A 115,343-nucleotide genomic window follows, 5' to 3' on the forward strand; every position below is an offset into this window, starting at 1 on the left:
CCGCTTGAGCAATTTCAATTCGGGATAAGGCTTTCTCGCGGTTTTTCATAAAAAATATCAAAAGCTTTAATTCCCTCGAAGATAGATTTAGTTCTTTCCCGTCTCTGGCAGCACTTTGTTCTTTCATATTTATTTCGACTCCGGCGTACGACTGAAAATCCAGAATTCCGGTACTGAATTCGGCACGACGAAGCTGCGCGTTTATTCGGGCTAATAATTCTTCAAATAAAAATGGTTTGGCAAGATAATCATCGGCTCCGGCCTGCAGGCCTTTTACTTTTTCGTGTGGTGTATCGAGTGCGCTCAAAATAAGGATCGGAACAATTATTTTTCGGCTCCTTAAAACTTCACAAACTTCAAATCCGGTAATATCAGGAAGCATGATGTCGAGAATAATAATGTTATATTCGTTTTCCATCACTTCTTTTATAGCATCAAAACCTTTGGTAATGGTTTTAACTTCATAAAGATGTTCCTCAAGTCCTCGCGTAATAAACGAAGCCACTCTTGGATCATCTTCAACTAATAATACTTTATTCATAACCGGATAAGAATCAAATTTGTTGTGATAAAAGTAACTAAAAGTATCACCGTGAGCAAAGAATCGTAAAAGAATATAGTAGCCTATAAATTGAATTTTTGTAATGTAGAAATTGGTATCTTTAAAATTCCGTAAAGGTTATCGGGAACCTAAATTTTTTTAAATAAAAAAGTAATATATGAAGCTATTCTACACTAAAATAATACTGTTTTTAATGTTCTTAACTTTTTTTTCCTGCGAAACCAAAAAACAAAAACCAGAATCGAAACCGTACAAAGCAGGTGTAATTTTATCTTTTGATGATGCGTATGTTGATGAATGGTACGAGGCCGATCAGGCTTTGAAAAAATACGGATGGAAAGCTACTTTTAATGTTTGCAGAATAGACTCGATTGGAAAACCTCAGATTAAAAAACTTCTTCAATTGCAAAAGGAAGGTCACGAAATTGCCGGTCATGGCTACCATCATTACAATGCCGTAAAATTTGTTAACCAACACGGAATCGATGCTTATATGCAACAGGAAATAGATCCTATGATTATCTCTATGAAACGATTAGGTTTTAATGTTACGACATTTGCCTATCCGTACGGAGAAAGATCTGACGCACTTGATAAAGCTTTATCCAATGATTATAAAATTATTAGAGGAAGAGCTTTTGGAGGCGAAGCTCCGGAGAAACAAGACAGTTTTTTTAGCAACTCAAAAATAGTATTTGCTTTTGATATCGATAATAGCCATATACATTTTAGTATTCCGTATGTTTTAGAATTGCTGGATTATGCCAAAAAACACAACAAAATTTTACTTTTATGCGGTCATAAACCCGTTAAAAATGTAACCGAAAATTATCAGACAAAAATAGAAACCTTAGAATTCATTTGTAAATACATGAAGCTAAACGATCTTAAGTTTTATAAAACATCTGATTTAGATGATCTGCTGCCTGAAGAATAATTATATAGCAATCGTACTAACACGTTTTTATAGCTCCGTAGAAGCGATATATTTATAGCCAATAATTAAACAATTTTTAAATTCGTGAATTCGTGGCTTTTTTTGCGACGAAATAGCTATGATTTTCAAAGATTTTCAAATCATTTTAATCCTATAATCTGTGGCTAAACTTTTGTTTTTGTAAATCTTCAATTCCACATTTTTGATTTTTTTTCGTGTTTTTCGAAAATCATAAAATTTACTTTGCAACCACCATCATTCTTACATTTTTGTTTGTAAATGTTAATAATCCTGTTATTTTTTTTATGATTTTGGGCAAAACTGCTCGATTTTTCGTACCTTAAAAATTCTAACAAATAAAAGACAATGATGACAAAATTACGAATTTCATTAATCAACATTCACGGACTCTTAAAAGGTTCTGGTTTGGAGATTGGTAGAGATGCTGATAATGGCGGACAAACAAAATACGTATACGAACTTGCTGAGTTTTTATCACAACACGAAGATGTAGAACATGTTCACCTTTTTACAAGATTAATTGACGATCCAAATCTTTCTCCTGAATATGCAGTGCCTATCGAAATCATTAATGATAAATTAGACATAAGACGTATTCCTTTTCTGGGAAAAAAGTACAAAGCAAAAGAACAATTATGGGAAGGCTTAGACACTTTTGTAAACGGAATTGTTCAGCATATCAAACTTCACGATATATTCCCAAACTGGATTCATTCGCATTATGGCGACGCAGGATATGTAGCCAGCGAATTATCTACTATTTTAAATATTCCTTTCGCACATACCGGGCACTCTTTAGGTTTTCATAAAAAAAGTAAATTGCTCGAAAGTGGTTTGAGCGAAGAAGAAATCGAAAAGAAATTCAAATTCACGCAAAGAATCGCTGCCGAAGAAAAAACATTAGAATTATCTGAATTTATTGTTAGCTCGACAGAACAGGAAATTGAAACCTATAAACCTTATAAAAATTTTGAATTAGCAAAATACCACGCTATTTCGCCGGGAATCGATACCAGAAAATTTGTTCCTTATTACCAAAAGGAGCAGGACTCTGAAAAACAAATGGAGGAGGAGCAAAGAAAATATTGGGTAGCAGAGACTATTTCGAAATTTTTAATAAATCCGCACAAGCCTTTTATTCTGGCGCTTTCACGACCTGATCGCCATAAAAATCTTCATACCTTAATTGAAGTTTATGGTAAAGACAAAGAACTGCAAAGCATTGCCAATCTGGTCATTTTTGCCGGAATCAGAAAAGATATTTCAAAAATGCCGGAATCTGAAAAAGATGTTTTGACAGATTTATTGCTGTTGATGGATAAGTATGATTTGTACGGAAAAATGGCCATTCCGAAAAAACATGATGTAGAAAATGAGGTTTCGATTATTTACCGTTATGCAGCCGAAAAAAGAGGTGTTTTTGTGAATTTGGCCTTGCATGAAAACTTCGGTTTAACCGTAATTGAATCGGCAAGTTCCGGATTACCGGTTGTGGTAACCAAGAACGGCGGCCCATCAGAAATTATTCCGACTTGCCAGAACGGAGAATTAGTAGATCCACTGGATGAAAACGAAATCAAAAAAGCATTACGAAATATTTTAACCAATGAAAATCAATGGAAATATTATTCGAACAATGGCGCCATTAATATTCAGAAACATTATAGCTGGTTAAGCCATGTCAATCAATATGTTGATTTGGTCAATGAAAATTTATCCTTATCATCAGGTTCAGGAATCAAAAAACAGCATTATCCTAATATTAATATCGAAAGATTAAAACGTAAGGTGGAACATTTATTTGTTTCGGATATCGACGGTACATTGATAGAACCAAAATTAAACAACCCCGGACTAAGAGAACTCAAAGAACATTTGATCAATCGTACCGATAAAATGGCATTCGCACTGGCATCCGGACGAAATTTAGCATTGGTAAAACAAGTGATCGACGAAGAACAATTTCCATTGCCGGATTTTATTATTTGCTCTGTAGGGACTGAGATTTATTATACAAATGGTAAAGATTATATTTTAGATAAAGGCTGGGCTAAATTTTTGGCCGGTCGATGGAAAAGAGAAGATATTGTCAACCGTCTAAAAGAAGTTCCGTGGTTGCGATTGCAGGAAGAAGAAGCGCAAAACCCCTATAAAATATCGTATTATTATGATAAAGAAAAATACGATCACGAGCAGTTAATTGCAGTTTTAGGTACAGGTTGGTACAAAGTAAATATTATTCCGAGTCACGGCGAGTTTCTTGACTTTATCCCTAAAAGAGCCTCAAAAGGAAATGCTATCAAATTTTTATGCCGTAAATGGTCTATTCCTTTATCGAATGTTATTGCTGCTGGAGATTCCGGAAATGATATCGATATGTTCAGAGGTGCTGTAAAAGGAATCATCGTAGGAAATCGTAGTGTTGAATTGGCTGATTATGAAACTACAAAAAGTATTTATGTGGCCAAAGATTCAGCTTCTTCCGGTATTTTAGAAGGGTTAAAACATTATAAAATAATTAAATAAATAACAGATGTTGGTTATTCTTTGAGATGTCCGGATTATCGTTGTCTTTAGAAAGTTCCGAAGGAACGATTCATATTGTAGCAAGGGATTTTAATCCCTTGAAATGTGGAATTTCGACAAAGATTGGTGATTTTGTTTGCGGTCCTTCGACTTCGCTCAGGATGACAAAAAATGACACAATATGTTAAATAATAAAATAGGTTAAATATGTATTCAGGTTCAGGATTTAGTAATTGGGAAATAGGAGACGTTGATGTGTTTATAGATGAGAGCGGAGTGCATCATTTATTTCATCTTATTATTCCCAATCACGATTATATTGCGCATGCAGTATCAAAAGATGGTCTTTCTTGGAAAAGAGTAAAGAATGCTTTGTTTGTAGGCGATCCGGGTGAGTGGGATGATGATATGTTATGGACAATGCATGTTAGTAAAAACTCTGCCGGAGAAGGTTACGAAATGTATTACACAGGTTTAAAACGTCAGGACAAAGGAATAACCCAAAAAGTAGGGCGCGCAGTTTCGCCTGATTTAATTCACTGGACAAAAGACAATCAATATGGATTACCATTGCGAAGTAATGCTCCGTATTATGAAAGCAGAGAGAATAATCCGCGTGAATGGCTTAGTTTCAGAGATCCTTATAAATATGAATTTGAAGGAGAAGATTATCTGCTTATTTGTGCCCGTAGCGCTGTAGGACCTACATACAGAAGAGGTTGTATAGGAGTTGCAAAAAGAGAAGAAAAAGGTTTTGTGCTGCAAAAACCGCTGCACGTAGCGTATGTATATGATGATATCGAATGTCCCTGCGTGGTAGAAATAAAAGGAATGCATTATTTGCTGGGTTCAATTCGCGAAGATATCAAAGTGCGTTACTGGTTTTCTCCTGATTTTAAAGGAGAATACCACGCCTTTCATAATAATGTATTAATGCCGCAAGGTAATTACGCCGCAAGAATTGTAAAAGAAGGCGAGTATTATCTCATTTATAATTTTTACTTCGTGGGAGGAAATGTGAATACACTTCGCGTGATTCCGCCACCAAAACAGCTGGATGTTGATAGTAATGGAAGATTGTTATTAAAGACCTATCATCACTGGAGAACGCTGTACCAAAGAACCATTCAACAAAAAAACTTGCCTATTCCGGTACCTATTTTAGGAAATCCGTCGGCAAATTTTGAGGTTGAAAATGAAAATAAATGGCGAATGGGCTGCCGAAGCGGTTATGAAGTTTTTTGTTTTGATAAACCATCGGAAAATTTTGTCTGGGAAGGAACATTGGCTGTCGAAGGAATGGGAAAAACCGGTTTTGTCATCGAATGTGATGAACAAGGAACGGCTTATTACATCTCAATTGATTTTGTAAATGGGTTTGTGCAATTTAGAGCCTGGGGATTTAATGAAAAGGATGTGAAAAATAATTTTGTTTTCGAAAATATTCAAACCAACCAATTTGAAATCGTAGATACTAAAGAAATTTATTTTAAGATCATTCGTTACGGAAATTATTATGAACTTTCGATCAATGAAATCGTGAAGCTAACGTTATTGGACTATAAATACAGCGAAGGTAAAATTGGCGTTTACGTTTGTTCTGCTATAGTTGCTTTAAGTGATTCAAAAATTCATGTAATTCCAGAACCCGAGAACGAATATGCAACCGCAGATCCTAATAAAGCAATGGATGAATACAATAAAATAGCACAGTAGTTAAGTTATAATAATGATGGTTGAACTAATGTGAATTACTTTCTATAATGCTTTTAACGCTTTGAATAAAAGTTTCGGTATTGTTGATTTCGCCTTTTATATAAACATCATATTCGGTTAATTTAAACTGTTCCAGCATATCTTTTTTTAGATATTTTATCATAGACTCAAGACTTCGGGTATCGGTTTCTGTTTGTCTTTTTAATTCACGTTGTTTGCTTTCCAGGTAAGCTAAAGTTCTTTTTAATCTTAGTACATTACTATTGTCCACACTTAATATTCTTAAATTTAATAAAAATAACGATAATCAGGAATAAGATAAAATTCAATATTTTTCCAAAAACGTACCAGTGAATTGAATTTATCTTATTACAAGACTATCGTTTCAGGTAATTACGTAAGAATTGGATTTTTAGTTTTGAAATATAAGGCAAAAAATTAAAAAGAATAATAAGAATTAGATGTTTTTGGGTATAACAGTTTGATATGTTATTGTTTAGGTCGAAATGTAAGAAGATTTTTATTTGATTTTTTGTTTAAAAATCTTTGCAAGAGGAAATGTAGATGAAGGTTTTTTTTAATTTGAAATAAAAAATGATAGCAGCTAAAACAGAATAATAAAAAAGCGGTGTTTTTCTTACTCAGGAAAACACCGCTTCTTTTTTATTATAGCGTGACAGATTATTTTACAACAGTCGCTTCCAGTTCAACTTTTAAGGTTTCAAAAAGACTTTTTACTTCGAGTAAAGTTGTAGCTTGTTTGATGTTGTGCTTCGCCACCCAATCCTGAATAAGATTAAAATGCGGCCAAAGCTCATCAGTCGCGGTAGTATAGATATTCAACCGAACAATTCCTTTGCATTCATATCCGGCTTCTGTAATAACCTGTTCCAGATTTTTTAAAGCCAGTTTTATTTGCGATTCCATGTTTTCGTTACTCGAGATTCCTTCAGCATTGATAGCCGTTTGTCCCGAAACGTACAGGGTTCCTTCCGGATTTTTTACTTCAACAGCCTGTACGTAACTGCGCTGGTTCTGCCATTCCCAAGGATTGATTGCTCTTTTTTCCATTTGTTTTCCTTTTTTCGTTTGTGCCAATACAGGCATCGTAGTTAATAATAGTAATACTAAAAGGTTTGCTGTTTTTTTCACGATTACATTTTAAAATTGTAATACAAAATTGAGCATAACGGCTGGAAAGTACTCGTGACATTTTTCACGATTTTGATGTGAGAATTGTCACATCAGGAAGATAATCTGCTTAAAGTTTCGCGGGACACGCCTAAATACGAAGCGATTAAACTTTTAGGAACACGCTGCATTAGCGAAGGATATTGTTTTAATAATTGGTCGTAACGCTCTTTAGAGTTAGAAGTCTGCCAGGAAATAATGCGGCGTTGTGATCCCAGAAAACCAAAAGTGGCTTTCTCCAGAAAAAAGCGCTCCATTTTTTGCAGGCCGTTGCATAGTTTTTTATAATCTTCCAACGAGCAGCAAAGCACTTCAGTATCTTCAAGGCATTCTAATGTCATTGTAGCTTCAGTTTGGGTAAAAAAGGCGTAGTAATCACTTTCCCACCAATCTTCCATCGCAAAAGAAACAACATGCTGCTTTGCTTTTTCATCAGTATAAACCAATTTCAAAAGTCCGGAAAGTACAAAATAAGAATACTTTACAGCATCACCTTCCTGAATAAGAAACTGATGCTTTTTAAATTTTTTGGCAGTAAAATGAGCAGCCACAAAAGCAAACTCCTCGTCTGTAAGAGGAATTATTTTCTCGATATGTTCTCTAAGTTGATTGTGCATAGTAGCATCCAAAGTTATTGAAATTTTAATAATAGGGAAGCTTTTATTAGCGATATCAATTTTGCGATTAGTGTAAAATATAAGAAAATTAAATTTAGAAAGTAGTTAACGATTTAATAAAATTAATAACAATTTCTTAAACTTTTGTTTATTAGTGTGTTGATAAATAATGTTTTATAAAGCAATTTTAGGAACATTAGTAACGAATTAATATTTATATTTGAGAATGAATCAGAGTCAAATAATTTAAAATATTTACAAATGGATAAAGCTATAAAACTAAAAGTTCGTAAGGAGTTGGATAGTCAACAACAGTTGAATATTATTAAATTAAAGGGTAGTTTAATCTCTAAAGGTTATACCGAAATTATTCACATCCTGGATCAGGATGATGAATTTCATATCAATTCTTTCGCAACTCCTTCTGAAACTACAAATGAAGTCCAGGAATTTATTAAAGCATTTATCTACAAAGAAAATTTGGCAGATACGATAACAATTTTCAGATAATTATAAAATTATTGCTTATAAATAAAAATCTACATTTTATTAGATCATTAATTTCTAATCCTATTTCAACCATAGCCCAAGGTTTCAACCTTGGGTTAGGTGTTTTTAGAACCAAATTCTCCAAGTCCAAACGGTCGAAATCGTTGCCAATCTTAGATCTGTATTTTAACTCAAATTAATTTGGCAAAAACCTGTTTTTAAGACACTTGTGTTATTAATAGCATTTGTGTTAATTCATTGTTAAAAATGTAATTTTGTTGCATTATACTTCTTTTTATAAAGATAATCATATCTTTACGTCAGATTTTGGTCTGTTTTCTTTAGAAAAATAAAAGAAAATAGTTAAAAGGGAATCAGGTGTAAATCCTGAGCAGACCCGCTACTGTAAGTTCTATACAAGTCTTTAAACGTTACTAATGCCATTGTTCGCTGCTGCGGATGAGAAGGTTGTTTAAAGATGGAACAAGTCAGGAGACCTGCCATAATCACATAGTTTAAGACTTTCGTGGAATAAAGTCGAACAACAAGAATTGACCTGCTATTGCATAGCGGGATTCTCTCTTTTTGCTTTTTGATTACTACATCCGCGAAATTTATTTTAATTAAATCAAGTGATGTATAATACAAAAAAAATACTCTTATTCTTTTTCTTATTTCTTGCTCCTTATTTGCTTCATTCGCAAGTATCTAATGACAGTTTGCGCGTTTTAAAAGAAGTTATTTTGAAAGGTAAACCCTATCAGGAAGTAATTCCCGTACAAAGCCTTTCCGGAAAATTACTCGAGAATTTAGCAAGCCATAATGTTGCCGATGCATTGAGATATTTTGCCGGAATTCAAATTAAGGATTATGGCGGTCTCGGCGGACTTAAAACGGTCGATGTACGTAATATGGGTACGCATCATGTAGGTGTTTTTTACGATGGTATTCAGTTAGGTAACGCGCAAAACGGAGTCACGGATCTGGGCAAATATTCCTTAGATGACATGGAATCCCTAACATTATACAACGGCCAGAAAAGTGAAATTTTTCAATCAGCAAAAGATTTTTCAGCCGCTTCGACTATTTATTTAAGAACAAAACGTCCTGTTTTTGTTGGCGATAAAAAAACAAATTTACTGGTAAGGTTTAAAACTATGTCTATCAATTATTTCGATCCTTCTTTTAGATGGGAACAAAAACTGAGCGATAAAGTCAGTATGAACGTCAGTTCTGAATACATCAAATCAAACGGACAATATAAATTTAGATACAAAAGAAATAATCTCGACGGATCTGTAGCCTACGATACTACTGCCACGAGACATAATAGCGATATAGAAGCCTTGCGATTTGAATCCGGACTTTACGGAAAAATCAATAATGGTTCCTGGGATGCCAAAGTGTATTATTATGATTCAGACAGAGGAGCTCCGGGAGCGATTGTCGAGAATAAATTTTCTGATGGTTTCAGGCAATATGATAAGAATTTTTTCGCACAAGGAACTTTCATTAAAGATTTTACCAAAAGATATAAGTTTCAGGCCAAAGGAAAATACGCATACGATTACACGCATTATGTGGCAAGAGATACAACCAATATATTAGGTGAAACCGTAACCGAAGGCGCACAATCTGATGATAGTTATTACCAGCAGGAATATTATGTGTCAGCAGTCAACATGTACAGTATAGTATCGAACTGGGATGTTTCGCTATCTACAGATTTTCAATACAATAGACTAAATGCAACACGAAAAGGAATAAATACTCAATTTTCTTTTCCGCAACGTTATACAGCATTGTTTTCTTTGGCAAGTTCTTATAGACTTGGTGGTTTTAAAGCATTAGGAAGTGTTGTAGGTACTTATGTTCAGGAAGAAGTGCGTTACAATGCAAAAGCTCCCGATAAAAAAGAATTTACACCGGCCTTATTTTTAGGTTACACACCTTTTAAGGACTATGATTTTAATATAAGAGCATTTGCAAAACGTATTTTCAGAATGCCCACTTTTAATGATTTGTATTATACAATGGTTGGTTCAAGTACTTTAAGACCTGAATACATGAATCAGTACGATATTGGTTTTACTTATAATGTACTTGTAAATAAAGGATTTTTCGATAAAATATCTTTTCAGGTTGATGGATATTATACCAATACCAAAGACAAAATAGTAGCAGCGCCAACAGGAAATTTATTTCGCTGGATGATGACCAATATGGGACAGGTAAAAGGACACGGAATAGAATCTGTCGTGAATATGGGCATGCACATTGGCAAAGTAAACTTAACCACAAATCTTACTTATACCTATTCTGAAAACAGGGATTATACCAAATTTGGCGGTCTGGAATTGTCTTCTTATGGAGATCAAATCCCTTATACGCCATGGCATAGCGGATCCGGAATATTAAATGCTGAGTATGAAACCTGGAACTTCAATTACAGCTTTGTATACGTAGGAAAACGATACAATGGCAATGTTAATAATATAAAAGTGAATGAAGTCCAGCCCTGGTATACACACGATTTGGCAGTACAGAAATCTTTTGCATTTCAGCATTATAAAATGAAAGGCGCAATAGAACTTAACAATGTTTTCGATCAGCAATACGAGGTAATTTACAATTATCCTATGCCGGGTCGTACAATGAAATTTATAATAAGTATCGAGCTATGAAAAAAATCACCACAAAATTAGTCCTCGGTTTATTGATAACCCTTGCTTTTGTTTCCTGTAGGGAAGAGGAAACGATTTTTCCATCTTCGGATAAAAGTGTAGCCGCGCCAAGAAGCGACGGAAAAATAGAGGGATTTTATCTTCTTAATGAAGGTAATATGGGAATGAACAGAGCCAGTATTGATGTATTCAATTACAGGACAGGAAATTATACCACCGATATTTATTCAGAAAGAAACCCAACAGTTGTAAAAGAACTGGGTGATGTTGGAAACGATATTCAAATCTACGGCAACAAGGTTTACGCGGTAATTAATGTTTCGAACAAAGTAGAAGTTATTGATAAATGGACGGCAAAACGCATCAAAAAAATAGACATTCCTAATTGTAGATATGTCGCTTTTTATAAAGACAAAGCTTATGTAAGTTCTTATGCAGGTCCGGTCGCTATTGATCCCAATGCCGAAATAGGTTTTGTAGCAGAAATCGATACGACATCATTAGAAATAAAAAGAAAAGTAAATGTAGGTTATCAGCCCGAACAAATGGTAGTGCACAACGGGAAACTCTACGTTGCCAATTCCGGAGGTTACAGAGTTCCCAACTACGACAGAACCGTATCTGTAATCGATCTTGAAACTTTTACCGAAATAAAAAAGATCGATGTAGGCATCAACCTTTACAGTATGGAAATCGACAGCAGGGGAGATATTTATGTGAGTTCCAGAGGAGATTATTACAACACGCCTTCGAATCTTTTTGTGATTGATACTAAAACAGATGAGAAAAAAATGCAGCTCGATATGCCGGTTTTAGGAATGTGTCTCGTTGACGATTTACTCTATTATTACAGTGTATCATGGAGTTACCTCACCAATAGCAATAAAGTGACCTACGGAATATTAGATACAAAAACAAAAAAAGTAATAAGCGATAAGATTATTACAGACGGTACCGAGAAACAAATCATGATTCCGTACGGACTTCAGGTAAATCCCGAAACCAAGGAAATTTATATTACCGATGCACAAAATTACGTGGTAACAGGTTACATCTACTGCTTTACGCCCGAAGGTAAATTAAAATGGAAAACTACAGCAGGGAATATTCCTGCACATATTGCTTTTATAACTAAAAATTAAAATGAAAAAAATGTATCACAACTTTTTAAAACATTTTCGATTCGCAGTGCTTGTATTCATAGCACTAACACTTACCAATTGTTCTGATAATGGATCGAATGACGAGGATAATGGAGGAGAAACTATTATTGAAAATGAATATAGTGTACAACGCTCTAAAATAGTAGCAGTTACAGCACAAAACGGACTAAGTACAGAGGCTAAATTTACATGGAGCGTGACAAAAGGACCATCTGATAATTATGCATTTTCTGATGTTACAGCCAAAGAAACCTTATTTGCAGCGACAGACGTTGGCGTTTATGAAGTTACATTACTAATCAACGATCAGGGAATGATGCAAACGCAAAAAGTAAAAGTAAATGTAACCAAAGAAACAAAGGAATATAAAACTTTTATCGACAAAGTATTTGAGTTTAAACCGGCACCGGGACAGTTTATAAATGATTTACCGGCAGCCAATGACGGAGAAACGGCCGAAAGAATTTTGGCCAGAGCCAATACATATCTTGCCAAGAAAAACGGAGATCTTATTTCGCTTGGAGCCTTTGGCGGTTACGTCGTTTTTGGATTTGATCATACCGTTGTAAACATAAAAGGGAAACGCGATTTTAGGGTTTTAGGCAATGCGTTTTGGGCAGATGCCAATCCTAATCCTGATACTTCTATGCGAGGCGGGAGCAGTGAAGCGGGAGTGATAATGGTTTCATACGATAAAAATAAAAACGGACTTCCGGATGACGAATGGTACGAAATAGAAGGGGCAGGTCATAAAATGGAAAAAACAATCCATAATTATGAAATTACTTATTACAGACCAGATCCTAATAAAGTTCCTGTGCCGGGAGGTGGAACCGGAACCGTACTTTTTACGGATATGGAATACATCTACTGGAAAGACAATCAGGGTAACGATGGTTATCTGGCACAAAACAATGCCTACAATCACTCATTAGATTACTGGCCAAAATGGCTCAAAGATCAGCCAAGCCTCACTTTTAAAGGAACCAGATTACCGGACAATGCAGTTGATGAAAGCGGAACCGGAAGCTATTTTGTTCAGTATGCATTTCTTTACGGATATGCAGATAACGCACCCAATAACGACGATGATTCGGCTATAGATATTGATTGGGCAATTGATAAAAACGGAAACAAAATTCGCCTTCCGGGAGTAGATTTTGTAAAAGTGTACAATGGTCTTAGTCAACAGGCGGGATGGTTAGGCGAAACTTCTACCGAAATAATGGGAGCAACAGATTTACACCTTTTAGGAGAAAATATTCCTACCCGAAAATAGATCAATCAGAATGTTAAATTAAAATTATAATACCAAAAACCATGAAAAAAAACCTTACCCATTTATTATTAATTGCCTTTGCAGCCGTTTTCACAAGCTGTAGCAGCAACAATGATGATGATAAAGCTGAAGAAAAGATCGCAGTTACACTTCAGGAAAAATACGAAACATCGACATTTAGCGTCCTGAATATTCCGGCTTCTGCCGAAGTTGCAAGCCCTGTTTACGAATGGATTTTGACTAAAAATCCGGTGAACCAAACTACTGATTCTATTGTTGGAAACACAAAAGACTTACGTTTTGTACCCATTTATGCAGGAGCTTATGAACTTACATTGAATGTTACTTCGGGAGATAAAAAAGGGAGTAAAAAAACAATAGTAAATGTAACGAACGAAACCAAAAATTATAACCCATACATCACCAGCATTTTTGATTTTGATCCGGCACCGGGAATGTTTGCCAATGATGTATACAAGGACGGCTTTAAGAAAGAAGATGTAGTGCGAACGGCTTTGGGAAGAATTAATGAAACCAATGTAGGCTACCAACTGGATTTGGGAGGTTTTGGAGGTTCTATTATTGTAGGTTTCGATCATACTGTGGTGAATGTTTCGGGACAAAACGATTTTAAAATTTATGGAGGAGATTTAACAGATAAAGCCAATCCGCCGGCACCGGGAATAATATATGTTGCATATGATAAAAACGGCAACGGAAAACCAGACGAAGACGAATGGTACGAAATTATAGGAAGCCAGCATACAAAAGCAAACACCATAAAGAATTTTAAAATCACCTACCATAAAAAAGCAGTGGGAGTACCAGTTGTAGTAAGCGGACCAAAAGATATGTTTTCGGATCGTGAACATATCTTTTGCGAAAATAATTCACCTGAGACCTATTACATGCCAAAATCGAAAAGCAAAAAGGAATATTATCCTTTATGGGCTACCCAAACTTCTGTTACCTATGAAGGAACAAAACTAAATGTAGATTTTGTTACGGCACGTCCTGGACAGACTACGTTATGGAATTTTACACCTCCGGAATGGGGATATGCAAATGCAGTAAACCCTGATATCGATATCGACTGGGCAGTAGATAAAAACGGTAATAAAGCCAATCTTCCGGGAATTAATTTTATAAAAGTTGTCAACTGTGTTAGCGAACCTATGGGACTTTGCCATCAGCAATCTTCAATGGCGACCAAGTTTGCAGGCGCAGGAGATCTTCATTTATTAAAAAAATACAACTTAAAAAAAGTAAAATAATAAGGATATGAAAAAGTATTTAAAATATAGTTTGTTTCTATTGGCTATTGGCGCTTTTTATTGCTGCAGCAATGACGATTCAAAACAAGAAGGTACTGAAACGCAACCCGTTAAAGTAGCTTCAATTTCAGTAAAACTAGCGTCAGATTTTACAGTTAGCAGATACAATGCAGTAACCGTAGATCCTGAAGTAGTGATCGAAAATGCTGAGGCTGCACTTGCAAAATACAAATGGACAACAAAAGTAAGCGGAGCTGACGGAGTTGTAAAAGATTCTGTTATTGGAGACACTAAAACTTTACAGTTTATAGTGCCAAAAGCAGCTACGTATGCTGTAGATCTTACAGTAACATTGGGTAAAGTTGTCAAACAAGCGGCTACAAAAATTACAGTTTCAGAAACAGGTAAAACGTACACTTCAAAAGCATTAACGCTTATCGATTACATACCTGCCCCGGCCTATAATTTTGACAGTTTTGCCTTTGCAACCAAAACAGAAGCTCTTGAAAGAGTTCAGTCAGACCTTATCGAAGGAAATGCTGTGCCGCTGGGAACTTTTGGAGGATCTATCGTTACAGCATTTGATCATACCGTAATAAACGCCTATGGTAAACGCGATTTTACAATTCTGATGAATGAGACAAGTAATAGCGTCAAATTTTCTCCTGTAAGTGTATATGTTGCTTATGATGCCAATAAAAATGGTATTGCAGACGAAAACGAATGGTACGAAATCGCCGGTAGTGAATACAATAAATCGACTACTGTTAAAAATTATGAAATTACATACACTAAGCCAGATGCGGCTAAAGCAGCTGTAACAGGCACAAAAGACTGGCAGTTTGATAAAGAGTATATCAAATGGAAAGACAATAAAAATGCTTCCGGTTTTATTACAAGAACAAAAAAATGGAGACGCTATAATTATTATCCACAATGGATGGGAGAATCCTACACATTAAAAGGAACAAAAATATATCTGCCGGTAAAAGATGTAAGCGATGGAGAAGGTACAAATTTTAATATAGGAACTTTTGAGTGGGGTTACGCAGGTATTAAAGATCCGTCGATAGATATTAGCTGGGCTGTAGATAATAACGGAAAGAAAGTTCATTTACCGGGAATCGATTTTGTTAAGGTATACGTTTCGTCATTTGCAGAAGCAGGTGCTTCAGATTTGGTAACCAACTTTTTTACACAAGCCGAAGATTTGAACTTTCCAAAAGCAACTAAATAAGCATCCTTTTTAAGAGTAATTAAAAATGAATATTAACCCTAAATTTTATAAATTATGAAAAAAGTACTTTATTTTTTATCAGTTGGTCTTTTGTTAGGACTTTCATCCTGTAACAATGATGATGCTCCTTTAACCAATGAAAACGCCAGTGCAGTTGCAAAAAGCCAGAGTGGTATAACAAAAAGAACAGTAGCAGACCCTGCAATTGGAACTACATCGACACTTAATTTAACCAGCGCATTATTAACCAGCGGTATTACAACAACCGGTGGTAAATACTGGGAAAACACGTATGTTCCGAACACGAATTTAAATGTTGACATTTTTACATTTTCGCATACTGCAACATCTTCAGGTTATAATTATTGGGATGGTTTTATCGTTTCAAATGTAAATGATATCACAGATTACGGTTCTGGTTCAGGTCCTGGCGGATCTGATGGATGGGTGCCTCATCAATGGGGAACTATGGCAGGAAGCGGTTTCGGTACTTCTTCTACAATTGCAGCCGGAACTCCCGGAACAACTGGCGATCCGTACATTGTTGCGTACTGGTCGAGTTATTTAGATCCTAAAAATCCACAAGGAACTACTTTTAGCGAAAGCGGTTTTTCAAACTGGGTTAAAATTGGAAACACAGGATTGTATAAAGTCGAAGGATTAAAAATAAACATGCACCCATGGCCGTATTACGGTTGTTTGTATGGAGACGGATTTGCAAGAGCATTTACCTCCGGTGATTCTTTCAAATTATTAATTTATGGAGTAAACGAAGACGGAACAATTACAAATCCTATTGTTCATACATTAGCAAATCATACAGGATCTTCATTAGTAATGCCTACTGGATGGATAAACGTAAATGCAAGTAATCTTCAGAGTTTAGGAGAAGTAAAATATCTTGTTTTCCAGATGACATCAACAGATTCGGATTTAGTGTACGGAATGAATACTGCAGCTTATTTTTGTTTAGACAAACTTTCTGTAAAAAGGATAGAGTAATGTTCTAATTTTAGAAAAAATAAGAAGTAAAAGCTGCAGGAAATCCCTGCAGCTTTTTTTTAGAGGCCAAATAAAAAGCATGATCCAAACAAGTTTCTAAATCCTGTTAGCTATTTATATTAATCTGTAGAATTTAATAATCTTGAAAATTGTTATATTTAATGTTTAAAATTAAGATAAAGAAACAGAGCAGATTTTCTAAACCCATAAAAGAATAATTTTGAGCACAACAGAATTTTTTACCCGACTTGTCATTGCTTTATTCGCAGGATTAATTATAGGTTTCGAGAGACAATGGCATCATAAAGAAACAGGTTTAAAAACCAATATGCTTGTGGCAACAGGAGCTGCTGCTTTTGTATTATTGTCTATAAAAGTCGCTGCAAGCCAACCCAATATCGATGTTACCCGTATTACCGCTCAGGTAGTTATGGGAGTTGGTTTTCTGGGAGCGGGCGTTATTTTCAGAGAAGGTCCTAATGTACACGGATTAAACTCAGCTGCCACAATATGGTGTAGTGCCGCTATAGGCTGTATCGCAGCTTCGGGATATTTTGCCGAAACCTTAATTTGTACCTTTTTGGTAACCATCGTTAATACTGTTCTCGAACCTATAGAAAACTGGATGAGGAATAGGAAGTAGAGAGGAAGAGAAAGAGTAAAGAGTAAAGAGTAAAGAGAATAGAATAAAGAATAAAGAATAAAGAGTCAAGAACAAAGACGGCGATTTTAAAAAAAAAAATCTGCAAAATCTGCGTGAAAAAAATATTTTAAATCAAAGCAAAATCGATAAAACCCTCTAAAAAGCTTCTCCAATTCTAAAATAAAGTCCCCAGTCGTCTTTACCAACAGCGGCATCCAATCCTATGTTGAATTTTTCGGTTTTAAAAGCCCTGTAACGATAACCTACGCCGGCTCCGGGATATAATTTCCAGTTGAAACTTTCTGTATCTGAGCCATAAATAGTGGCAATCCCGGCAAATCCCACAAGCCCCATTCTTTTATTAAAATTATAGCGATACTCAGCCTGTACATCCATTAGTCCATCGCCGCGATATTTCCCTTCAGAATATCCTCTTATGTCTTCACTGCCAATAGTTTGCTGTTGTTCGAAGGCAATATTTCCTAATCCAAACTTACCGGCAAACCTTGCTGCCAGAACATCGGTTCCGTCCCGCATAGGAAAATATTGATTGTACTCCGAAAGAATTTTATTAGCACCAACATCGTTCCCAAACCATTCTGGATAATCAAGCCATCGTATTTTTATTTTTTTACCCTTGGTAGGATAATAAATTGCATCTCTTGTATCGTATAACATAATAAGCTGTAAACCATTAGTATGTGTTACAGACGAAGGCTCAACATCATCTTCATATTTCGTGTCATAATGTGCATAAGCGTATCCAACACCGGCATAAAAAGATTTGAATAATTTACGCTGAATCGTAAAACTTGCCATTGTTGTCTTAGTCCCGTAATTGTAAAAATCAGGCACATCGATATCATCAACATAAAACTGTGCATTTTGATTGCCCGTTGCAGCGAAAAATTGCAAACGCCAGGAATCTTCTTTAAAAAAGAATTTGTTAAACGTGGCTATAAAATAGGATTTGTTGGTCGTGTAAACCGCAGATATACCTGATAAAGATTTAGGCGAAATAGTATCGGTTTTATTTAATTTGTACATCATCATCGGGATAGCGCCAAACATAAAATCCATCGTCCTGTTGTAATTAAGATACGGCATTACATTAAAATTAATATTTTTTTCTGGTTTCTTAGAGGCTGTACTATCAGTAGATTTTGTCTGACTCCAAATACCAGAAGACCATAAGAAGATGATTAGGAAAGGTAAGATTTTCTGCATTTTAAATTTACTTTTAAGTTAGTCTTATAAAAAGTGTTTGTATTCTAAAGCGCATGAAGTGAAGTGATTATAAAAAACAGAACAACCATTTTTTACCCTTCATAAAAACTTAAAGATAAATATTTTTTTTTAAAGTTGTAAGAAAAGGTGCGGTCTATGTTCTAAAAAAAGGCCGTATTTTTAATTTTACTATTTTTCGAAAGAATCAATTTTTGTACTTTATTTTTTGTTTTGAAAAGCATTTCTTAATAATGTATGATGAAAATTTCATCCCAAAATGCTGGATATTTCAAATAAAATCAAAGTATTTTTAAACGCATAACAAATTGATAATTTTATTGTTATGCCTTATTTTACTGAGTTTTTTTGTCTTTTAAAATTGCTTTCATTGTGTATTAATTTAAAATATTTAAAAAAAATAAATTTAAACTCTACTAATTACATAGAATTTATATTATATTTGTGGAGTAGAAAAAATCTACATGAACTTATCCAGAAAGACTGAGGGAGTAGGCCCAATGATGTCTTAGCAACCTGTTGCCCAATAAGGTGCTAAATCCTTCCGCCAACGCGGACAGATAAGATAGATTTCATTAGTAAATCTGCATAAGATCATTAATATTAAAATCATTTATTTTTTAGAATGAAAACTGAACAAATATTACCTGCCTGTCCGGAACAATTTACTTTATTTTCAAAAATAGAAAACCATTTTCAGGTTTTCCGAATGCACTACACGTAACTTTTTTATCCCCTTTTTCTTTTTTATCCAATGCAATAGCAAACCATTTTAATTCTGGTCCGGGAATTTCTATGTCCAATTTTTAAAAAACAAACCCAATGAAAAAAATAGTAGCATTTTTGGCTTTATGCCTTTGCGCAACAACGACTCAGGCACAAGAAGCAAACGTGCAGTTAAAAGGTACAGTAGCAGATACTGTGGCTCAATATGTTTACCTGCAAAAGTTTCACAACAAGATGTTTACCACCATAGATTCGGTAAAAGTTACAGACGGAAAATTCAGTTTTAAAACGAAAGTAAAACTTCCTGAATTGTACGGATTAAGCGTAAATACAGCCGATAGTCCATTGTATATATTCCTTGAAAAATCTCCCATTACGGTAAAATTAAGTCCGGTTAAATATTACAGCACATCGGTTGTAGAAGGTTCTGCGTCTCAGGATTTATTTAATAATTACAGAAAAACGGAGAATGTTGATATAAGTAAATTTATCACAAAACATCCTGGTTCTCTGGTTTCTGCATATGTGTTGTACCGAAATTGGTCTTATAGACTGAGTCCGGAAGAAATCACAAAAAACATTTCGCTTCTGGATAAAAGTCAGCAAAATTCCACTTACGTGAAAGAGCTTCAGGAACTTGTAAAAGTGCTTAACGGATTACAGGTCGGAAAAAAAGCACCCGATTTTGTGTCTCAGGATCCCGATGGAAAGTCCATTCGTTTTTCAGAAAACCTTAAAGGATATACATTGGTAGATTTCTGGGCTTCATGGTGCGGACCTTGCCGAAGAGAAAATCCAAATATTGTAGCAGCTTACAAAGAATATCACGATAAAGGTTTTAATATCATCGGGATTTCATTAGACAAAAAGAAAGAAAACTGGGTAAAAGGAATTCAGGATGATCACCTTGACTGGCTGCATTTATCTGATTTATTATTCTGGAATAGTGCTATCGCTAAATTGTACGGCGTAAGAGCCATTCCTGCCAATTATTTAGTCGATTCAAAAGGGATTATTGTCGCCAGAAACCTTCACGGAGACGAACTGCAAACTACGCTTAAATCGCTTTTGAATAAATAGTTAGGAATGCAATAAGCAGTAAAGAAGTTAATTTAAAAATGAAATGGAAATGAATGTTATTGAGAAAACGAAACCAAGTCAGTTAGAACGCTATTTTTCTAAGTTTAGAGCAAACACAATAGGAGTAAACCACACTTTCGATTCGGCCTACGGTACACAAGAATTACTGTACGCAGATTGGGTCGCGAGCGGAAGATTATACCTGCCCATCGAAGATATTATAGTGAACAAAATAGGTCCTATGATTGCCAATACACACTCTTTTTCGAGTGAAACAGGTAAAACATCGACTTATGCTTATAATCATGCCAGAGAATTGATCAAAAAACATGTTAATGCCGGCGCATCTGATATATTGGTTACAACCGGAACCGGAATGACAGCCGCGTTATCAAAATTACAGCGTTTTATAGGATTGCGTAATGCTCATAACAGAGTAAATACTGAATTGGATCAAGCTGATAAACCTGTCGTTTTTATTACCCATATGGAGCATCATTCTAATCAGGTTTCGTGGTATGAAACAAATGCCGATGTTGTGGTTGTACCTCCAGACGAGAATAACTTGACCGATCCTAAAATACTGGCTGAACTACTTAAAAAATATACCGACAGAACACTGAAAATTGGTTCGTTTACAGCTGCCTCAAATGTTACAGGAATCATTACACCTTATCATGAACTGGCCAAAGTGATGCATGAGAACAACGGATTCTGCTTTGTCGATTTTGCCGCTGCGGCACCTTATGTACAAATCGATATGCATCCAAAAGATCCTCTGGAACAATTGGATGCCGTCTTCTTTTCACCTCATAAATTTTTAGGCGGACCCGGAACCTGCGGTGTCTTGGTTTTTAATGAACAACTGTATAAAAGCGATGTTCCTGATAATCCCGGAGGAGGAAATGTAAAAATCACCAACCCTTGGGGAATTTATCATTACAGCGATTCGATAGAAGTAAAAGAAGATGGAGGAACCCCAGGATTTCTGCAGGTGATGAGGGCGGCTTTGGCATTGAAACTGAAAGATCAAATGGCGGTTGAAAACATTAAAAACAGAGAAAAAGAATTGCTTAACTTGTGTTATACCGAGTTTCAAAAGATTCCCGGTTTGTCTATTCTGGGAGATCTAAAAACAGAAAGAATAGGCTGTGTATCCTTTTTAATAGAAGACATTCACTATAATTTAATCGTACGACTTTTAAATGATCGTTTTGGTGTTCAGGTTCGTGGTGGCTGGTCCTGCGCCAGTACATATGCCCATTATTTATTCAATATCAATGAGGCACAATCCAACAAGATAACTGAAGATCTTCTTCAGAAAAACCAAACCAATAAACCGGGATGGGTACGTTTGTCTTTGCATCCCATCATGACCAATGAGGAAGTTCTATTTATTTGTGATGCCATACAGCAAGTAGTTTTACACCATAAAGATTGGCAAAAAGACTATCAGTACAATACGGCGACTAATGAATATGAAAGTATTATAAAAGAAGAAACGATAGAAAACGAGGTAAAAGAATGGTTTTGGCTGGAGTAAATTTTCTTAATAAAAGTAAAACTTTTTTTTAGGAGCTAATCCCGCTCCCGACGCCTAAAAGTGCGAACTGGCGAAGCAATTCGTTAAAATGAAGTTCAATGAGATCCAAAATAAAATAAAAATGAAGTGAAGTAATCGTTTGGGGCTCCCGATAGCTATCGGGCAATTTCATTAAGTTAGTTAAGGAAAATTCAATGGAACAATTTTGTTAAGGATAATATCTTATCGATTTGTTTTTGTTCCATCGGAACATTTCGTAGGTAGCCCAATAAATACGGCATTTTTTCACGTTCCGTAGGAACGTTTGATTCTATAAATAATAATTGGTAAAAACATATACAAATTACAGATACAATTTCTCAAACGTCCCAATGGGACGATGTTTCTCACGATGTGTTTTTTTTCTACCGATGAGGTGTTCCGATGGAACACAATTGATAATCTTTGTCGATCTGCTGATGTGATATACTTCGTATGTTAGCTATCGCTCGGATCTCCCTTCGTTCGAGATGACAAACGTTGCGATAGCTCCAGCGGAGCGTAATATTTATAGCCAATCAGAATGTAGTTTTCAATAGCTCCAGCGGAGCGACATATTATCGAATATATCTTAAATATGTTGGGATAAAATTTCTAAGTAAATAACAAACAATTTTTAAAAAACATATTTACATCAAAAAAAATAACAATGAATAATATAATAGGATTTCATCATTTTGCGATCAAGGCACAGGATTTTGAAAGAACCGTACAATTTTACCAAACACTCAATTTTGAAGTGGTACACGATTGGAGTTTGCCGGAATTTAATTTAGAAAAGTGTGTAATGCTAAAGAACAAAACATTTGATTCTTATATAGAAATATGCGACTATAATGCCAGTTTTCCTACGCAGGGCCGTAAAAGAAAACAAGGAGATCCGTATGTCGAAAATTCGCTACTGCACATTTGTTTTACAGTTTTAGATGCCAAAAAAGCATATGATGAAGCAATCAAAAATGGCGCAAAACCATTATCAGCAAAAGAAACTCTGGACCTAAAAAATCGCAGAAAAACGGTAACTGTTAGCAATAGTCTGGTTTATAGCCCAAATGGAGAGGTAATTGAATTTCTGGAATCTGTGGTATTTTAAAACACGAATTGCACGAACTAAGCTTAGGCATAATTATAAAAAGTAAACACGAATTGCACGAATTGACACTAATTTTAAATGTTTAAACTTAGTTTTGAAATTATTCCACAAACAATTAGTGCTAATTCGTGCAATTCGTGTTTAAATTAAATAAAACTTATTTTTTGATAAATTTAAAGTTTTGAACTTTGTTTCCCGCGGTTGAAACTTTTATCATATAAATACCTCTGGCAAGATGATGTACTGGTATTTCAGAACTGATCATATCTTCAGCTACGGTAGTAGTTTCCCAAATTTCTTTGCCCACTAAGTCGTACATAGAAATGGCAACGGGTCCATTAATCGCATGATCAAATTTTATCTGGAATGTATTCGTTGCCGGATTAGGAAAAACATAGTTCGTCGCAGCATTTCCCCAGTTGTAATTAGGCGTACTTAAAACTGGTCCCTGATAGATTGCATACAATGCAGCATCGGCCTGCGGAAGCTGAACGCTCAGTGTGCCTTGCGTTGAACTTATCGTACCGGAGTACAATTCTTTTACAGTATAATTTCCTGAACCTAAACCTAAACGACTTAAACTAACATTGTTGGTAGTAGGAGTATTACTGTAGTTAAAAACAGCTACATAAGTTACATCATTATGATTAGCAGAGAAAATATTGGTAGCATTGTAACCTGTATTGCCATCGGCAGGAATAAAGTGCATATCAGCACGGGCAACATTCATGACATCATTATTTTGTAAAAGCAGCTGCGATCTCGCTTTCCACGGACCAGTAGCAGAAAAATCATCACCGCTTGTAATAGTGCCTGTTACCACACTGCTTAATAGTCGGGCACGATTCTCTCCAATAGTTGCATTTCCAAATACCACATGATCAGCATCTAAATAATCGTAGATTTTGTTTTGCCACCAGCCATAAGTAGTACTGTTAAGCGTATAATCAGTATCGCTTATACTAGTGTAAGCATCGCAGGCAATACGGCGAACATGCACAAACGGACCCGTTGCCAAATTTGGCGATATGGCAGCCTGAACAAGCATTTTTCCGTCAATTTCATCGACCAAAAATTTCATTCCTTCCTGATACGCTTCCATACCGGTATGAAGCTGATTATTGGCGAAACCATCTGCTTCGATGCTGGCATGAGTCAAAAAGTCGATTTTTATCATTTCAAATCCGGCTGCTTTAAAGCGGTTCATAAAATAATGTATTCTCGCTTTGGTTCCCGGACTTGTAGGATCCATGGCATAAGCGCCGTCTAATTCCAGAGGACTCCCGTTGACCATTGTCCAACACTGATTATAAGTGTATGAACTTCCCTCAACAGGACGATTGTACTTGCCCCAGTCTACAAACGGTGCCCAATAAATGCCCGCTTTATAACCTTTGCTTTTTGCATAAGTAACAAACTGTGCCAATTCAGCATCCGACATGTTATCCCAATACGAATCAAGATCAATAAATAATGTATTGTCTTCGGTTTTGAAAGCCGGGCAATCATCGTGAAAAAAGTCTACAACAGCTTTTGCTTTAGTGAGATTAATATTCGACTGTATAGCGCCCCAACTGTTCCATCCAATAGGTTTTGGTGCTGTCCAGTCAAAAATATATTTAGGTTGCAGGGCAGCATTCGCTTGTGCAAATTCCTCAAGACCGGTGCGCCAGTCATCAGTAGCATTTAACAATACTTTTGGCGAAGCACAACTTGTTTGTCCCACATTTACCCAGCCATGGCCCCGTTTGTCTCTTGTGATGTCATCTTTTGTCCATCCTGCAATAACTGAAACATAGGCCGATGATGCCCCGCCACCGCTTACGGCAATACCCGTTTTCCATTTAGTATGTTCAAGAGAGCCAATAACCAAACCTTTACGATTCGTATTATTATAAATATTGGTCACCTCCGAAGCAGTAAAATCGGCTGAATTAAGCGGATAGGCATTGTAACGAATCCACGCATCATTGTCGTAAGGAACAAATAAAGCTCGGGTATCGCCGCTGCCAAAATTTGGTGTAACCTGATAACTGGTTAATGGTGACATTTTATAAGAGTTAGAACCGTTTCCGGTCAGTACGACTTGTACGGCAACATAATTTTTATTGTTGTAAGCATAAAAAACCTGCTGCATTCCCAAAGTATAATTACCGCTTAAAGTAAAAATATGCTTGGTTCCACTGCCAATATTATCCGTAAATGCTTCTGAGGTATACGTTGCTGTAGCATAGTTGCCACTTAAATACTGCTGATCGCTAAAAGCATAAGCGGATGCGTTGGTAATTACTGTAGCCCCATTAAATTTCACATTGTAGGTTTTGGTGCCTAGGTTATAAACGATAGTATTGTTTGTTCCAAAGGAAATTGTTTGTGTGGAAGAAGAACCAATTGGAGTTAAAACAAACTTGTCTAAATTAGGGGCCCATGAACTGGTGTTGTCCCAAAGAAGTGAAGTGCTACCGCTATTGAGGTATACACTTAGGTTTTTTGAAGCTGCTGTACTCCATCCGCCACTTGGTTCGCACGGAATCGAAATAGTGGTGGCAGAACCCGCAGTCAGCCTAATCGTGCGCGGATCGCCTGTGCAGTAAAACAATTGCAGATTGTACCAGCCTGCTGTAGCAACGGTAACATTGACAGATACGCTGCTATTCCCACCTAAATTACCGACTATTTTTCCTGAGCAGGAATCACAATTTTGTATGTCGGCACTATTAGTGCGTATACCATTTTCGAATTCATACGTTTGAGCTGAGCTTGCAATTGTGGTAAAAAAAAGCAGCATTGTCATCAGCTTTCTGAATGATAATTTTGGTTTTGTAATTTTTTCTTGCATAATAATATATTAAAATTAGTTAAAATGCAGTACTATACTATACTGTGCTACAATGATAAGAAAAATATTAATATAATGTTAAATAATAACTGATTTAATTGTTTTAGACGGTCATAGTTGTGGTTTTAGTAGTCTGGATGTTCTTATTTTCGTAAAAAAAGAATTGTGATTTTCGAATTCGACAATAATTTTTGGGAAAAACAAAACAGCATTTAAGTAATAAAATAATAATTAAGGTTTAAATTTCGGAAGCCAAAAAATACGTTTGGGAAGTGGATAATGACGCTACAGTATTATTTATTAAATCCCCAAAAGTTTATTTGAGCACTTTTACCAGATTAATTGCTTAATTGATATTTTATGAATTTACATCCCACTATTATAGCAGCAACAAATTTTTCGGCTATAGCCAATAATGCTGTTACATACGCTGCCGGACTAGCAAAAAGTGCCAATGCCAGTCTTATTCTTTTTAACTCTTTCCAGTTAGACATTCATAGTGCCAATTCTCATATTAGCGCAGAAGCGATGCAGAAACAACTAGACAAGGCATCCGAAAGACTAAAAACTTTAGGTAAAGACATTGCCGGTGCTTTTAATATTGAAGTGAGTTGCTTTTGCAGTTATTCATTTTTAGAAGATGAACTTTCGTCGTTAATAGAGCTTCATAATGCCGAACTGGTTGTTATGGGCATGGCTGAACGTTCTTTCGAACAGGAACTTATGGGTAATTCGACAACATCAGTAATTAAGAATTTAAATACGCCTGTATTGGCTGTTCCTCTAAATGCACGCTTTCAAAACATAAAAAAAATACTCTATGCCTGCGACACTTTAAGTTTTTCGTCTATCAAAAGATTCAGTTGGTTAAGAAGCATTGTGGGGAATCTGGGAGCAGAAGTAGAATTTTTTAGTGTAGATGCAAAATTAGATGATCTTAAGCAGGAACAAGACCGATTATTATTGAGTTCTACTCTCGAAGAAGAGTTTCAACAGGTCAAATACCTCTATAAAACTGTTAAATCGAATGCGGTAATAAATGAGATTAAGAAAGAAATTAACATTTATAATGCCGATATACTAGTAATGGTGCCACAAAAGTATGGTTTTTGGGATTCTTTAGTACATAAAAGCAAAACTAGAATTATGGCAGCAGGTTTAGACATACCGCTCTTGTCTTTTCCAAATTTCTGACGTTATTTTGCAGTCTGCTTTTTCTCCCAAAAAAAAACAGCAAAAGAAAAGATTCAAAATAACAAAAACAAATAAAAATGAAGGCAACAATTACAGCTATAGGAGGTTTTGTACCCAACTCTATATTAAGTAATGAGATGATTTCAAGAATGGTTGACACAACTGAAGACTGGATAATAAAAAGAACTGGAATAAAAGAGCGAAGATTGGCTACAGATGAAAATCTGGCAACATCAGATCTTGCTAGTGCAGCAATCGAGAATTTATTAGATACTTATGAAATAGATCGTCTGGAAATTGATGGTTTAGTATTGGCAACTGCAACGCCGGATCATCTTTTAACTCCTACAGCGAGTAAAGTATGCGAATTAAGCGGATTTACAAATGCATTTGGATTTGATTTAAACGGTGCCTGCAGCGGTTTCCTATACGCATTAGAAATGGCGACTACCATGATCGAAAGCGGACGCTACAAAAAAGTGGTTGTAGTAGGAGCGGATACCATGAGTTCTATTGTAGATTATGAAGACCGTAATACTTGTATTCTTTTTGGAGACGGAGCAGGAGCCGTTCTCTTAGAAAAAACAGATTTAGAGTACGGAATGATGAAAAGCATCCTGCGTACAGACGGAAGCGGTACATCTGCACTTTTAGTACCAGCAGGAGGCTCAAAAGTGCCTGCAACGATGCAAAGTATCATTCACAGAGAACATTTTATTAAACAGGAAGGTTCTTTTGTATTCAAAAAAGCAGTTGAGTCCATGTCAAACGTTTCTAAGGAGACTCTTGCCAGTAATGACTTAACAGTAGAAGATATTGACTGGGTGGTGCCGCATCAGGCTAATCTGAGAATTATAAAATCAGTAAGCGAACATTTGAATATTGGTATCGAGAAAGTAAAAGTAAATATTGATAAATACGGGAATACCACTTCAGCCACTATTCCGCTATGCCTTTGGGATTTTAAAGACGATTTTAAAGAAGGTCAGAACATACTGATTACTACTTTTGGAGCCGGATTTTCATGGGGAGCAACCTGTATAAAATGGGGAGTGATGAGAGCGCTAAAGGCGGTAGAATCATCAACAGTTGGAAAAATATTAAAACAAGATTTGATGTATCAATAGAAAAACGGTTCAAGTTTTTATTTATTATAATGCATCTATTATCAGTATATTAGCCTATGGATGCAAACGTGCAAAATAAAACAGGAGGGAAGAACTTTTTCTATAAATATTACAGGATTATTGTAATACCCGTTGTTTTTTTTCTCTATTTATCATCATATTATTTTTTGAATCCCTATCAGGATTTTGAACAAAATACTTTACTGGTTTTAGACTGGACAGTTGATATCTTTATCATTCTGGTGTATTGCGCCGTCCTGACAGAATTAAGTCTTTTTGTAGGCCGAAGTCTTAATTATTGGATCAGCTGGGAGCAAAAGCCTATTTTCAGGGCCTTTGCGCAATTTATATGTCTTATTGCAGGGAATATTCTTTTAAATTATTCCTTTTCGTATTTATGGCAGTTTTTTTATTCCTGGACCCCCTTAAAAGAAAGTGAATTGGTACAAATATGGCAGTCAAATTTAATGGCTGCTATATTGTCTCTCTTTATCAGTTTCATTCATACCAGTATCTTTTTGCTGAACCGCTGGCGTGTGACTTCTGAAGAAGCAGCCGAGCTAAAAATTAAAGCTTCTGAATTGCAGGAAGCTGTTACCAGATCTGAGTTAGAATCGTTAAAACTACAGCTCGATCCTCATTTTATCTTTAATAATTTCAGTACACTTACAGAGCTAATTCACGAAGACCAGCAATCTGCAGCGTCTTTTCTGGAAAATATTACGCGCGTGTATCGCTATATGATTTCGAATCTCGATAAAGATACTATTACGGTAAGAGAGGAAATAGAATTTTTAAATGCTTATTTTTATTTGTTAAAAAAACGTTTGGGCGAAAAAGTAGAGTTAAAACTGCAAATAGATATGTCGTGTTTAGATCTTCATTTGCCGCCCTTAACGCTGCAATTATTGGTCGAAAATGCTGTAAAACATAATAGTGCAACAATAGCAAATCCGCTTATTATTGCTATTTATTCTGATGTTGGAGATCTTGTGGTGCGCAATAATTTGCAGGCAACATCAGGCAAAAACTTTATTTCGACCGGAGTAGGAAATAAAAACATCGAGTTTAGATATAAAATTTTGTTTGACAGAATGCCTGTTTTTTCAGAATCTAATGGGTTTTATTGTGTGCGTCTGCCCTTAATTTAATACTATGAAAATTTTAATTATAGAAGATGAAAGTATCAATGCCAATCGTCTTAAAAGATTGTTGGAAGAATTAGAGCCGGATTGCGAAATCCTGGAAATAATAGATACAGTTCAGGGTGCCATAACATGGCTGAACACGAATGAGATGCCTGATTTAATCACCATGGATATTCGTCTGGCAGATGGTATTAGTTTTTCGATTTTCGAAGAAGTAAAAATTACTTGTCCCATCATATTTACAACCGCTTATGATGAATATGCTGTACGCGCATTTAAGGTAAACAGTATCGATTATTTGATGAAACCTATCGAAAAAACCGAACTCGAACAGGCATTGAAAAAATTTAAATCGGTATCAAAAGTTAAAAATAATACCGAGGATATTGGTGCAATTTTGAAAGGATTCCTTAACAAACCTTCTTTTAGATTACGTTTTTTGGTTACCTATCGTGATGGTTACAAAAGCATTGATGTAGCCGATATTGATTTTGTGTATTCAGAGTTTAAAACCTCGCATCTTTTCCTTAAAAACGGCACGATAATACCCATTCCGCAAACCATGGAAGAATTAGAGGAAGAACTTGATCCCGATGTTTTTTTTCGGGCCAACAGACAATTCTTTATTCGTGCCGAAAGCATCAAATCGATCGCCAATTATTTTAATGCCAAGCTCAAAATTCAGCTTAAAGCAGATCCTGAGCGTGAAGTAATCATCAGCAGGGAAAAAGCACCTTTTTTCAAGCAATGGATGGATCGCTAATATAATTTTCAAAACTTCATTTTAGGCGGTATAACTTACTATTCGGTTCGTTTAATCACCGTTTGGGTAATACTTTCCTGTATTTACGTTTACTCTCGTTTTAATTTTGCTGCATATTATTTCGAACCAAAATTATCTTTTTTGGTTTGAGTTGCATCAAAATTATCTTTAATGAAATACTCCCTAAAAACATTTTTAAAATTTAAAGAATACCTGCAGATTATAGCACTTTGGATAGCTGCTTTCTTGTTTTATGTCTTTATGACGTACAGCATGATCGATGACACTTTTTTTATTACCAATAAAATTGGTGTAATAGATTTTTTACTGTCAGAAATAACGGGAGCTTTAACAGTAGGGATTTTTATGGGAACCATTCTTTTTCTTTTGCAGGAATTGGTTTATCCCAGGTTTTTTCATAATTACGGGATATTGCTCACTACATTACTTCGAAGTCTTTTATTTCTGGTAGTTTGTTTTCTTGGCCTTTTGATCGTGCTCGAACTCAACAAAGTGCATTACATCAGGATTAATAATTGGTTTGCACTTCAGGTTAATACAAAGTGGATGGTTTGCTTTACAGCCTACTGTTTAATTGTTCATATTTTTATTACCCTTTTACAAGCCTTTAGCCGCAGATTAGGGAGTCATTATTTTAAGAATCTTTTACGAGGTAATTATATGATTCCTGTTGTAGAATACCGGGTTTTTATGTTTTTGGATATGTGTTCTTCAGCCACAGTTGCAGAAGAAGTGGGCCATTACAATTACAGTCTTTTATTGCAGGAATGCTTTACAGATTTATCAGAAATATTAGTAGAGTATAATGCCGAAGTTTACCAGTATGTAGGCGACGAAGCCGTGCTTACCTGGAAGGTAAAAGAAGGTTTTAAAAGACAGCAATGTATAGAATTATATGAGGCCTTTGTAGTGAGATTACTGGAAAAAAAAGAGTTGTATCAGCGTAAATTTGGTTTACTTCCAAGGTTCAAAGCTTCTATTAATGAAGGTCTTGTAACCGTTGCCGAAATTGGACAAATCAAAACCGAAATTGCCTATCACGGAGATGTTCTCAGCACTGCAGCCCGTGTTCGTGATTTATGCAACGATTATAAAACCAATCTTCTGATCACGCAGTCCTTTTTCGAACAATTAACTTCTTTTGAACAGGATAATTTTATAGCTATCGAAACCACCATTTTGCGCGGAAAAAAAAGACCTGTTACGATCTACAAATCTTTCGATTAAAACTCGCTCCCTGCGCTCTCAGCATGCCATTTTTCTCGGTTGTATTATTGTTCGTTTCAGTGTCAAATAAATACGGTTGGGTAAAGTTACACTCATTCAAGAGGCTTTTGGGTTGTTATTTTGTCATCAAATCCTATGTATTCATTAAAAGTGAAATAAAATGACAAAACAATTTTTTCAAAATAATAAAACACTCAGCAAAATGGTCGTTTTATTGATTATCATTAGCTTTTCTTCATGTGGTAAAAGCGGACAGGAAGGTGTAGCGCCTCCAAAGCCTGAAGTAGATTTTTTTCAGGCTAAATCGATCACAGGCGAAATAGAAAAAAAATATCCGGGTATTATCGAAGGTACCGTAAATGTTGACATAAAAGCGCAGGTTTCAGGTTATCTGGAAGCTATTTATGTCAAAGAAGGAGATTATGTTACCAAAGGACAATCGCTGTTTAAAATCAAAGCAGATGTGTATGCAGAGCAGGTAAATAACAGCCGTGCAGCTTACAAAAGTGCCTTGGCCAACCTTGCCAATGCCAAGCTGGAAATCGAAAAAATCAAACCGCTTGTGGATGCAAAAGTATATTCGGATATGCAGCTCAAAACTGCACAGGCCAATTATGATGCAGCATCAGCTCAGGCAGCACAGGCAAAAGCAGCATTGGGATCTTCACAGCTTAACGCTGATTTTTCTTTGATAAAAGCACCGGTAAGCGGCTACATCAGCAGGATTCCAAATCGTGTTGGTAATCTTGTTACGCCAACGGATACCGTTCCTCTTACCATTCTTTCAGAAATCAATACAGTTTTTGTTTATTTCTCCTTAAGTGAAGCAGATTATCTGGAATTTTCTAAAGATGCAAAATCCAATCAAACCGTAAGTTTAATTCTGGCTGATGGCAGTGTATACGAGCATCAGGGAAAACTGGAAGTAGCCAGTGGTAATGTCGACCGTACAACAGGAAGTATTGCTTTAAAAGCTGTTTTTTCAAATCCTAAAAAGCAATTGCGTTCAGGAGGTTCTGCCAGAGTAGTGCTTAATAGCAGTCTGACTTCTGTCATTACGGTTCCAATGGCGAGTGTAAAGGATATTCAGGATAAATTCTTTGTTTATGTTCTAAAAGAAGGTAACAAAGTAGCCATGGTTCCCGTAGAAATTGGCGGTAGTGCCGGTACGGATTATTTTGTAAAAAGCGGAGTAAAATCGGGTGATAAGATTGCATTAAACGGTATAGATCTGCTTTATGATGGTGTCGAAGTAGTGCCAAAAACAGCAGCGAAAGCGGTTAGCAACAAGTAATTTTTTGGTTTTAATATAAATAACATTTTCCATGTTAAAAAAAATAATAGACAGGCCTGTATTGGCTACAGTTATCTCCATTGTATTGGTGATATTAGGTATCATAGGTCTTACAAGATTATCGGTAACCAGATTTCCTGATATTTCGCCACCAACCGTAATGGTAAGCGGTTCGTATCCTGGAGGAAATAGTGAAACCGTTATACGTTCTGTGGTAACGCCGCTTGAAGAACAAATTAATGGAGTAGAGAACATGCAGTACATCAAATCTACTGCCAGTAACGACGGATCTTTTTCGATCAGCGTGATTTTTAAACAAGGTGTCGATCCGGATCAGGCTGCTGTAAACGTACAAAACAGAGTGCAGCAGGCAACGCCAAAACTGCCTCAGGAAGTAATCAGAATGGGACTTACAACCTCGAAGCAGCAAAATAGTATGATTGTTATTTTCAACCTTTATACAGACGATAACAAAAAATACGACGAATTGTTCCTGCAGAATTATGCCAACATCAATCTGGTACCACAAATAAAGCGTGTTCCGGGAGTAGGGCAAGTGCAAATTTTTGGACAAAAAGATTATTCGATGCGTGTTTGGCTTGATCCGCGTAAAATGGCCAATGCAGGTTTAGTACCTTCAGATGTTACCAGAGCCATTGCAGATCAAAGTTTAGAATCGGCTCCGGGAAAATTGGGAGAAGAATCAAAAGCAGCATTAGAATACGTTATTCGATATAAAGGAAAGAAAAACAAACCCGAGCAATATGAAAATATCGTCGTTAAAACTGATGGAAATAATATCCTAAGACTGAAAGATGTAGCGCGCGTAGAGTTTGGTTCCATCTCCTATAGTGGTGACAACAAATCGAATTCTAAGAATGCCGTTACTATGGCGATCTTACAAACATCAGGTTCAAATGCCAATGATATCGAAATTGGGATCAATAAGGAAGTAGAAAGATTATCAAAATCTTTTCCTCCGGGGATTAAGTATGTCAATGTAATGAGTACCAAGGAAAGACTGGATGAAGCTACCGGACAGGTAAAATCTACTTTATTAGAAGCTTTTATTTTGGTTTTTATAGTCGTTTTTATCTTCCTTCAGGACATTCGATCTACAATTATTCCGGCTATTGCGGTTCCGGTTGCGATTGTAGGAACCTTTTTCTTCCTGTTGGTATTTGGATTTACGATCAACATCCTGACGCTTTTTGCATTGGTTCTGGCCATTGGTATTGTCGTCGATGATGCGATTGTCGTGGTCGAAGCCGTTCACAGTAAAATGGAAGAAGATTCAAGCCTTTCGGCCAAAGAAGCGACGCATAGCGCAATGGCAGAGATTACAGGAGCCGTTGTTTCAATCACACTGGTGATGTCGGCAGTATTTATCCCGATTGGTTTTATGACAGGATCCTCAGGGATTTTCTACAAGCAGTTTGCTTATACACTGGCGATTGCTATTATTATTTCGGCAGTAAATGCATTGACACTTACTCCGGCATTGTGCGCCCTTTTATTAAAAAACAGCCATAGCGGTAAACATGAAGGAGAAGGACATAAAAATGGATTTAAAGAACGTTTTTTTGTCGGATTCAATTCAGGTTTCAACAACCTAACGGGTAAATATATCAAAGGAGTTCGTTTTCTTATTGGTAGAAAATGGCTTGCGGGAGGATTAGTTTTAGGAATAAGCGCCATCGCTATTGTGATGATGATGAGTACTCCAAAAAGTTTTGTTCCAATGGAAGATGACGGTTTTATGCTTTACAGTTTATCCATGCCGCCGGGCACAGCTTTAGATCGTACGACAGAAGTGGTAGAGAAAATGGAAAAAGAACTAGAAACTATTGAAGCGATTGATGTTAATACCAGTATTACAGGTTTTAATATTTTGAGCAACAGTGCCAGTACCGCTTACGGATTGGGATTTATAAAATTAAAACCTAAAAAAGAAAGAGGATCGGTTAAAGACATCGATGAAATTTTGAATATGGTCAACAGCAAATTGTCTGTCATCAAAGAAGGTCAGATCATGGTATTAAGAATGCCGCCTGTAGAAGGATTTGGTGTAACCAGTGGTGCCGAAATAGTGCTTCAGGACAGGACAGCGCGTGATCCGGCGACACTAAAAGCCATGGCAGATAAAGTAATTGGGCAAATCATGCAGCAGCCCGGAGTACAATATGCCTACACAACTTTTAGAGCAGATTACCCGCAGCTTGAATTGGAAGTGGATGAAGAAAAAGCAAGTCAAATGGGCGTGAATATTCGTGAAATGTTAGGCAATATCCAGACTTATTTTGCTGGAGATCAATCGGCAGATTTTTCAAGATTTGGAAAATTTTACAGAGTGAATGTCAAAGCAGATGGAATTTTCAGAACAGATCAGGATGCATTCAACGAAATATTTGTTCGAAATGCCAAAATGGAAATGGTGCCTGTAAAATCTCTTGTAAAACTGCGCAAGGTTTACGGACCTGAATCGGTAAACCGTTACAATTTGTATAATTCGGTAAATATTACAGCTGTAGCGTTGCCTGGTTTTAGTAACGGACAAATTATGGGGAATCTTGAAACAGTTCTGGACAAACTTCCGTCTGATTACAGTTACGAATGGACAGGATTAAGTCTTGAAGAAAAAGCCGGAGGAAACCAAACGATTGCCATTTTTGGATTGTGTCTATTGTTTGTTTTCTTTTTACTGGCAGCACAATACGAAAGTTATTTATTGCCGCTTGCTGTTTTGCTGTCTATTCCAACCGGAATTCTGGGTGCTTTTGCAGGAGTAAAAGCAGTAGGACTGGACAATAATATTTATGTTCAGGTCGGGTTAATCATGCTGGTCGGGCTTTTGGCCAAAAATGCCATTCTTATTGTAGAGTTTGCCCTTCAGAGACGTTACGCAGGCTTGTCTATAGCCGAAGCAGCGATAGAAGGAGCAAGGTCAAGATTACGACCTATTATCATGACATCCCTTGCCTTTATTGTAGGTATGATTCCGCTAATGTTTGCTTCCGGAGGAACAGCAGTAGGAAACAGGTCTATTAGTGTAAGTGCTGCTATCGGGATGTTTAGCGGAGTGGTTTTGGGAGTTTTTGTAATTCCGTTACTTTTCATCCTCTTTCAGTATTTACAGGAAAAAGTATCCGGTAAAAAGATTGTAATTCAAACTATAAAAGAAGAATAATGAGCGTACTATATAAAATTGGAGTTTCTTTATTTGCAGGCGTTTTATTGACATCCTGCGTAGTAGGGAAAAAATATTCCCGAACAGATTTAAATGCGCCTGAAAAATATCGTGAAGCTATAACAGTAACCGGAGATACTATTTTGCATCCCTGGAAAAGTTACTATAAAGATCCTATGCTAGTTGGTTTAATCGAAAAAGCCCTTGTTAAAAACAACGAGGTGCTGATCGCCATGAAAAGTATGGAACAGCTTGATCTTACTTACAAACAGGCGAAATTATCCTTATTGCCTACACTTGATTTTGACGCAGGAGCAAGCAGAAGTTATCAGTCTAAAAATTCGCTTAACGGTTCTTTGAGCGCACAATTTACCAGTAAAGATTATCTGGACGATTACAGCGCCAATCTTAGATTATCATGGGAAGCCGATATTTGGGGAAAAGCCGCCATGCAAAAGCGAGATGCCAAAGCGGGTTATTTTGCCCAAAAAGAAAATCTTTCGGCGTTGAAAACGAGGATTATTGTTCAGGTAGCGCAGTCCTATTATAATCTTTTAGGACTGGATGAGCAGCTTAAAATTGCGCAGAAAAACATTGATTTGAGTAATAGTACTTTGAGCATGATGCAGATGCAGTACAATTCAGGATTGATTAGTTCTTTGGCACTTTATCAAACTGAAGCTCAGAAAAAAACAGCAGAATTGTTGGTTCCTTTAGCAGAGGCAAATATAGCGGTTCAGGAAAATGCATTGCAAATTTTGTGTGGTGAATATCCTGACAGCATTACACGTTCAGGAAATCTGGATGTTGCAGAACTTAATGTCGTTTTACCTTCTGGGGTTCCGGCATCACTTTTAAGCCGAAGACCGGATGTTAAAGCGGCTGAGTACGCCGTTATGTCTGCCAATGCTAAAACGGGACTTGCAAAAGCCACGATGTATCCAACATTGAGTTTGAGCCCTTCAATTGGGATTAATTCTTTTGAATTTGATACCTGGTTTAATTTTCCGGGATCGGTAACCAAAACCATAGCGGCCAATTTGGTACAGCCCATTTTCAAAAAACGTCAATTAAGAACAGCGTACGAAATTGCAGTTCTGGAACAGGAAAAAGCAGTCGTTCAGTTCAAACAATCGTTTATTACAGCGGTAGGAGAAGTTTCTAATGCCATGTCTCAACTAAAAAATGCTGATAAACGAATGGAATTGGCTACCGAAAAGTCGGTTTCGTTAGACAAAGCAACAACTGATGCTAATTTATTGTACAAAAGCGGAATGGCGACTTATCTTGAGGTTATTGTAGCGCAAAATAGTGCCTTGCAAAATGATCTTGATGTTGTGGCAATAAAACTGGAAAAACTAAATGCAGCTATAAATTTATACCGTGCTCTTGGAGGCGGTGTAGAATAAGCCGGAATGTAAATAATTCATCATCTGTACAAATTATTGTATGGGTGGTGAATTTTTCGGTTTTAGAGTTTTTAGAAAAAGTAAAGCTCTTTTTTTGAATTTTAATTTAAATAGCACAAATAATCAGATAGTACAAAACCATTCCTTCAAAGAATTCGTAGATGTAGTTATAAATGGTTAATATTTAATGCAATAATGGAAGAAAAATACCAAAAGATGATGGATGAGGAAAACGAAAGGTTAAATGAAAGAATAGCAATAATCGAGCGTCATCACAAGAGAGTAAAACTCCATTTACTTAGCGCAGCAGTGATTATTATAGGAGTTACCATTTATTTTTGCTTTATCTTAGAATAGTTATTTTAATTTCCAACGCCGTGATGACATTGGAAATTAATACAACAGCATATTTTTAGGTATTCTTCGTTTTTATTCTTTATATAAAATAATAGTAGCTTTATAGCCGGTTCCCACATTCCATTGGCTTGCCTGAATCACAGCACCTTTATCATCATAAACCTGAAATTCAGCTGTATTGGGAGAGGCTGAACCTTCGTTTAACGCTTCAAAATCAATTTTGTTGATTCCTTTTACCAAATTTATTTTAAAACCCTGAAAATCGCCATTTAAGCTTACCTCGGTTTCAATAACTTTATCGTTAAGATATACCCTGATTTTATCGCCATCTACAAATGCAGCATCGCGATAACGAATGGTCGAAGTCGATGTATTGGTTACAAAACCTCCTAAATATTCATTTCTTCTGTAAAAAATACCTTCTACATTGGCTTCAGGTTTGTACAGCGTATTATTTTTATAAAGATCCTCCGGATTAATTTTTAAAACGGTTGATTCTTTTAAGGGCGGCGGATCGTTTGGCGGAGTCTCCGTTGGCGGCAAAGGTTCTTTTATATCAGAATTTTTAGCCGGAATTGGTTTGTATTTATCTTTCACTTCCTTTTGCGAATAACCTTGGAAAGAAATGCCTAATATAGCGACCAAAAACAATATTTTTTTCATAAATCTTAATATATTAATAAGTATATACAAGTTAATCATTAAAATTAAATCGATCAACTCTTTTTATTAAAACATTCAATTAACACATTTATTGCCTTTGGAATGTATTATTTATGAGGCGGAATCTTTATTTTTTTAACAGATAAATTATTTTTAGATATCGAATAGTTTTGGTGGCGGCACATTCATTTTTAGTTTTTAGTAAAAAAAGAATTGTATTTTTGCGCCCCTGTATTTTTACACAAAACCAAATAAATCAAGCCAATATCATGTCTAAACGTATTAATGAACTCTCGAAAGAAGAGATCGCAAAGTTATTTCCTGTTGAATTATCTGGTTACGATTCAAACTGGATTGAAATTTATAAAGAAGAAGAAAAACAGATTAAGAATGCCTTGCATGAGATTTTAATTAGAATTGAGCATTTTGGAAGTACCTCTATCCCAAACTTAACGGCTAAGGATACAATTGATATTTTAGTAGAAATCCCAGAGGACCAAAGTTTAAACGATTCGATCATTGAACGCATGAAGACTATTTCGTACGATTTTATGTGGCAAACAGATGGTGAACCTCCTTATATGGTCTTCGTAAAAGGATATAATACTACAGGAATAAAAGAACAGACGTTTCATATTCATATGGGACCTGGCCATCACAAATTATGGGACAGGATTTTCTTTAGGGATTATCTTATTGAATATCCTGAAATTGCAAAACAATATGAAACATTAAAACTGGCTTTGGCACAAGAATTTAAATACGATCGCGTAGGATACAGGATTGCCAAAACAGATTTTGTGATCAAAATTACTGAAGAAGCCAAAAAGTATTATCTCGCTAAATAAGCTGTTGTTTCCTGTTGAAAAAGTGTGCTTTTATTTTTCCAAAAGAAAAACTTTCTCCAGTGCTTTATCTGTAAAATTATTGCTGCTGTAAAAAGTGTCATAAAAAGAAACAGGGTCTTTGGGATAATGCATATCATGCTTTACAGGAATACCAAGACCTTCATAAGTTATATTCTTATTGTCAGAATAGATTTCATTAGATAAACTGAATTCCCAGCTATTAGGAAGTTCTTTCCATAATAATTCTGAAAAGATTCCTGCTGTCGAAGATCCAATACGGATAATCTCAGGATAGCTTAAAGTTCCCAATGCAAATATTTCTGCTGCGCTGGCGGTTTTATGGCTTGTTAAAACGTATACTTTTTTGAGATAGTTATCTTGTGCCGGAACTAAACTGTACGTTTGACTAGGTGAAAAACCATCGTGTGTTTTTGCCTTGACAGAAAGGATATCTTTTTTTTGAGTAACAAAATGACGAAGCAATTGTAGTGCAACGGTTTCATAACCACCACCATTAAAACGAAGGTCAATGACAACAGATTGTGTGTTTTTAAAATCGTCAAGAATGATTTTTATTATTTTTTCTACACCTTTGAGTTCATCATCAAATAGTTCCAATGGTACTTTTGTATCACGTATTGCATTGTATTTTGGGCTAAAATCTTTTGAATCCGTTTCAGGATTAGGAACATAATCAGCAAAGTTATTCATATCTGTAATAACAATATAACCGGTTTTGCTTTGTTTTAAAATGCCCCACTGTACAACACCATTATTATAGGATTTTGTTGTTTCAATATATTTTTGCTGTATATCTTTGATGACTTCAGCCTTTGATTTTAAAGACCGAACAGGCTTTTGAACCGACTGATTTATTTTTGAATTTAAGGCTTTTGGGATTTCAAGCCTTATATGTCCATCATTAATTTTCTGAATGATCTCTTTAAGAACAAAGGCGAATTCCTGTTCTGTTTTAAGCTTTCTGATTTTGGGTATATAATCGTTATAAATTTGCTGCCAGCTGATATTTCGTTCCTTAAAAAAGGCGTAATTATCCTTAAAAGTGAGCCAGAAAATCTTAAAGTTTTTTTCGAAAGAAGTATCTTTAACTTGTTGGATAGTACAAATTTCAGGAAGGGAATTGATTCTTTTAAAGGAATAATTTACGATACCACCGGGATTTAAAACCAATAGACTGTCTGATGCGGAAACAACCGAAAATCTTCCGGCGAAGTTACCTTCTGCAAGTACTTTGCAATTGATGTCGTTGATATTATAATAGTGAAAAACACTGTCTTTTAGCGCTAAAATACGATCGTAACCCTGCTGTTGCCAAAAACTATTTTTACTGATCTGTATTGGTTGTGAGAATGAAGAAACAGTGCAAAACAGCGTACATAATAGTAATTTTTTTTTGAAACAGATCATAGCTTTTTTAATTTGTATTGAGTATTCATACAATTGTTTTTTTTTTTTTTTGAAAATTCAACATTCCAGTAAGATGTCGTTAAAACTGTTGCTGGAATCAGTGTTTTTTGAGTTTATCCAGAATATAATTCCAATGCGGATTTTGAGGATCCAGTTCGCGGGCTTTTTCAAAATAAATAATCGCCATTTTCTTTTTTTTGGTTCGTTTGTAAATTTCTCCCAAACTTTCATTAGCAAGAACAGCATTAGGATATTCCTTTACGTTGAGTTCATACAATTTGACAGCCTGTTTTGTTTTGCCGGATTTTCGTAATTCACCTGCTAAATAATTCAGTTGATTTTCATTAAAAAACAATTCGGGATTTTTGGCTGTTTTTAGTTGATGGTATAATGCAATTGCAGCATCAATTCCTTTGGATTGAACCGTTTGTCGAAGCGTGTCTAATAATTGCCAGGGATATTGATACGGCTCTATTTTATATCTCGAATCCAGAATGTACCTGCCAATATCTGATACTGAATTATTGGAGTTGGATAAAACTACTACGCCAATTTTATTTTTATTATCGATGCCTAAAAATGTGCAGTATCCCGGCATTCCGCCATCTTTAAAAAGTATATTTTGTCCGTTGTTATTGTCAAGAGTCCAGCCCATTGTGGTGTAAGTATCGTTTCCGTCTTTTTTTGCCTGCAGGACATGAGTGAGTTCCATTGCAGGAAACAATTCCGTTTTAATTAAGCCCATATTTTCCTGTGCAAAGGTGAGAAGATCATTTACGTTAGATCGCAATGCTCCGCCGGCTTCTATGGCGCCTAATTCTGTAAGTCCAACATTTGTACCGGTTTCTGCATGCCCTATGGCTAAATTTTCTTTTTGCTTAGCTGTTAATGAGATAACGGTGTTATTAAGATGCAAAGGCTTGCAAATTTCGTCTGTCATAAGGGTCTCAAAATTTTTTTGCGCAACCAAAGTCAGTACAGTGCCCAATACTCCATAACCCACATTCGAATATTGCCATTTTGAATCAATATCAAAAGAAGGTTCAAAATGCGCTACATTTTCGTATAATTGATTTACACCATAGTCAATATAAGGTTCGTCCAGATTTTTTGGATCTGTATTGTATGGAAAACGCGGCATTCCGGATCGATGCGTTGATAAGCTGAGCAGCGAAATTTCTTTTCCTTTCCGTAGAGGAGTTTTTACAGTTACAGGCAGAAATTTTGATATAGGATCATGAACATTAAGCTGCTGTTTTAAACTCATATCTGCCAATAGCAACGAAGTGAATACTTTTGTAATGGAACCTATTTCATAGAGGGTATTACCATCAGGCAATCTGGAATCGTGATCACTTAATTGGCCTTCTGCAATTATTTGCCTGCCGTTAGCATCAACAATCCCTACAATAATACTTTTGCTTCTTTTATTGGTAACTTCTTGTTTTATAATTGCTTTGATACTATCTACTGGTATTTGACCAAAGGTGAAAGGAGCGAAGGTTAAGAAGATTATTAGGGTATATTTTTTCATTGTAATCTGAGTCAGTTAAGACAGCTGTTATCGCGCTGCCGTGGGAAGCTACAGAGAAATAGTAATGACCGACAGATTTTCGATCAGTATTAAATTCAATTGTTTTAGAAAGACTCAAAATTAATGTGAAATGTTACACTAAAATTGTACAAATGCGAAAAAAAAATTGCTTCCTTAAAAAAGAAAGCAATTAATATTATGGCGTGTGACTTATTTACTTTTTTTAAGCGCATCTATTAATTCGCCCATATCGACTACAGCATAAGTAGAGGAATAATCAGATACGGCGTAAGGTAATATCAGGCTATTGTTGTGTATGATAGCTCCGCAGGAGTAAACAACATTAGGTACATAACCTTCCCGCTCGTCTTCAAGAGGTGAAAGCAGAGGTTCAGAAAGTCTTCCTATTTCTATAGACGGATCCTCAAGATCTAATAATGAGGCACCAATACAATAACGTCGCATTGTACCTACACCATGCGTGATAACAAGCCATCCATCCGGAGTCCAAAGTGGTGAACCGCAATTTCCTATTTGTGTAAACTCCCAGGTATAACGTGGTTCCTGAAGAAGAATGGGATCATTCCATTGTGTAACGCGGTCAGAATACATGATATAATTATTTACACCATCTATTCTTGAAAGCATGGCATATTTGCCTTTTATTTTTCTTGGAAACAAAGCCAGGTTTTTATTCTGAGCTCCCGCACCATGCAAAGGCATAACCCTGAAGGTGTAAAAATCCTCGGTAGAAATAAGCTTAGGCAATATGGCGTGACCATTATATGCCGTATAAGTAGCCATAACACGACTGGATCCATCCTCATCTTCAAATCGTACAAAACGGGCATCTTCGATACCGCGGCTTTCAGACTCTGAGATAGGAAATATAACACGCTCTGTAAGATCAGAATCGTGTTTGAACTGCAAATCATAAAATGAATCAGCGAGCCAGAGTATTTCTTCAAGCGCTATTCTTCTTTCCTGACGAATTGATGGGTCTGCTAAGGCCGTATTGACCATACTTTTTAATATCGCAAACTCAAATTCCTCGGGTAAGTCCTGCATGATCTGCGCTATGTATTTGTCCTGCGTATGCATTTCGGACAATTTTAATAAAAAACGCTCTTTATTGAATAAAGATTTATGCTCAATCTCGGCCTTATCGATGTTATGACCAATCTTCATAACCAGAAGATTATTATCCTTATCAAGAATTCCTCTTCTAAAAACTATGGATGAAATATGACCTTCACCTGTTGCGCGAAAAGAAATGATGACACGTTTTTCGCCGGCTTCAAGACCTGACTGATCAAAATCTTCTATAATCGAAGGATTAAAAATGGCTGCAGATTCTATCGCGTATTCCATAGTACAATAGGAACCTATGAGCATTTTTCGATCCAGAGATATTGCCTCATAATCTATTTGCATGGCTTCGATAATAGGTTTTATTTTTTCGCAATGCCTAAAAAAAATGGCCGAAATATTTCGGTGACGTCTTGCAAATTCACGAAGCGTTTGTTCTAAGGTTTCCAGTACCTGCTTTTCGTTCAGCATCATGATACGCGCAACCATTTGTTTGGTCCGCTCTTCGCCATTCATAAAATATCTTGCAACAACTCTTTTAGAATCCGGGGTGAATTTTATGTTTTTACGGATGACTGATACTCGCATATAAATCTGTTTTTTTTGATGTTAGAAAAATTAATTCAGTTCTTCTATATTGATAATTTGTTATAAAAAATAAAGAATTTAACCTGTTAGAAACAATATTAATACCTAAAAGTATTCTCTATTTCTAAACAAGTTAGTGATTTTGTTAAGGAAAAAAAACTTTTTTTTTAAACTTTTATTGTGGCTTTGTAAATTAATGATTGTATTTTATTAAAAAGATAAAATAAAAATAGCCTTGATTGTTAAATAGATACGATCTTTATAAAGTTTCGGTGCTTAATAAAAGTGAGAAAGTATTTTCAGAATTAAGATTAAATTTTGTTGGGTTTACTTACATATTTATTGTCTTTAACAAAAAAACGCCAGGGCAGGAGCGCATCTTCCTGCGCATACGCCACACCAACACGGGGTACTGCTGCAATTTGATCAGGAGTGTATCGAATAGCATGATCTTCTATCCAGATTTCTTCTCCCGATAATTCTTTTTCGTTAAATGTGCGATCAATGCCTAAAGCTTTGGCTGCAGATCCGGGGCCTGAAGATATAGCTGCTTTTGTGGCGGCTATTTTACGTCTGGTTTCCATTATGTCCAGTCCTATAAGAGGTTCTATGGCACGTATTAATACGGCATGCGGTTCGCCTTCGACGGAGCTTACTACATTAAAGAGATTGTGAATTCCGTAACACAAATAAACGTACGAAACACCTCCTTGCTGATACAATGTTTCTGTTCTGTTCGTACGACGTCCGCCGTAAGCATGCGATGCTTTATCCTGAATACCAAAATAAGCTTCGGTTTCTACGATAACGCCTGCAGTTATTTCGCCATTAATTTGGGTAAAAAGAACTTTGCCCAATAAATCTTTGGCCAGAAAAAGAACATCGGGATTGAGGTAATAAGAAAAGGGTAATTTCAATTTTTTATAATTGTATTAATAATTATTGTTTGTTATGACTGATCTTTTTAATTTCGATAGTGGTCTTTTCGTTGTTTCTGGAAGACGTGGACTTGACTTCAGATTTTTTTTCCGAAGTTCTGGCACTCGAAATATTATTTTTGTGATTTGAAGTTGTCATACTACATTGTTTAAATCATTAATACACACAAATGTAGAAAGTTAATAAACAAGTAGGATTATAAAATTCACAGCGTACAATTGTATTATTATCAGGTAATTGATGCAGTTAAGATGTTATTTTTAAATCGTTTAATTTACTGTTTCACTTTTATAACCATTCTCCCGAATCATTATAATCATTAGGCAAATAAGTAAGATACTGAACCATTCTGGGACTTTTGCCTTTGTTTGGCGTTGCGCAATGCGGCAATCTGTTATCCCAGATAATAAAATCGCCGGCATTACCTAAAATAGGCTTTGGGTTTAATGTTTTCACCGCTTTGTCTCTTGGGTTTTCATGAGGTTCCAGATTGTCCAGCCAATGATTTATTTTGTTGTGAAATCCCGCCACACAATGAAAAGCACCGTCGTTAGCACCACAATCTGTAAGATAGAGCAGCCCCTGAAGTCCAAATTTTATAGGTTGTTTTAAGCTGGTGTCCCAATGAAGCGGACTTCCTAAAAAAGTAAACTCACTAGTTTCAGGCGGATTAAAACTTACTTTGTCAATCGTTTTGTAAATATTCGCGCTATTGTAAAGCTGTTCGTATGCTTTTTTTATTTTGGGCGAAAATCTGTTTTTATTTAAAGTTTCATGATCCGAAAAATTAAGCATCAATCCTTTTTGATCCGGATGTCTTTGATACCAGCTTTCCTTTTGATCCGGATGCATTTCTAAAAAATCCCAAATAGCTTGTTGGGTAGCTTCGCAATCTTTTTTTGAAACAGCATCTTTTATAACAATATAGCCGTTTTCGCTCCAAAATTCCAGATCTTCTTCTGATAGAACCGTATCTGTAAGCTCTTCTGCTGTATTTGAGATTTGCGTTCGATTATTGATCCAATTTTTAAAAGTTTCTAAATCAGGTTTTTCAAAGTATAAAAACTGTAATGCATCTTCCATACCAATACCTAATTCGTACAAGGCTTTAATTTCTTCATTCCAATTTTGTACTCCATCTGCAGCAGAAACTCCGGAAGGATCTACAATACGTTTCCAAAGTTTTTCAAGAATAGTCCGGGACATAACTTTTGCGGTTTTATAATTTTTAATAAGGCCAAATAACATGCAAAGGTTTATGCATCCACGGATATTTTATAATCGAAAAAGCAAATGGAGATTTGTTTATTAATACATCATAAGCTCTTTTGTCAACGGTAAGTTCCCATCTGTCTTCTAATTCAATAAGGATTCCGTCCCGAATGAGCCAATTGTCTCTAAAACCCTCTACAGAAGAGTGACCAATTGCAGACCAATAAGAAACAGCAGCATTTATTAAACCTACTATAAGAATTTCATTTTCTTGTGAAATTTCAATTTTAGCGGGAACACTATCTGTAACTGACAATCCGCAAAGTATTTTATTCAATGCTAAATAACTGTCTTCCGTTTCGCTTACTCCGGTAATAACATATTGTAAGTAGAGCACAGCATTTTTTTGATTTTCAATACTAGTAAAATTGTTATCCTTAACGAGGCGCAATCTTTCGAACAACATAACTATAAAGCTATTTAAAAGAATAATTCCTGCATAATTAACTGCAATTCCGTTTTTAGAAGATATTCCCATTTTACTGTTATTAGTTATGAATGCAAAAACAAAATAAAAATACCAATCTTTTACTGATAATCGAATACGTATTTATACCTGATCTTGATTTTTAAATCATTTTAGGATTTCGCAAAGTATAGGTAGCAATATTATTTACATTTTCATGTGTATTATTATACTTTTTGTCTTCGAATTCAAAATTCAGTTTTTGTAGAATGTTAACAGAATTGATATTATCAGAAGAAGGAAATGCCGTAATTATTTTGGCTTTCATTTCTTCAAATACATAAATTATTACTGCTTTGATAGCTTCGCTCATAATTCCCCTGCCTTGAAATTCGGGCAGCATTTCGTATCCAATTTCTACGATTTCATTTTCTAAATCAAAATTCCACAAACAAACAGTTCCAATTAAATCATTGTTTTCTTTAGCCGGATAATCCAATACAGGCCTTCGTTTTTTTCAACCAAATTTTGTATTTTAAAAATAAATTCTTTTGCTTTTTCTAATGTTGATGAATTGTCCCGGCCCACAAATTTATTTACAACTTCATCAGAACGCAGTTTGTGAATTAATTCAGCATCAGTATTTTCAATATTTCTCAATACCAATCTCTCTGTTATAAGCTGCGGAAATTTTTTAAAATCTAATACCATTGCTTTCATCTTTTAATTGTTAATCAATACATTAAAAACAGTCTCAGTGTATGTTTTTTTTAGATGATGAAAGTTAAAAAATAAATAGTATACATTTGTTATACTTCATTATTTATAAAGTTAAATATTTTAAAATGTACGATATCATTTTCAAACATATTGAAGAAAAAGTTCAGTTGTCCCAGTCCGAAAAGGAATTGATAAAGACTTTCTTTAAACCTAAAAAGCTAAAGAAAAAACAGTTTTTGGTGGTGGAAGGACATGTTTGCAGTTATTTGACATTTGTTTCGAAAGGACTTTTAAAGTCTTATAATGTTGATGAAAAAGGGAATGAACATATCAATCAGTTTTCACCCGAAGGCTGGTGGACATCAGACATGAGCAGCTTTTTTAGCGGAGGAATTTCTTTTTACAGTATTGATGCAATGGAAGATTCAGAAGTACTGCTGATTACCAGAGAAGATTTCGAAAACCTCACCCTGCAAGTTCCCGTAATGGATCGCTATTTTAGACTGCTTTTTCAAAATAGTTTAATTACAAAAGAAAGAAGATTAATAAGTTCACATACCCACACGGCAGAAGAAAAGTACAGGTATATTGTCGAAAATAATCCTGACTTTATCAGGCGGATACCGCAAAATTTACTGGCTTCGTATCTTGGTCTTTCGCCTGAAACTTTGAGCCGACTTAAAAAGAATATCATTTTCGATCCCAAATAATTGATTTAGATCAAGCGAATTTCTTGTTTCAGGTCATCTTTCTGAATAAGGTTTGTAAAGTAATTTTGAAAAAAATATAATACTTATGAAATCAATACAAGAAAATGTAGCCTTAGTTGTAGGAGCAACCGGAATTGCCGGAAGTAATCTTGCCATAAAACTTATAGAAAAAGGATGGACCGTTTTTGGACTTTCCAGAAATCCTAAAAATGATATTGAAGGCTTACAACCTATTGCCGCCGATTTGCTAAATACAGAATCATTAGCCACTGCCTTAATGGATGTTGCGCCAACTCATGTTTTTTTTACAACATGGATGCGAAATGATACCGAAGAAGAAAATATCAGGGTGAATAGTGCCATGGTTCGAAATTTATTAAACGTATTATCTCCTAAAAAATCGATTCAGCATGTTTCGTTAGTGACGGGATTAAAACATTATTTAGGGCCATTTGATGCTTATGCGACAACAGGAACTTTACCGGAAACACCTTTAAGAGAAGAGCAGCCGCGATTGGACTTGCCGAATTTTTATTACGCACAGGAAGACGAGGTGTATGAAGCTGCAAAAAGAGATGGCTTTAGCTGGAACATCCACAGACCACACACGCTGATTGGTAAAACTGTTGGTAACGCTATGAATATGGGAACCACTTTGGCTGTTTACGCCAGTATTTGCAAAAAGGAAGGAACGCCGTTTATCTGGCCGGGTTCTGAGGCGCAATGGAATGGCGTATCTGATGTTACGGATGCTAAAGTTCTGGCCGATCAGATTATCTGGGCGGCAACAAATCCTGCAGCTCATAACGAAGCTTTTAATATCACAAACGGAGACGTTTTTAGATGGAAATGGCTGTGGCCGAAAATAGCGGAATGGTTTGATATTGAATTTGAAGGATATAAGGGAACAATACAACCACTAGAAGCCGAATTAAGCGAAAAAGATACGATCTGGAAAACCATCACAAAAGAACATCAATTAATAGAAGAGGACTTAAACCAATTGGCATCTGCCTGGCATACTGATCTTGATTTATCGCGTCCTCTGGAAGTAATGACCGATATGTCAAGAAGCAGAAAACTGGGTTTTGCTACTTATAAAGATACGAAAGATTCGTTTTTTGAATTGTTTGCTCAGTTAAGAAAGGATCAAATAATACCTTAAATTAATTAGATAATTAGAAAATGAGATAATTTTTGAATTGTCATTTACTTATATTATAATTCAATACGGGAAAGGGAAATTTTTTCTTTTGTCCCGTATTTGTATAATACTACTTGTTGAAAAGCTATTTTTACATGTAGACTTATTTTAGCTGTTTAAGATATAGATGTTAACGTTTTATTAGGGTTGAAAGTGTTTTTTCTTTTAAAAAAATGAGCTAACTTGCCAAATAATTAAATGCAATTTATAGCAATGACGATTTCAAATTTTTATTTAACAAATAATGACTTGATGAGCCTTATGGGCACGTTATTGTATTTGCATGACGATACTTTCTTAAAAAGTTCAAAAGAGTTTATTAATTAAGCCCTGTCAAAACTCTGGACAGGGATTCTTTTCATACAAAAGGCTCATTTATTTAATCTTCAATTTTCATTGGGATTAGGATATCATTGAATGCAACACTACACAAGAGCTATAAGTGATTCAATGAAGGGTTATTATCTTACCTGTGAAATAAAGAGCAAACAGAAAGTTATGTCACAAAATATCATTTTAACAACAGGAATATACGATTTAATAAAAGATCACGTAAGAAGAAAAAAAGTAACAGCAGAAGAAGAAAAATTGCTGCTTGATGAGCTTAAAAAAGCAACGCAGGTACTAAGAAGAGATTTGCCGGAAGATATTGTTTCTGTAGACCGAAGAGTAACATATAAAGATTGTGCCACCAATGAGGAAAAAACGGTTGTGTTTGTAGGCCCTGAGAAAAACAAAGTAAGTAAGAACCGAATTTCTATTCTTTCTGATGAAGGGATAGCGATGGTAGGATATAAAGAAGGAAATGTTGTAGAATGGCCTGCTAAAAAAGGAAATCTAAGACTTGAAATCTTAAAAGTAGAGGAAGTAGCGTAATGTACTTTTTTAATGTAAAAACATCCCAAAAAGAAATTTTCTTTATGGGATGTTTTTTTATGATGTAAACTTCTAAATCAGCTTTTAGTTCTCACAGAAAGCGCCAATTTGCTGCAAATGTTTTTCGGTCTGGTATTTATTAAAGTTGTCCCATTGAGGCGGAACACTTGTTTTTTGTCCGTACATCGAGTCAAGACAAATGTTGTTGTCTTTGTACATATCGTGTAAAACGGCCAGAATTTTAAAGAAAAATTCATCTAAATTTACGATAACTTCAAATTCTGATTTTAATGTATTGTAATTAGCATCTGATGGATTTAATAATTGTAATAAATCCAGAACTTCCTGTTTTTCTTCCTCATTAATTTCCGTAGCATAACCCATTTTTAAAGTTTTAAAAACAAGATTATTCCATGCTTTGCTGTCATGTGCCCATTGTACATCAGGAAGATTCAAAGAATGCTCGCAAATTAAGATAATAGCAAAAAGAACATCGTTTAAGTATTCGGCAGGAAACTCATCAAAACTTCTGAATTCGAAACCGCTTTGGTACATTTTTTCCTGATTAAAATCAAGACCAACTTCCGAAAGCATTTCGTATTCCATATCAGCTTCAATCTGATCTCTCCACCAAATGTTTTCTTCTTTTTCAAATTTTAGTAATTTTCTAAAATCATCAACATTATAGGTTAAAATCTTACCTTTTGGCATCGCTTTATTATACGTTCCCACGCCTATGTAGCGCGACATTGCATTTCGCATAGAACCTAAAGTAAATTTTTTGTCCAGACTGTAAGTATCGCTTATCACGCCCATAATATCAGGACTTCCAAGAGTAGCAATAAAGAAAGGCTCAAACCATTGCAGTAAATAAATCGCATTGGCATGTGTTCTTTCGAATTCTTTATAATCTACAATCCTGCTGTCTTCGGTCAAAGACGGTAAAGTAATATGAAAATGGTAGGTTCCGTTATTAAACAAAACCAGGTTTTCCTGATTGGTCATGAACATATTAAGTCCGTTGTTGTAATCCGGAAAGTTTAATTTTCCGTTTAACACAGACGATTCATTGATCTTATCAAGGAATAATTTTTTAGTAGCTTTTAGTTCTTTGCACGATTCACCAATTGTTCTGTTCTCGAAATATTTGGTAACAAATTCGATCGAATCGCCATCAAAATGTACAGAGCCCATTGTTTTGTTTCTTTGGGTAATCATACTCTGAATGTTGTATGGCTGATCTTCAAGGAAAAGCTCCATGATCGATTTTCCCAGATATTCAGGATTTTCAGTTGGTTGTGCGCTTACTTCACCGGTTTCGGTATCGATTAATGGTTTTATCGGCGCTATTGTTTTGTGCTGATAATTGATATCGAGTTTTTCCAGCGAATGACTGTTCATCATTCTGCTCACTTTATAGTTTTCATTCAAACCAAAAGCCTTCTTTAAAATAGGGGCTAAGCTTTCAGGTTTGTAGCATTTTCTATAATCGATACTGTATTTCTCAAAACCAATTTTTTCTTGTATAAATTCACCAGAAACTATTAGGGATTCTTCAAATTGCATGTAGGTTTCGTTTTCCAATCCTATTCCCCAATAATATTTTTTTGTCTGATTGTCTTTCATTTATACTTACTTTCTTTTTTAAGGTTATTTTAATTTATAAAGTCATTTTTATTCAGGAATATAAATTCAATCTGTTAAAACCAGAGACAAGAAACCTATAACGGATTGAGCATATTGTTGCCTCCATTATAAAAGTTTTCGTTTACTTTTAAAAATATTGGAATTTATATTTTAGATTTTTGCAATTTTATCGACTGAAACATCAATTTAGAAGTAAAATTTTATAATAAGGTTATAAAATTACTATCGTTATTAATCACTTTTGTATCAATAATTTACGCAAGAGAATAGCTAAATCACAACTTTTAGTATTCTTGTTTTTTCTAAGTTGCAAAAGTAGTTTTTTATTATCGTATTTGCAAGTAGTTAACTTGTTGATAATCAATATTTTTTTTTGAATGATGAAACAACTCTGTGAATTGCATTTTTATTCGTGATAATACAGCACGTAGGAGGAATACAGCTCGTCATTCCACCAATCTTGCCTGATTTCTGCAAAGTAATTGTAATTGAATTTTCCGGCTTGCGATTGTAGCGGATATACTACTATACCATTTTCGCGATAGGCTTTGTGCAAATCAGTTTCGGGAACAACTGGAACAATATGTCCTGAAAGTCCTTTTTCTCTTCTTTTGGCACAAATGATTCCAATTCCGCCATTGGCATTTACCTTAGTCTGCATTTCATCAACTGTAGTCATTCTTTCCCAGCCAAAACTCGCCCCCCATTTTGGGAACCAATCGTGTATAGCACTGGAATAAATACGGTCTACGGTTTGCTCAAAAACAGGTTCTACATCTTGTCCCTGTAAGACTTTTTCAAGAGATTCTGGTGTCCACCAAACCGTTGGCAAGTATACTTGAGAGAAATAGCAATAATCATAAGAATATACATTGCAATAGGTATCTTCGACCGTTCTTTGATATCTTAAGTTATTTTCAACATCTAATTTTTCAATCAGTTGGGCAATACTTTCTTTTTTAGTTGCAGCATTTGTTAAATCTCGAAACGGAATACTGGAATCCATAAGAGGTTTTTCTTTCATTTCCATAGAATCCAAACGCGATTCCGGATCAGGTAACAAATCAACTTTTTTTATTTTAGTATTCGATATTGTATTATCATCTAAGGGTAACGATGCTACTGATACAGTATGTTTTTCCATCTTGACTGCTTAAAATTAATTGGCTTAACGTTACCTGAATTGATTATTGATGTAACGTAAATTGGTTCGCCAGCGGGTAAATGTAAGGATTTTAAATTTTCTAAATAGTTTTAGAAAAAGACAAATTGCAGAAAATAATAGAACGGGTAGGGTTAGTATCTTATTTTTAAATACAAAAAATGGCATACTCGAGGTATGCCATTTGCCATTTTAATTTTTAATAATTCGATTATTTATCGTCTTTATTGTCATCCTGCTTGCTATTGCTGCCAGAAATATCTTTATCAATAGTTTTATCCTGATCCTCTATGCTTTCTGATTTCACCGAGGTATTGTTTTCAAGATCAATTTCAGTATTTAGATCTTCTGTAAATTTTTCCTCATATCGGTACGGATCTTCATCCCGTGCATAATTATCATGATCAACGGGAGTTTCCTGGTCGATATAATCCGGATCACTTTCCAGAAATTCAGGAACAGATTCTATAGTAGTTCGTTTATGTAGATCGTCGCTCTGAATGTTATTTCCATCAACTAGCGTATTTTGATCAATAAAATCAGGGTCTGTCTGACCGTATTCGTTGCTGTTTTGCTTTTCCATAACGCTGTTATTTAAGTGATTATTAATTAATGCACAACAGAATTTGTGTGCTATTTTACAAATTTAGCGAACACTTTGAGTAAACTTTTACAGAAAAACCAAATACAGTTTCATAATTAAAAGCTTCGCCTTTAATGTTTATTTAAAAATTATTGTAAGTAAAAGACTATTATGTATTTTTTAAGGAATACTTTAACATCTTTAAAAAGAATAAAACAACAATAAACACCGTTCTTAAACAAAACTATATATATGGGCTTATTTGATTTTATGATAGTGGAGATAGCTATGGATTTGGGAACAGCGAATACTTTAATAATTTACGACGGAAAAATTGTTGTAGACAGTCCGTCGATTGTGGCAAGGGATATTAGAAACGGAAAAATTATTGCTGTAGGCAAAGAGGCCAGTTTAATGCAGGGCAAAACACACGAGAATATTAAAACAATCCGACCGCTTAAAGACGGTGTAATTGCAGATTTTGATGCTTCGGAAAAAATGATTAACTGGTTTATCAATAATATACCGGAAATAAAAAAAAATCTTTTTAAGCCTTCTTTGCGAATGGTGGTTTGTATCCCCAGCGGTATTACCGAGGTTGAGATGCGCGCGGTAAAAGAGTCGTGCGAACGTGTAAATGGTAAAGAAGTATTTCTGATTCATGAGCCCATGGCGGCCGCTATAGGGATGGGTATAGATGTTATGCTGCCTCAGGGTAATATTATTGTTGATATTGGTGGAGGAACTACAGAAATTGCGGTTATTGCCCTTGGCGGAATCATTTGCGATAAATCAATCAAGATTGCCGGTGATGTTTTCACGAATGATATCTTGTATTATATGAGAACGCAGCATAATTTATATATTGGAGACGCTTCTGCCGAAATGATAAAAATTGAAGTGGGTTCTGCAATGGAAGAACTCGAACAACCTCCTAATGATATGCTTGTTCGAGGAAGAGATTTGCTTACCGGAAAACCCAAAGAGATAAAGGTTACTTACAGAGAAATTGCAAAAGCACTCGACAAATCGATTCTTAGAATTGAAGATGCTATTATGGTAACCCTTTCGCTAACTCCGCCTGAATTGGCTGCCGACATTTACAACACAGGTTTGTATCTCGCAGGAGGAGGAGCAATGCTTCGTGGTCTTGATAAAAGAATTTCGCAAAAAACAGATTTACCGGTTTATATTGCCGAAGATCCTTTACGAGCTGTAGTAAGAGGTACTGGGGTAGTATTGAAAAATATTGCTAAATATAAAAGTGTGTTGATAAAGTAAATTTGTCAATTGAATATCTATAACATAAAAAAACCTCGCCGATTGGCGAGGTTTCTATTTCTATTCTTTGTCGATTATCTTTGCGGGCACGTAAAGAATTTCCGCGCTATCGTTGCGCATATGCGAGCGATCGGGTTTGTGATTTTTACACTGGCTTTTCAGATGCTTTTTATGGTTTGGATCCTAAGCAACTTAAGCAATTCCAAAATTCAAATCGAATACGGAGAATCATTACTCAAAAGGCAATAGATTTGTTATTGAAATAGAATCCACATTATATACTTGTACGTCGTGTCAAAAATTTTTACAAGCTGCCAAAATATATGGCAATTCAGAAAATAAGATTTTAGAAATTAAATTTATAGCTCATCCAGATGCAGATATGATGGGCAATGTTAAAAATATGATAAAAGAATAATTATGAAAATTGAAAAACTAACTTATTTAAGAGATAACCCTACACATTACGGAAAAACAATTAATTTTCCTATAAAACCAATTTCTATTGAAGAAATAGAACATTTAGAACAACTTTATAATAATGGTAATCTATTCCCCCAAGCACTTAGAGAATTATTGTATCTTGCGGGTAACGATTGTTATGTCTTAGACTATGCGGGTAATACTCAAGAGGAGTTACAAACAGAAGTTAGAGAATGGCTATCAAATTATAATAAAAGCATAACAAGACCTTTTTTTGCTATTGATGCTCACAACCCTGGTGAACAATTTTTATATGTTTATTTAGATGAAGGTGATAACCCTACAGTTTACCAAGCTCATTTACCAACCAGAAATGATATTTTGCCTTTTACAAGTTTAAAAAGGACTTTATCTGATTTCATCAAAGTACATGTAGACATGGTAAAAAAAGGATACAATCCCTTCTAAAAATTTCTTCTGCTAATGTACACGCCTCGCTCGTGAACGCAAACTAAAACAACAACTCAAAGACAAAAAGCCTTTGAGTTGTTTTTAAATCAAAAGAGAAAACCAAAACACGATCGCGCGGATTTACAATCTCGATCGCGCAAATTTATCTCAGCAACGATAGCGCGGATTTGCAATCCGTGCCCGCAAAGATTGGTTTGTTTTCCTTGAAAATCTAAAATACGCATTAATTTGTGTGACTTTTGTTTTAAATGATTTGTTTTTGTGTCTTACTGTTGCGGGCACGGATTGCAAATCCGCGCGATCGGGATATTTCTAATATGAAAAATAAACCAAATACCCCCCGCTGGCGCGAGCGTCCCGCTCGTGAACGCGAAGTATTTCTTACATTAGCTCAAAAATAATAAATGAGCAGAAAATACAAATTTGGAGATAAAACTGGAGCTTACTTTATAAGTTTTGCTACAGTTTACTGGATAGATGTTTTTACAAGAGAAGAGTATTTTGGGAGCATTGTTGAGTCATTAGATTACTGCAGAAAGAACAAGGGAATGGAGATTTATGGTTATTGCGTAATGCCAAGTCATGTTCATTTAATTTTCAGATCTGAAAATGGAGACCCTTCCGGCCTAATAAGAGATTTTAAAGGTTTTACTTCTCGAAAAATGCTCAAAGTAATTGAAGAAAATCCACAAGAAAGCAGAAAAGAATGAATGCTTTGGATGTTTGAAAGAGCTGGAAAGAAAAACAGCAATGTAAAATTCAGGCAGTTTTGGCAGCAAAACAACAAACCCATTGAAATCTGGTCTTTTAAAGTTTTTGAGCAAAAATTAAATTATATTCATAACAACCCGCGAGAGACTGGTTTTGTTACTAATCCTGTAGATTGGAAATACAGCTCTGCTAGAAATTATGGCGATAATGATCAGACCGTCTTAGAAATTGATATTAATTGAAATGCTTCACGTGCACGAGCGGGACGCTCGCGCCAGCAGGGGGTCATTCGAATTTTCCGAATATAATTCTTTAGGAAGATTACAAGTAAATATACCGCCTTTACCCACTCAAAATTTAGATAATCTGGACGATATCTTAAATCAACTTATAAATTTTTATAAATTAGAATAAAAAAATGGAAAATTTTCAAGACAAACTCAATGAGTTAAAAAATCAAATAAAAGGTAGAAAAATACAAACTGATACTTCAGGAATATTATTGTTTAAGGATTTTTTATCAAAAATGGAAGAATGGAACAATGTAATTGGTTTCCCTCAAGATTGGTTAAATAAAATTAGTAGACAACATGATTTATTAAATATAGTTGGAATAATAGCTCCAGACTTGTTAAAAAATGTAATTTCTTTAAATGACTTTAGAAATAATAATCCTCAAAATGGTGACACATTTAATTTGTCAAGTGCAAGAAGTCTAGATGCCGGTTTAATCCATGCATTATTCTGTTGGGACTTTTTTAAGAACAATTCTGTGTTTGATAAATTTAAAAATTTACCAAATCCCTATGATTCTATAAAGGCACTATACATTACAGGTCATTATGTAGATAAGTCAGAGCCAACTAAAATTACAATCGACTCTAAATTTGATGTTAGGAAGCAAACAGATTTCAGATTACCGTCATTAGATTATGCTTTTTTAGATTATATAGATTCCGTTTGCGAAAGAAATGGAGGAAGTGGAGGTATTCCTAATAAAGAAAAGACGAATCAATTGTGGAAAGAATTTCAAAAGAAAAAAAGTAATTAATTTATATATTACCTAACCTTATTCCCTAGCACGAGCACAATGTCATTAAGTTAAGGTATTAATGTTTTCATATTCAACAAGTTAAACAGAATTTCTTTTTCTTTTTTTTATATTATTTTTCTTATGTTTATGCTGTATTTTTTACAGATTTAAATATGCCCAAGAACCCGATCGCGGAGATTTATCTCAGCAACGATAGCGCGGATTTGCAATCCGTGCCCGCAAAGATTGGTTTGTTTTCCTTGAAAATCTAAAATGCGCATTAATTTGTGTGACTCTTGTTTTAAATGATTTTTTTGTGTCTTACTGTTGCGGGCACGGATTGCAAATCCGCGCTATCGGGTTTACAATGGGTGACTTCATTGAAAAACCTATGAGAATTTACTTAAATAATTTAATTTCGAAAAATGAAGATGTAATGTTCAGTGTTGATATTTTATTTAAAAAAGCTAATGGTGCAAATTTTAAACCATCTATTTATTTGGATATTGATGCAATAGTAATTAATAACGCTACAAATAAAATTAAAACTCCATACAGTGCCAAACTTGATATTGGTAAGACGTTCAAAAGCACAGGGAGTATGAGATATGATGATGCAGAAAAATTAGAATTTTTCAGAAATTTACCTGAAAATATAGATGATGCGAAATTATATATTACCGGCCAAGGAAAAAAAGTATGGAAAGATGTATCTAAACCACAAGATCTGAATCAAATATCTTTTATAGAAATAAGATATCTGGATAAATTTGGTAAATCAAAAACAATGTCATTGTCAGATTTCAAACAAAAATTAAAATCAACTCCTTATTCTAGAAATGATTTTACAGAAATAAATCCCTCTACATTCAATACGACAAGAGAAGAGCTGTATAAAAGCTTATATAACAGAATAATAACAGATTAAAACGATAAAAGAATTATGGCATTAGATATTAGATACATTATTGGAAACACAGATACTTATTTTAGAAGAGATGAATTAAATGTTTTATTTTTTTATGCGAAAAATATAAATTTTAATTTAGGAGCTAAACTTTATTTTTTATTAGAAAAAGAAACAGTTTTTAGATTAAATAATCATATTAATATAGGCAATTTAAACTCTTTTGATGATATGCCTGCACATTTTGATATAAATCACATTCAAGAAAGTATTCAATTTATTACGAATCAAATTATACCTTCATTACAAAATGAATCATTAAGTATGTGGAATAAGTATGGTGGATTCGATAGTTTAAAAATTGAAGTTAATAACGGAAATAGAAATGATTGGACTTCAAATTTAAGTATTGACCATGAATATGTGCCTGAAGATATAGATTATTATATTGATATGGCAGTAGAAATAAAAGAACTTTTACACGAATCTTTAAATCAAAATACTCCAATTATGGTAATTTATGAAGATTAATTTTAAAAACCCGATCGCGCAGATTTATCTCAGCAACGATCGCGCGGATTTGCAATCCGTGCACGCAAAGATTGGTTTGTTTTCTTTGAAAATCTAAAAATGCGCATTAATTTGTGTGACTTTTGTTTTAATGATTTATTATGTGTCTTGCTGTTGCGGGCACGGATTGCAAATCCGCGCTATCGGTTTTTTTTTATTAATCATTATGATTAAGTTTTGTCAAAGTTGTAACCTAATTTAATTTCCTTCTTCAAACATAGCCCGTGATTTCAACCACGGGAACACAATACGAGATGTAATATTATTGCATCCCGTGGTTGAAACCACGGGCAATGCATGACAAGTTTACAAGTAAAAAACCTTTGTCAAAGTTTAAGAACAAGTACCTCAGACGCTTGGTTTAAAACTTTGACAAAGTTTTTTTTATGCTAAACGATTAGAGTTTAGACTTTTTACGGGGCTATTTACTTAGTTGATTCTTATTAAATTCACCAAAACATACCATTAAAAAATCCGTGTCAATCCGTGCTTTCGCGGTAGGAAATCCGTTTTATCCGCGTGTCATTTCTTAGCTGTTACTAACTAATTAGTTAAAAAACTAATCAATTAGTTGTTCTACTAATTAATTAGTAGTATCTTGCGTCAAAATATTTAACGATGATAAAACTAGCTAAACGAGAAGAACAGATCATGCAGGTCTTTTGGGATTTAAACAAAGCTTTTATACGAGATATAATTCCGCTGTTGCCAGATCCTAAACCACATTATAACAGCGTGGCAACAATAGTAAAGATTCTGGAAGAAAAAGGTTTTCTTAATCATGAAACTGCAGGTAATATGCATTGTTTTTTTCCTGTAGTCAGTAGGGAAGAATACCAGCAATTTGCATTAAAAGATATTGTAAGTGATTATTTTGATAACTCTTATCCCCGTATGCTTGCCTTTTTTGCTAAAGAACAAAAGCTAACAGAAAAGGATCTTGATGAAATAGTAAATATCATTAAAAAAGGAAAAGTATGATACCTTATATTTTACATTCTGCCTTAATTCTTTCTGCCTGCCTTTTATTTTACAAGCTGCTTTTGCAAAAAGAAACTTTCTTTCATTTAAACAGGTATGTATTGCTGGCCTGTATGCTATTGGCTTTTGTTTTGCCTTTGGTTCCGGTGCCTCAGCAATTATCATTTAGAAATGCACCAGTTGCAACGGCTGTTGTTTTGCCGGAAACTCCGATTCATAAAAATAGCATAACCCAAGTAAAACAAGAATCAGTACAGAAAACCTTTGTAGCACCAACAAAACAATTCATCAATGTTGAAGTGGTATTACAGTGGCTCATTTACCTATATTGGTTTGGAGTGATTGTTTTTGGAATAAATTTTTTAATGCAGGCTGTGATATTGATTACCAGAGCTTATTCAGGTTCGGTGATTCAGGATGGCAAATTTCGTATAGTCGAAATAACAGAAGACAAAGCTCCATGTTCTTTTGCCAACAACATCTTTATCAATCCTGAAAAATACGAATGGGAAACCTACAATCAGATTTTGCTGCACGAAAAAATACATATTGAGCAAAAACACACCATAGATCTTCTGCTTGCAGAAATGATGCTTATTTTTCAGTGGTTCAATCCTTTTGCCTGGCAATGGCGAAAAGCACTTGAAATTAATCTTGAATTTTTAACCGATGACCAAATGCTGCAGCAGGATACTGTTGAACGAGAGAGTTATCAGTTTAGCCTGCTGAAAGTAGCAGCACCGCAATTTCCTTTGAGTCTTACAACCAATTATAATCAATCATTACTTAAAAAACGAATCATCATGATGAACTCAAAAAAATCAAACGTAAACACGACGTGGAAATATTTTTTCCTCGTACCACTTATGGTATTATTTGTCTGCCTTTTTAATCAACCGGCAGCGCAAAGTCAAACACTGAAATCTACAGAGAAGTCTGGAAAAAAAGCTGCAAAAAAGTCACATGTTCAAAATACAATACGAACAGAAGGAAACTGGTTTGCGACTATCAAAGGAAATGAAGTAGAACTTCAATTAAAAAGCGGTGAGAAAGATAATTCTTCCAGCACTTTTCAGTTGAGTGAATTTAATGACCTGCAAAGAGACAAACAAGGCACATTTACATTGACACGCGAAGCCGGAACGATGACTTTTACCGGTAAATTTGAAGGAGATAAAGGAACCGGAACGTATAAATTTACTGCCGACAAAAACTATCAGGCTGCAATGCTTAAAGAAGGAATAAAAATCACAGACGATGACTTAATGGTTTTCTTTATGGTGAATATCAAGCAGTCGTATGTACAAATGGTAAAACAAAAAGGGTATACGAATCCAGATAAAGACCAACTTATTCCTCTTGTAGCTTTAGATGTTAACGAAGCTTATATTGCTTCAATAAAACAGGCAATTCCGGACATTGATCTTGATAATCTGGTTCCGTTTAAATCATTGGGTATTGACAAAGCTTATATCGAAGAAATACGCAAATCAGGTTACAAAGATCTGACCCCGGGTAATATCATAGCACTAAAATCACAAGGTGTTGATGGCAAATTTATTGCTGATGTACGCAGTGCTGCAAAAGCCAGTAATAACAGCGAAGATGATTCAAACAGCGATGATGATGTCCTTGCTTTTAAAGCATTGAATATTGATAAAGCCTATATTAATTCGCTGAAAGAAGCAGGTTATGACCATCTTTCAAACGATGATCTGATTGCAATGAAATCATTGAATGTAAAAGCAGAATATATAAGAGATTTTCAAAAAGCAGGTTTTGCAAACATTGCACCAGATGATCTGATTGCATTGAAATCGCAAAATATAACGCCTGTTTTAGTACAGCAATACAAAGATCTTGGCTTTACTAATTTAAAGATGGATGATATTATTGGAGCAAATGCAACGGGTGCAACGCCAGCTTTTATTAAATCAATGAAAGGAAAGGGACACGATTTTAAAAATCTTGAAAAATATATTGAACTGAAATCGGTTCTAAATAATTAAGACAAAGATGAATCACTTTATTAGCCAGGATTTTTAAAAAACAAACTAGATAGTAAGACTAAAAAGAAGCCCAAACCTTTTAGGAATGGGCTTTTTTTGTATCCTTTGTGAGCTACATTTACATAGCTTTTCGTTAGAACTCTTGTTTTAATTACGATTGTATTTTTTTTCTTTAACAATTTTATATTTTTTGCTATCTGTTTTCTGAATAATCCAAAATGAGTAATCAACTGTTGAATAATCCATTTTTCCGATAGAGGAACTTAAGTCCAAAGAATATCCTGTTTTATCAAAAGAATCTTTCGTGCTGTCACTATTTAAGATAAATAAAATATTATCGTCTAATAGTGTAGTATAAATTTTATCTATTTCATTCGAAATTATTAAATTTCTAATAGTATTCTTACTGACCAATATAAAATTATCTTTCATAAAGTCAATGTACCAATTCGCCCCTCTTTCATTACAATCATTTCTTTTGTCGGTAACTATTTTTTTTATAACCTTCTTAAGATTGCAATCTTTTAAAAAGACAATTTCTGATGAACTTCCGTTTTTTATGTTGGCTTCTTGTGAATATCCAAAAAAAATCAGCGAAAAAAATAAATATAAAGTACTTAATATTCTCATAACATTTTAGTTTTTAATTAGTTCTCAAGATTGTTTAAGTTCTTAATTTTTCTTGGTAGACTAATTCTTTTAACTTCATTTCATTCAAAACTTGCAGAATTGTTGTCATCTCCCGATAGCGCGAGCATATTGTTTGTGAACGCAAAATAATTTTAATTAATTATTTAGAATTATCTAAGGAAAAGATAGAAGATAGATTTAAAAATTTAAGCTTAAAATTAAGGCTAAATTTGTTATTGTTTTTGTAAAAATGTTATGTATTTTTACCACCATAAAATTTTCTTTTGTTCTTTTTGAAATTTAATTTTTAGATCTGCAATTGTTTTACTATTTTCAATTACAATTTCCTTTTGATAACCATAACAATCTTCAAATCTAGCTAATATTGTATAATCTTTATCTAGTACCAAAGTTTCTTTTCGTGGATGAGATCCTCCTTCATCATAATAAACTTTAAAAACATTCTTGTGGTTTTTGAAATTGACTTTTCCCTTAGCACACAAATAAAAATTATCTAATTTTCTATCAATAAAATAGCAGGTGTCTTTAATTGTTGGAGAAAAAAATAAATACTTGTTTTTATCATTTTGGATATTGGAGGAAATATATATATCTGCTCCATTCCTGTAAAAATCACGCAAATACTTATTCTTCTTTTTCCCATTTAAGTTAATTGAGATGTATTTTTCAATAATTGTATCATTTCTAAATTCATATTTTCTCATAGAATATCCAAGTAAACTATTATTTTCTGAATAAATTTTGTAATACAATTCTTTTTCTGTGATAGTAATATTCTTATCTGTTTTTTTACAATAGATAAATAAAAATGAAATTAGAAAAATAATCGCGATACTACATTTAAAACCTGTTTTATTCATTTTCTTTTTTACTTATCATTGTTTCAAACCAGATCTACAAAGTTTTTCTTCTTGACACTGTAGAAATATTTTTAACTATTAATTCCAAATTTAATATAAATTCTTTTTAAGATGATTTTTAAAATGATCATAAGCCGTCATGTTCTTACTTTAAATTATGTTTTCCTTATTTAAAATCAACAAATAATCCATTATCTTTGATAGAGAACTAAAGAAAATTAGGCATTATAAACAATAATTTATTTATTCGTTTTCAATGTATTGATTCAATAAAACTTAAGAACCAAATCTAACGAAATCTTAAGTTTTAAAATGATTTTTAAAAACAAATAGTATGGAAAATTTAAAGAAAGCGTATATAGCCGGAGGATGTTTTTGGGGTATGGAAGATCTTTTTCGTGTTCGCCCCGGTGTAATCGATACTGAAGTGGGTTACATTGGCGGGGAAAATGATAATCCCACTTATCAAAATCATCCCGGGCATGCAGAAGGAATGGAGATTACTTATGATGCCAATACAACATCTTTTAAAGAATTATTGGATTACTTTTTCAGAATGCACGATCCAACAACAGTCGACAGGCAGGGTAATGACAAAGGATCAAGTTACAGATCAGCTATATTTGTTCAGAACGAAGAAGAGGAAGAGGCTGCAAAAGAAGTAATTCAGCTTGTTGATGATTCAGGGAAATGGCCGGGAAAAGTGGTTACGACATTGGAACCTATTAGTAAATTTTGGGTTGCCGAAGATTATCATCAGGATTATTTAGTCAAAAATCCAAATGGATATACTTGTCATTTTGAACGATTTAATACTTCGTTTCTGTAAGTGTCATGATAATTTGTTTAGAAAAAATACAAACCTCTAAAGTCATTGATTTTGGAGGTTTTTTTATGCTAAAGTTTTAATAATCTTATCTTACATAGGATCAACACTAAATGTTGTGGAAAAATATAAAAAAATTAAACTTATTAATTATTTTTCACTACAGAGAACGCAAAGATTTTATTTAAGGATACTTCTAAAAAACACAAAGTTCACAAAGCTTTGTATTGGCTTAGCTTTGTGAACTTTGTGTTTTTTTATAAAAGAGAAAGATAAAAAACTTAGCGTTCTCTGTGGTTATTTTTTCTCTCAAAAGATTTTTGAATTGGTCCCTAAAACAATAGTTCAATTGATATCAGAATGATAAAATCATATCATTTTGATAAGAATATCAATTAGTGAATAAGAACTCGTTTTTGGTATAAGTTGTTTATATAGAGGTAATAATGGTTCTTTAAAGGTGGCCGTTACGGAATTGGTATGTAAATTGGAAATTATGTTTTGTATTTCCAATCCATTATAGAATTGTATTATTAATAAAACAGGGAATACAATTAACTAGATATGAAAACCCTACAACGTACAATAGATTTTTCAGGCAAAGATTTTGTAATGCCTGATCCGTTTTACAACGCATCAATCCCCTTAAAAAATAGCCCTATTGAAGAAGAAATACCAAATTTTACTGTGGAAGTCGCCAGCACCAAACATGTTTTTTGGATAAAAGAAATTTGCGACGTCACGCTATCATCCGCCATAGCCCGCGGAACGGGAATTTCTGGCCGTTCTCCTGAATTACTGGAGTCAAAAATAAAAAAAGGAGAAGCTATTATCGCTTTTACATTAGAGGGAAAATGGGCCGGATTCTCTTTTATATCTTCCTGGGAAGATGGACGATATGTTTCTAATTCAGGATTAATTGTGGCACCACAATTCAGACATACAGGTTTGGCAAAAACGATTAAAAGAAAAATCTTCGAATTGAGCCGTCAAAAATATCCTGATGCAAAAATATTCAGTCTGACGACTGGTTTGGCCGTAATGAAAATGAATCATGAATTGGGTTTTGAGCCCGTCACGTATTCAGAATTAACTACCGATGAGGTTTTCTGGGAGAATTGCAAATCCTGTGTCAATTGTCCCATACTACTGAGTAAAGAAAGAAAAAACTGTTTGTGTACAGCCATGCTTTACGATTCTAAACACAACGATTCCTTAAATATTAAATAAAAAAAATCAAATCATTTTGAAAATATAGAAGTAAATAATACCCGATATTTGCAACATAAAAAATACTTCAATTTTTATGATAAAGATTAACGAAAAACATACATACCCATTCAAAGATGTGCTTTTTACATTTGCCCTGGCTTCTGAAGCAGCCGAAGTGTTTAAAGATCATACCGCCCTTATTACCGGAATAGGAAAGGTCAATGCTGCCTACGAATTAACCAAAGCGATACAATTAAAAAGACCTTCGGTAATTGTAAATCTGGGTTCGGCAGGAAGTACTCATTTTAAGAAAGGTGATGTAGTTTGCTGTACAAAATTTGTTCAAAGGGATATGGATGTTAGAGGACTTGGTTTTGCTCTGTACGAAACACCTTTGTCTGGTTTGCCACCCGTTTTAGAATATGGTCTGGAAATGAACGCACTGCCTGTAGGTATTTGCGGTACAGGAGATAGTTTCGAAATGCAGCATTCTGAAACGATCTATGATGTGGTAGATATGGAATCTTACGCGTTGGCTATGATTGCTATGAAAGAAAACATTCCGTTTTTGTGTTTAAAATATATTTCTGATGGCGCCGATGATAATGCAGCCGAAGACTGGAGTGTTCAGGTTCATAAAGCCGCTGTTGCTTATGGCAGTATTTTAAAATTGAATATAAACGAAGCTGCAGATATTCTTAGAGAATAATGAATAAGATTTTTTCTCTCGCAGATTCAACAGATTTTTTGATAAAATCTGACAAAAAAAATCTGCTAAATCTGTCAAATCTGCGAGACTGATATCAGTGTATTTTTCAAAATCATTTTAATCCCATAATCTGTGGCAGAATAAAACTTTGCGACTGGGACTATGCAATAAAAAAAGGCTGCCTGAATAGATTTCAGACAGCCTTTTAATAACTGCAGTTTTTATGTACTAATTTAAAAATTTACGACCAATTAGTTGCTTTAAGATTAATTTATTCCTCCTCCTAAAGCTTTGTACAATAATACCTGTGACTCTGCATTTTTTAGCTGAATATCAACAAAATCCAGTTCGGCCTGCAGTTTATTTTTTTGCGCATTAATAATTTCCAGATAATTGGCATAACCGCTCAAATACAAATCATTCGAAACGTTTACGGCAATTTCAAGATGTTCAATTTCTTTCGATTTGTATTTCAAAACACCAACAAAAGATTCTGTTCTGTGCAGTAAAGCACTCAACTCATTATACGCCGTTGTAATCGTATTTTGATATTGTAAAAACGAGATTTGCTGCCTTTTGTTAGACACAAAAAAATCCTGTTTAATCTGTCCTTTATTAAAAATAGGAGCTGTTAATCCGCCAAGTAATTGCCAGGCAAATGATCCGTTATCGAAAAAGGTGGAGAAAGAAAACGAATTAAAACCAGCATAACCACCCAAATTTAAAGTTGGGAAAAAGGCCGCACGCGCTGCTTTTGCATCAGCATTTGTAGCGCGCAGTTCATGATAGGCTTCAGCAACATCCGGTCTTTTATGAATAATGGAATCCACGCTTATTTTTTGATTTAAAACTTCAAGATGTCCAGAAAGGAAATCGGTACTTCTTTCGATTTTTCCGCCGTATTCTCCTAAAAGATTTAACAACGCCTTTTCGGTTTGATCAATGCTTAGATTGAGTTGTTCGGCTTCCGCCAAAATGTTGTTGTTCTGCGCATTAAACTGTTGAACAGCCAATTCTGTCGCTTTACCCACAGAGCGCTGCGCCGAAACAATATCAAGCGCTCTTTGTTGTGTTTTAAGGTTCTTTTTGTAAATCTCGGCCTGTTTATCCAGCGCAATGAGTTTATAATACAAATCAGCAACATCACTTAATAAACGGGTTTGCAGTAAACGCATTCCTTGTTGAGAAGCAAAGAATCGTTCGCGTGCTGCTTTTTTACGATTACTCAGTTTCCCCCATATATCAGCTTCCCAGGAAACTTTTCCACCTAAAAACAGGTTAGGAGAAACACTTTCATTTATCCTTTGTTTATCATTAATGTTTTGAGAAAAATTGGTATCAAAATTCCCTACACCATCCATAGTATATTTTCCGTAACGGGTTCCCGAAAGATCTGCCTGAAGATCTAAAGAAGGTAAAAGTGCCAGTTTTGCCACTTTTAAATGCGAATTGGCAATTAAAATTCGTTCCTCCATAATTAAATAATCAGGATTTTGAGCAATAGCTTTCTTCAAAAGATTTTCAAGTTTCTCATCTTTGAAATAGGTTGCTGTTTGTAGCGGAATAAAATTTTGCAGGCTATCAGCAGCTTTTTTTCTTTTCAGGTCAAAATTTTCCGGCAGCTGTTTCGCTGCCAGATTATCATTGATTTTTGGAGCGGAGCAAGCTGTAAGAAGCAAAATGCCGCCAAAGATTATATATCGATTTATTTGTTGTTTCATGTTTTATTTTTTATTCATTGCTTTTTCTAATTTGGCAAACAAGATGTAAAGTCCCGGAATTATTACCAGTCCAAAAACAGTTCCTATAAGCATTCCTCCGGCGGCAGCGGTACCAATAGAACGGTTACCAACTGCTCCGGCTCCGGTTGCAATACACAACGGAATCAATCCGGATATAAAAGCAAATGAGGTCATAAGAATTGGCCTGAAACGAAGTCTTGCTCCTTCGATTGCGGCCTGGGTAATTTCGCGTCCTAATTTATTTTGAGCCATCGCAAATTCCACAATTAAAATGGCATTTTTGGCGAGCAGACCAATCAGCATGACTAGTGCGACCTGAGCATAAATGTTATTATCTAAACCAACCATTAAAAGCGCGAGATAAGAACCAAATACTCCTACCGGTAAACTTAAAAGTACCGGAAACGGCAATAGTAAACTTTCGTACTGTGCGGCAAGAAGCAGATAAACAAACAAAATACATAAAGCAAAAATATAGATGGTTTGATTTCCGGAGAGGATTTCCTCACGCGTCATACCAGACCACTGCAGTTCAAAACGGCTTGGGAGTTTTTCTGCTGCAATTTTCTCTACTGCTGCAATCGCTTCTCCTGAACTAAAACCTTCGGCAGGTTCACCGTTGATCATAGCCGACATATACATATTGTAACGCGTTAAAACCTCAGGGCCATACACACGCTCCAATTTTATGAAGGTCGAAAAAGGAACCATTTCGCCGGCATCATTTTTTAGATACATATCAAGAATGCTTTCTGGATTTTTTCTAAACTGCGGACTGGCCTGAACCATTACTTTGTACATTTGAGAAAAACGAATAAAGTTGGTCGCATAAAATGAACCCAGCATGGTCTGTAAAGTCGCCATGGCATTGTCTACAGAAATTCCTTTTTTGGCTGCAAGATCATAATCAACATGAATTAGATATTGAGGAAAAGTCGCATCGAAACTGGTAAAAGAATTCTGAATTTCAGGCGAAGCATTTAACTCTTTTATAAAGTTTTTAGTGACTTCATCTGTATTGCTAATCGTTCCGCCGGATTTATCCAGTAAACGCATTTCAAAACCGCTTGTATTTCCAAATCCAGGAACTGTTGGCGGAGCAAAAATTTCGATCTGTGCATCTGTAATGCCTTTTGTTTTCTCAGTTAGTAGCGCAATAAATTCATTCACAGAAATATCACGTTCCTTCCAGTCTTTCAAATTAATCATTCCCATTCCGTAAGAAGCTCCGGCGATTTCAGTAACAATACTATATCCCGCAAGAGTAGTAACGTTGTCCACTCCATTTATTCCTTTGGCAAGACGGGTTACTTCATCAAGCGCTTTTTCGGTACGTTCTACCGTAGCTCCCTGAGGGGTCGTTACATTTACATACACCATTCCCTGATCTTCAGAAGGAATAAATCCGGAAGGAAGAAATTTGCTTGTTCCCCAGGTTAAGAAGCAAAACAGCACTAGTAAACCAACCGTAACCACCGTACGATCTGCAAATTTCACAAGTACTTTAATGTATTTAGAAGTAATATTGTCAAACCATTTATTGAATCTGTGAAAAAATCGGTCCAGTAAAGAAGTTTTCTTTTTATTAGGATCATGCGCCTTAAGCATAATGGCACATAAAGCGGGGGTAAGCGTAAGGGCATTAATTCCTGAAATAACAATACTAATAGCCATCGTCAACGAGAACTGCCTATAGAAAACCCCAACCGGACCACTCAGGAAAGCTACCGGAATAAATACTGCCGCCATAACAATGGTAATCGCAATTACGGCTCCGGTAATTTCTTTCATGGCGCTAATAGTAGCGGGGAGCGGATCCATATGTTCTTCGGAAATTTTTACGTGCACGGCTTCGACGACGACAATCGCGTTATCGACTACAATTCCGATAGAAAGAACCAGAGCAAAAAGCGTTAGCAAGTTGATAGAGAATCCCATCATCGACATAAAGGTAAACGAACCAATAAGTGCTACAGGCACAGCGAGAACAGGAATTAAAGTGGAACGCCAGTCCTGAAGAAAAATAAAAACAACAAAAGCAACCAGAATAAAGGCTTCGATTAGCGTTTTTATAACTTCATCGATGGAGGCATCAAGAAAACGGGATACATCATAAGCAATGTTAAAATTCATTCCCGGAGGAAAAGAAGTCCCTTTAAGTTCAGCCATTTTTTCTTTTACGCTGGCAATTACTTCAGACGCATTCGAACCCGGACGCTGTTTCAACATGATGGAGGCTGAGGGTTTTCCGTCGGTTTTAGAAACCATTCCATAACTCATCGAACCAAATTCAATATTCGAAATATCTTTTAGTCGTAATATCGTTCCGTCAGAATTTGCCCTAAGCGGAATCTCTTCGTATTGTTTAGGTTCGAAAAATTTCCCTCCGTATTTTATAACGTACTGAAGTTCATTGTTTAATTGTCCTGATCCTTCACCAACTTTACCCGGAGCAGCAGAAATATTTTGTTTTTGGAGTGAACCAATAACCTCATTTGCCGAAATATTATACGAAAGCATTTTTTGAGGATCAAGCCACACACGCATCGAATATTCTTTCTGACCCATGATTTCGGCACGGCCAACACCATCAATACGTTTTAATTCCTGCAGAATATTAATATCCGTAAAATTGAAGATAAATTGTTCATCCTGAGTTTCATCTGTACTGGTAATATTAAGGTACATCAACATACTGTTTACCTCTTTTTCTGTAGTAACTCCGGCCCGAATTACCTCTTCAGGAAGTTCGTCAAGTATGGTTGTTACACGGTTTTGTACGTTTACGGCGGCTAAATCAGGATCGGTTCCTACTTCAAAGAAAACCTGAATAAGTGTTAAACCATCATTCGAAGTTACCGTCGACATATACGTCATTCCCGGTACACCGTTTATGGCACGTTCTAACGGAAGTGCAACCGCATCGGCAGAAACTTCGGCATTTGCACCTGTATATTTAGCCGTTACGGTTACAGAAGGCGGCACAATATCAGGAAATTGTGTTATGGGAAGCTGGAATAAAGCTAATATTCCAAGCAGTACTATCATAACCGAGATGATTAATGATAATATTTTTCTTTTAATAAACATTTCGATCATTTTGAAATCTTTTTATGATGTATAATAATTACAGGTTTACACTTTGAGTTTGTTTGATATTGATTTTATCGCCATCACGTAAGGATTGAATTCCTTCCTGAACAATTAAATCATTGTTTTTTAAACCTTTATTTAAAATATATGCATCATCAAGAGTACTCCCAATGGTTACGTTTGTCATTTTAATGATCCCTTCTTTATTCACTACAAATACAAACTGTTTGTCCTGAATAGAGAAAACAGCTTTTTGCGGAATTACGATCACATTCTTTTTTGGTTCAGAAATAATGAGTTTTCCTGATGTACCATGCTTTATAAATCCTTGCGGATTATGAAATTTAGCTTTGTACTGAATAGATCCTGTTTGTCTGTCGATATCTCCATCGGCCGTTTTTAATTCACCATTATGACTGTAAACGGCGCCATTTGGCAAAACCAGTTTTATATCTCCTTTTGTATTTAGTGTTTTATCCGTCATCATTTGAAAATAGATATTTTCAGGAATAGAAAAATAAGCATAAACATCATCTAATTGGGAAAGTGTGGTTAAATGCGAACCGTTTTCGACAAGACTTCCTTCTTTAAAAGGGATACGATCTATTGTACCATCAAAAGGAGCTCTGATAGTAGTAAAATTAATTTGCTGATTAATGGCTTTTCGTTCTGCAGAAGCATGCGCAACCTTAGCCGAAGCCGCATCGTGTCTGGCTTTTGATAATTCTAATTCTTTGTCTGCAATTACTTTTTTATTAAAAAGAGTTTGTGCCTGCTCAAGTTCTACGGTGGCGATTCTTAAGTCTGCCAAACTGCTTTTGTAGCTGGCTTCAGCTTTTAATAGCTGGATTTGAAGTTCGACATCGCTTATTTTAAATAAAAGCTGTCCTTTTTTTACTAATTGTCCTTCGCTGATATAAACTTTTTCAAGTAGTCCCGGAATACGAACATGAATTTCAACATTGTTTTTTGCATGTACATCTGCAACAAATCGATTTGAAACTATTGTGTCCTGCAACGTGACTTTATAGACCGGTACTGTTTTTACATTATTGGTGTTTTTTTTGGTTTTATCTCCGCACGAGACTAAAACAAAGAGGGATAAAATAAAAAGTAAAAGGTGATTTTTATAAATGTTCATGAGTGATTTTTAAAAAATTGTATATAAATAGTGGCTCTCCCTGATTATTAATCACAGGAAGTAGAATGAAGATAAGTATCGAAAATATAGATGTACAGGCAGAAGCCGTAAGAGCTGGACCGTGTTTTTTTGAGAAATGTTTGTATAAATAATATGCCCTTTATAAAAAATAAAAGACAGTAGAACAAAAGTTCTCTACATCAAAAAATAGATTGAAACCTAGAAAAGTTGGTATAAATGAAGGTGAGTATGACGCTGTATTTGATAAATGGTAGCGATACCGTAAATCAGGCTGTCTTCTAAAATTTTAAAATTGAGGAGCTTAGAAAAGTAAAGTGTTTTCAGGATATTACTATCCGAAGTTGTAGCCCGGTATTTTATTTTCTTTTTAACTATGAAATGAATCTCCAGATTTTTAGACATTGACACATCTGAAGAAAAAAGAGGCGGAAGTTCATCAGTAGTAAAATTCTCCTGATGGCAATAATCATTAAGTTTTGGCTGATATTTATAATACTCTGTACTTCTTAAAAAAGAAAGTAAGAATAAAAAAATGAGACAAATAAACTTAAAATGTTTCATGAACAATAGTATAAACCTTCTGAATGGTTTTGTTAAAAAATGACAGGAGATAAATTTGATGGTGCGCCAAATATACTAATTTGAAAAATAAGCAATTCTTAATTTTTTCTAAAAACGGTAAAAATTTAAGTTTTCATAACATTCAATTCAGGATAAATAGTAGTCTTATTTTTTATTTTAAGAAGCAAATTCATCTATTATTTTATTTAAAGTTTGTTATGAACTTTTTTTAAATAAATATTAAATGTTTGATAGTAAAGTAGATATTGGTGCTTAATGTTTTTTTGTATTTAAAATTTAAAGAAGGACTGTCTGAAGTTTTTAAAAAAAATAAGAAAAGTTGATCTTTTTTTCTCTCACTATTAGTTTTTTTTAGTTTTTTTTACGGGTTTTTTATATGTAATAAAAAGATTAAAAAAATCCTCTTTTACAATTTGCAAACTAAATTTTTAAAAAAGTTTACGAACCTTGATTAAATTTCTGTTCTTTGCCAATTAAAGTTTTTATTAAAAAAAAGTAACGAAACTTAAGTCTTAGCGACCAATTTAAAATACAATATTATTAGTTATTTTAAGTTAAGACTAATTAGCGTATTTGCGTTTATGGACAACAGGAAGTTTATAGTAAGTTTAAAAAATGGTAATGAGGCTTCTTTCAAGGAAGTGTATCTCAAGTACTACGATAAACTAATAAACATTGCCAGACGTTTTGATGTTACAGTGATGACTCCACAGGATTTTGTTCAGGAAACTTTTTTAAGATTGTACAACAAAAGAGAATTGCTTAATGAAGAAGTCTTATTCGATAAACAACTGTTTACAATCTGCAAGAATATCATTCTCAATCATGTTAACAGGGAAAACAGAATAATTCAGCTTGATCCTGAGTTCGAAAAAATGGAACCTGAGGATACAGAAAACATAATTTTTGAAGAAAGAAGAGAAAAACTTCATAATTTCATCAATCTTCTTCCGGAACAGCAACAAAAAATATTTACTTTACATAAACTGGAAAACCTTAGCTATAAGGAGATTGCGGCAATTACAGACCTTTCTGAAAAGACAATTGCCAATCATATTTATCTTGCCAGTAAATTTATTCGAAAAAAAATCGAAGAGCATTAGGAACTTTTGTGTTCCCGTTTGTTATACTATTAAACGGAAACATAAAATGCATATCGAATCTTATAAAACAGATGTTACAAGCAAAGAAGATGCAAGCTTTATTGTAGTGCTTCTGCAGTTTATTATTTCTGATTGTATCATGAAATTCGACTTAGAAAATAATAGCCATATTCTAAGAATCGAAACCAACAGAGATATCAAGGAAATGGTTTACGGTGTTTTTAATAAACAAGGATTTTATTGTCAAAAAATATAACGCCCCAAGCAATGGATGAAAAAAAATTAGAAGAAGAATTAAAAAAAATCTGGGACGAAACCCCTGTTTCACATTCTGATAGCGAAAAAGAGGCTTCGTGGGCAGAATTTCAATCGAAAGCCTTTCCTTCAAAAAAGAAGAAAAATAGCTCATGGCGTCATTATGCAGCAGCGGCAGCCATTTTACTTTTTATTTTAATAGGTACGGGAATTTATTTTAACGGTCCGTCTTTAACCAATAGTACCACTTTAAGTGTGGCCGGAAATACAATTGAAAATACAACTTCGATCATCAAAATTATTGCCTTACCGGATAGTTCAAGGGTAGAGTTGAGTCCGAATTCTAAAATTGTTTATGCTGATAATTTTGCTGTAAACAGAAAAGTGGAAGTTTTTGGAGAAGCGTATTTCAAAGTAAAAAAAGATAAAAAACATCCTTTTCGGGTAATTTGCAACGAAACGACAACTACAGTTTTAGGAACCTCTTTTACGGTTACGGGATACAACAAAAATAGAGTAGAGGTTGCACTTTACGAAGGAAGTGTACAAATGAATGTAAAAAATCAGGACAAGAAATGGATCCTGAAACCCGGCGAAAAATTTACCTACGGAAACGAAGCTGTTGCTATAGTTGATTTTGAAAGATTTAAGGATTTTGATGATCAAAAACTAACTGATATTGCTTCTTATATTGAATCGAATTATGGCTATAAAGTAATACTTCCGGAAGAATATATTAATCAGAAAATTACAGTACGCATCAATAAAAAAGAAGAATTAAAAACGATTCTAGAATTACTATCAGAAATGTATAACCTAAAATTTGAAATAAATGAAAATTTAAAACAGATTACTTTTCAATAGAAAAGAAAAGGATGCACTAGCCGCGAAACTAAACATCCTCCTCATTGTCAAGATAGTATGAAGCTATCCTATTTAATAATATTCAAAAATACAAAATTTCATGAAGCATATAATTTCAGCGTGCTTTTTTTTATTCAGTTGGTGTATGTTTTCTCAAAACGTAACCGTAACGGTAGACCAGACTGTAACACTAAAAGAATTTTTTAAGCAGATAGAAAGCCAAACCGATTTTAAATTTGCCTTTACGGATCAAATTAATACAAGTCAAAAATATTTTACCCAAAAACGAACCTTTACCAATACCGATATAAAAGAATTGATCAGCGAACTGAATAAGACCGCATCCATTCAATTCTCAATTGTAGGCAATAATATTTTCGCGAAGCAAAAAACGACGAAATCCTCATCAGCTAAAAAAAAAAACAAGCTAACCGGTCAGGTTCTTGACGAAAACAGAGAACCGGTTATTGGTGCTAATGTTTATGTAAGAGAAGCTTCTATTGGCGCTACAACGGATGCAAATGGATCTTTTTCGATAGAACTCGACAATGGCAGTTATACCGTTGAGATTAGTTATCTGGGTTTGAAAAATAAAGAAAAGCGTATTACGATTTCTGATGATGAAAGAATGAAATTTAATATGGAGTCAGACAGTCAGCAATTAGAGCAGGTGGTCATCACTACCAGCAAGGCAGTTGACGTCAAGAATACCCAAATGAGTGTGAATAAACTTTCGATGGCCGAAATCAAAAGACTCCCGACTGCAATGGGTGAAGCTGATCCATTAAAATCATTATTGACTTTACCGGGTGTTACCAATGCCGGCGAAGCTTCGTCTGGTTTTAACGTTCGTGGAGGTGCCGCTGACCAGAATTTGATTCTTTTAGATGGTGCTCCGGTATACGGGGATTCTCATATGTTTGGTTTCTTTTCTATATTTAATGCAGATGTTGTTAGCGGATTAGATTTATACAAAGGAGGAATTCCGTCTAAGTTTGGAGGACGTGTTTCCTCAGTTCTTGATGTTACTCAGCAAACCGGAGACCTTAATGATTATAAAGTAAACGGAGGTATTGGTCTTATCTCAAGTCGACTTTTAGTGCAGGGGCCTCTAAAAAAAGATGTGGGTTCGTTTATTATTGCAGGACGTGCTTCGTATGCGCATTTATTTTTAAAACTTACTGATATCAAGAGTTCCGTAATGTTTTATGATATTAATGCAAAGCTTAATTATCGTTTGGGAGCCAATAATACCATTGCTTTTTCAGGTTATATGGGAAATGATTTATTTGATATTAATAACTTTTTTGCCAGTACTTACGGTAATACTATGGGAACGGTTAGCTGGAAACATAAATTTTCGGACAATTTAAATACGAACCTTTCTGTTTTTTACAGTGATTACAAATTTAACCTGGAAATACCATTTCAAAAATTTGAATGGGATAGTAAAATCACCAACTACGGACTTAAATATAACTGGAACCACACCATATCAGACAATTTTAAACTGAATTATGGTATCGATGGTTTGTATTATGATTTTAATCCGGGAACTGTAAAACCTTATGGTAGCGATTCGCAGTTTAATTACAATCAGTTAGATAAAAAATATGCTTTAGAAACTTCTGCTTTTCTTGATGTCGAAAATCAGGTTACAGAAAAACTAAATCTTCGTTACGGACTTCGCTACAGTACGTTTTTGCGTTTAGGCGGAGAAACTATAAGTACCTATGAAAATGGACAATCAGTAGTATACAATCCGTTATATCATATTTATGAAGAAGCAGAGCCAATAGGAAGTACGTATTACGGAAAAGGAAAAACCATCAGTAAGTTTGATAACCTTGAACCTCGATTGGCATTATCTTATGCTTTTAATGATGAAACTTCGGTAAAAGCGAGTTACAACAGAATGGCACAATATATTCATATGTTGTCGAATACCCGCGCTCCGTTACCTATGACGATCTGGACACCAAGCGGACCTTTTACAAAACCACAAATGCTGGATCAATATGCAGTAGGGTATTTCAAGAATTTCAAGGAACGCGAATATTCTTTTGAAGGAGAATTATTTTATAAAAAAATAAAAAACCGTATCGATTATATTGATGGTGCAAATTTATTGGGTAACAACAATATCGAACAGGACATCCTGAATGGAGAAGCGAGATCATACGGTATGGAGTTATTATTCAGAAAAAACACAGGTCGTTTTACAGGATGGGTTGCCTATACTTTGTCTAAGGCAGAACAAAGAACGCCGGGAAGAACACCTGAAGAACCAGGAATCGCCAATGGTGGCTGGTATTTATCAGGATACGATAAATTACATAATCTAAATGTTACTGCCAATTACGAATTCAATCCTAAATGGTCGTTTAGCGCTAATTTTAGCTTACAATCAGGTCAGCCGGTAACATATCCAAACGGTTATTATGAATTTGGAGGAAGAAATATACCTAATTATACACTAAGAAATTCAGACAGACTTCCTGCCTATCATCACCTGGATATTGGTGCAACTTATACGCCTAAACCGGATAAAAAACAAGGATGGCAAAGCTACTGGGTATTTAGTATTTACAATCTTTATAACAGACAAAATGCTGCATCAATGACGTTTTCTCAAAATGATAATACAGGAGCGAATGAGTCCAAACAACTGTCTATTTATGGACTAGTACCTGGTGTTTCTTATAATTTTAAATTTTAATAGTATGTTACGATTAAAAAAATACAACTTAAAAAGTAAAGCATTTACTTTATTTAGTCTTCTTTTTGTTTTACTTCTTTCATCCTGCGACAAGGTTGTTGAGCTTGATTTAGAAACAGGAGATCCTAAAATCGTGATCGATGCCGAGATCATTTGGGAAAAAGGAACCAGCGGAAACGAACAGACCATAAAAATTACCAGAATGGCTTCGTATTACAGTCCAACGACACCAAAGGTTTCAGGAGCACAGGTAAGAGTTGAAAATAGTAATGGAGATATTTTTACATTTAATGAAGCTGAACCGGGTTTATATAAGTGTACTAATTTTGTTCCTGCAATTGATATGGAATATAAATTATTTGTACAAGTTGATGGACAAACCCTAACCGCTACCGAAAAATTAGTTGCTGTGCCGAAAGTTGAAAGAATAGACCAGGAATTTATGGCCGATATATCAGGAGAAGATCTTATTGTGGTAACATTTTATTATAAAGACCCTGCTGATCAGGTCAATTATTATCTGACAGATTATAAAACGGATATTTTGCCTTATCCGGAGTACACATCTACAAGTGATGAATTTTTGAATGGAAATGAAATCAATGAAAAATTTACAGATGAGGATTTAAAGCCGGGTAAAGTTCTTGATATCACACATCGTGGTATTTCTAAAAACTTTTATAATTACATGAATTTGATTTTAGAGGCTGCAAGTTCGAATCCTTTTGGTGCAGTACCGGGTAATATAAGAGGAAATATAGTGAATACTACTGATTCGAACAATTTTGCACTAGGCTATTTTAGAGTTTGTGAAGCAAACCATATGTCGTATACAGTAAAATAAGAATTTAATTGGAGGTTGATTTGTAAAACATCTGGCATATAAATAATTATGTCAGATGTTTTTTTATTTATATAAAAACTGAATTTTACTCCTTCTTCAAATTCCTGATCTCCTCGGCAGAAACTTTTATCACCGTACCATGACGCGTTCCCGAGGGAAAACTAACCTTATCCGAAATATCCTGCCAGCCTTTTGAAGTTTGTTGTACAGCACCGTATTTTTTCAATGTATACTTATCAAAATAAACTGTCCATTGATTGTCGATTTGAATGGCAGTTGGTCCTTCGGCCCAATAATTTCCAGTAATTGGTTCGCTGGCTTTACTATAAGGACCCGTCAGGTTTTTACTGATGGCGATTTTTAAATTTTTCTGCACCGGATTACGGGTTTCATCTTTAAGGTACATTACATATCCCTGATCCTGTTTTACAATCGAAGCATCGATAACATTAAAACCAGGTTCGTACAATAATTTTGTTTTTTCAAATTTTTCAAAATCCTTTGTAGTCGTATAATAAATGCGGTGATTGTATCCTTTTTCTTCATCTGATTTCGTTTCAGGAAACTTTCCGTCAATAGTTGAAGCCCAATAAATCATATACGTTTTATTTTTTTCGTCGAAAGTAATCTCCGGAGCCCATGTATTTCTTGCTTTTTCCTCATGCGCCATTACCGGAATAAATTGCTGTTTCGACCAGTGAATCAAATCTTTTGATGAAGCATAACCAATTCCTTTATCCGTCCAGCTTACCGTCCAGACCATATGATACAAACCGTCGCCGCCTTTTATCACACAAGGATCTCTCATCAGTTTGTCTTTGCCCACTTCGGGAGTCAAAAACGATGCATCATTTTTCAAACTATTCCACTGATAACCATCTTCGCTATACGCCATATGAAGGCCGTCTTCGCCATTTCCTTTAAAATAAGTAAACACATATCCTTCTGATTTTAAAGTATAATGATTCGCAGCAAGCCATTTTTCACAGTCTTTTGGCCATGAGGCATTCGTTCCTTTTACGCCCAGACCAAAACCGTGGCCGCCATCTTCATACAAATGCATTTCGGCAGAAACTTTTTCTTTCTTTAAAGCCAGATAATAATTGATGCTGTTTTCAACCGGAACCGCTTTGTCATCTGTAGCATGAACCAGAAAAGCTCGGGGAGTGGAAACATTAATCTGTTTTTCAGTAGAATAGGTATCGATGGCTTCACTTCCCGCATTTTTTCCTAATAAGTTGTCCCTTGAACCTTCATGAGTAATTCCGTTTTGCATGGAAATAACAGGATAAATTAAAAGAGAAAAATTAGGTTTTGCACTTGTTGTATCAAGTGGTGTGTAGATTTTGTCATTATAATGCGTGCTTAATGTGGCAGCCAGATGTCCTCCGGCAGAAAATCCCATAATCCCGATTTTATTCGGATTCAGTTTCCATTTCACAGCATTTCTACGTACCAATCGAACCGCTTCCTGAGCATCCTGCAAAGGGCCAACTGTTTTGTTTTTCATGATCAGATCACTTGGTAATCTGTATTTTAAAACAAAAGCATTGATGCCCAAACTATTGAGCCATTCTGCTACTTTATAACCTTCTTTATTAATCGCCAGCATTCCGTAACCACCACCGGGACAAATGATAACCGAAGTTCCGTTTGATTTTTCGGCATCAGCAAAATAAGCAGTAAGAGTAGGTAAGGTTACTTGACGGACTCCTTCGGAAATATCGCCTTTGCGGTCTGTTATCTCTGAATAAGTTGTCGACTGAATCTCATCAGGGATTTTATCCCATAACGGAATTTCCTTTTTTTGTGCAAATGATGGAGTGATCATCCAAAAGGATATCAAAAAGAATAAGGCTTTTAGCGGTTTCAAATTATTTGATTTTTTCATAAAATTCTATTTCAACAATACGTAATTGTCCGGTTGCATCTACTGATGTTTTATCTTTATATAAATCTAGTTCTTTTGTGGCATCTACTTCAACAATTTTAGCAAAACCATCTTTTTCCTTGCTGGATCCGATTAATTCAATAGTGATTTTTTCAGCAAGAACAGGCTCTAGAGCGATAGTAATATAACCTAAACTTTGCGAAGTATTACCTTTAAAAACTTCTTTTCCATCCGCTAAAATACGAATAGGATACATTTTGGTTCTCCATCCTGTCATTTTTACCACGCATTCGTTTACTATCGTCGGTTTCGAAAGTGTGTATGTTATTGATCCGGTAGTAATGTTTCCGTCATTTCTCCATTCCGTCAATTCATTGTCATCGTAACTTTTATACGTATCATTATTATTCGATGGCGATACAGCGTTCAGGATATTTACGGCAATTCTTTTTTGTGTGTAAGAAGGCGTTTTTGGCGTTGGCCCGCGTTCTAAATTTGAAGGAAGATCTTTGTCGGGCAGTTCTTTCGAAATTCCGTTTGTAACCGTTACAGGCTTTGTTTCAAAACTGATTTCGGCTTCCTTTAGTCCTTTCGCGGAAGCGGTAACTTTTATTTTTCCGGCTTTCGCCAAAGATTGAATCATGACTCTGTTAATGCCATTTTCGACCGGAATTTCTTTTGAAAGAATGTAATTTTTAGGGCCTTGCGCAATCCCTCCAAGCCAGTTCGCAGGGCCATTAAGAGTAAAAGTGATCAAATCATTGCTGATCGGGCAGCGGTTGCCGTTTTTGTCAACCACTTCAACATCAATCAAAGCAACATCATTACCATCCGCCAGCATTCCTTCAGGTTGCGTGCGTAATTTTAGTTGTATGGCTGCCGGTTCATCAGTAGTGATTTTAGAATCTTCACTTAAAACAGCTCCGTTTTCATCATAACCAATCGCTTTAATTGTTCCTGATTTCCAGGTTATATTTTCGAAAGTAAACAAGAATTCGCTGCTTTGTTTGCCAAAACCCTGTGAAACACCATTCACAAACAATTCAACTTTAGAAGCTGTCGAAACTACGTAAATGTTTTTTACAACTTTATCAGTATAATTCCAGTGCCCCATAATATGAGTGCGGTGTTTTTCGATATCAACCCAGCCATCCCACATCACCTGATGCGCCCAATAACCGTCTTTTGGAATGCGCATGGCATCGACTTCGCCGCTTGTTCTGTAATTTTGTTCACCACGATGGTGCGTATTCGAGTCCGAAAATATAATATTCACGCCACCGGAATTCACTCGTTTTCCGGTTCCGGGTCTTTCGCGGTAATAATCGTACCAACGCACGATATTTTCTATAGCATGCCGATCCTGATTGTGATTGTAATCCTGAGCAGGATTGCCACGATACAAAGGGCCGTCGCCTTCTTTATGAAACGGAGGGGAGAATTCGTCCCAATATTTACGCATGCCTTCATCTCTCGAATATTCAGTTGCCCACAAAGGTTTTCTGGCGCTTTTATTAATATAAAGCATTTCTCCACCATATTCTGCTTCCTGACTGTCCAGCATTTCACGGGAACCAATCGCACGTCCTCCAAAAGGATCATAAGTATCCCTGAGACTTTTCATTTCGTGCATGTGCGCTTCGCTTATCGATTCGTTGCCGCTTTCATAGAAAATAATACTCGGATTGTTTCGGTTGTAAATAATGGCATCACGCATCAGGTTTACTCTTTGTTTCCAGGTATCGCCCTGCGCATCTTTTTCGGCGTCTCCTGCGGGCATTGCCTGTAATAATCCCACTCTGTCGCAGGATTCAATGTCTTGTTTCCAAGGCGTTACGTGCATCCACCGCACTAAATTTCCATTGCCTTCTACAATCAATTTATTGCTGAAATCGCTCAGCCATGGCGGAACCGACATACCAATTGCCGGCCATTCATTACTGGTTCTCTGTGCATATCCTTTTACCTGAAGCACTCTGTCATTCAACCAAAATTGACCTTCCCTGAAATCGGTTTTTCTGAAACCTGTTTTAGTCGAAACTTCATCAATAATTTTTCCATCCACTTTCAAAATGGTTTTTACGGTATATAAATAACCGTATCCCGAACTCCAGAAATGTAGATTCTCAACGAGATGATTCGCTTTTAAAGTTTTAGTTTCATTAGGGAAAATAATAGTTCTTTCACCAGAGAAAGAAGCAATTTGTTTCCCGTCGATATCTTCAATGATTACTTCATATTCAACAGTTTTCGCTGTGTCAAATTCATTGCGGATTTGGGTTTCGGCATTTATGACAGCACTTGCAGCTGGAATATTAATTTTAGAAGGATAAATATAAACGCCAGTAGTTTTTAGAAAAGAATAGAGTGGAAGCGTCTGGTACAATTTACTCGTAATATGCAAAAAGACGTTTTTAGGAATACCGCCATAATTGGCGTTAAAGTTAATGTTGTTCCATTGATAAGAAGCTCCGGTGGCTTTTTCTTTGTATTTCCAGTCATTATCAATTCTAAGTGCAATAGTATTTTCTGCCGGGAAAGGTTTTAGTAAAACAGAAATATCAAAACCAAATGCCATAACGCCATTTTCATGAAGTCCCACTTTTTGTCCGTTTATATAAATTTCTCCCGCTTGACGAATGCCTTCAAATTCAATAAAAATTTTATGGTCTTTAATTCCCTTAGGCAATTTAAATTTTTTACGGTACCAGACAATTCCCGTGGTGAGATGTTCGATATCTTTTTCAAAAGCTTCTTCCTGATTGTAAGCATGCGGCAAAGTCACTTTTTTCCACGAGTTGTCATTAAAATTTACTGCCGCAGCGTCTTTAAAATCACCGGTTTTTAATTTCCAATCCGCATTAAAATTGATTTTTTCTCTTTTAAATTCCTGAGAGAATAAAACAGCATTAAATAACAGTAGCGCAAAATATAAAAAAGCCTTATTCATTGGAATTGTTTATTTATAATAATATGAATTAGTTGTAAAACCAATTCAACTCAAACTTTTCAAATTGAAAGTTTTGTTATCGTAAAAGTATCGGCGAAAAGCCAAATTACCATCCTGTAGCATCCTGTTTTGCAGAATTAAATACGCAATAAATTGTAGTCTTTGTTTTTCAATTCTTATTTTTTTATAGAAATAAATAGGAATAGTAAAAAAATAAATTAATATTTTTTTTGATATCATATTTTGATGGATTTCTGTTTAAATACGGGTTGTAAATCAGGCAATTGAAGTTGGTTTTAATAAGGATAAATTTATAGAAAAGCATAAGGTATTGAACGTTAACAGGATACTACAGGATACACAGCATTTGTGTTCTCAATAAATTTGGATTAACTAAATAATTAACCAAATTTTAACTTTTATGAAAAACAAGCTTAATTTTTTACTAATTTTTGCTCTGTTTGCTTTATTACACACTACTGCCTATTCGCAGAACAAAGTGGTAAAAGGAACCATTACAGATGCATCTGGTTTACCAATACCTGGTGCGAATGTACTTGTGAAGGGAACGAAAACAGGAACTACCACTGATTTTGATGGTAAATACACTGTAAACGCTACACAGGGCCAAATACTGGTTTTTTCGTCAACAGGATCTAAAACTCAGGAAATAGCAGTGAGTACAAATTCAGAAATCAATGTAAAACTGACAGACGATATAGCACAGCTTAATGAAGTGGTTGTCGTAGGTTACGGTACACAAAAGAAATCTGATGTAACAGGAGCAGTTGCCAGTGTAACTGCAGAGCAGTTAATGAACAGACCCGTTGCTAATGCACTTGAGGCGCTGCAGGGAAAAGCTGCCGGAGTTGATATTACAAGTAACGAGCGACCAGGATCAATTGGTACAGTACGTATTCGTGGTACACGTTCCTTAACAGCAAGTAACAATCCTCTTTATGTTGTAGATGGCGTGCCTTTGCTGTCTGAATCATCCATTGAAACGCTGAATCCAAGAGATATTGCGTCTATTGATGTGCTTAAAGATGCATCTGCAACCGCTATTTACGGTTCCAGAGGTGCAAACGGAGTAATCATTGTGACTACTAAACAAGGAAAATCAGGTGTTTTTAGTTTGAACTATGCGGGAACATTAACAGCTTCTCAAGTCGTAGATCGCGCTCCTTCAATGAATGCTGCTGATTTTATTCAGTTCAGACGTTGGGCGGCGTATAATCTTAATTCTACCACCTATGCGCATCCGGATTCTCCGACTTTTGCAAATGATAAATTGATTTTTGACAGTGCCTTAGACGGCCAGACATCAAGGGATAATGTTTTAAAGGGATGGCAAAGCGGTACCTGGGATGCTTCAAAAGTAACCAATACAGACTGGGTTGATCTTGTAACACAGGCAGGAATCAGTAAAGAACACGTTATCAGTGCCAGTGGCGGATCTGAAAAAGTAAATGCTTACGGATCACTTGGATATCTGGATCAGGAAGGTACTCAAAAAGGACAATGGTACAAACGCTATACTGCGAAATTGAGTACAAACATCAATCCGGTAGAATGGCTTAAATTCAATGCTTCGTTAAATGCCTCATGGAGTGAGCAGGATTTTGGTATGTCGACCCTGCAGGCACGAAGCGGAACAGCACCTAATGCAATTTTAGGAGCCGCTAAAAGTATTTATAATATTGCAGTTCCTTATGATGCAAATGGTAAATTGATTATCAACCCGGGAGGCGAATCAGCTGTATATACAGTGATGGACGAATGGGATAAAAGCACGCAAAGATCGCAAACATTACGTCTTTTAGGAAACTTTTCAGCTACAATTGACTTAGGTAAATTAGTTACTCCTTTAGAAGGACTTAGTTATAAAATCAATTTTGGACCCGATTTTCGTCATTGGAGAGAAGGTGTTTATGTTGATGGAACGTCATCACTTAAAATCAATGCAGACGGAAGTGCCGGTGTAAATTATGCCCGTTTGCAAAACCGTAGAGATCTTTCGTGGACTTTAGACAATATGATCACGTATGACCGTACTTTTGCGGCCAAGCATAAAATAGGAGCAACCCTGCTTCAGACAGCTTCATCATGGAATGTTGAGAATTCTTCTATGAATGCCAATAATATCCCAAACAAATCCTTTTTATGGAATGCAATGGGAACAGTCGATCTTACCAATCCGGCTAATAACGGACGTATAAGTTCAGGTCTTACAGAACGTCAGCTAAGTTCGTACATGATTCGTGCTAATTATGGTTTCGACAATCGTTACTTATTGACAATGTCAGGTCGTTGGGATGGTGCTTCGCAATTGGCAGAAGGATACAAATGGGATTTCTTTCCTTCGGCTGCTTTGGCATGGAGAATTAACAATGAAGAATTTTTAAAAGGTGTAAACTGGATTGAAAATCTTAAGCTTCGTTTAGGGTTTGGTACAACGGGTAACTCATCTGTAGATCCTTATAAAACAAAAGGACTTGTATCTTCTATATTCCTTCCTTTCAATGGTATGAGCAACCAGATTGGTTATACTACAAATGAGCCTTATTATACAGACACTCAGTTATCATTGGCTAATAAAGCACTTGGATGGGAAAAAACAACACAATACAATCTTGGTATCGATTTTAGCTTCTTTAAAAACAGAGTGAGCGGTGCTATTGATGTTTATCAATCTTATACAAATGATTTATTAATGTCGGTTAAAATCCCTACGCTAACAGGATTTCCTTCAACTTTTGCTAATGTTGGTAAAACAAGTAATCGTGGTGTCGAGGTAACGCTTAATTTAATTCCGATTCAGACAACAGGTGGATTTACCTGGGAAACAAATTTAAATGCGGCCTGGCAGAAAGATGAAATTGAAGAATTGGCCTACGGTAAAAACGATATGCCGGATAATACCTGGTTTATTGGCGAGCAAATTGCTGTTCGTTACGGTTATGATAATTTAGGCTTATGGCAAAATACTCCTGAAGATCTTGCTGAAATGGCAAAATGGGGTGCGAGTTATAATTTTACTCCCGGAAATGTACGTCCAAAAGACCAAAATGGAGATTATAAAATGGATGCTGCAGACCGTGTAGTATTGGGTAACAGCAATCCAACCTGGACAATGGGATGGAACAACAATTTTACATACAAAGGAATTGAGTTAGGTATTAATATTTACGGACGTGCGGGTTATTTAACAGAGAAAGTCGAAGAAGCGCTAACAGCACACAGTAATCAAAGAGAAATTGATTACTGGAGACCGGACAATACAGATGCTCAATATCAAAAACCTATTTTGGGTCAGGCATCATCAGGGTCAGCAGATAAATTTTCCGGACTACTAGGTTTTCCAAAAGCCTCTTTTGTAAAAATTCGTAATATTTCATTAGGGTATAATTTTTCAAGGGATTTTACAAAAAATATCGGTTTATCAAACTTTAAACTTTATCTGCAGGCAGTAAATCCGGGTAATATTTACCAATCATTAGACTTTTATGACTTAGATACAAATTCTACATATTCTAATAGAAGTTTCGTTATGGGTCTTGAAGTTGGATTTTAAAAATAATTGCGTGGTAACGACGAAGTATAACAAAAAAAAGTAAAAAAATGAATAAGATAAAAAATATAGGAATAGGACTTTTGATAATGGCAGGATTATCGATTTCCTCTTGTTCGAAAGACTTTCTTGACGAAGAACAGAATAGCCAGTATTCAACTGATTATTTCGAAACATCAGAAGGTCTTCAGGCCCTGACAGTATCACTTTATGGAAATATAAGATGGCATTTTGGGTTCGAATGGTCGTATGCCAATACATTATACGGTACAGATGAGTTTACGAATGCAAACGATTTGACCAACGAAATGTGGAATACTTATGACAACCGTTTTGGACCAATTGGCGCTACAGCCGCTACAGGAGCAGCAAACGGAAATGCAACAAATCCAGCAGCGCTTTGGGATGAAATGTATTACGGAATCGCTTCTTGTAATACCATTATTGCGAATGCAGAAAAAATAGATGATATAGCTATTCGTAATCGCTGTCTGGCACATGCTTATTTTTTACGTGGTTATAACTATTATCGTCTTACTGCTCAATATGGTGGTGTTGTATTGCAAACCGTACCGGCAACGGGTGTTGTTCGTAATTTTACACGCTCTACAGAAGAGCAATGCTGGGAGCAGGTAGTATCAGATTTACGTAACTCTTATAATCTTTTTGCAGGTGAAGTTTTTACTTACGGAAAAGGAATTACATGGACAAAAGCTACTGCGGCACATTTCCTTGCCAAAGCATTATTATTTCGCTCTTCAGAACGTAATGATAAATGGAATTCAGCTTACAAAGCAAAAGATCTTGAAGAGGCAATTCAGGCTTGTAGTTATGCCATTTCTGCCCGCGGACCATTGACCAATAATTACAGTGATCTTTATGCCAACTGGACAGGAATTGACTGCCCTAATGAGCAATTGAGCGAAATTCTAATGGCAGCAGGACACAATGGAGATGCAGCTACGGTAGGCCGTTTTGGAAACCGTACTTATAGTTATTTTGCCCCACAATTTTCTAACTTCTCCGGCGGATGGGTAAAACGCGGTGTTTGGATTGGAAGTATGGATTTTCAGCGTTGTCGCCCTACTGAATACTCTTATGCGGTGTACGATCACGTAAATGATGCCCGTATGTGGAAAACCTTTAGAACTGTTTATGGAGCCAATACAGTAGTAACGGCTAATGCAGGAGTTAAAATTGGAGATCCTGCTATTGTTATGATATTGAATACTAAAAATGATAATACCTATAACGGAGCTAAATTTGGTGCAAGCGTTCAGGCACCAACCTGGACAGATGCAAGTGGACGTTTACCGGAATGGACTACAGGAAAAAGACAAACAGCCACAGCAGGAGCTTTAACAGCTGTTGCGGGACAATATGTGCCTAACTCTTTGGTATTATACCAAAACGGAACTTACGTTGCACCTACATTCAAAAATCAGCCAATTTGTAATTTCTTTGCCGGAATCAATAAAACAGAAGATGGATCGAGAACTGCTGAAAGAGGAGATGCACACCGTGATGTAATCATGGCACGTCTTGCCGAAACCTATCTTGTACGTGCAGAATGTTATGTTCGTTTGCAGCAATATGGTAATGCAATGCAGGATATCAACGTGATTAGAGCAAGAGCACAATGGAAAAGCGGTGAAAACAGATCATATTATAACGACGGTTCTCAGGCTTTTAAAGCAAATGCTCTAAACACGGGAACTGCCGCGACAAACTTTACAGCCTCAAATTTAGATATGAATACCTATTATTTATCTAATCCAACAATACCGGTTACAACTGCAGCATCAGATTTAAGATTAACATCGTTTCCTGCTAATTTACCGGCAGAAGATGAAGCTATTATTGCCAAAGTTGGAGCCGGAAGCGACTACGAACGTGCTTTAAACTTTATTCTTAACGAATATACTCGTGAGTTATTAGGAGAATGGCAACGTTGGGAAACACTTTCTCGTACAGGAATGTTAATCAAACGTGCCAAAGCATTCAATGCAGAAGCAGCGCCAAATATCACCGCCAACAAGCACGAACTTCGTCCTATTCCGCAGTCATTTATTGATGGTTTGTTAAACGATGACGGATCAAATTTATCAGATGCACAAAAGAAAGCCTGGCAAAATCCGGGATACTAATATATTTTGAATTTTTGTTTTTGAAACCGTCTCAAAAAAGAGACGGTTTTTTTAGGATTTTACCTTTTTGTAATTTTTTAAGCAGGGAAGCACAGGATGCTAATATCGTCTTAGTGTTTTAATTTTAAAGTACACGATTTAAGCTCTTTTCTTTAGTTTTAATATATTGAATTACAATAGATATAAGATAAATTACTTCAACTTTTAGTGTAATAGATAATGTTGGGTAAAAAAGAATTAAATCGGTCGCGTTTAAGTGAAAATTAAATAAAGAAAATGTCAAGAATCTACCTTAAATATCTTTTATTGAACTTTGTAATACTGCTTTTTTCTCTTCCCGTTTTCTCCCAAAAGAACATAAAAAAAGAGAAATCTCATCTTGCAGCAAAGCCTTTATATCGCGATCCTGTTTTTGACGGAGCCGCCGATCCAACGATTATTTGGAACAATAAAGAAAAAAAATGGTTCATGTTCTACACCAATCGACGAGCTAAAGATACTACAGCCAAAGGAATAACCTGGGTGCACGGAACCCGAATTGGCATTGCTGAATCTACAGATGGTGCAAATTGGAAATACAGAGATACCTGCAATATCAATTATAAAATTAAAGAGGTAACGCATTGGGCACCGGATGTAATTCAATATAAAAACTTGTATCACATGTATTTAACAATTGTGCCGGGCATTTTTAATGATTGGTACCATCCGCGATCCATTGTTCATCTGACCAGTAAAAATCTTATCGACTGGAAATTCGAATCCCAATTGAAACTGGCTTCGGACAGATGTATTGATGCTGCTGTGTTTAAATTGCCAAACGGTTCGTGGAGAATGTTTTATAACAACGAAAACGACGGAAAATCAATTTATTATGCAGATAGTAAAGACCTCTATAATTGGGTTGACAGCGGAAAGAAAATTGTAAAAGACAGGGGCGAAGGACCAAAAGTATTTCAATGGAAAGGCAAGAACTGGATGATTTCGGATTCATGGAGAGGATTGAATGTATATTCTTCAGAAGATTTCCTGAATTGGAACCGACAGGAAAAAAATATTCTTCAGATTCCAGGAACCGGAGAGGATGATAAAGTAATTGGGGGACATCCGGATATTATTGTGAATAACGATCGAGCCTATATTTTTTACTTTACACATCCCGGAAGAACACCTGAAAATAAAGGTATCGATAGTTACGAAACCAAAAGAAGTTCGATACAAGTTGCCGAGTTAGAGTATGTAAATGGAGAAATTATCTGCAATAGGGATCAACCAGTTTATATTAATCTAAAACATTAACTAAAGTTTTTTAAATATCTTATTTTTAAATATTTATAAATTAACTATAGAAAATATCTATTGAGTAAAATTAGCAAAAAACACCCTGAAAATTCACTTTTCATATTAACAAAAAACAACAACCATGAATTATAACCTAACCAAAATTATAACCGTTTTCGCTATCGGAATTTGTACCAATATAAATGCCCAGACAAATGACGTAACGGCACCATTGCATTTAATGAAACCGGATTATATAACGCCATATGTTATTCCGGAAAAAAACAATATCGAAAACGTATTAAGCCGAGTTTATACTTTTCTGGAAGAAAACACAGCTTCAAAAGCGATTTATGTAAGCGATAAATCAGAAGTAAAAGATTTCAAAAAAGCAAAAGGAAAAATAGCATTTTCTGCCGGAGCTTTTAGATTAACTAGTTACGAATGGGGCGTTACCTATGCAGGAATGCTTTTAGCAGCCGATGCCACAGGAAAAAAAGAATACGCAGAATATGCCAACAAACGCTTAAAACTAATCGCTGATATCGCGGCCAATTACAAAACCGAAAATATAAACGATTCTCCCGTTCATACCGTTTTACAGCCCAAAGCTTTAGACGATGCGGGTGCATTATGTGCAGCATTTATAAAAGCAAAAAAGAATGACCCAAATGCGGCTTATGATCCTGTGATCAATAATTTCATCAAATACATAAGCGAGAAAGAGCATAGACTAAAAGACGGAACACTGGCTAGAAACAGACCACAGGACAATTCGCTTTGGTTAGACGATATGTTTATGAGCGTTCCCGCTTTGGCTCAAATGGGCAGTTATACCGGTGATGTCAAATATTTTGATGATGCGGTAAAACAAGTCAATCAGTTTTCTGAAAGAATGTTCAATGCTCAAAAAGGACTTTATATGCACGGTTGGGTCGAATCGATGCAGGTGCATCCTCAATTTCATTGGGCGAGGGCAAATGGCTGGGCTGTAATGACAATGGTCGAGTTATTAGAAGTATTACCTAAAGATCATCCGGGTTATCCTCAGGTCTTGTCTCAATTGCAAAAGCACATTGCCGGATTGCTCCAATACCAGGACGGAACCGGATTTTGGCATCAGTTAATAGATCGAAATGATACGTATTTAGAAACCTCGGCAACAGCCATATATGCCTATTCAATTGCGAGGGCTATTAATCGCGGTTATGTAGATAAACTGGCTTATACACCCGCAGTCTTATTAGCATGGAATGCTGTAGCTTCAAAAGTAAACGCAAAAGGTCAGGTCGAAGGAACCTGCGTAGGCACCGGAATGGGTTTTGATCCCGCTTTCTATTATTATCGCCCCATAAATCTATATGCTGCACACGGTTATGGCCCTGTTTTATTGGCTGGAGCCGAAATGATTTTGTTACTAAAAAACAATCAGTTTGAAATCAATGATAGTTCGATACAATTGAAGGTTAAGGGTTAGCAATTAATGAGTTATGAATTATGAGTTATGAATTATGAGTTGTGAGTTATGAATTAGAAGTTAAAACTTTGTGTACTTTTTATTTAGCGCAAAGGCGCAAAGGAATATTAAAAAACTATACTATAAAACTTAGCGACTTAGTGCCTTAGCGGCAAATAAACCAACAGCATATGAAATTAAAACCAACAATAAACATACTTTTCCTGTTATGTACAATAACAGCTTTCAGTCAGATTGGGAAACGGTTCCCCTCTGAAAAAAAGATCATCAAAGATCCTGTTACAGGTCAGGAATTAATTTTTTTAACCACAACATCAGCAGGAGATTCTAAAACCTATCCCACACATCCGCAATGGACATCTGATGGCGAATGGCTTATTTTTAGAACCAAAAGAGCCAATGGTGAAGCTGTAGCAGTCCATGAAAAATCAGGTGTAATGGTTCAGGTAACCGAAGGCGGTTATACGGGAACATTATGCATGGCGCAAAAGTCGATGAAATTGTATTTTATGCGGAAAGCACCAGAAGATAAAATGCAGATTATCGAAGTCAATTTAGCCGATGTTTTTAAAGACAGTCAGAACGGAAAAATGAAAACCATTGCAGCCTACGAACGTATTTGCGGTATGGCTAATGCCGAAATGGGAGCTTCGGGAGATATGGCTCTGGATGCTGATGAAGAAAAAGTGTATTTTAGAATTGGAAAAGAAGAAGCAGCGAAACACTTAGATCCGAATATTAAGATCGAAAAGAGTTTTGGTCCAAGAAATATGGGCGCAGGACCAGGCGGAATTTGCAGTATGAATTTAAAAACAGGAGAATTCAGGCATGTTGTTTCAGTTCCGTTTCAGGTGGGGCATATTCAGTCGAATGTATGGAATCCCGGCGAACTGGTTTTTTGTTGGGAAACAGGCGGAAAATCACCTCAAAGAACCTGGACTGTTATGGCGGACGGTTCCGGTTTCAGACCTTTGTATCCCGAATCTGATTATGAATGGGTAACGCATGAAGCTGTAATTTCTAAAGATGAGGTGGCAATGGCGATTATGGGACATCGAAAAATTGATATTCATAAAGAAAAACCTATTGAAGTTACAGACAATAATGAAGTACGAAATCCTGAAAATCCCGGGCAGGAAAGCAATTGGGGAAATTCAGGAACCCGCGAAAAGCCAACAGGTTTGGCAATTGTAAATCTTAGAACCAGAGAAATGGTTATTGCCGGACAAACCAAAAGCGGCAGCGGTTTATGGCACGTACACGGCTCATCTGACGGAAGATGGGCTGTAGGAGATGATTTCTCAAGAAGTTTATATTTAATAGACCGAAAAACAAACGAAATGATAATGCTTACCACAGGACATAAAGAAACCGCAGCAGATCATATTCATCCCACTTTCAACAGAGACGGAACAAAAATTCAGATTCAGTCGGCAATGCTTTCTAAAGACAATCGCACGATGAATATTTGTATTGTAAATGTGCCTGAAGATTGGTTAAAACGTGGTTATTGAGGTTCAAAGGTTTAAAGAAACAAAGGAGCAAAGGTATAAAGGTTCAGAGCAACAAAGGGACATAGGTTGAATCGTAGAGGCGCACAGCAGTGCGTCTTCTGGTAATGAATAAATAATCTCGCAATCCCAATAGCTATCGGGATTGCGAGATTAATTAACCCAATAAGAAAAAAAACTTAGCGCCTTAGCGCCTTAGCGGCAAAAAAAAAGCGTAAATCCGTAAAATCCGTTCCATCCGTGGGCCATTTTAAAATAATTCAAAATGAAGAAAATAGCAGTTTTAATTTTCACAATCTCAACTTTAAGTTCTTATAGTCAAAATGAGAATCTAAGCGACTTTTCTATTGTAAATTCTAATAAAGTAACTTCCATTTACATCGATAAAAACACCAATCCACTGATTGTTTGGGCAGTAAATGAATTGGCGGATGATGTAAAAGATATTACCGGAAAGCGTCCTGAGATTATTAAAGCGAATACCATTTCAAAAAAAGGTATTTATATCGGGCAATTTTCGTCTCCAATCTTTAAATCCACATCAATTGAGAAAGGGTTTTTAAATCAATGGGAAAAATTCTCCATCCAAAAAGAAAAAGACAATCTTTTAATCGCCGGATCAGATGTTCGGGGAACGGTATATGCTATTTTTGAAATTACAGAACGACTGGGTGTTTCTCCGTGGAAATGGTGGGCAGATGTTCATTCGATAAAAAAAGAAAATCTGGCATTGCAGCTTCCCCGAAAGGGAATTATAACATCGCCATCTGTACAATATCGAGGAATTTTTTTAAACGATGAAGATTGGGGATTACAGCCTTGGGCCGCTAAAACTTTCGAAAAAGAAACAGGAGATATTGGCCCGAAAACGTACGAGAAAATATTTCAATTATTGTTGAGATTAAAAGCCAATACCATTTGGCCGGCAATGCATCCGTCTACAAAAGGTTTTTTTACTATTGCAGGAAATAAAGAGATGGCGCAAAAATACCATATCGTTATCGGATCATCGCATGCAGAACCGATGCTTCGTAATAATGTCGACGAATGGAAACCGAAAATACATGGTGATTACAACTATTTCACCAATAAAACTCAAGTCGATAAATACTGGCAGGATCGTTTGGATGAGTTGAAACTGGCTCAGAACGAAACTATTATGACATTAGGCATGCGAGGCGTTCACGATAGTAAAATGGAAGGCGCAAAAGATTTGGCAGAATCGATTACGATGGTCGAAAAAATCATCGTAAATCAGCGTGAAATGCTTTCGAATACTTTCAAAAAGCCTTTATCAGCAATTCCGCAGGCTTTTGTTCCTTACAAAGAAGTTTTAGAATTATATGATAACGGACTTAAAATTCCTGATGATATTACGTTGGTCTGGCCTGATGATAATTACGGTTATATACGTCGTTTGAGCAATCCTGAAGAACAAAAAAGATCGGGTGGAAGCGGTGTGTATTATCATATAAGTTATTGGGGAAGACCTCACGATTATCTTTGGCTGAGTACCACACAACCCGGTTTGATCTGGTATGAAATGACGAAAGCGTATGAAAACGGTGCAAAAAAAATGTGGATTGTAAATGTGGGGGATATAAAACCCGCAGAATATGACACCGAACTTTTTCTGGATTTGGCATGGAATATCAACAGTATAAAATCAGACGGACTTAAGCAGTATTTGAAAGATTGGATTTCGAGGGAATTTACGCCCGAAATTGCAACTGATTTGAGTGTTGTTTTTGAGGAATATTACCGATTGGCCTCACTAAGAAAACCGGAATATATGGGTTGGAGCCAAACGGAACCCACAACGCAAATAAAACTTTCTGATTTTACAAGGGAAGAATCTCTGAACAGAATAAAAGCCTATGATGATCTCATTAAAAAAGTAGATAGTTTGTCGGCTTTTGTTCCGGCAGAAAGAAAAGCAGCATGGTTTCAGTTGGTGGAATATCCGGTAAAAGGAGCGGCTTATATGAATCATAAATTTTTGTATTGGAATTTAGAAGCCACAACTTCGGATGAAAATCAGAAGAGTAAATATGAACTAATGGCTTCAGAAGCGTATCAGAAAATCAAGGAATTAACGGATTTTTACAACACGAAATTAAGTGATGGAAAATGGAATCATATGATGTCGATGCATCCAAGAAATCTGCCGGTTTTTGATTCGGTTAAAAAGAATACTTTTTCAAAAGAAATTGCAATTAAAACAACGGATCGAATTTATATTCAGGCCAATAAATTCAGTACAAAAGAAGATGCAAAAGAATACAAGTGGAAACCGATTAACGGTTTGGGTTACAGTAATAATGCGATTACTTTATTTCCATTCGATCAGCATATTTTTAAAAATGAAAAACCTGCTGTTTCTTATGAATTTGAAATTGAACAACCGGATAATTACACCATCGAAGTTCGTTTATTGCCTACACACGCTAATAATTTCGATCATGAAATAGGCATTCAACTGGACGGAAATGCAGCACAATTTTTTAAAACCAATACAAAAGACAGAGAGAATACCTGGAAAGAAAATGTATTGCGAAATAGTGCGATTGTAAAACTTCCGGTTTCGAATGTTTCAAAAGGAAAACATACCATAACAATACAAGTCAACCAAACGGGAATTGTACTGGATCAATTGGCGGTTTATAAGACAGGGTTTTAAGTTATGAGTTATGAGTTATGGGTTATGGTTATGAGTTAAGGGTTTGAAATGAGAATTTAACGCAATCCCGATAGCTATCGGGAGCAAAGGTTTACGCAAAGTTCGCTAAGTTTTTGCTTTGAGTTTGTTTAAATAAAAAGTTCGCAAAGCTGTATGTTGATATAGCTTTGCGAACTTTGTGCGATTTTTTGCGTTCTCTGTTTCAACCTTTATAATTTAACCACAGAGAAAACAAAGTTTCTTTATTACTGCTTAAAAAAAAACACAGAGTTCACAAAGTTGTATCTTGAAATAGCTTTGTAAACTCTGTGTAAATCTTTGTGTTCTCTGTGTTTAAAACTTTAGATAATAAACCTTTGCTCCCGATAGCTATCGGGATTGCGGTAAAATTCTCATTTCAACTTGAAACCTGAAACAAGAAAAACTCTTTTTTAATTGTTTCTAAAATCAAACCATAAATTCATTTTAATTCCATCGTCACCGCTTTTAATACGAATGTTGGTTGGCTGACTTTGAGGGCCTTGTTGTTCCAGAGGTTTGAAATCTCTCATCGCCGGAATTTCGTACATAAACGAAATATCGCCTTCCGGAAATGCCGGTTGTGGGTAACTTCCAGTGAAGGCATTTTTAGGCAAATCGGGAGTAAATAATCTTAAAAATAAATTATCAGATTCGCTGAAAACTTTAAACGATGAAGCTCCGGCTTTAAGGTTTGCGCCTAATAAATTGGCATGATATCCTTTAAATTCAGGATAAATTAAATTCTCAAAACTTTCTCCTGTAATGGTATTGTTATATTCTTTCTCCCAAATACCGTAAGTAGTTCCTTTTATTCTGTTTTTCCAGACGTGATAAGGGCCTCTTCCAAACCATTTAATACCTGTAACTTCTTTTTCAGGGAAACTGAAAGTGATTCCGAAAGAGTTGATTTTATCTTCAAAAAAAGCACCATCAAAACCTTCTCCGCCAGAAGCATTTTTTAAGGCCACTAATTCCATTTTAAATCTTCCATCCGGTTCCATGATCCATTTTATAGAGGATAATCCGCCTGAATAGTTGACTTTACAAACGGCTTTGTCACCTTCCTGTGAAACCTGAATGTCTTTTAATTTGGCTTTCATGCCAATTGGTCGCGGTCCATTGGTAAGCGGAATCGTTGCTGTTTTATTTTTTATTGTTACAATTTCACCCGTTGCAGCATCTATAGTAACCGTTATATCGTTTCCTTTTAAAGTAATTTCGTTGCCAGTTTTAATTCCTGAAGCTTTGGTTTTTGTGTCCTGAACAGCTAAAAACTTATCCGCATAAAATTTTGCTTTATGAATAGGCCATGTCCAGGTATAAATTTCTTTATTGAATTGATCATAAGCAGTTATGGACAAAATATCTCCTTCGGCAAAATTGTTAGGAACAGCAAATTGAATTTTACGTGTTTCACCCGGATCAATACTCGGAATTTCAATTTTACCCGTACTAATTTCCTTCGCAACACCATTTGTATAAAGTACGTTATTATCTGATTTTAATACTTTAAATTCCATTTTACAGGAATTCAGATTACTAAAAAGATAATCGTTTTTGATTAAAAAAGAACCGTCAAAAGTTGCTGTAACTTGTTTAGGCTGAAACTGAATAGGTGCCCAAACTTCTTTTACCGTGTAATAACTTCCTTCTCTTTCACGATGTGGCCCCAAAATTCCATCAGCGGCAAGCGAACCTTTCGAATCAAATTTTACATCGCCCGTCCAGTCAGAGCGTTTTACGGCTTCATCGAGCATGGCCCACATAAATCCTCCGGCAAACAACGGACTTTCTTTATAACGGTTCCAGAAGTCCTCTAGAGCTGCTCCGTGTCCATTATCGTAAGTTCCGTGCATGAATTCAGTAGGGAAAAACACATTTTCGCCCGCATTAAAACGGTGCATTCCCGTTAAATAAGTCGGATAATGGTGCGTGTCCCAACCATTAAAATCGGCCCACGGATGAATCACAATTCTTTTTTGAGGATCATTATCAGCAAAAACCTTATCTACATCGTAGTTCCAGCCGCCTTCGTTACCGTTGTCCCAAATAATTACCGATGCATGATTGACATCGCGCGTTACCATTTCCTTCACCAGTTTTGTTCCCGTCTCCGTATCATACGAGTTTTGCCAGCCCGCCAATTCATTCAAAACAAAAAGTCCTAAAGAATCGCAAACTGCCAGAAAATGATCGTCCGGCGGATAATGGCCACGAACCGCATTCATATTCATGTCCTTCAATAATTTACCGTCTAATTCGCTGATACGCTTGCTGGTGCTTCGTCCTCCTTCTGGCCAGAATGAATGACGATTGATTCCTTTCATGATAATTTTAGCGCCGTTTACATAAATCCCGTCCTGTTTTTTGAACTCTAAAGTTCTAAAACCAATTCGTTTGTTGTATTGGTGCAGAACGGTTCCGTTTTGTTTTAAAACCAATTTAAGATTGTATAAATTAGGATTTTCAGGATCCCACGGTTTTACTTTATTCCAATGTGCTGCAATAGTTTCTTTGGTACTTTTCGCTTTAACAGGAAAAGTAAAAGTTTGAAAACTCTCTCCGTTTAAACCTTTTAGCGAAGCTTCCAGAATAGTATTTTTAGGAATATTTTTCAAATTCAGATCAACTGTTATCGAACCGTCCATTTTTGGGTTTACAGCAATATTTTCGATATGGGATTTTGGGGATACTTCCAGCCAAACCGGACGATAAATACCTCCAAACAACCACCAGTCGGCTCTTCTTTCGGCAGCATTTACGGATTTATTGGCAGAATGTTTCCAGACATGAACCTCTAAAATATTTTTAGCACCAAATTTTAATAACGATGAAATATCATATTTAAATTCATAAAAACCGCCCTGATGAATGGCTCCTGCCAGTTTTCCGTTTACTTTTACTTCAGTATCTGTCATCGCGCCGCCAAAAGCAATTACAACGTCTTTGTCTTTATAATTGGCAGGAACTTCAAATTCATATTTATACAATCCTTCTTCTTTGCTGGGTTCTTTTTGGTTCAGCTCCTTGTACCATCTTCCGTAGGTATATTCGCCAAAACCTTCTAATTCCCATTGCGAAGGAACATTTATTTTAGACCAGACTTTACTGTTATTTCCTCCGGTACAATAAAAATCCCATTGTACGGGATGTTCGAAATCTTTTCCTGAAAGATAGATTTTATCTGTTTGCTGCGCCGTATTATTTTGGGATATAAAAAGCGTAAAAGCAATAATACTAAACTTTTGAATGGTGTTTTTGAGCATCATAATTGGTTTGAATTCTTTGGTCGGTTAGTTAGTTACCATCTGGTTTCGCAATTTCGAAACGAGCACTCATAGGTAGTGTCCAGCTGGAAATAAAATTAGGTTTATTTGGATTGTAATCCAGAGTTTCTTTTTTAATTTGTTTTTGTAACGGAATGTCAAGTTCGCGAATTCCTTTAAGAACGCAAAGTGCAATTTCGTTGGCTCCAAAACTATTAAAATGAGTATTATCGTCCAGTGCTTTTTCCTGTCCCGGAAAAGTATTCGCAGGATATTGTACAAAAGATTTTCGTGAAACTTCGTCGCCCCATGCTTCGTATAATACAGTTGTCATTTTGGTAATATCGATAAGGGCAATGTTGTTTTTTTGAGCAACAGCGCGCATTGCATCGGGAAATTCGCCGTGAGTTTCTTTCAAAGTGCCATTTTCATTAAAGAACCTGCGTTGCGTAGGCGTTACCAAAACCGGAATCGCTCCTTTATCTTTGGCCGATTGAACAAATTCCTTCAATAATTCCGAATAAGATCCCCAGGCTCCATTTCCTTCACCTTTGATTTTTTCGTCATTATGTCCAAATTCCACAAACAAATAATCTCCTTTTTTAATTTGCGAAAGTATCTTTTTTAAACGATTTGCTCCTTTAAAAGAACTCAGTGAAGATCCTGAATACGCATAATTGGCCACCACAACTGTATCATCAAAATAATTGGTAATAAATTGTCCCCATGATGCCCAGGGCTCTACATCCTGATCGGTAACCGTTGAATCTCCTGCCAGATAAACAACTGTGAGATTGTCTTTTGGAGTGATTTTTATACTTTGAATACTAACTTCGCCTAAAAATTCAAGAGTGAGTTTATCATCCCAATTAAAAATTTCTTTTTCTCTGTCTTTCAGGCTGATATTTGTTTGATCATCGATTTTAATGCTTCTTACATTAACATTAAAAGTCTTTGTTATTTTTTGCCCTTTTTGCATTGGGAATTCCCTTAACATTAATCTTCGCGATTCGGCTTTTATGGTGACATTCGATGGCGTATCAGAACTTCTTAAAACTATTTCGATCTGATAATTTCCTTCAGGAACTTTTACAGAAAAGTAGGTTGGTTTTGTTGTCGAAAAAGAATTTGAGTTGATGTTGACATTCGAAACTGAATTAGCATCAAAGCCATAACCTAAATTAGAATTATATGCAATTGCGCTCTTAACTATTGTTCCTTTTGAAGTTTTTGCGGCAGTGCCAAAATAAAAAAACAAAGATTTTGCGTCCTTATCATTAGCTTTCGAACTTACTTTTGAAGGCATGGCAAATAAAAAAGCCGGCATGCAAAAACAAAATAGGAGGGTTCTAAATTTTATCAATTTTTCGGATTTTTAATTTATTTGATTTTCAAATCTAAAATTTCTGTTTCGATAAAGTATCCTGTACTATGATGTTAAAAAGAAATCGTATTTATTTTTTTATTTGAAAGTTTATATGAATTTTAAAAATATGAAATCAATTGCTATAATGGTTATTCTTGAGATATACTTTTGTATTTTGATTGTTTATTTAATGAAATCTTTAATTTTTAATATAAAATTGATCAATAAGAAAGGATAGTACAGGATAGTTTTCTTTTTTTGATTGTATTATTTTACAAAAGCAAATTACAAAGCATAGTTGCTAATGTATAAAATGCATTTGTTGAAAATGATATTGCCTGAAATTTAATAAGGCAATTAAAGATAAATTGTTTAAGTTTTTAAGTTTGTTTAAAGCAAAAGTGGTTTTTTGTGGTCTAATGCCCGATATCCTTCGGGCATTATATTTTTTAGCAAAGCGTTAAAAATATTTTCTCGCAGATTTTGCAGATTAAGCAGATTTTACTTTTTAATCCTTTATCTTGATAGTTTGTGTTTAGAGAATAGCATGTTTCATTAAAAAAAATAAAACTCCATCATGAAAAAAATAACGTTTTGCTGTTGCCTTTTAGTCTCGCTTATTTTTTTATCTTTCAAAAAAGATTCAAATTCTGTAACTCAAACAAAAGTCGTAGTAAAAGCGCCATTTGAAATGCCGGCGATCAAAATTCCTGATTTTAGTAAATGCAAACAATTTTCGATTGTAGATTTTGGAGCCATTAAAGGCAATAAAGAAAAAACATCAGAAGCGATTAATAAAGCGATTGCCAAAGCCAATAAAGCAGGCGGCGGAATTGTGGTGATTCCTGAAGGGGAATGGCTTACAAAAAAAATCCATTTTAAAAGTAATGTGAATCTTCATCTCAATAAAGGTGCAGTATTACTGTTTTCAGAAGATCCAAGTGATTATTTGCCAGCCGTTCGCTCGACTTGGGAAGGATACGAATGTTACAATTATTCGCCTTTGATTTATGCGTACCAATGCAAGAATATTGCGATTACGGGAGAAGGCGAATTGAAAGCAAAAATGGACGTTTGGAAAGAATGGTTTGCCCGACCAAAAGCGCACATGGAAAGCCTGAAACGATTGTACTATCTTGCTTCGTACAACAAACCCATGAAGGAGAGACAAATGGTGAATGATTCGGCGCATTTTCGTCCGCAGTTTATTCAGTTCAATCGCTGCGAGAATATTTTGATGGATGGCGTTACGATTACCAATAGTCCGTTTTGGACGATTCATCCTTTTTTGTCTAAAGATGTGGTGCTTAGAAACCTAAAAGTCTACGCACACGGACATAACAATGACGGAGTAGACCCTGAAATGAGCCAGAATGTATTGATAGAAAACTGTGTTTTTGATCAGGGAGACGATGCCATTGCCATAAAATCAGGAAGTAATCAGGATGCATGGCGATTGAATACGCCTTCGAAAAATATTGTAATGCGCAATTGTATTGTTAAAAACGGACATCAATTGGTAGCAATAGGAAGCGAACTTTCAGGCGGAATAGAAAATGTATTTATAGACAATTGCACTGTCGTGGATGGGGCAAAACTCAATCATTTGCTATTTATAAAAACCAACGAACGCAGAGGTGGTTACGTGAATAATATTTATATGAGTAACATAACATCAGGCAAAATCGACGAAGGAATTCTGGGAATCGAAACGGATGTTTTGTACCAATGGAGAGATTTAGTACCCACAATTGAACGCAGATTGACACCAATAAAAAACGTTTATCTCGAAAATATAAAAGCAACAAATATCAAGTTTATTTCCAGGATTTTGGCGCAAAAAGAACTTCCGGTAGAGAATATTTTTCTTAAGAATGTTACTGCTGATAAGGTTTTGGGCGAAAAATCCATTCATGAAAATGTAGTGAATTTTGTCGCTAAAAATTAATTGGGTTAAAATTTCTATTTTAATAAAAAGCTTAAAAAAATGAAAATCAAAAGAAAATATTCCATAAAAGCAACATTGATTTTTTTGTGTATGATCAATCTATGCAGTATTTATACGGTTTCAGCGCAATTGTTGAATATTAAAAATGATGTTTTTAGGTATACCAAAGACGAACAGCCTATTAATAGTCAGGGTGGAGGGATATTTAAATTTGCAGATCCTGTTACGGGAAAACAAAAATATTATTGGTACGGCGTTCATTATGCCGAGGCTGATACGTATCGAAATGATCCGTCGGTAACCTTGCCAAATGCGACTTTTCAGTCGGTTACGTGTTATAGTTCTGTCGATTTGGTGAATTGGGTTTTTGAATCAGATGTTTTATCGAAGGAAAAAGTCAATCAAAACGGTAAAACCTGGGTCGGGCGATTGGGAGTTGCGTATATAAAAGAATGGAAAAAATATGCCATGTTTGTTCAGCATGATAAAGAAGTTTTAATTACTGTTTCAGATTCTCCAACCGGTCAGTTCGAATGGCATCAGAAAATAAATATGGAGAAAATGATCGGGACGAGTAATACGGGCGATCAAACGGTTTTTACAGATGAAGATACAGGAAAATCATACCTTATTTACTCTTACGGAAGAGGCAGAAATAAAATATACGTTTCGGAAATTGGCATTAAAGATGGAAAAATCAATTTACTGGATTGTACCGAAGTTTTTAAAGGTGAAAGCCGTGAAGGAAATTGCCTGTTCAAGTACAACAATAAGTATTATATGTTTGCGTCGAATATTTATGGCTGGGATGGATCATTTGCTTATTATTTAGTGGCTGATGATATTAGAGGGCCATATCTTCCAACAAATGAAATGTTGGTGATGAATGGCGCTTCAGATGATTTTGCGCATGTATCGCAAACCGGTTTTTTCTTTTCTGTAAAAGGAAACAAACAGGAAACCATAGTTTTTTGTGGTGACAGATGGGCTAATTTTGCCGGAAACGGATTGGGTTATAATCAATGGTGTCCACTTTCATTTGAGGGTACAACACCTTATTTTAATTCGCTAAGTTCCTGGAATCTGGAAGAAAAAACCGGTATCTGGAAAGTAGCCGATGATAACAATTATATCAAAAACGGAAGTTTCGAAGCGGATCGCAGGCATATTCCGAGCCCTGTAAAACCGGTGCAAATACAACTAACGGGCTGGGTAAGTGAAGTTATTGAAGGAAATTCGATAGGATTGGACAGTATTAACTCGCCGGTTTTAAATCATTTTAATACTCAAAACGAAAGAAAAGTGGTTATTGGCGAAAAGAGCCTGAACATCAGTGATAAAATTAATTTTAAAAGAAAAACGTTTCAAACTATTGCATCTTCGCCGTACGTAAAACTCGAAAATGGTTTGTATACCTTAACAGCCAAAATAAAAAACAGTGATGATTTCAACAATCTGGAAATGTACATTATAAGCAACGGGAAAAAGCTACAATACAATATCAAAGAAAAAAATGAATCCTGGAAAACCATCACTATTACCAACATTCCTGTAAAAGGAGGAAAGGCCGAAGTTGGTTTTCTAGCCGACGGAAAAGCAAAAGCATTTTGTTATGTTGATGATGTTACTTTGGTCAGGACAAAAAAATGATTACTTATTCGCTTTTTTAACCCGATTTTGACTTCTCATTAAACTGTAATCGCAAACTCCGTTTAAGGCATATTCTATTTTATATTCAGCCAGAAGCTGTGTTACTATTTCCATAGTGGCATTTTCATCAAGTCCAATTTGAGCACCAAGATCTATAACATTATGGTGTCCGTTACTTTTTATTAAAGTGTTTAGGAATCGATCTTTATCTCTCATTGTTTTTATCTTTTTTTGAAATGAAGATGTTATTTTTAATAAATTATACATACGCTTTTTGCTTTTATATGAATGTTTTATGCCGTTTAATTTCCATTCGCTTTTTCGAAAATTAAGGAAGAAAAACTTCTTACTCCGGTTTTAATACATTCCTCATCGAGAGTAAAATTAGGAGCATGATTCATGGCAATAATTCCTTTTTTGAAATTAGAACCTCCAAGAAAAAAGTAAACACCCGGAATTTTTTGCTGGAAAAAAGCAAAGTCATCATTAAAATAAGGAACCTGACCATAATCTGTCACTACGAATCCTTTGCCGTAAATAGCGTCAAGTGTTTTTACTGCGCCGCTGGTTAATTTTTTATTATTAATAACGGTTGGATTTTCCTGTGTAAATGCAATCGAAAGCAATTTATCCTTAAGATTATTAGCTTCTATTACTTGTTTCATTTTCGGAATAATATTTTTTAAGTTTGAAGCATTGGTTTCATACAAATAAGCATCCAGAATCAGTTCATTATTTTTAGAATGAATAGCAAATTTCTCGTCCATTATTAGGTAATCTTTAAAAACGGTATGGGTGTTTGCAAGTCCAATTTTTGGGTCGGTCATATTTTGTATTTCCCAAGGTTTAGTTCCTGCTGCATATCGGGATAAAGCATCATGAATCTTTTTGGTGAGTGCTGCTGTCTGCTCTTTTGTGAGATCTTCTTTAAATTTAATTTGTATTCTTTTTTGGTAAGCAAACATTTCATTTGGCCTGACCATTATTTGATCGAATGGCAAGGCAGTTATATGCAGTCCGTAAATTTCATCAAGGTGTATTGTAGAAAATGATGTACTGTTGAGCATGTTTTTTGCTCCCACAAATGTTTCTTCCTCAGGTTGAAAAACGAAATAAACAGTTCCTTTTAGTTCTTTTTTATTTTTTGAAAGCACTTCGGCGATTCCCAGCGCAATTGCCATATGTACATCGTGTCCACAACCATGTTGAATGCCCTTTATCTTTGACTTAAAAGCAACATTATCAGCAAAGTCATTTGGGAGTGCATCCATGTCGGCACGCCAGGCGATATTTTTTCCTTTTTTAGCACCTTTTAAAATCCCAATAATACCATATCCATAAATATTGGTTTCAACTTCAAGTCCGAGATCAAGTAAATATTGTTTGATTTTTTGTTGTGTACGAATTTCATTTCCTGCTAGTTCAGGATTTTCATGAAAGTCTCTTCTAATGTCAACGAGCTTGCTAAAAATATGATCGGTTTCGACTTTTATCGATTCATGAATTGCATTCTCTTGTGGTTGCTGGCAAAAAGCCTTTTGGCAAAGCGCAAGAATACTTACTATTATGTAGACTATAAATTTTAAATTCATGATTTCGGTTTATTTTGGCTTCGTTAAGAGTACAATAGAAGAGACGACATTTTCTGAGAAATGTTACATTATTTTATTGATTGTTTTTTAGCCACTCTAAACGTCTTTGATCAGGAAGATGTGTAATTTTAAAATCTTCAAATGTAGCCGTAAAACCTTTTCCATCAGGACTCGCCGCCATCATACCCACTTGTACCGTTTTATGTTCCGGAAAATAAACCGTATTGGTCATAGTGTAATTGACACCGTCTATCGAATAAAAAATTTCTACTGCGTCCAGTCGGCGAACGGCTTTCATCCACACATTTTTAGGTTTTTCTTTTAAGCCCATCACACTCCACGAACTTTTATCGATAGTATGAACAGTACTAATATTATAAATACCGTCTACATATTCGACACCGGTTTTGATATAATTGTTTTCATCAATTCGCAGCATCAGGCAAACCTGATCGAATCTGGTTTTATAAACCCCGCTCATTTTTACCACTGTTTCAAACTCGCCGCTTCTTTCTGTATACAAAAATGGACCATCGTAAACCGTAAATCCGTAATGGCTTTTGTTCCAGTAATCAGATTGAGGCGTTACCTGCATCGTGAGTTTGTTGTCTTTTATTTCCCATTCAGCCGGCTCATTCAGCCAGTTCATTGAATTTAATTTTTGAGCATTTCCTTTTATTGCCATAATACCTATAAAGATTAAAACTAAATGCATTCTCTTCATGATTTCTTAAATTTGAATTTTATTAATAATTTACAAAGTAGGCGATTCATTATTTTTACAGCAATAGTTATTTATAACCATTTTAAGGTTTAACGAATAAATTGTTTATTTTTAGCCCGCTCTATGGTAGTTTCATACTATTAGAATAAATGAAGTTGTGTTATGAATCCCATTTCCAAATTAGAAGATCAATTTTCCTTTGAATCTATTGACAGCTTGGACAAGCGCAAAGAAGCTTTAGAAGAGGCCATTTGTACAATGAAAGAATTTGTAAAAATCGATCATTCGCTAGCGGTATTGTCAGATCTGGCTGATAATAAAAGCTATATTTTTACGGGTGATTTCGGGAGTTTTTTCGAAATGGATACTTCCGGTTTTTTAACCATTGATTCTATTTGGGAAGAAGATATTTACCAGCGCATTCATCCTGAAGATCTTTTTGAAAGGAATCTTCTTGAACTGGAGTTTTTTAATTTTTTAAAAAACCTTGAACCTAACGAAAGACTGCATTATGCAACTCAATGCAAAATCAGAACACTGAACAGTAAAAAGGAATATCAGCGTATTTTACATCGTAGTTTTTATCTTAAAAATAGTTCAGAAGGCGGTTTATGGCTGGCGGTTTGTCTCTACAACTATTTATTTGAAAAAAAAGAAACGCTAAATGGAATTGATGGAAAAATTGTCAATACCAAAACGGGAGAAAGCTTTTATGTTGATACCTATGTAAACTGCATCAATTTGCTTACATCGCGCGAAAAAGAAGTTTTATTATTGATAGGTAAAGGTGTAATCAGTAAAGAAATTGCCGGTCAGTTAAACATTAGTATCAATACCGTAAACAGACACAGGCAGAATATACTCGAAAAACTGAATGTAAGTAATTCTATCGAAGCCGTACGAACAGCGGATGCTTTGAATTTGTTGTAGAATTTAATTTGAATGTTTCAATGAAATATTTTATTGGTAGATAGAATTGATGAGTAACATTTCATTGAAAATTTTTGTTTGAACCATTTATTCTTCAAAAAAAATCCAATTGTGATTTCAACCGTCCCTCTGGGACGCTGTCTAAAAAACACTATTTTTTTTCTACCGATGATATGTTCCTATGGAACATGAATTGTTGGTATTTGGGTTTTTAGCGAAAGGGGAAAGCGATATGTTTGAATTTATAAATTCTTTGACAATAAATTATATTAAATCAGAAATTGAATATTATTTATAAGCAAATGTTCCATCGGAACATTTCATTGGTAGCCAATGAGGAAATAATGGTTTTAATGTTCCATAGGAACATTTGGTTGAACAATATATTTTTCAAAAAGAATCCAATTGCATAATTTCAACCGTCTTGGGTTAATATATTACTATGAAACCTGAATTGTTGGCATTTGTGTTTTAGAGACATGGATAGATTATGTCTTTGAATTTGTAAATTATTAAAAATAAATGGCATGAAATCAGTGGTTTAATACTCATTTCAGCATTAACGAAAGTGTTATTTTGTAACTTTTACAGACGATTGTATAAGTACTGATGCGGGTCTTTTAAGTAATTTTATTAAAAACTTAAAAACGCAGCACATGAAAACAAATAATCAAAATCAGAATACTGCTAAGCAAAGTGGTACTGACAATCGAAGTGACATGAGAAAACATCAATATAAGGATCATGATGAAGTTTTAACAAACGATGAAAATTATGATGTTGATACACACAAATTTAAAGGTGAAGAACCTGATTTCGACGATAAGTTGGATAATGAAGAAAAAAAGTAAAAAAAGAAAAACGTCTCAAACCCTAAGATTTTGAGACGTTTTTTTTTGATTATATGCTGATTTTTAAAACAATTCAAGTTGATTACCAGGATTTGGCGGTCTTTTTTTGGGAGGTTTCGCATCTCCAAAAATAGTCCGTCCTCCATACTTGTGCGATTCGTCCCTTTCTCTTTGTATGAGGGCATCAAAGTTATCATTAGGCGTAAAACTTTCTTCTGCTTTTCGTGAAATTTCAGATAATTTACGAATAGCATCGATCTTATCATTGTTGCCAATTTTAGCACGATTAATGGCTCTTTGCAAAGTGTCGATTGTTTCATCATAAATTTTTACAGGAACAGGAAACGGATGGCCATCTTTTCCTCCGTGAGCAAATGAAAAACGCGCAGGATCTTCAAATCGGGTAGGAGTGCCGTAAATTATTTCACTCACCAATGCCAATGACTGCAAAGCTCTTGGTCCCATTCCTTTTAAAAGTAATAACTCTTCAAAATCTTCAGGCTTGTTTTCGTGGGTAGCCCAAAGCATGGCGCCTAGTCTTTTCATATTAACATCTTCCATCCGTACATCATGATGCGCCGGCATAGAAAGATATTGCATCTCTTTGATGATTTTAGCAGGAGATTCTTTCGATAATTCTAAAATACCATCCCTTGATTTTGCTGCCGTTTGAGCAGTAAGATTTAAAATTGTACCTTGATTTTCACCATATATAAAGGTATGAGGTTCCTCAACAAAAGATTTTAAATCCTGCGAATGCCAATGGTATCGTCTGGCAGTTTTAGAATTTGGATTCATTCCTTGCTGAATAACAGCCCATTGTCCTTTATTATCCACAATAAAATTATGCTGGTACAATTGAAACCCGTCCTGAATGGCCGTATTATCAACTTTAGCTGTAAGTCGGCTGCAGTTGGCAAGATTCATGCCATCGAGACCTGTTTTTTCGCCCACAAATAAAAGTTCCTGTGGCGTTAGCATCGAATGTTTTCCTTTTCCTCCGCAGATATAAATTCCAAGTTCTTTTGAATGCGGATTTACAGATTTTTTTAATGCTCCAAGTACCGAAGTTGTAATTCCGGAAGAATGCCAGTCCATTCCCATTACTGCTCCAAAACTTTGAAACCAAAAAGGATTACTCAGTTTGCTGATTACTTCGGCAGTAGAAAATTCCATGGCAATGGTTTCGACAATAGCAAAACCAAGCTTAGACATGCGTTCGGCAAGCCATAAGGGAACATGCCCATAATGTAAGGGAAGATCTGCTGTACCGGAACGTTTCATGTGATAGGATTGAATTTATGCAAAATTACGAAAAAAATATCCGTAAATTTAGAGTTGCTTTATGGTAGCAGTCTTCATAAAAACCATTTATTCAATAAATTAAATTTAAAATTCAATATTATGTTTTTATCCTCTAAGAAAATGCTGGCAATACTACTTCTTTGTTTTGGAGTACATTCGATATACGCGCAACAAAAAGACGACAGCCAAAAATGCCGTTATACCAAAAGCACTTATGGCTATTTGATGGTAATGCGCGAAGGCGATAATGTTTTGGCATTAATCGAAAATCTGGCAAAAGAACAGCAAATTCCGTCAGCCAACTTTACCGGAATTGGTTTCGCGCAGGAAGTGACGTTTGGCTTTTATGACTTTAATCAAAAGAAATTTAATCCAAAAACCTTCAATAAAGTAGAGATGGGAAGTTTAACAGGTTCTATCGCCTGGAACGAAGGCAAGCCATCAATACACATTCACGGAGTTGCAACCGATGATAAGTTTGATGCTTACGGCGGACATATCCTCGCCTTGAAAGTAGGAACCGGTTCTATGGAAGTTTATATTACTGTGAATAGCGAAAAGCTGGAACGAAAAATAGAACAGCCGTTGAATGCTAATGTGCTGCAATTGCCTTGTTTAAAATAATATAAAGTGTTTTGAGATTTTAACCGCAATGCACGCAAAGTTACACCCAAAGCTTTGCGAACTTTTTATTTAGTAAAACCACAGTAATAAAATCTTTGCGCGCTTTGCGGTTAAAATTATCTGCATTAACCACAAAGTACACTAAGAATTTCGTAAAGTTAAACACAGAGTTCTCAAAGCTTTGTCTTTAACTTTGTGAACTTTGTGTATCCCTTTGCGGACTTTGTGGTTAAAAATTTTGCGGTTAAAAACCTTTACTGGAAAAAGAAGAAATTACCATGAAATCAGGTATTGTTTTAAGTATCGCCCGTTACTAAATTTGTTGTGAATCAAAACTTATTATAATGAAAAACAACAACAATAGTAATCGTTCTTTAGCAGTAAAATCATCATCTTTCAAAAATAAAGCGGTAAAATTAGTGCAGCAGCTTTTTTATGCATCGGCATTTATCCTTTTATTTTCAGCATGTTCGAGTGATGATGGAGGATCTGATGAAAATAAATCAGACTATTACTTTAGAGCAAGCGTTGGGGGAAGAAAAATAGATTTTCGTACGGCAAAATTTCAGGGCGGAGGTAATGATGATCGTTTTGAAATGATTGTAGTGGGAGGATTTGACGGACCGCATCCGACTAAAGCTGGAGAAGTAATGCCGCCATCATTAGATTTTGAAATATGGAGAGTAGGCGGCAACATTACAGCAGGTACTTATTCAACACCTGCCGAACTGGAAATGATGGGCCGATATGCGATTCAGACTAAAGACGGAACCATACTTTATAACACCGCTATAGGCGACGATCTTTTTACAGTAAAAATTGAATCCATAAGTAAAAAAGGCATCAAAGGAACATTTGAAGGAACAGTGCGAAATGTGTCATCAGGTGAAACCATTAGTATTACCGAAGGTACTTTTAATCTTCCGTATGATCAGATTGTGAACCCTTAATCAGTTAATTGGAAAGATTCACTGTTCATAGTAAGGGCAATTCTGGCACTTTTTATACATTCGATCAATTCAAATTGCTTTAATGCGACAATTAGATTATTAATTTCTTCTTCTTGTCCTGTAACTTCAAATATGGTGTAATCTTTTTCGATTGTTACATATCGGGCGTTGTATTTTCGAAACAACAAATCTGTATTTTCGGGATGGATTACACTAGAGGTTTTTACCTTAAATAATGCCATTTGCTTCCAGACGATTGCTTCGTTTGTGTTGTAATAACACTGAAAAACCTCAATAACTTTTTCGATTTGAAGCGCTACATTCCTTACGATTTCGAAAGTCTCGTTTAGAACAAGTGTAAAACGGTACATTTTATCCATTTCAGAGGTGGAAATATTAAGGCTTTCCAGAGTTATTTTTCGTCGGGAAAGGATTACGGTGATTTTATGCAGTACTGCCATTTGATCTTCTGTGTAAACGGTTAAGGTGTATTCTTTTTTCATTTGAAATCTAGTTATTATTGGAGTTTATTTGTTTGATATTTTAATGCCTGAGTTTGCCGGAAATAAAAAAGCCTTTCTCATTTTGACTGAGAAAGGCTTTTTATTAGTACACAATAGAATCCTGTCCCGTCAGAAAAGACGAATAATAATAATTGTGCTAATATTATTTTGTGCTGAATTTTTCATGTTTATTTTAAAATAAAAAAACCTCCCAAAGAGGGAGGTTTTAAATGTATCTGTGTACTTATTTATATAACATCCCTGATCATTATCGAATGATAATAATGCTGCTAATAATAGAGATGTTAATTAAGTTTGTCATTTTCCTTATTGATGAGCGACAAATGTATTGATTTTTATTAAACAGTTTACTTTGAAAGAAAAAAAGTTTAGTTCGAGACAAAAATTAGAATGCCTGTGCAAAACTAATGGTCAGGCGCGTACCGTTTTCTTTAACATAATTCATATTATTAGACTGCCATTGCGAAATAACAGAATAATAATCTTTGTTGAATAAGTTTTCGACTCCCAAACGAATGGTACTTTTTTCCCTGAAAGTATAGCTCGAAGAAAGATTAAAAGCCGTGAAAGATTTTATAGGCCCTGTTCCGTACGTATAGGCACCATTTACAGGTTCAAACTTATCCCTGCCTGATGTATTGATCATTTGCAGAAAAAGCGACCAGTTTTCTAAAGGTCTGAAAATGGTATACGCTGTTAGTTTTGGCGGATTGATTCGGTCCCCTCCCAAATATACTTTTCTGTCTGCAAGTTCACGTTTTCCTTCTGTAAAGGAATAATTTGCTCCAATATCAATTTTAGAATGAAGGCGGTATTTAGCTGCTACTTCAAAACCATAAATCTTTTCAGGTGAACGAGAAATTTGCGGATTTCCATCAACATAAACATAAGAAGCACCTAATTTGGATGTGCTATAATAAACAGCGCCTTCATAAGAAAATTTATCCAAAGCTCCTGAGAATCCAAATTCGTAATTATTGGCCGTAACTGCTTTTATCGAAGTATTGTTTACGGTGTTTTCTTTGGCAGCGCGTAGTACCAAACCTAAATCGGCAACGCTAAAACTTTGGGAGAAACTTACAAAAGGTTTAAACAAAGCCCATTTTGTATAACGAAGTCCGGCATTGAACATGAAGGCATTAAAATCAAGAACTCCGCCATTTACAGCAATTCCGCCGCCAACATAAGTTCCGTTTACATAATTACGAATACCAATAGTGGTATAATCCGGCACATCGATATTTACATTTTCAAGTCTTAAACCTGTTTTTAAAACCAAATTGGGACCAAACATGTTTTTAAGCTGAAAATACGGGGCTAGATTCGTCATATTCATTTCAGGAATGACCAATCTGCCATCTGTAAGGTGCGTATCGGTTATATCCGAAAGTATATCCAATCCGTACGTTATATTACCTGATATAAGAGGACTGAATTCGTATGGCGTGTTTAAATTCAAACGAAAACCCAGCTTCTTGCTTTGTGTAGCCGGTTGTCCGTTATTTTCAAAAAAATCACTGTAGTTAATCAAAGTGAGATAGTCCTGAAAGTAAAGTGTGGCATTAATATCTGTATTCCCAATTATATTTTCTCCGTTATAACTTAAACTTGCGTTATGGTTATAAGGCGTTCCTTCAGGATCTCCGGGGCGTTGTCCTTTAACTCCCGTAGTTGGCGAATCAAAATTACCGTAAACTCCGGCTTTTGCAATATAATCAGTATGCTGTGTACTATTAAAATAATTGTACATCAACTCTATGCGGTTATTGGTATTGATATCGTAACCAATTTTTGCAAAAGCATTCCAGTTTTTTAGATCATTCATTCCGTATTCCGGAGAAAGTACGCGCCCTTTGGCATCGCGATATAATCCCGTTTCTTCATAACGTCCGCTTACCACATAATCGATCTTGTTTACTTTTCCGGAAAATAGCTGAGAGACAAAGAAACCGGCTGTCCCTTTAGATTTTACAAGAGAGAAATTAGTTCCTGCCTCAGTAGATCCGCTTATGGTTTTGTCGACATTTGCCTTTTTTGTAATATAATTAATCAAACCGCCATCTGCACCATTACCATAAATTGCAGTTGCTCCCTTAATTACTTCTACACGGTCTAAAACAGTAGGATCCAGAGAGCGCATATCTTTGGCTCCGTCTCTAAGCGGTGTAGATTGCGGAATTCCGTCAATCATGACCAATACACGTCGGCCTCGTAAAGTCTGACCTAAATTTTGAGTTCTGTTAGTCGAAAAACCAAGACCGGGTACAGATGCGCCCAGGATATCGCTAAGATTAGAACTTATATTGAGTTGTTGCTGTATTTGTTTTTTAGATAAAATAGTAACCGATGAAGGCACTTCGTTTAAGATTTCCGGTTGTCTGGAAGCAGAAACTACAATTTCTTTCAATTCGTTATCAGTTCCCGAATTATCCGGTACAATACTGTCCTGAATTTTGATATTTTTATCTTTTGCAGTATTTGTATTCGTTTTGGAAATTTCCTGTGCAGAAAGAGAATTTAGTATGAAGAATATGAAAAGTAGGGGAGATATTTTTATCATTTCTTATTTAGATTAATTTTAAATAATAGCAAATATAGAAAATGTAAAAGGAAACAAACTCAAAGAATTATCATTTTTTATGGTCGAAAAGTTCAATTAAATCTGATGTTGTTGATAGTTAACAAGATACAGACATGGAGTTTGCTTTTTATAAACATCCATATTAAATAGAAACAGGAAAAAGCAATTATTACCTTGTTAATAAATGGACTTGTAGTACTCGTGATAATTTTTGATAAAAGTGAAGAATCAAAAAACAACTATGAGGTGATTTTTATAGATTTGTAAAATCTATATATTCGCCAAAAAATCATTGGGGAAACAATTATAAAATCTAAAGACAATGAAATTAGTTACTTCAACATTTTTATTTTTCATATTTATTTGTTCTACTTCGTATGGGCAATTGAGCTCAGATCAAATATTTGAAAGCTTTAAACAAGGAGAACGCACCAACTGTTCGTCAATTGCTTTTATTAAGGCTTCTTTGAATGTTTATGGATTAGACAATCTTTTTGTAACTGAAAAATTAAACGATAATTTACAAAAGATAACGCTAAAAAATGATGCATCATTTGAGCTGAATAATCAGGAAATCAATAAAGCTAAAATATCTGCAGGTTTTATATACATCAAAGACAATTGCGAGAGCGAAAAAATAACAGACTATGCCGTATTAACTTATGCCGTAATGGCAAAATACAAGCAGATTATTGACAAGGAAGCTACATTTGACAAAGCATTGGAAGATTTAGAAGATGGGGCAGTATACACGCCAACCATCTATAAATACTTAGGATTTAAACTAGGAAAACAAATACAAAAATTAAAGAGACAATCCGGTAGTGAATTTTGCGGTGTAGTAGCGTGGTCAAAAGCGCATGCAGTTTTTGTTTGCGAGGAATTTATGGACTATTATGGTAACAAAAAAAGTATCTGGATTAAATATCCGGGACGTTTTAGAATAATAAAGACGTAAAAATTAACTGCAATAGTGGTAAAATTTCAGCATCTCACAAAAAATAATTAAATAGTTAGAATAGAGATCGATATAGTAAGAAATTACGACCATTAAATAAAAAAAGGAATTAATAAAGTTGTATTTTAAGTTAATTTATATATTTTTGTTTTTATCAACAACCAATTACATTTATACAATGAAGAGAAAAATTACTTTATTATTATGCGTACTTTTCTTCTTGACAACCGGTGCA

Annotated in this window: 90 protein-coding genes, 2 pseudogenes and 2 riboswitches (2 of these 94 running past the window's edge); of the genes and pseudogenes, 57 read left to right on the plus strand and 35 right to left on the minus strand. The window is 35.3% G+C overall.

What is annotated here, in order from left to right; all coding sequences use genetic code 11:
• Positions 1-541 carry the 5' portion of a response regulator transcription factor gene (locus FLP_RS12235; protein ID WP_065449780.1) on the minus strand. Its footprint begins 152 nt before the window's first position, so the window shows 541 of its 693 coding nt (coding positions 1-541); it begins with the start codon at positions 539-541; its stop codon lies off the left edge, out of view.
• A gap of 178 nt (positions 542-719) precedes the next feature.
• Between FLP_RS12235 and FLP_RS12240 the strand changes: the two genes are divergently transcribed.
• The 3 genes from FLP_RS12240 (at position 720) to FLP_RS12255 (ending at position 5,762) form a co-directional block, all read left to right on the plus strand.
• Entirely contained in the window at positions 720-1,499 is a 780-nt protein-coding gene (locus FLP_RS12240) for a polysaccharide deacetylase family protein (protein ID WP_065449781.1), read from the plus strand.
• Positions 1,500-1,865: 366 nt separating this feature from the next.
• A complete protein-coding gene (locus FLP_RS12250; protein ID WP_065449783.1) occupies positions 1,866-4,046 on the plus strand; it encodes an HAD-IIB family hydrolase in 2,181 nt (726 codons plus the stop codon).
• A gap of 207 nt (positions 4,047-4,253) precedes the next feature.
• Positions 4,254-5,762, plus strand: a complete 1,509-nt coding sequence (locus FLP_RS12255) for a glycoside hydrolase family protein (RefSeq protein ID WP_065449784.1) — start codon at positions 4,254-4,256, stop codon at positions 5,760-5,762.
• 25 nt (positions 5,763-5,787) lie between these two features.
• Here FLP_RS12255 and FLP_RS12260 read toward each other — a convergent pair whose 3' ends face one another.
• The 3 genes from FLP_RS12260 to FLP_RS12270 form a co-directional block, all read right to left on the minus strand.
• Complete coding sequence (locus FLP_RS12260) at positions 5,788-6,033, minus strand: hypothetical protein (RefSeq protein WP_065449785.1); 246 nt, start codon at positions 6,031-6,033, stop codon at positions 5,788-5,790.
• Between the two features lie 410 nt (positions 6,034-6,443).
• Positions 6,444-6,833, minus strand: a complete 390-nt coding sequence (locus tag FLP_RS12265) for a RidA family protein (protein ID WP_065450275.1) — start codon at positions 6,831-6,833, stop codon at positions 6,444-6,446.
• Between the two features lie 173 nt (positions 6,834-7,006).
• A complete protein-coding gene (locus FLP_RS12270; RefSeq protein WP_065449786.1) occupies positions 7,007-7,570 on the minus strand; it encodes a Crp/Fnr family transcriptional regulator in 564 nt (187 codons plus the stop codon).
• Between the two features lie 261 nt (positions 7,571-7,831).
• Between FLP_RS12270 and FLP_RS12275 the strand changes: the two genes are divergently transcribed.
• From FLP_RS12275 to FLP_RS12310, 8 genes are all read left to right on the plus strand, one after another.
• Positions 7,832-8,080, plus strand: coding sequence for a hypothetical protein (locus FLP_RS12275; RefSeq protein WP_065449787.1), 249 nt, complete (start codon positions 7,832-7,834; stop codon positions 8,078-8,080).
• 290 nt (positions 8,081-8,370) lie between these two features.
• A riboswitch (cobalamin riboswitch) is annotated at positions 8,371-8,578 on the plus strand.
• Between the two features lie 116 nt (positions 8,579-8,694).
• Entirely contained in the window at positions 8,695-10,743 is a 2,049-nt protein-coding gene (locus FLP_RS12280; protein WP_065449788.1) for a TonB-dependent receptor, read from the plus strand.
• Entirely contained in the window at positions 10,740-11,885 is a 1,146-nt protein-coding gene (locus FLP_RS12285; RefSeq protein WP_065449789.1) for a DUF5074 domain-containing protein, read from the plus strand. Before FLP_RS12280 ends, FLP_RS12285 begins: the two co-directional genes overlap by 4 nt.
• 10 nt (positions 11,886-11,895) lie before the next feature.
• Positions 11,896-13,185 carry a cell surface protein gene (locus FLP_RS12290; RefSeq protein WP_123921669.1) on the plus strand — a complete coding sequence of 430 codons (1,290 nt, stop codon included), beginning with the start codon at positions 11,896-11,898 and terminating at the stop codon, positions 13,183-13,185.
• A gap of 41 nt (positions 13,186-13,226) precedes the next feature.
• On the plus strand, positions 13,227-14,459 hold the full coding sequence (locus tag FLP_RS12295) for a hypothetical protein (protein ID WP_065449791.1): 1,233 nt from the start codon (positions 13,227-13,229) through the stop codon (positions 14,457-14,459).
• A 7-nt stretch (positions 14,460-14,466) separates the two neighbouring features.
• Complete coding sequence (locus FLP_RS12300; RefSeq protein ID WP_065449792.1) at positions 14,467-15,696, plus strand: hypothetical protein; 1,230 nt, start codon at positions 14,467-14,469, stop codon at positions 15,694-15,696.
• A gap of 54 nt (positions 15,697-15,750) precedes the next feature.
• Positions 15,751-16,698 carry a DUF4465 domain-containing protein gene (locus tag FLP_RS12305; RefSeq protein WP_065449793.1) on the plus strand — a complete coding sequence of 316 codons (948 nt, stop codon included), beginning with the start codon at positions 15,751-15,753 and terminating at the stop codon, positions 16,696-16,698.
• A gap of 220 nt (positions 16,699-16,918) precedes the next feature.
• Positions 16,919-17,341 (plus strand): MgtC/SapB family protein, encoded by a 423-nt coding sequence (locus FLP_RS12310; protein WP_065449794.1) that lies wholly within the window; start codon positions 16,919-16,921, stop codon positions 17,339-17,341.
• Positions 17,342-17,497: 156 nt separating this feature from the next.
• On the opposite strand, the gene FLP_RS12315 is transcribed toward FLP_RS12310, so the two are convergent.
• Together FLP_RS12315 and FLP_RS25480 are read right to left on the minus strand one after the other, a co-directional pair.
• Positions 17,498-18,568, minus strand: a complete 1,071-nt coding sequence (locus tag FLP_RS12315; RefSeq protein ID WP_065449795.1) for a BamA/TamA family outer membrane protein — start codon at positions 18,566-18,568, stop codon at positions 17,498-17,500.
• Between the two features lie 485 nt (positions 18,569-19,053).
• A riboswitch (SAM riboswitch) is annotated at positions 19,054-19,153 on the plus strand.
• Positions 19,154-19,251: 98 nt separating this feature from the next.
• Complete coding sequence (locus FLP_RS25480; RefSeq protein WP_165606670.1) at positions 19,252-19,389, minus strand: hypothetical protein; 138 nt, start codon at positions 19,387-19,389, stop codon at positions 19,252-19,254.
• Positions 19,390-19,408: 19 nt separating this feature from the next.
• Here FLP_RS25480 and FLP_RS12320 point away from each other — a divergent pair, with 19 nt between their 5' ends.
• The 3 genes from FLP_RS12320 to FLP_RS12330 all read left to right on the plus strand — a co-directional run bounded on the left by FLP_RS12320 (position 19,409) and on the right by FLP_RS12330 (position 23,067).
• Positions 19,409-20,392 carry a TlpA disulfide reductase family protein gene (locus FLP_RS12320; protein WP_065449796.1) on the plus strand — a complete coding sequence of 328 codons (984 nt, stop codon included), beginning with the start codon at positions 19,409-19,411 and terminating at the stop codon, positions 20,390-20,392.
• A 49-nt stretch (positions 20,393-20,441) separates the two neighbouring features.
• On the plus strand, positions 20,442-21,935 hold the full coding sequence (locus FLP_RS12325) for an aminotransferase class V-fold PLP-dependent enzyme (RefSeq protein WP_065450276.1): 1,494 nt from the start codon (positions 20,442-20,444) through the stop codon (positions 21,933-21,935).
• 688 nt (positions 21,936-22,623) lie between these two features.
• Positions 22,624-23,067, plus strand: coding sequence for a VOC family protein (locus tag FLP_RS12330; RefSeq protein ID WP_065449797.1), 444 nt, complete (start codon positions 22,624-22,626; stop codon positions 23,065-23,067).
• Between the two features lie 157 nt (positions 23,068-23,224).
• Here the strand turns inward: FLP_RS12330 and FLP_RS12335 are convergent, their stop codons facing one another.
• Positions 23,225-25,906: a T9SS type A sorting domain-containing protein gene (locus FLP_RS12335; protein ID WP_065449798.1), complete on the minus strand. Its 2,682-nt coding sequence runs from the start codon at positions 25,904-25,906 to the stop codon at positions 23,225-23,227.
• Between the two features lie 360 nt (positions 25,907-26,266).
• Between FLP_RS12335 and FLP_RS12340 the strand changes: the two genes are divergently transcribed.
• From FLP_RS12340 to FLP_RS25485, 9 genes are all read left to right on the plus strand, one after another.
• Positions 26,267-27,100, plus strand: coding sequence for a universal stress protein (locus FLP_RS12340; protein ID WP_065449799.1), 834 nt, complete (start codon positions 26,267-26,269; stop codon positions 27,098-27,100).
• A gap of 77 nt (positions 27,101-27,177) precedes the next feature.
• On the plus strand, positions 27,178-28,227 hold the full coding sequence (locus FLP_RS12345) for a 3-oxoacyl-ACP synthase III family protein (protein WP_065449800.1): 1,050 nt from the start codon (positions 27,178-27,180) through the stop codon (positions 28,225-28,227).
• A 56-nt stretch (positions 28,228-28,283) separates the two neighbouring features.
• Positions 28,284-29,378 (plus strand): sensor histidine kinase, encoded by a 1,095-nt coding sequence (locus FLP_RS12350; RefSeq protein WP_065449801.1) that lies wholly within the window; start codon positions 28,284-28,286, stop codon positions 29,376-29,378.
• A 4-nt stretch (positions 29,379-29,382) separates the two neighbouring features.
• Positions 29,383-30,138 carry a LytR/AlgR family response regulator transcription factor gene (locus tag FLP_RS12355; RefSeq protein ID WP_065449802.1) on the plus strand — a complete coding sequence of 252 codons (756 nt, stop codon included), beginning with the start codon at positions 29,383-29,385 and terminating at the stop codon, positions 30,136-30,138.
• A gap of 171 nt (positions 30,139-30,309) precedes the next feature.
• Positions 30,310-31,386: an adenylate/guanylate cyclase domain-containing protein gene (locus tag FLP_RS12360; protein WP_065449803.1), complete on the plus strand. Its 1,077-nt coding sequence runs from the start codon at positions 30,310-30,312 to the stop codon at positions 31,384-31,386.
• A 160-nt stretch (positions 31,387-31,546) separates the two neighbouring features.
• Positions 31,547-32,680 carry an efflux RND transporter periplasmic adaptor subunit gene (locus tag FLP_RS12365; protein WP_065449804.1) on the plus strand — a complete coding sequence of 378 codons (1,134 nt, stop codon included), beginning with the start codon at positions 31,547-31,549 and terminating at the stop codon, positions 32,678-32,680.
• A 31-nt stretch (positions 32,681-32,711) separates the two neighbouring features.
• Positions 32,712-35,867, plus strand: a complete 3,156-nt coding sequence (locus FLP_RS12370) for an efflux RND transporter permease subunit (RefSeq protein WP_065449805.1) — start codon at positions 32,712-32,714, stop codon at positions 35,865-35,867.
• Positions 35,867-37,276 carry an efflux transporter outer membrane subunit gene (locus tag FLP_RS12375; protein ID WP_065449806.1) on the plus strand — a complete coding sequence of 470 codons (1,410 nt, stop codon included), beginning with the start codon at positions 35,867-35,869 and terminating at the stop codon, positions 37,274-37,276. Before FLP_RS12370 ends, FLP_RS12375 begins: the two co-directional genes overlap by 1 nt.
• Positions 37,277-37,471: 195 nt before the next feature.
• Positions 37,472-37,633: a hypothetical protein gene (locus FLP_RS25485; RefSeq protein WP_165606671.1), complete on the plus strand. Its 162-nt coding sequence runs from the start codon at positions 37,472-37,474 to the stop codon at positions 37,631-37,633.
• Between the two features lie 72 nt (positions 37,634-37,705).
• Here the strand turns inward: FLP_RS25485 and FLP_RS12380 are convergent, their stop codons facing one another.
• Positions 37,706-38,296 carry a hypothetical protein gene (locus FLP_RS12380; protein WP_065449807.1) on the minus strand — a complete coding sequence of 197 codons (591 nt, stop codon included), beginning with the start codon at positions 38,294-38,296 and terminating at the stop codon, positions 37,706-37,708.
• Between the two features lie 269 nt (positions 38,297-38,565).
• On the opposite strand from FLP_RS12380, the gene FLP_RS12385 reads away from it, so the two are divergent.
• The gene (locus tag FLP_RS12385) at positions 38,566-39,144 is read left to right on the plus strand and encodes a GrpB family protein (protein ID WP_065450277.1); all 579 of its coding nucleotides are present in this window, start codon (positions 38,566-38,568) and stop codon (positions 39,142-39,144) included.
• A gap of 30 nt (positions 39,145-39,174) precedes the next feature.
• On the opposite strand, the gene FLP_RS12390 is transcribed toward FLP_RS12385, so the two are convergent.
• The 8 genes and pseudogenes from FLP_RS12390 to FLP_RS25915 form a co-directional block, all read right to left on the minus strand.
• On the minus strand, positions 39,175-40,572 hold the full coding sequence (locus FLP_RS12390) for a S41 family peptidase (RefSeq protein WP_065449808.1): 1,398 nt from the start codon (positions 40,570-40,572) through the stop codon (positions 39,175-39,177).
• A gap of 97 nt (positions 40,573-40,669) precedes the next feature.
• Positions 40,670-42,106 (minus strand): serine hydrolase domain-containing protein, encoded by a 1,437-nt coding sequence (locus FLP_RS12395; RefSeq protein WP_065449809.1) that lies wholly within the window; start codon positions 42,104-42,106, stop codon positions 40,670-40,672.
• 210 nt (positions 42,107-42,316) lie between these two features.
• Positions 42,317-43,783: a glycoside hydrolase family 130 protein gene (locus FLP_RS12400; RefSeq protein WP_065449810.1), complete on the minus strand. Its 1,467-nt coding sequence runs from the start codon at positions 43,781-43,783 to the stop codon at positions 42,317-42,319.
• Positions 43,784-44,094: 311 nt separating this feature from the next.
• Positions 44,095-44,700: a DNA-3-methyladenine glycosylase gene (locus FLP_RS12405; RefSeq protein WP_065449811.1), complete on the minus strand. Its 606-nt coding sequence runs from the start codon at positions 44,698-44,700 to the stop codon at positions 44,095-44,097.
• Positions 44,701-44,722: 22 nt separating this feature from the next.
• The gene (locus FLP_RS25490) at positions 44,723-44,860 is read right to left on the minus strand and encodes a hypothetical protein (RefSeq protein WP_158596266.1); all 138 of its coding nucleotides are present in this window, start codon (positions 44,858-44,860) and stop codon (positions 44,723-44,725) included.
• 150 nt (positions 44,861-45,010) lie between these two features.
• The gene (locus FLP_RS12410) at positions 45,011-45,928 is read right to left on the minus strand and encodes a phytanoyl-CoA dioxygenase family protein (protein WP_065450278.1); all 918 of its coding nucleotides are present in this window, start codon (positions 45,926-45,928) and stop codon (positions 45,011-45,013) included.
• A gap of 22 nt (positions 45,929-45,950) precedes the next feature.
• Positions 45,951-46,472, minus strand: a complete 522-nt coding sequence (locus FLP_RS12415; protein ID WP_065449812.1) for a contractile injection system tape measure protein — start codon at positions 46,470-46,472, stop codon at positions 45,951-45,953.
• Between the two features lie 91 nt (positions 46,473-46,563).
• A pseudogene (locus tag FLP_RS25915) lies at positions 46,564-47,120 on the minus strand (GNAT family N-acetyltransferase).
• Between the two features lie 125 nt (positions 47,121-47,245).
• Between FLP_RS25915 and FLP_RS12425 the strand changes: the two are divergent.
• From FLP_RS12425 to FLP_RS12435, 3 genes are all read left to right on the plus strand, one after another.
• Positions 47,246-47,830, plus strand: coding sequence for a Crp/Fnr family transcriptional regulator (locus FLP_RS12425; RefSeq protein WP_065449813.1), 585 nt, complete (start codon positions 47,246-47,248; stop codon positions 47,828-47,830).
• Between the two features lie 85 nt (positions 47,831-47,915).
• Positions 47,916-48,995 (plus strand): SDR family oxidoreductase, encoded by a 1,080-nt coding sequence (locus FLP_RS12430; RefSeq protein ID WP_065449814.1) that lies wholly within the window; start codon positions 47,916-47,918, stop codon positions 48,993-48,995.
• Positions 48,996-49,532: 537 nt separating this feature from the next.
• Positions 49,533-49,910 (plus strand): GreA/GreB family elongation factor, encoded by a 378-nt coding sequence (locus FLP_RS12435; RefSeq protein WP_065450279.1) that lies wholly within the window; start codon positions 49,533-49,535, stop codon positions 49,908-49,910.
• Between the two features lie 84 nt (positions 49,911-49,994).
• Here the strand turns inward: FLP_RS12435 and FLP_RS12440 are convergent, their stop codons facing one another.
• From FLP_RS12440 to FLP_RS12450, 3 genes are all read right to left on the minus strand, one after another.
• Positions 49,995-51,536, minus strand: a complete 1,542-nt coding sequence (locus FLP_RS12440) for a hypothetical protein (RefSeq protein WP_065449815.1) — start codon at positions 51,534-51,536, stop codon at positions 49,995-49,997.
• 427 nt (positions 51,537-51,963) lie between these two features.
• Entirely contained in the window at positions 51,964-52,701 is a 738-nt protein-coding gene (locus tag FLP_RS12445; protein ID WP_065449816.1) for a hypothetical protein, read from the minus strand.
• Positions 52,702-52,930: 229 nt separating this feature from the next.
• Complete coding sequence (locus tag FLP_RS12450) at positions 52,931-53,302, minus strand: hypothetical protein (protein ID WP_065449817.1); 372 nt, start codon at positions 53,300-53,302, stop codon at positions 52,931-52,933.
• A gap of 252 nt (positions 53,303-53,554) precedes the next feature.
• Between FLP_RS12450 and FLP_RS12455 the strand changes: the two genes are divergently transcribed.
• The 8 genes and pseudogenes from FLP_RS12455 (at position 53,555) to FLP_RS12490 (ending at position 61,688) form a co-directional block, all read left to right on the plus strand.
• Entirely contained in the window at positions 53,555-54,583 is a 1,029-nt protein-coding gene (locus tag FLP_RS12455; RefSeq protein WP_065449818.1) for a rod shape-determining protein, read from the plus strand.
• A 420-nt stretch (positions 54,584-55,003) separates the two neighbouring features.
• Entirely contained in the window at positions 55,004-55,474 is a 471-nt protein-coding gene (locus tag FLP_RS12460) for an SMI1/KNR4 family protein (protein ID WP_065449819.1), read from the plus strand.
• A 407-nt stretch (positions 55,475-55,881) separates the two neighbouring features.
• A pseudogene (locus FLP_RS12465) lies at positions 55,882-56,430 on the plus strand (REP-associated tyrosine transposase).
• Between the two features lie 176 nt (positions 56,431-56,606).
• Positions 56,607-57,239, plus strand: a complete 633-nt coding sequence (locus FLP_RS12470; RefSeq protein WP_065449820.1) for a hypothetical protein — start codon at positions 56,607-56,609, stop codon at positions 57,237-57,239.
• A 349-nt stretch (positions 57,240-57,588) separates the two neighbouring features.
• Positions 57,589-58,149 carry a hypothetical protein gene (locus FLP_RS12475; protein ID WP_065449821.1) on the plus strand — a complete coding sequence of 187 codons (561 nt, stop codon included), beginning with the start codon at positions 57,589-57,591 and terminating at the stop codon, positions 58,147-58,149.
• A gap of 15 nt (positions 58,150-58,164) precedes the next feature.
• Entirely contained in the window at positions 58,165-58,659 is a 495-nt protein-coding gene (locus FLP_RS12480) for a hypothetical protein (protein WP_065449822.1), read from the plus strand.
• A 657-nt stretch (positions 58,660-59,316) separates the two neighbouring features.
• The gene (locus FLP_RS12485; protein ID WP_065449823.1) at positions 59,317-59,679 is read left to right on the plus strand and encodes a BlaI/MecI/CopY family transcriptional regulator; all 363 of its coding nucleotides are present in this window, start codon (positions 59,317-59,319) and stop codon (positions 59,677-59,679) included.
• Positions 59,676-61,688, plus strand: a complete 2,013-nt coding sequence (locus FLP_RS12490) for a M56 family metallopeptidase (protein ID WP_065449824.1) — start codon at positions 59,676-59,678, stop codon at positions 61,686-61,688. Before FLP_RS12485 ends, FLP_RS12490 begins: the two co-directional genes overlap by 4 nt.
• 147 nt (positions 61,689-61,835) lie before the next feature.
• On the opposite strand, the gene FLP_RS12495 is transcribed toward FLP_RS12490, so the two are convergent.
• The gene (locus FLP_RS12495) at positions 61,836-62,318 is read right to left on the minus strand and encodes a hypothetical protein (protein ID WP_065449825.1); all 483 of its coding nucleotides are present in this window, start codon (positions 62,316-62,318) and stop codon (positions 61,836-61,838) included.
• A 263-nt stretch (positions 62,319-62,581) separates the two neighbouring features.
• Entirely contained in the window at positions 62,582-63,199 is a 618-nt protein-coding gene (locus FLP_RS12500) for a hypothetical protein (protein ID WP_065449826.1), read from the minus strand.
• Positions 63,200-63,533: 334 nt separating this feature from the next.
• Between FLP_RS12500 and msrA the strand changes: the two genes are divergently transcribed.
• From msrA to FLP_RS12515, 3 genes are all read left to right on the plus strand, one after another.
• On the plus strand, positions 63,534-64,028 hold the full coding sequence (msrA, locus tag FLP_RS12505) for a peptide-methionine (S)-S-oxide reductase MsrA (RefSeq protein ID WP_065449827.1): 495 nt from the start codon (positions 63,534-63,536) through the stop codon (positions 64,026-64,028).
• Positions 64,029-64,589: 561 nt separating this feature from the next.
• Positions 64,590-65,255 (plus strand): GNAT family N-acetyltransferase, encoded by a 666-nt coding sequence (locus tag FLP_RS12510; protein ID WP_243397605.1) that lies wholly within the window; start codon positions 64,590-64,592, stop codon positions 65,253-65,255.
• A 76-nt stretch (positions 65,256-65,331) separates the two neighbouring features.
• On the plus strand, positions 65,332-65,946 hold the full coding sequence (locus FLP_RS12515) for a 5'-methylthioadenosine/S-adenosylhomocysteine nucleosidase family protein (RefSeq protein WP_065449828.1): 615 nt from the start codon (positions 65,332-65,334) through the stop codon (positions 65,944-65,946).
• Positions 65,947-66,212: 266 nt separating this feature from the next.
• Here the strand turns inward: FLP_RS12515 and FLP_RS12520 are convergent, their stop codons facing one another.
• From FLP_RS12520 to FLP_RS12535, 4 genes are all read right to left on the minus strand, one after another.
• The gene (locus FLP_RS12520; RefSeq protein WP_065449829.1) at positions 66,213-67,667 is read right to left on the minus strand and encodes an efflux transporter outer membrane subunit; all 1,455 of its coding nucleotides are present in this window, start codon (positions 67,665-67,667) and stop codon (positions 66,213-66,215) included.
• Positions 67,668-67,670: 3 nt separating this feature from the next.
• A complete protein-coding gene (locus FLP_RS12525; RefSeq protein ID WP_065449830.1) occupies positions 67,671-70,787 on the minus strand; it encodes an efflux RND transporter permease subunit in 3,117 nt (1,038 codons plus the stop codon).
• A 28-nt stretch (positions 70,788-70,815) separates the two neighbouring features.
• Complete coding sequence (locus FLP_RS12530; protein ID WP_078007364.1) at positions 70,816-71,922, minus strand: efflux RND transporter periplasmic adaptor subunit; 1,107 nt, start codon at positions 71,920-71,922, stop codon at positions 70,816-70,818.
• 219 nt (positions 71,923-72,141) lie between these two features.
• Entirely contained in the window at positions 72,142-72,504 is a 363-nt protein-coding gene (locus tag FLP_RS12535; RefSeq protein ID WP_065449831.1) for a hypothetical protein, read from the minus strand.
• Between the two features lie 602 nt (positions 72,505-73,106).
• Here FLP_RS12535 and FLP_RS12540 point away from each other — a divergent pair.
• From FLP_RS12540 to FLP_RS12560, 5 genes are all read left to right on the plus strand, one after another.
• A complete protein-coding gene (locus FLP_RS12540) occupies positions 73,107-73,628 on the plus strand; it encodes an RNA polymerase sigma factor (protein WP_065449832.1) in 522 nt (173 codons plus the stop codon).
• Positions 73,629-73,674: 46 nt separating this feature from the next.
• Positions 73,675-73,884 carry a hypothetical protein gene (locus FLP_RS12545; protein ID WP_065449833.1) on the plus strand — a complete coding sequence of 70 codons (210 nt, stop codon included), beginning with the start codon at positions 73,675-73,677 and terminating at the stop codon, positions 73,882-73,884.
• An 11-nt stretch (positions 73,885-73,895) separates the two neighbouring features.
• Positions 73,896-74,747 (plus strand): FecR family protein, encoded by an 852-nt coding sequence (locus FLP_RS12550; protein ID WP_065450282.1) that lies wholly within the window; start codon positions 73,896-73,898, stop codon positions 74,745-74,747.
• A gap of 100 nt (positions 74,748-74,847) precedes the next feature.
• Entirely contained in the window at positions 74,848-77,466 is a 2,619-nt protein-coding gene (locus FLP_RS12555) for a TonB-dependent receptor (RefSeq protein WP_065449834.1), read from the plus strand.
• Between the two features lie 4 nt (positions 77,467-77,470).
• Entirely contained in the window at positions 77,471-78,310 is an 840-nt protein-coding gene (locus FLP_RS12560) for a DUF4249 domain-containing protein (protein WP_065449835.1), read from the plus strand.
• 85 nt (positions 78,311-78,395) lie between these two features.
• On the opposite strand, the gene FLP_RS12565 is transcribed toward FLP_RS12560, so the two are convergent.
• Together FLP_RS12565 and FLP_RS12570 are read right to left on the minus strand one after the other, a co-directional pair.
• Positions 78,396-80,201 (minus strand): prolyl oligopeptidase family serine peptidase, encoded by a 1,806-nt coding sequence (locus FLP_RS12565; RefSeq protein ID WP_083195856.1) that lies wholly within the window; start codon positions 80,199-80,201, stop codon positions 78,396-78,398.
• Positions 80,185-83,151: a glycoside hydrolase family 2 protein gene (locus FLP_RS12570; protein WP_065449836.1), complete on the minus strand. Its 2,967-nt coding sequence runs from the start codon at positions 83,149-83,151 to the stop codon at positions 80,185-80,187. Before FLP_RS12570 ends, FLP_RS12565 begins: the two co-directional genes overlap by 17 nt.
• 421 nt (positions 83,152-83,572) lie before the next feature.
• Between FLP_RS12570 and FLP_RS12580 the strand changes: the two genes are divergently transcribed.
• The 6 genes from FLP_RS12580 to FLP_RS12605 all read left to right on the plus strand — a co-directional run bounded on the left by FLP_RS12580 (position 83,573) and on the right by FLP_RS12605 (position 95,818).
• Entirely contained in the window at positions 83,573-86,725 is a 3,153-nt protein-coding gene (locus FLP_RS12580) for a SusC/RagA family TonB-linked outer membrane protein (RefSeq protein WP_065449838.1), read from the plus strand.
• A 47-nt stretch (positions 86,726-86,772) separates the two neighbouring features.
• Positions 86,773-88,869 (plus strand): RagB/SusD family nutrient uptake outer membrane protein, encoded by a 2,097-nt coding sequence (locus FLP_RS12585; RefSeq protein ID WP_065449839.1) that lies wholly within the window; start codon positions 86,773-86,775, stop codon positions 88,867-88,869.
• Between the two features lie 276 nt (positions 88,870-89,145).
• The gene (locus tag FLP_RS12590; protein ID WP_083195857.1) at positions 89,146-90,168 is read left to right on the plus strand and encodes a family 43 glycosylhydrolase; all 1,023 of its coding nucleotides are present in this window, start codon (positions 89,146-89,148) and stop codon (positions 90,166-90,168) included.
• A 124-nt stretch (positions 90,169-90,292) separates the two neighbouring features.
• Entirely contained in the window at positions 90,293-91,627 is a 1,335-nt protein-coding gene (locus FLP_RS12595; protein WP_065449840.1) for a glycoside hydrolase family 88/105 protein, read from the plus strand.
• 170 nt (positions 91,628-91,797) lie between these two features.
• Positions 91,798-93,141, plus strand: coding sequence for a hypothetical protein (locus FLP_RS12600; RefSeq protein WP_065449841.1), 1,344 nt, complete (start codon positions 91,798-91,800; stop codon positions 93,139-93,141).
• Between the two features lie 262 nt (positions 93,142-93,403).
• Entirely contained in the window at positions 93,404-95,818 is a 2,415-nt protein-coding gene (locus tag FLP_RS12605; RefSeq protein ID WP_065449842.1) for a glycosyl hydrolase 115 family protein, read from the plus strand.
• A 431-nt stretch (positions 95,819-96,249) separates the two neighbouring features.
• Here FLP_RS12605 and FLP_RS12610 read toward each other — a convergent pair whose 3' ends face one another.
• A complete protein-coding gene (locus FLP_RS12610) occupies positions 96,250-99,108 on the minus strand; it encodes a glycoside hydrolase family 2 protein (protein WP_065449843.1) in 2,859 nt (952 codons plus the stop codon).
• 28 nt (positions 99,109-99,136) lie between these two features.
• Positions 99,137-100,468, minus strand: a complete 1,332-nt coding sequence (locus FLP_RS12615; protein WP_083195858.1) for a rhamnogalacturonan acetylesterase — start codon at positions 100,466-100,468, stop codon at positions 99,137-99,139.
• A 580-nt stretch (positions 100,469-101,048) separates the two neighbouring features.
• On the opposite strand from FLP_RS12615, the gene FLP_RS12620 reads away from it, so the two are divergent.
• Complete coding sequence (locus FLP_RS12620; RefSeq protein WP_065449844.1) at positions 101,049-102,419, plus strand: glycoside hydrolase family 28 protein; 1,371 nt, start codon at positions 101,049-101,051, stop codon at positions 102,417-102,419.
• 39 nt (positions 102,420-102,458) lie between these two features.
• Positions 102,459-104,069 (plus strand): family 43 glycosylhydrolase, encoded by a 1,611-nt coding sequence (locus FLP_RS12625; RefSeq protein ID WP_065449845.1) that lies wholly within the window; start codon positions 102,459-102,461, stop codon positions 104,067-104,069.
• Here FLP_RS12625 and FLP_RS12630 read toward each other — a convergent pair whose 3' ends face one another.
• From FLP_RS12630 to FLP_RS12640, 3 genes are all read right to left on the minus strand, one after another.
• Entirely contained in the window at positions 104,070-104,285 is a 216-nt protein-coding gene (locus tag FLP_RS12630; RefSeq protein WP_065449846.1) for a hypothetical protein, read from the minus strand.
• An 86-nt stretch (positions 104,286-104,371) separates the two neighbouring features.
• Positions 104,372-105,661, minus strand: a complete 1,290-nt coding sequence (locus FLP_RS12635; RefSeq protein ID WP_065449847.1) for a M20 metallopeptidase family protein — start codon at positions 105,659-105,661, stop codon at positions 104,372-104,374.
• Between the two features lie 73 nt (positions 105,662-105,734).
• Positions 105,735-106,385 (minus strand): DUF1349 domain-containing protein, encoded by a 651-nt coding sequence (locus FLP_RS12640; protein ID WP_065449848.1) that lies wholly within the window; start codon positions 106,383-106,385, stop codon positions 105,735-105,737.
• A gap of 162 nt (positions 106,386-106,547) precedes the next feature.
• On the opposite strand from FLP_RS12640, the gene FLP_RS12645 reads away from it, so the two are divergent.
• Both FLP_RS12645 and FLP_RS12650 read left to right on the plus strand, forming a co-directional pair.
• Positions 106,548-107,315 (plus strand): helix-turn-helix transcriptional regulator, encoded by a 768-nt coding sequence (locus tag FLP_RS12645; protein WP_065449849.1) that lies wholly within the window; start codon positions 106,548-106,550, stop codon positions 107,313-107,315.
• 656 nt (positions 107,316-107,971) lie between these two features.
• Entirely contained in the window at positions 107,972-108,166 is a 195-nt protein-coding gene (locus FLP_RS12650) for a hypothetical protein (protein ID WP_065449850.1), read from the plus strand.
• 63 nt (positions 108,167-108,229) lie between these two features.
• Here FLP_RS12650 and FLP_RS12655 read toward each other — a convergent pair whose 3' ends face one another.
• On the minus strand, positions 108,230-109,450 hold the full coding sequence (locus FLP_RS12655) for a DUF763 domain-containing protein (protein WP_065449851.1): 1,221 nt from the start codon (positions 109,448-109,450) through the stop codon (positions 108,230-108,232).
• A gap of 120 nt (positions 109,451-109,570) precedes the next feature.
• On the opposite strand from FLP_RS12655, the gene FLP_RS12660 reads away from it, so the two are divergent.
• Together FLP_RS12660 and FLP_RS12665 are read left to right on the plus strand one after the other, a co-directional pair.
• The gene (locus FLP_RS12660; RefSeq protein ID WP_065449852.1) at positions 109,571-110,095 is read left to right on the plus strand and encodes a PPC domain-containing DNA-binding protein; all 525 of its coding nucleotides are present in this window, start codon (positions 109,571-109,573) and stop codon (positions 110,093-110,095) included.
• A 344-nt stretch (positions 110,096-110,439) separates the two neighbouring features.
• The gene (locus tag FLP_RS12665; protein WP_065449853.1) at positions 110,440-111,045 is read left to right on the plus strand and encodes a hypothetical protein; all 606 of its coding nucleotides are present in this window, start codon (positions 110,440-110,442) and stop codon (positions 111,043-111,045) included.
• Here the strand turns inward: FLP_RS12665 and ilvN are convergent.
• Positions 111,042-111,548, minus strand: coding sequence for an acetolactate synthase small subunit (gene ilvN, locus FLP_RS12670; RefSeq protein WP_065449854.1), 507 nt, complete (start codon positions 111,546-111,548; stop codon positions 111,042-111,044). The two genes, FLP_RS12665 and ilvN, sit on opposite strands and share 4 nt — an antisense overlap.
• A gap of 406 nt (positions 111,549-111,954) precedes the next feature.
• A complete protein-coding gene (locus tag FLP_RS12675) occupies positions 111,955-114,129 on the minus strand; it encodes a TonB-dependent receptor (protein WP_065449855.1) in 2,175 nt (724 codons plus the stop codon).
• A gap of 343 nt (positions 114,130-114,472) precedes the next feature.
• On the opposite strand from FLP_RS12675, the gene FLP_RS12680 reads away from it, so the two are divergent.
• The gene (locus FLP_RS12680; RefSeq protein WP_065449856.1) at positions 114,473-115,108 is read left to right on the plus strand and encodes a hypothetical protein; all 636 of its coding nucleotides are present in this window, start codon (positions 114,473-114,475) and stop codon (positions 115,106-115,108) included.
• A gap of 178 nt (positions 115,109-115,286) precedes the next feature.
• A protein-coding gene (locus FLP_RS12685) for a hypothetical protein (protein WP_065449857.1) crosses the window boundary here: on the plus strand, positions 115,287-115,343 show its beginning. Its footprint extends 399 nt past the window's final position; only the first 57 of its 456 coding nucleotides appear in the window; it begins with the start codon at positions 115,287-115,289; its stop codon lies off the right edge, out of view.

The organism is Flavobacterium piscis (assembly GCF_001686925.1).
Taxonomy (GTDB): Bacteria; Bacteroidota; Bacteroidia; order Flavobacteriales; family Flavobacteriaceae; genus Flavobacterium; species Flavobacterium piscis.

What these genes read in the sequence shown, in the direction of transcription:
- FLP_RS12530 (WP_078007364.1), bottom strand. Translation starts at nt 71,922, where the DNA reads ATGAACATTTATAAAAATCACCTTTTACTTTTTATTTTATCCCTCTTT.
- FLP_RS12380 (WP_065449807.1), bottom strand. Translation starts at nt 38,296, where the DNA reads ATGAAAAAAATATTGTTTTTGGTCGCTATATTAGGCATTTCTTTCCAA.
- FLP_RS12320 (WP_065449796.1), top strand. Translation starts at nt 19,409, where the DNA reads ATGAAAAAAATAGTAGCATTTTTGGCTTTATGCCTTTGCGCAACAACG.
- FLP_RS12500 (WP_065449826.1), bottom strand. Translation starts at nt 63,199, where the DNA reads ATGAATAAAACAGGTTTTAAATGTAGTATCGCGATTATTTTTCTAATT.
- FLP_RS12490 (WP_065449824.1), top strand. Translation starts at nt 59,676, where the DNA reads ATGATACCTTATATTTTACATTCTGCCTTAATTCTTTCTGCCTGCCTT.
- FLP_RS12265 (WP_065450275.1), bottom strand. Translation starts at nt 6,833, where the DNA reads ATGGAAAAAAGAGCAATCAATCCTTGGGAATGGCAGAACCAGCGCAGT.
- FLP_RS12400 (WP_065449810.1), bottom strand. Translation starts at nt 43,783, where the DNA reads ATGCGAGTATCAGTCATCCGTAAAAACATAAAATTCACCCCGGATTCT.
- FLP_RS12525 (WP_065449830.1), bottom strand. Translation starts at nt 70,787, where the DNA reads ATGATCGAAATGTTTATTAAAAGAAAAATATTATCATTAATCATCTCG.
- FLP_RS25490 (WP_158596266.1), bottom strand. Translation starts at nt 44,860, where the DNA reads ATGACAACTTCAAATCACAAAAATAATATTTCGAGTGCCAGAACTTCG.
- FLP_RS12470 (WP_065449820.1), top strand. Translation starts at nt 56,607, where the DNA reads ATGGAAAATTTTCAAGACAAACTCAATGAGTTAAAAAATCAAATAAAA.
- FLP_RS12425 (WP_065449813.1), top strand. Translation starts at nt 47,246, where the DNA reads ATGTACGATATCATTTTCAAACATATTGAAGAAAAAGTTCAGTTGTCC.
- FLP_RS12520 (WP_065449829.1), bottom strand. Translation starts at nt 67,667, where the DNA reads ATGAAACAACAAATAAATCGATATATAATCTTTGGCGGCATTTTGCTT.
- FLP_RS12390 (WP_065449808.1), bottom strand. Translation starts at nt 40,572, where the DNA reads ATGATCTGTTTCAAAAAAAAATTACTATTATGTACGCTGTTTTGCACT.
- FLP_RS12645 (WP_065449849.1), top strand. Translation starts at nt 106,548, where the DNA reads ATGAATCCCATTTCCAAATTAGAAGATCAATTTTCCTTTGAATCTATT.
- FLP_RS12570 (WP_065449836.1), bottom strand. Translation starts at nt 83,151, where the DNA reads ATGAATAAGGCTTTTTTATATTTTGCGCTACTGTTATTTAATGCTGTT.
- FLP_RS12480 (WP_065449822.1), top strand. Translation starts at nt 58,165, where the DNA reads ATGGCATTAGATATTAGATACATTATTGGAAACACAGATACTTATTTT.
- FLP_RS12610 (WP_065449843.1), bottom strand. Translation starts at nt 99,108, where the DNA reads ATGATGCTCAAAAACACCATTCAAAAGTTTAGTATTATTGCTTTTACG.
- FLP_RS12360 (WP_065449803.1), top strand. Translation starts at nt 30,310, where the DNA reads ATGAAATACTCCCTAAAAACATTTTTAAAATTTAAAGAATACCTGCAG.
- FLP_RS12255 (WP_065449784.1), top strand. Translation starts at nt 4,254, where the DNA reads ATGTATTCAGGTTCAGGATTTAGTAATTGGGAAATAGGAGACGTTGAT.
- FLP_RS12385 (WP_065450277.1), top strand. Translation starts at nt 38,566, where the DNA reads ATGTCTAAACGTATTAATGAACTCTCGAAAGAAGAGATCGCAAAGTTA.
- FLP_RS12270 (WP_065449786.1), bottom strand. Translation starts at nt 7,570, where the DNA reads ATGCACAATCAACTTAGAGAACATATCGAGAAAATAATTCCTCTTACA.
- FLP_RS12435 (WP_065450279.1), top strand. Translation starts at nt 49,533, where the DNA reads ATGTCACAAAATATCATTTTAACAACAGGAATATACGATTTAATAAAA.
- FLP_RS25485 (WP_165606671.1), top strand. Translation starts at nt 37,472, where the DNA reads ATGGAAGAAAAATACCAAAAGATGATGGATGAGGAAAACGAAAGGTTA.
- FLP_RS12605 (WP_065449842.1), top strand. Translation starts at nt 93,404, where the DNA reads ATGAAGAAAATAGCAGTTTTAATTTTCACAATCTCAACTTTAAGTTCT.
- FLP_RS12430 (WP_065449814.1), top strand. Translation starts at nt 47,916, where the DNA reads ATGAAATCAATACAAGAAAATGTAGCCTTAGTTGTAGGAGCAACCGGA.
- FLP_RS12675 (WP_065449855.1), bottom strand. Translation starts at nt 114,129, where the DNA reads ATGATAAAAATATCTCCCCTACTTTTCATATTCTTCATACTAAATTCT.
- FLP_RS12365 (WP_065449804.1), top strand. Translation starts at nt 31,547, where the DNA reads ATGACAAAACAATTTTTTCAAAATAATAAAACACTCAGCAAAATGGTC.
- FLP_RS12295 (WP_065449791.1), top strand. Translation starts at nt 13,227, where the DNA reads ATGAAAAAAAACCTTACCCATTTATTATTAATTGCCTTTGCAGCCGTT.
- FLP_RS12640 (WP_065449848.1), bottom strand. Translation starts at nt 106,385, where the DNA reads ATGAAGAGAATGCATTTAGTTTTAATCTTTATAGGTATTATGGCAATA.
- FLP_RS12355 (WP_065449802.1), top strand. Translation starts at nt 29,383, where the DNA reads ATGAAAATTTTAATTATAGAAGATGAAAGTATCAATGCCAATCGTCTT.
- FLP_RS12680 (WP_065449856.1), top strand. Translation starts at nt 114,473, where the DNA reads ATGAAATTAGTTACTTCAACATTTTTATTTTTCATATTTATTTGTTCT.
- FLP_RS12565 (WP_083195856.1), bottom strand. Translation starts at nt 80,201, where the DNA reads ATGAAAAAATCAAATAATTTGAAACCGCTAAAAGCCTTATTCTTTTTG.
- FLP_RS12585 (WP_065449839.1), top strand. Translation starts at nt 86,773, where the DNA reads ATGAATAAGATAAAAAATATAGGAATAGGACTTTTGATAATGGCAGGA.
- FLP_RS12300 (WP_065449792.1), top strand. Translation starts at nt 14,467, where the DNA reads ATGAAAAAGTATTTAAAATATAGTTTGTTTCTATTGGCTATTGGCGCT.
- FLP_RS12475 (WP_065449821.1), top strand. Translation starts at nt 57,589, where the DNA reads ATGGGTGACTTCATTGAAAAACCTATGAGAATTTACTTAAATAATTTA.
- FLP_RS12395 (WP_065449809.1), bottom strand. Translation starts at nt 42,106, where the DNA reads ATGAAAAAATATACCCTAATAATCTTCTTAACCTTCGCTCCTTTCACC.
- FLP_RS12555 (WP_065449834.1), top strand. Translation starts at nt 74,848, where the DNA reads ATGAAGCATATAATTTCAGCGTGCTTTTTTTTATTCAGTTGGTGTATG.
- FLP_RS12590 (WP_083195857.1), top strand. Translation starts at nt 89,146, where the DNA reads ATGTCAAGAATCTACCTTAAATATCTTTTATTGAACTTTGTAATACTG.
- FLP_RS12595 (WP_065449840.1), top strand. Translation starts at nt 90,293, where the DNA reads ATGAATTATAACCTAACCAAAATTATAACCGTTTTCGCTATCGGAATT.
- FLP_RS12510 (WP_243397605.1), top strand. Translation starts at nt 64,590, where the DNA reads ATGAAAACCCTACAACGTACAATAGATTTTTCAGGCAAAGATTTTGTA.
- FLP_RS12315 (WP_065449795.1), bottom strand. Translation starts at nt 18,568, where the DNA reads ATGCAGAAAATCTTACCTTTCCTAATCATCTTCTTATGGTCTTCTGGT.
- FLP_RS12370 (WP_065449805.1), top strand. Translation starts at nt 32,712, where the DNA reads ATGTTAAAAAAAATAATAGACAGGCCTGTATTGGCTACAGTTATCTCC.
- FLP_RS12325 (WP_065450276.1), top strand. Translation starts at nt 20,442, where the DNA reads ATGAATGTTATTGAGAAAACGAAACCAAGTCAGTTAGAACGCTATTTT.
- FLP_RS12375 (WP_065449806.1), top strand. Translation starts at nt 35,867, where the DNA reads ATGAGCGTACTATATAAAATTGGAGTTTCTTTATTTGCAGGCGTTTTA.
- FLP_RS12650 (WP_065449850.1), top strand. Translation starts at nt 107,972, where the DNA reads ATGAAAACAAATAATCAAAATCAGAATACTGCTAAGCAAAGTGGTACT.
- FLP_RS12660 (WP_065449852.1), top strand. Translation starts at nt 109,571, where the DNA reads ATGTTTTTATCCTCTAAGAAAATGCTGGCAATACTACTTCTTTGTTTT.
- FLP_RS12350 (WP_065449801.1), top strand. Translation starts at nt 28,284, where the DNA reads ATGGATGCAAACGTGCAAAATAAAACAGGAGGGAAGAACTTTTTCTAT.
- FLP_RS12450 (WP_065449817.1), bottom strand. Translation starts at nt 53,302, where the DNA reads ATGGAAAAGCAAAACAGCAACGAATACGGTCAGACAGACCCTGATTTT.
- FLP_RS12550 (WP_065450282.1), top strand. Translation starts at nt 73,896, where the DNA reads ATGGATGAAAAAAAATTAGAAGAAGAATTAAAAAAAATCTGGGACGAA.
- FLP_RS12665 (WP_065449853.1), top strand. Translation starts at nt 110,440, where the DNA reads ATGAAAAACAACAACAATAGTAATCGTTCTTTAGCAGTAAAATCATCA.
- FLP_RS12545 (WP_065449833.1), top strand. Translation starts at nt 73,675, where the DNA reads ATGCATATCGAATCTTATAAAACAGATGTTACAAGCAAAGAAGATGCA.
- FLP_RS12340 (WP_065449799.1), top strand. Translation starts at nt 26,267, where the DNA reads ATGAATTTACATCCCACTATTATAGCAGCAACAAATTTTTCGGCTATA.
- FLP_RS12540 (WP_065449832.1), top strand. Translation starts at nt 73,107, where the DNA reads ATGGACAACAGGAAGTTTATAGTAAGTTTAAAAAATGGTAATGAGGCT.
- FLP_RS12655 (WP_065449851.1), bottom strand. Translation starts at nt 109,450, where the DNA reads ATGAAACGTTCCGGTACAGCAGATCTTCCCTTACATTATGGGCATGTT.
- FLP_RS12485 (WP_065449823.1), top strand. Translation starts at nt 59,317, where the DNA reads ATGATAAAACTAGCTAAACGAGAAGAACAGATCATGCAGGTCTTTTGG.
- msrA (WP_065449827.1), top strand. Translation starts at nt 63,534, where the DNA reads ATGGAAAATTTAAAGAAAGCGTATATAGCCGGAGGATGTTTTTGGGGT.
- FLP_RS12560 (WP_065449835.1), top strand. Translation starts at nt 77,471, where the DNA reads ATGTTACGATTAAAAAAATACAACTTAAAAAGTAAAGCATTTACTTTA.
- FLP_RS12275 (WP_065449787.1), top strand. Translation starts at nt 7,832, where the DNA reads ATGGATAAAGCTATAAAACTAAAAGTTCGTAAGGAGTTGGATAGTCAA.
- FLP_RS12535 (WP_065449831.1), bottom strand. Translation starts at nt 72,504, where the DNA reads ATGAAACATTTTAAGTTTATTTGTCTCATTTTTTTATTCTTACTTTCT.
- FLP_RS12625 (WP_065449845.1), top strand. Translation starts at nt 102,459, where the DNA reads ATGAAAATCAAAAGAAAATATTCCATAAAAGCAACATTGATTTTTTTG.
- FLP_RS12460 (WP_065449819.1), top strand. Translation starts at nt 55,004, where the DNA reads ATGAAAATTGAAAAACTAACTTATTTAAGAGATAACCCTACACATTAC.
- FLP_RS12455 (WP_065449818.1), top strand. Translation starts at nt 53,555, where the DNA reads ATGGGCTTATTTGATTTTATGATAGTGGAGATAGCTATGGATTTGGGA.
- FLP_RS12345 (WP_065449800.1), top strand. Translation starts at nt 27,178, where the DNA reads ATGAAGGCAACAATTACAGCTATAGGAGGTTTTGTACCCAACTCTATA.
- FLP_RS12415 (WP_065449812.1), bottom strand. Translation starts at nt 46,472, where the DNA reads ATGGGAATATCTTCTAAAAACGGAATTGCAGTTAATTATGCAGGAATT.
- FLP_RS12495 (WP_065449825.1), bottom strand. Translation starts at nt 62,318, where the DNA reads ATGAGAATATTAAGTACTTTATATTTATTTTTTTCGCTGATTTTTTTT.
- FLP_RS12330 (WP_065449797.1), top strand. Translation starts at nt 22,624, where the DNA reads ATGAATAATATAATAGGATTTCATCATTTTGCGATCAAGGCACAGGAT.
- FLP_RS12305 (WP_065449793.1), top strand. Translation starts at nt 15,751, where the DNA reads ATGAAAAAAGTACTTTATTTTTTATCAGTTGGTCTTTTGTTAGGACTT.
- FLP_RS12600 (WP_065449841.1), top strand. Translation starts at nt 91,798, where the DNA reads ATGAAATTAAAACCAACAATAAACATACTTTTCCTGTTATGTACAATA.
- FLP_RS12630 (WP_065449846.1), bottom strand. Translation starts at nt 104,285, where the DNA reads ATGAGAGATAAAGATCGATTCCTAAACACTTTAATAAAAAGTAACGGA.
- FLP_RS12445 (WP_065449816.1), bottom strand. Translation starts at nt 52,701, where the DNA reads ATGGAAAAACATACTGTATCAGTAGCATCGTTACCCTTAGATGATAAT.
- ilvN (WP_065449854.1), bottom strand. Translation starts at nt 111,548, where the DNA reads ATGAAAAAAGAATACACCTTAACCGTTTACACAGAAGATCAAATGGCA.
- FLP_RS12580 (WP_065449838.1), top strand. Translation starts at nt 83,573, where the DNA reads ATGAAAAACAAGCTTAATTTTTTACTAATTTTTGCTCTGTTTGCTTTA.
- FLP_RS12515 (WP_065449828.1), top strand. Translation starts at nt 65,332, where the DNA reads ATGATAAAGATTAACGAAAAACATACATACCCATTCAAAGATGTGCTT.
- FLP_RS12280 (WP_065449788.1), top strand. Translation starts at nt 8,695, where the DNA reads ATGTATAATACAAAAAAAATACTCTTATTCTTTTTCTTATTTCTTGCT.
- FLP_RS12410 (WP_065450278.1), bottom strand. Translation starts at nt 45,928, where the DNA reads ATGTCCCGGACTATTCTTGAAAAACTTTGGAAACGTATTGTAGATCCT.
- FLP_RS12285 (WP_065449789.1), top strand. Translation starts at nt 10,740, where the DNA reads ATGAAAAAAATCACCACAAAATTAGTCCTCGGTTTATTGATAACCCTT.
- FLP_RS12290 (WP_123921669.1), top strand. Translation starts at nt 11,896, where the DNA reads ATGTATCACAACTTTTTAAAACATTTTCGATTCGCAGTGCTTGTATTC.
- FLP_RS12335 (WP_065449798.1), bottom strand. Translation starts at nt 25,906, where the DNA reads ATGCAAGAAAAAATTACAAAACCAAAATTATCATTCAGAAAGCTGATG.
- FLP_RS12440 (WP_065449815.1), bottom strand. Translation starts at nt 51,536, where the DNA reads ATGAAAGACAATCAGACAAAAAAATATTATTGGGGAATAGGATTGGAA.
- FLP_RS12240 (WP_065449781.1), top strand. Translation starts at nt 720, where the DNA reads ATGAAGCTATTCTACACTAAAATAATACTGTTTTTAATGTTCTTAACT.
- FLP_RS12250 (WP_065449783.1), top strand. Translation starts at nt 1,866, where the DNA reads ATGATGACAAAATTACGAATTTCATTAATCAACATTCACGGACTCTTA.
- FLP_RS12635 (WP_065449847.1), bottom strand. Translation starts at nt 105,661, where the DNA reads ATGAATTTAAAATTTATAGTCTACATAATAGTAAGTATTCTTGCGCTT.
- FLP_RS12620 (WP_065449844.1), top strand. Translation starts at nt 101,049, where the DNA reads ATGAAAAAAATAACGTTTTGCTGTTGCCTTTTAGTCTCGCTTATTTTT.